Genomic DNA, 111,652 nt, shown 5'->3' with positions numbered 1-111,652 from the left:
GCAATGCGGAAGGCGTCCAGTTCGATGTGCAGGGACTGAAGCAACGCCTCGCCGAACAACGCGAAGCCGAGCAGGATCAGCGAGGCGATCAGGGTGGCGCGCATCGCCATCGATCGCCGTTCCGCAGGCGATGCGTCCCGGGTCAGGCCATAATAGATCGGCGCGCACCCGGGCGGATCGATCACCACGAACAGGGTGATGAAGGAGGAGACGAACAGCTCGAACATCGGCTTAGGGCGCAGCCACCTCGCCGCGGAGCACGTCCTCATACCCCGATCCGGTCCAGCGCCGGACCGTGAGCGTGCGGCCGTAATCGGGCGCGATATCGACTACCCATTGCAAGGTGCGATCCTCCGACACCCCTTCGCGCCGCACCACCCCGCCAGCAGGCGGGGGCACGCTGCCCGGAGCAGGCGCTGCGGCCGGTAGGGAGGCGCATTCGGCAACGGAGGCCTGGATCATCTCCGGCGCCGCCAGCGGCTGCGCCAGCGTGTCCCCCTGGTCGAGCACCCACATGTACGATCCATCCCGCTGCCGCTGCCACACGGTCGTGAAGTACCCGGTGACGCCTTCCACTCCCTGCCAGGCGCCTCTGGTGACCGCGAGCGAGCCGTCGCAGCTCGACCAGACCTGATGCGGTTGCCAGCGAACCGCCTGGGCGGGATCGGACTGGCTGCGCAGCCAGTCCCGCGCGTTGACCGGCTGCGGCACGAACATCACCGCGTCATCGGTCGCGTATTCGCGGAACGCGGTCCACTGGCCCTTTTCCTGCGCCAGCCGTGCGAACGCCAGTTCTGCGGCCACGACCGTGCTGGGAGTGGCGGTGGGGCGCAAGTCCCGGCCCGGCTTGTCCGGCCCGGTGGCGCAGGCCGCAAGCAGCGCCAGCAGCAGGCCGGAAAGCCGGCGCGGGCTCACAGCGCGTCCTTGTCCAGCGCGATGCCTTCCTGGCGATAAGCGGCGACCAGCGTGTTGCGCAGCAGGACCGCGATCGTCATCGGGCCGACGCCGCCGGGCACCGGGGTGACGGCCGAGGCGACCTGCATTGCTTCCTGGTAATCGACGTCGCCCACCAGCTTACCCTTGCCGCCTTCGCCCTCGATGCGGTTGATGCCTACGTCGATCACGACCGCGCCCGGCTTCAGCCAGTCGCCCTTGACCATTTCCGGACGACCAACGGCGGCGACGACGATGTCGGCGCGGCGCACCACTCCGGGCAAGTCCTTCGTCCGGCTGTGGGCGATGGTGACGGTTGCGTTCGCGTCCGTCAGCAGCTGCGCCATCGGCTTGCCGACGATGTTGGAGCGGCCGATCACGACCGCTTCCTTGCCCGATAAATCGCCCAGACGGTCCTCCAGCAGCATCAGGCAGCCAAGCGGAGTGCAGGGGACGAAGCCTTCCTGCCCGACCGCCAGCCGCCCGGCGTTGATCACGTGGAACCCGTCCACGTCCTTGTCAGGGTTGATTGTGGCGATAACCTTCGCCTCGTCCATGTGCTTGGGCAGCGGCAGCTGGACCAGGATACCGTCGACGGCGTCGTCGCGGTTCAGCGAATCGATCTTGTCGAGCAGGGCCTGTTCCGGCGTGTCCGCGTCCATGCGGAACTCGAAGCTGTTCATGCCGGCTTCGACGGTCGATTTGCCCTTGCTGCGGACATAGACTTGGCTGGCCGGGTCTTCTCCCACCAGCACGACCGCAAGGCCAGCCTTGCGGTTGGCCTTGCGTTCGAACTCGGCGGCGTAACGGCCAACCGTTTCACGCAAGGACGCGGCAAAGGCTTTTCCGTCGATTTTTTCGGCAGTCATCAGGCAACCCCAGTCAGAATGATCATCAGGATCTGCAGGCCCAGGATCAGGACCAGCGGTGAAAAGTCGATCGCGCCCGTGGCCGGCATGATGCGGCGGATCGGCCGCAGCACCGGTTCGAGCAGCGAGTTGATCGCGTTGTAGATCGCCATCATGAATTCGTTGCGCGCGCTGATCACGTTGAAGGCGAACAGCAGGCCGATGATCATCTGGACGATCACCAGCATTGTCACCACGCGGGTGATCAGGCCGACGATGGCGATTAGGGTCAACATGAGTGCTCTTGGCCTTTCGCTTGGAGCCGGGTTGCCGGCCCGGACTGCCTAGCCGACCGGGTAGGCTTGCATCAACCGGTCATCCGGCCCGCACCAGGGTGCCGGCCCCGCGCGAGGTGAAGAATTCCAGCAGCATCGCGTGCGGAACCCGGCCGTCCAGCACCACGGCAGCCTCACAGCCTGCCTCCACCGCCTGGACGCAGGTTTCCAGCTTCGGGATCATCCCGCCGCTGATCGTGCCGTCGTTGCGCAAGGTGGCGATGTCGGCCGGGGTGAGGTCAGTCAGCAACTCGCCCTGCTTGTTCAGCACGCCCTTGACGTCGGTCAGAAGGAACAGGCGCGCCGCACCCAGGGCTGCTGCAATCGCGCCGGCCATCGTGTCGGCGTTGATGTTGTAGGTATGCCCGTCGGCCCCCGCGCCGATCGGGGCGACGATCGGAATCATCCCCGCGTTGCTCGCGGTTTCGAGGATCGTGATGTCGACATGCGACGGCTCCCCGACAAAGCCGAGGTCGACCGCTTGTTCGATGTTGCTTTCCGGGTCCTTGACGGTGCGGGTCACCTTGGTCGCGGTCACCAGTCCGCCGTCCTTGCCGGAAATGCCGATCGCCTTGCCGCCCGCGCGGGCGATCCAGGCGACCAGTTCCTTGTTGATCCCACCGGACAGGACCATTTCGGCCACTTCGGCGGTGGCCTTGTCGGTCACGCGCAGGCCGTCAATGAAGGTGGATTCGACTCCCAGCTTCTTCAGCATCGCCCCGATCTGTGGCCCGCCCCCGTGGACGACCACCGGGTTGATGCCGACTGCCTTCAGCAGCACGATGTCTTCGGCAAAGTCGCGCGCCGCCTCCGGATCGCCCATCGCGTGCCCGCCGTATTTCACGACGAAAGTACGCCCGGCATAACGCTGGAGATACGGCAGCGCCTCGATCAGCACTTCCGCTTTCGCGAGCATTGCCGTCTGGTCGAACGTGTCTTGGCCCATGCGTGTGCGTACCTCCTTGCGGCGCGGCGCTTAGCCGCTCCGGCGCGCGCTGCCTAGGTCAGACGAGTGCGTAGTACCGCAGGAGGTTGCCGTCGCTCCGCCGTTCACCCACGCCGATGAAGACGTGTTTGGTCAGCCAGTCGTGCTTGCCGACCGGACATTCGAAGGTCGGCTGGCCGCGCAGGTAGTACTGCTGGTTGTCGACCGGCTCTCCGTCCGAGAACGCCCAGTCCCGCAGCCGCTGCATCGTGTCGGGCTGGCGGCCCCAAAGGAATCCCTTGTTGTTGAGCAGGATCAGCGTGCCGTCCTCCTCTTCCAGCAGGTAGCGGGCGTCGAACACCGCTACGTCATCGGGACGGAAATAAGCGTAGTCGCCGCCCGAATGGGGCACGGCGCGGCCCTTGAGGCGCGGTCCCTCGAACGTTCCGCTTTCCACCAGCACCGCGCTGCGGTTGCCGCCGCTCGGCACATTGGCCATCGTGTAGACCTCCGGGAACTTCAGCCGGACTTCCATCACGAATTCGAGACGCGGGTTGTCGACGGTGGAAAACGGCGGGGTGAACGGGGTGGAATCGTGGAAGTCCATCAGCGAAGCTCCAGCAGGCCGCCATCGACGAACAGGTTCGCGGCGGTAATGAACGATGCCTCGTCGGAGGCGAGGAACAGCACCGTACGGGCAACTTCCTCGCTTTGTCCCATCCGGTGCATCGGGATGTTCTCGATCATCTTGTCCTTGAGCGCGGCGACCGCTTCGTCGCTCATGCCCGGATTGCGATAAAGCAGCGGCGTGTCGATCGGTCCCGGGCTAACCATGTTTACCCGGATGCCCTCGCTCACCAGTTCGCCGGCAATCACCTTCACGGCGGCGTAGAGCCCGCCCTTGGCGGCGGCGTAGGCCAGATTGCCGGGCAGAGAGGCATGGGCACCAATCGACCCGGTAACGATGATCGCGCCGCCCTTGCCCATCAGGCGCACGGCCTTCTGGATCGCAAATATGCAGCCTTTGAGATTGACCGAATGGACGTGGTCCCACGCGTCCTCGGTTACGTCACGCAAGGGAGCGAACCCGCCGACCCCGGCGTTAACGTAGAGCACGTCGATCCGTCCGTCTTCCGCCTCGATGGCGGAAATCACCTGCTCCGTCGAAGCGATGTCGGCGATGTCCGACTGGAAGCCCTTGGCCCCCGGAATGGCGCTCACCGCTTCGTCCAGCGTCTGCTGGTTGCGGCCGGTAATCCGCACTTTCGCGCCTTCCTTGGCAAAGGCCTGGGCCGACGCGAGGCCGATCCCGCTGTTGCCGCCGAGCACGAGGACGACCTTGTCCTGAAAACGTGTCACCTGGCTCTCCCTCAAAATGGTGAAATCGGGTTCGGGCCGCCCTCGACCACGTCCTGCATCACGTCCCAGTGTTCGACGATCAGTCCGTTCTCAACCCGGAAGATGTCGATCACCGCCCAGCCGAGATCGTCGGGCCAGCGGCGCACGTGATAGTGAACGGTCACGTGGTCGCCGTCCACGAACGCGCGCTTCACGTCGTGCACCGCGTCGGGTGTCTGCTCCCGAATCATGTCGAGAAAGCGCTTGAGCGGCTCCCGCCCCGGCTCGACCGACTGGTTGTGCTGGACGTAGTCGGGCGCGATGAACCGGTCCACCGCGCCCGAATCCATCGGGTTCAGCACGTCACGAAACAACCCGAGCACGAGGGCGAGATTTGCTTCCTCCTGCGCGGTCCGGCTCATGCCGCGTGCTCGAGATTCGGGACTTCGGCGGCCGGCAGGACTTCGCCCTTGATCAGGTCGGCGCACTTTTCACCGACCATGATCGCGGACAAGTTGGTGTTGCCGCCCGGAACCGTCGGCATGACCGAGCAATCCGCCACCCGCAGGCCTTCAACCCCAAGGACGCGCAGTTCCGAATCGACCACCGAACGGTCGCCCATCGCCATCGCGCAGGTGCTGGTCGGGTGCTGCGCGACATAGCAGCTGGCCGCGATGTAGGCGTCCAGTTCCTCGTCGGTCTCGACCTGTGCCCCCGGGGTGCGTTCGCTGCCGACATATTCGCTCATCGGCGGGGTGTTGTAGATCTTGCGCGCCATCCGGACGGAGCGGCGCATCTGCGCGCGGTCTTCCTCAGTCGCCAGGATGTTGAGCGTGACCGCCGCGGTTTCACGCGGGTCGGCGCTGCGCAAGTTCACCCAGCCGCGGCTTTCGGGGTGAAGCTGGACAAGACCGGCCCACCAGACATGCTCCTGCACCGCGCGCACGCCAGGGAACCAGGTCTGGGCATCGAAGCGGATGGGGTTAACCATGATCTGCAGGTCCGGGCGGTCGAGGTGATCCGCCGTGCGGACGACCACGTTGCAGCTGTTGACCTGGGTCGCCATCGGCCCGGTGCCGAACAGCGCCCAGCGGACCGAGTTGAGAGCGATCTTGTCCCACCGCAACTGGTTGAGGAAAGTGACCGGCTGGCTGGCGTTGAATTCCAGCGAGGCGGTGGGGTGTTCCTGCAGGTTGCGGCCGACGCCGGGGCTGTCGTGCAGCACGTCGATCCCATGCTCGCGCAGGTGCTCGGCGGGGCCAATGCCGGACAGCATCAGCAAGTGCGGGGAATTGTAGGCTCCGCCGGAGAGGACAACTTCGCGCCGGGCGCGGATCACCTGCGCGCCTTCGGGCGTGTCGATTTCCACGCCCACGCAGCGCTTGCCGTCGAACACCACGCGGCGGACGAGCACGCCGGACCGTACATCGAGATTGCGCCGTCCCAGCGCCGGCTTGATGTAGGCAGTGGCTGCACTGACCCGGCGGCCCTTCTCGTCGACCGTCTGCTCCCCCCGGGCGAATCCTTCCGGCACGTCCCCGGCCAGATCCTCGCTGGTCGGAAGTCCGGCGGCATGCGCGGTCTGCATCATGCGTTCATGATGCAGCTCCGGCAGGTCGATCGGGCGAACCTTCACCGGGCCTTGCGTGCCGTGATAGGTGCTGTCGCCGCGCCAGCTGTTCTCCAGCTTGCGGAAATACGGCAGGACATCGGCATAGGACCAGCCGCGCGCGCCCATCTGCGCCCACTGGTCGTAATCGCGCGGGTGGCCGCGCATCGCGAACATCCCGTTGATGGAGCCCGATCCGCCCATCACCTTGCCGCGCGGCAGCGGCAACTGGCGTCCATTGAGGTGCGGTTCCGGCTCCGTCATGTAGGGCCAGTTGAACCGCGGGTCCGGCATGGCCTTCAGGAAAGCCAGCGGCATCTTGAGATAGGGGTGTTCGTCCCGCTGACCGGCCTCAAGCAGCAGGACGTTCACGTGGGGGTCTTCGCTCAGCCGTGCGGCGACGACGCAGCCCGCGCTGCCTGCACCCACCACAATGTAATCGAAATGTTCGCTGCTTCCGGCCATCGTCTCTCTCCTTGCGGCCTTGCTAACGATCGTTACAAAGCAAGGCAAGGAGAGGAGCGCAAGATGAACCGCCAGGACTATGACCGCTACGTCGAAGCCTTCAACGCTCGCGACTATGACGCGGTGTTCGATTTTTACGGCCCGAACCCGCGGATGGCCTTCTTCGGGGTCGAGATCACCACGCGGGAGCAGCTGCGGGAGTTCTACACCTTCCTGCACACCTACGTGCGTGAAACGGTCCGTGTCGAACGGTTTGCCCATAGCGACAATCTGACGGCGGTCGAAGGGATCGTCCGGGTCGAAGGAATCGCGGATCTTACCCCCGAGGAGCTCAAGGCTCGCAACCTCGACGAGTTTTTCCCGATCCGGAAAGGCGAGGTCCAGGAAATGCGCCAGTATATCCATTATCACCTGAAGGATGGGAAGATCGAAAGCGTCGGCTGCGCCATCGTGCCCTAGCTTCGCGCTTGCGTTAATTTCGCATACGTGAAATACGGTGCCCTCTGAAAAGGGGTGCTATTCGTGATCCAGACCACTCATGTCGGAAGCCTGCCGCGCGGGCCCGAACTCGTTCCGCTGCTCCTCGCCCGCGACAAGGGCGAGGCTTATGACGAAGCCGAGTTCGACCGGCTGGTGCAGGATGCCGTGGACCAGGCGGTCCGCCAGCAAGTCGAAGCCGGAGTTTCGGTCGTCAGCGACGGAGAACTCGGCAAGGTCGGCTATTCCACTTATATCATTGAGCGTCTGTCCGGCTTCGGCGGGCACAGCCCGCGCAAGCCCGCGCTGGACTTGGCAGCCGTGCCGGACCTGGCGCAGAAGCTGTCGCATATCATGGGTGCGCAGGAATTCACTCGCGCCAGCGCCATCGGCAAGGTGGAACTGGTCAACCTGCAGCCGCTGCACGACGACATCCGCCGGTTCCGGACCGCGATGGACCGGCACGGCAACGGGGTGAAAGGCTTCCTGAACTCGGCGTCTCCCGGGCTGATCACGGCGTTCCAGCCGAACCAGTTCTACCCGAGCCACGAGGCCTATCTGGCCGATCTGGCCGACGCGATGCGGCCCGAGTACGAGGCGATCGTCGCGGCGGGCTTCCAGCTTCAGCTCGATTGCCCCGATCTCGCAATGAGCCGGCACACGGGCTACCAGGACCAGAGCGAGGACGAATTCCTCCGCACGATTTCCGCCAACGTCGAGGCGTTGAACGCCGCCACCGCGAACATCGCGCCGGAAATGCTGCGGATGCACGTCTGCTGGGGCAATTACGAGGGCCCGCACGATTTCGACATTCCGCTTGAGAAGATCATCGACATCGTGCTCTCCGCACGGCCGGCGACGATCCTGTTCGAAGGCGCAAACCCCCGGCATGAGCACGAATGGGTGGTCTGGCGCGACGCGAAGCTGCCGCAGGACAAGATCCTTGCCCCCGGGCTGATCGATTCCTGTTCGAACTACCTCGAAACCCCCGAATTGATTGCCCAGCGGATCGAACGCTACGCCGCATTCGTCGGCAAGGACCGCGTGATCGCCAGCTCCGATTGCGGGTTCGGTACGTTTGCCGGGTACGGAAAGATCGATCCCGCGGTCGCGTGGAAGAAGCTGGCAGCGCTGCGGGAAGGCGCGGATATCGCGGACAAGCGGATCGGGTAGGCATGACGGAGGGCCCCTCTCCGGCGACCCAGTCAAGCCAGGTCAAGTCGGCGATCCGCACGCTCGACATTATCGAATATGTCGTGGCGCACGATCGGCCGATGGTGGCGCAGGAAATCGCCACCGCGCTCGGCATTCCGGTTTCCAGCTTGTCGTACCTGCTCTCCACCTTGGTGGAGCGCGGGTACCTGACGCGCGATTCGCGGCGTTACCGGGCCGGGCCGGGCCTGGCTCGGCTACAGGCGCGTCCGGGCGGGTTCAGCCTGGCGGAACGCACCGCGCCGCTGGTGCGCACCTTGCGGGTCCAGTTGAACGAAACCGCCAGCTTCTTCGTGCGCACCGGCTGGGAGCTTGAGGCGCTGGTGACCGAATCGAGCGAGCAGGCGCTGCGCTACTCCGTGCCCACCGGGCAGCGGCTGCCGATGCATCCACTTGCCTCGGGCAAGGCGCTGCTGGCCGCCCTGCCGGATGCGGAACTCGACCGCTACTTTGCCGAGACGCAGCGCCAGCGGTTCACGCCGTCGACCGAAGTCGGCGAAAAGGGTCTTCGTCGCGAAATCGCGCAAATCCGCAAGACCGGCTTTGCGCGGACAACCGAGGAGTTCAGCCTGGGCATTCGCGGCATTGGCCGGGTGGTGTGGATCGGGGGCGATGTCATCGGCGCGCTATCGATCGCTGTTCCGGTGGCGCGCTACAGCGAGGAAGTGGAAGCGCGAGCGGAAGAGCTGCTCGTCCGCACCGCAGACTTGCTCCAGAGCGGCTGAAGCGCACAACAGCCGGCGGCAAGCATCGGCTGGGCAGCGGATGATGGCGAAACGGCTCTAGCGCGTTGCGGGGACGGTGCGGGGACGCGCGTCGATCAGGCGATCCTTCAGATCGGATCCCTGGTGCCCGATTACCTCGAACAGGACTTCGAAGCCTGGCGGGCCGGAATCGGCGGCCAACTTCGCGACCGGTTCCGGCAGCGCGGGACCGGCGATGACCGGGGCAATGCCGCGCAAGGCCGTGTCTCGCGCTCCCGCAACAACCGCGACCAGCGCGCCGCCGGGTTCGCGAAACTGGGATACATAGGCGTAGTCGCGGTAATACTGGCCGGATGAAAGCTGGCGCGCTTCCTCGCTGACGTAGTCGCGGTTTGTCTTCAGGTCGATCAGCTCGTCGTAGCTGGGGCCGACGGCGAAGGTCGATTGCATGAAGTTGATGTCCTCGAGCAAGCCCATCCCGCTGATCAGGCCGACATAGACCACATTGAAGTTGCGCAGGGTGTCGCTGTCCACCGCAGAGGCAGGCATCACCTCCACCGGCTGTTCGTGCTGCGCCAGGATCGGCATCAGGGCGCGCAGGGCATAGGCACTGGAGAATGGCAGGTAATTCAGCCCGACATCTTCCGCGTTCCCGTAGCGCCCGACGTCCCGTTCCTGCGCCCGGGCGAGGTCGGTGGGGGAGTTGATCGCAAAGTCGCGGATCAGCCGGCCCGTCTCGGGCCGAACGGGATCGATCTCGCCGAAGATGTAGTAGTCGCCGAGCACGACCACGATTGGCCGGTCTGATGCGAGGAACGGCTGCCACATCGCGTTGGGTTCCGGCAGCTGCGCCCCCACCCGATTACTGCGCCCGAGCAGAAAGGCGCCGGCAACCAGCAGGACCCCAAGGGCGACCATCAGTGCTGTGGGCAGCGCCGCTCGCCACCGGCGCGGCCCGAGCCCTGAAGGAGCGGGATCGGGGTGCGCGGCGTCCTGCAGCAGGCGAAGGGCATAAATTCCAGGAGGAATCGTCAGGCGGGGGGCGTCTTCGCCCGCCTCGACGTAGAAATCGTCCAGCCGCTTGCGCAGTCGGTGAATGTACACCCGCACCGTCGCATCGTCGGCGATGCTTTCGGTCTGGCCGAATACGGCCCCGGATATCTCGGCCTGGCTGACCGGCTCGGCCGCATTGCCCCGGGCGGCAAGAAAATCGAACAAGTCGCGCAGGCGCCCGGTCGCGCCCAAGGTGCCGCTGTCGCGCACGCGGTCGACCTCGGCAGCGAAGGCGCTTGCCCGGCGGTCCGCCGCTTGAAACTGGCTTCGGGACAAGGGAACTCCTGCGGGAAAGGCGGATGTAACGTTCGTGTAACGCGCGGATTACCGTAATTAACTTGGTTTGACCATCGGGCGCCACCACTCAGGGTGGAACAGGCAATCCTTCGGACACCATCTTGATCCTTCCTTCCGACACCCTTCTGAGTACCCGCCGTGCGCAACGGCGACGCCCGGTTCTGCTCGCCGGCTTGGCAACGGCTGCGCTGATCGCTTCGGCCGCCCCGGCTTTGGCCCAGGACGCCGATCCCCGGGACACCGTTGAGGAAGCGTTTGACGCATCCTGCGAGCTGCCGGTCGGTGCCCCGCCGGGCGCAACCCCGCCCGAATGTTTTGAGATCCCCACCGACATGCCGGTGATCACCGTCTACGGACGCGGCGAGAGGCGGATCGGCGAGGCAGTGGCCGCCAGCGAAGGCGGCGTGGCCGGGGCGGATCTGGTGGTGCGGCCGCTGCTGCGACCCGCCGAACTGCTGGAAGCGGTGCCGGGGATGATCGCAACCCAGCATTCCGGGGGCGGGAAGGCCAACCAGTACTTCCTGCGGGGCTTCAATCTCGATCACGGCACCGACTTTGCGGTCTATATCGATGACACGCCCATGAACTTCCGCACCCATGGGCACGGGCAGGGCTATCTCGACGTCAATGGCCTGATCCCCGAGACCGTCCAGCGGGTAGACTACCGCAAGGGTCCGTACCGGGCGGACACCGGCGATTTCAGCTTCGTCGGGTCCGCCTTCCTCACCACGCGTGACAGGATGGAGCCGTTCGCCCTGGTCGAGGCGGGGCAGTACGGGTACAGCCGCTTCGTCGCCGGGGGCTCCGTCCCGGTCGGCGGTGGGGACCTGCTGGCGGTAGGGCAAGCGAAGTACAACGACGGCCCGTGGGAACTGCCGGAGGATTTCAGCGGCTATTCCGGCTTGCTGAAATACTCCGCCCCGCTTGGGGCGGGCACGTTCCAGGCCACGCTGAACCTCTACGATGCCAGCTGGGCCCCGACCGAGCAGATCCCGGTGCGGGCGGTCGGCACACTGCTTGAAGACCGCTACGGCACCCTGGACCCGACGTTGCGCGGGACGACCGAGCGCCAGATCCTGACGGTCAACTATCGGTCCGATGCCTGGCGGATTACCGGCTGGGCGCAGCATTATGACTGGAGCCTGCTGTCGAACTTCACCTTCTTCCTGGATGATCCGGTCAACGGCGACCAATTGCGCCAGTACGAGGAGCTGTGGGCATACGGCGGGCGCGTCGAGCGCGCGTTCGACTTGAACGAGTCCCTGTCTCTGCGGATCGGGACCGAATTGCGGCGCGACGAAATCGATCCCGTGGGCCTCGACAAGACCGCTGCCGGGGTGAAGCGGTTCACCGTCGGGTCCTTCAAGGTGGAGGAAAGCAGCGCGGGCCTATACGGGGAGGCGATCTGGCGGCCGACCGACCGCCTGATGGTGACCGGCGGCCTGCGCGGCGACTGGTACCGGTTCGAAACAGAGGCGCTGGAAGGCGAGAACAGCTGGAGCGGGACGGCGGAGGACCAGATCCTCTCCCCCAAGATCGGCGCGAACTACGAAGTGGTGCCGGGAATCGCGCTTTACGCCAACTGGGGCGAAGGCTTCCATTCCAATGACGCGCGCGGCGTCACCAATCCGGAGGATCCGGCGCCGGGTCTGGTCGAAGGCACCTTCAAGGAACTGGGCACGCGTTTTGAGCGCGGCGGGCTGATCCTGACCGGCGTGTACTGGTGGAGCACGATCGAGAGCGAGCTGATCTATGTCGGCGATTCCGGCGCGGTTGAGCCGAGCGATCCCGGTCGGCGGCACGGCTACGAACTGACGGGCTTCTGGAAACCGAACCAGTGGTTGGCGCTCGACGCGGTGTGGACCGGGTCCCACGCCCGCTACGCAGGGCTTCCGGAAGGCGAGAACTTCGTCCCCGGCGCGCTTGAGAGCGCGGGTGAACTGGGCGTTTCGGCAATTTTCCCCGAGTGGAACGCCTCAGCGCGGGTGCGTTATCTCGGCCCCCATGCGCTGATCGAGGACAACTCTGTTCGCGGCGATTCGACCATGCTGGTCAACTTGCGCAGCGCCTGGACGCCGCGCCGGTTCCCGGGGTGGCAAGTTCATGCAGAGCTGCTCAACGCGCTGGATTCGGACGATAACGACATCGATTACTTCTACGCGACCCGCTTCCCGGGGGAGCCCGCCGAAGGCGTGCTCGGCGTCAACAGCCGGATCGTTGAGCCGCGGCAGGTGCGGATCGGGGTGAAGAAGACTTTCTGACGGGGTGTCTCATACGCAGCCCTGTCCCAACTGAAAGGGCGGCCACCGCGAGGTGACCGCCCTTCTTTTTTCGCCGTGAAGCGAAGCGTCAGATTACTGACCGACGCCTGCCTTGCGCCAGCTGTCGGCGTAGGCATCGCGCGCGGTTTCGGAGTACGGAACCGGGCTGATGTAGGCCTTGATCTCGGTCTGCTCGTGCGGCTCGACCGTCGGCTTGCTGGTGCCGCCGTTCGGTTCGCCCCAGACGAGGGTCACGGCCTTGCCCATTTCGACCTGATCGGGATCGATCATGGCGATGGAGAGCATCTTGCCTTCGTTCGAGCTGTAGCCGATCCACGTCGAAACGCCGATCACCTTGCCGTCGGAACGCACTTCGTCGAACGGATGCATCGCGTACACCGCGCTCGGGAACTCGAAGTACTTCGCGCGGCTGCTGCCCTTGGTGAACATTGAGCTCATGACGCGGGCCACGTCCTCGTTGTCGAGGGCGAGCGTGACCTTGGTCTTGTGCTTCTGGTCCTTCATCTTCTCAAGCGCTTCGCGACCGACGAAGTCGTGATCGAACTTGACGATGATGCCGTAACCGATGTCCCACGGCGTCAGGTAGTAGCCGTCAACGGTTTCCGGAACGTAGGAGCCGCCGACCGAGCACTTGCCTTCGTAGGAGTTGGCCGAGAGCCACTCACGGTACTGCTTCAGCATCGGATCGTTGCCGGTGTAGATCGCCGGCAGTGGGGAGGGCAGCCAGCCCGATTCCAGCGTGTTCGACGAATAGGCGCGGCCGCCGACCAGCTTGAGGCCGAAGTCCTTGCCGGCTTCGACCAGCGCGGAGTGGACGGCCTGGTAGTCTTCCCAGGGGCCGAACAGTTCGTAGCCCGGCTGACCGGCCATGCCGTGACGCAGCGCGCGGACATCCTTGCCGGCGAACTTCACGGTGGCCATGTTGAAGAACTTGAGGTCCGGCGGGGTCTGGCCCATCGCGCGTTCCAGCACCTTCATCGCGTTCGGGCCCTGGAGCTGGAAGCGATAGTTCTTGCGCTTGCCGTCGGTCCGCATCGCGGTCCGCTCGTCACGCTCAACCGTCACGTTCCAGTCGCCGGTGTCGGCGTGGAATTCGACCCACTCGATCGCGGGTGCGCGGCCGACCAGGCTGTAGACGTCTTCTTCGAGGTGGAACAGGATCACGTCGCCGATGACGTAGCCGTCCGGGGTCACGGGAACCCACTGCTTCGCCTTGTCGACGGCGAAGTTCTTGAAGCTGTTGATGCCGAGGTACTCGAGCATCTTGGCCGCGTCCGGACCGGACACGTACAGTTCGACCATGTGGTAGCTCTGGTTGAAGAGCACCGCGGATTCGGCCCAGCCGCGCTGTTCTTCGCGCCAGTTGGAATATTCTGCCGGAACGCCTGGATAGACGTTCGGACCGACTTGCTGGTTGCGCAGGAATTCAACGATGTTGCCTTCCTGGTCCAGCTTCTGCTGGAGGTTCTGTTCGCTCATTGGATGCCTCTCCTCGAGGGTTGGGGTTGAAGGTAGGTCAGTCGTTCGCCGGCGCGGCGCGCCAGCGGGAAATGGCCGCGTTCATTGCGTCGGGTGCTTCGACCGGGAGCATGTGTCCAGCCCCCGGTACGACGACGAGTTGCGAATTCGGGATCATCGCCGCAATCTGTTCGTGCTGGGCGGGCGGGCTCCAGCTGTCGAGCTCACCCGTCATCACCAGCGCCGGGCAGGAAATCGTCGGCAGGACGAGCCGCTGGTCGCCGCGGCCGAGCAAGGCCTTGATCTGGGCGTCGAACACGTCCTGGCCCCGGCTGCGGCACATCTCGCGCAAGGGGCCGGCGATTTCGGGCTTGTCGCGGTTCGGCTCTCCGATCATCGGCGGCAGCCAGAGGTCGAGCAGGGCGTCGAACCCGCGTTCGTGGCCTACGCGCTGCAATCCGCCGCGCTTGGCGGGTTCCTGTTCGCCGACGGGGTGCGCCCCTGTGCTGACGAGCGCGATCCGGCGGACCCGTTCCGGTGCGAGGCGATAGACCTCCAGTGCAACGCGGGCGCCCATCGAATGACCAAGCAGGTCGAATCGCGCGCCCGGCTGTTCCTTGTCCGCCTGATCCAGCGCGATCCGGGCCATGGCCTCAAAGCTGCCCGCCGTTCCGTAGCCGTCCACCGCCTTTGCGTCCGCGAACGCATCCAGCTGGCGCGCGAAGATGCGCGCATCGCAGATCAGGCCGGGAAGGAGCAGCAGCATTGCGTGGAAAACCCTTTCGGAGCGTCGTTCGCCTCTGTGAAATTTTCGCCTATACGAAATAAACTCGTTCGGCTAGGGCTTTTCGCGAAGACAGCCGGGAGCTATGCGCTATCCCGTGCGAGACGGGGAGCTATGCGCTACCCTGTGCGAGAGGAGAGAAGCGAAAGTGTCATACGCCGCCATCCACCCCGATTGGGACAAGCCGCGCAGCAACATGGTTGACGGCTACTCGCTGGAAATGACCGCCAAGGAGATGGACGGCCTGCGCGAAGCCGCGCCGCTGATCCGTCCCGGCACCCAGATTGCCGTGACGTTCCTTCCGGGCGAGGAAATGGACCAGCGCGTCGAAGCAGCCAAGCTGGTGCGCGATCTCGGGTTCGAACCGATCGTCCACTTGTCCGCCCGCCGTCTCGGCTCCGAGGCAATTCTCGACGACTACTTGCGCCGGATCACGACCGAAGCCGGCGTGAAGCGCGTGTTCATCATCGCCGGCGATCCGCCGCAGGCGGAAGGCCCGTACGAAAACTCGCTGCAGATCATCCAGACGGGTCTCCTGGAAAAGCACGGGATCGAGATCGTCGGCCTGGGCGGTCATCCCGAAGGTCACCCGAACGTCTCCAAGCCCGATCTGTGGGTCTGGATGGAACAGAAGATCGCCGCCGTGCGCGAACGCGGGCTGACGCCGCTGATCGTTACCCAGTTCGCCTTCGACGACGACGCGATCCTGAACTGGCTGAAGGAAATGCGGGAACGCGGGATCGATGCGCCCGTGCGCATCGGTGTTCCGGGACCCGCCGGCATCAAGCGCCTGCTCGGTTTCGCCAAGCGCTGCGGCGTCGGTGCGTCCGCTTCCGTCATGAAGAAGTACGGCATTTCGCTGACCAACCTCATCGGCAGCGCGGGACCCGACAAGCTGGTGAACTCGCTCGCGGCCGGGATGAACGACGCGGAACATGGCCGCGTACGGCTGCACTTCTACCCGTTCGGGAACCTCAAGGCGACGGCCGAATGGATCAACAAGTACGCTGACAAGCACTGATCGGCCCAAGGTTCGCTCAGCGGTCCGACAGCAGACATTCAAGGAGAGACAGTCGTGAACAACACTTTCACGCTCGCAGCATCGTGCCGGAACCAGCCGGGCCTCGTCGCCCGGGTATCGGGCTTCCTGGCCGATAACGGCGCCGATATCGTCGACCTGCAGCAGTACGCCGATCCCATCAGCGGCAACTTCTTCATCCGCGCTGAATTCACCGACGAAGGCGCGAACGCCGAGGACCTGCGCGGCAAGTTCGAAGGCATCGCGTCCCAGTTCGGCATGGACTGGAAGCTGCGCGCGCCCGACTACTGCCCCAAGGTCGTGCTGATGGTCTCCAAGTTCGACCATGCTTTCGGCGATCTGCTCTACCGGATGCGCATCGGCGAAATTAACATGAACGTGGTCGCGGTGATCAATAATCACCCGCAGGAAGTGCTGACCACCTCGCTGATCCAGGACATTCCCTACCACTACCTGCCGATCACCAAGGACACGAAGCCGCAGCAGGAAGCGCAGATCAAGCAGATCATCACCGATTCCGGGGCTGAGCTGGTCGTGCTTGCCCGCTACATGCAGATCCTGTCGGACGATCTCGCCGGGTTCCTCTCGGGCCGCTGCATCAACATCCACCACTCATTCCTGCCGGGCTTCAAGGGCGCCAAGCCGTACCACCAGGCATACGATCGCGGCGTGAAGATGATCGGCGCGACCAGCCACTACGTCACCGCCGATCTCGACGAAGGTCCGATCATCGCGCAGGACGTGCAGACGGTCAGCCACCGCGAAACGCCGGACGAGCTGGTTGCCAAAGGCCGCGACGTGGAGCGCCGGGTGCTGGCCCGTGCGGTCAAGTCGCACCTTGAGGACCGCGTGTTCCTCAACGGGCACCGCACGGTCGTCTTCGACTGATGGAAACGTTAGGTTGAGGGAAACAGGGACGATGGCTGAACGGATCGACGGCCGGGCGATCGCCGCCGGGCTGGAAGATGAAGTGGCAGAGCAGGTCCGCGCGCTTGCCGCGCGCACCGGCGTCACGCCCGGACTGGCTGTCGTCCTTGTCGGCCGCGACCCGGCAAGCGAAGTTTACGTCGCGCACAAGATCAAGAGCTGCCGCAAGGTAGGCATCCGCTCGTTCGAGCACCGCCTGCCCGAAAACACGACTCAGGACGCGCTGCTGACCCTGATCGCCCGGCTCAACGCCGATCCGGAAGTTCACGGGGTGCTGGTGCAAGTGCCGCTGCCTGCTCACATCGATGAAGGCGCGGTGCTCGACGCGATCGATCCGGGCAAGGACGTGGACGGGTTCCATCCGGTCAACGTCGGGCGCTTGTCCACCGGGACCGGGGGGCTGATCCCCTGCACCCCGCTCGGCGTGATGAAACTGATCGACACGGTGATCGACGACATTACCGGGCTGGACGCGGTGGTGATCGGCAAGTCCAACATTGTCGGCAAGCCGATCGCGATGCTGCTGCTGGAGCGGGAAGCGACCGTCACCGTCACGCATATCGAAACCAAGAACCTGCCCGATCTCTGCAGGAAGGCGGACATCATCGTTGCCGCCGCCGGCGCGCCGCGGCTGGTCAAGGGCTGGTGGGTGAAGCCCGGCGCGGTGATCATCGATGTCGGCATTACCCGCATCCCGGGCGAGAACGGCAAGGACCGGCTTGTCGGCGACGTCGCCTTCGACGAAGTGCAGCATGCCCGCGCGGTGACCCCGGTGCCCGGCGGTGTCGGTCCGATGACCATCGCCTGCCTGCTCGCCAACACGGTACAGGCAGCGGAAACCGCACTGGGTTAGTCCAGAGCAGCTAGCTCAGGTCCTTACCGCGAAAGCCCGGAAGTACGATTTCCGCCCGAACCACAGCGGGTGCATCGCTGTCGGCGGCCCGGTGCTTCGTTGGCGCCATGAAGCAGCAGAAGCTGCTCGCTCGCATCGACCGCGCTGTGCACGCCTTTTCTTCGCTATCGCCCAAGAGCCGGTGATCCCTCCGGCGACCGACTTGGCGGCAGCGATCCCGACGTTCACGGTCAGCGCTCGCAGGATGACGGCCTTCGAACCTCCAGCCATTCGCCCTCGCCTCGCTGATTTGCGAGCGCTCGCCCGGTCCCGTATCGAAGGACGCCAACCAGAGGCAAAGGGGATCCCTTGGACGCAACTTCACCCGAGCCGGCTGTTGTCGACGTGGCTATCGTTGGCGCGGGGATTTCCGGCATCTCCATGGCCGCGCACATGCGCGCGGCATGTCCGGATCGCAGCTTCACGATCCTGGAGCGGCGGTCCCACCTAGGCGGCACATGGGATTTGTTCCGCTATCCCGGCATCCGGTCGGACAGCAGCATGCACACCCTCGGCTTCGGTTTCGCACCGTGGACCGATGAGACCGCGATTGCCGAAGGCGCGGCGATCCGGGATTATCTGGAAGACGTTGCCCGCAGACACGACGTATCCCGGCAGATCCGTTTCGACACCCGGGTGCTGTCGGCGGACTGGGATTCCGCGTCGGCGCTGTGGACCGTGACGGTAGAGGACGAGTCCGGGCGGCACGAAGTACACGCCCGGTTCGTCTATCTTGCGTCCGGGTACTACGACTATGATGAACCGCACGACCCGCGGCTTCCCGGTCTGGAGCGGTTCAGCGGCACCGTGGCTCACCCGCAGTTCTGGCCGCAGGACCTCGACTGGACAGGCAAGCGCGTGGTGGTGATCGGATCGGGCGCGACGGCGGTGACGATCGTTCCGTCCATGGCCGAACGGGCCGCCCATGTAACCATGCTGCAGCGGACCCCCACCTGGATGGCAGCGGGAGCCTCGGTTGACCGGTTCGCGCTGCGGCTGCGCCGGTTCCTGCCCCGGCGGCTGGCGGAATGGCTGATCCGCGAAAAGGACGTCCGGCTCCACGACTGGTTCTTCAAACTGGCACGCCGCAAGCCGAAGGGTGTGGCGAAGTACTTGTCCCGCGCGCTGAAGAAGGAACTGGGGGAGCACTACGATCCACGTCATTTCCAGCCGCCCTACGGCCCCTGGGACCAGCGCTTGTGCCTTGTGCCGGACGGCGATCTGTTCGCCGCAATTGGGGAGGGCGCGGCCTCGATCGTGACCGACCGAATCGCGACGTTCGAACCCGAGGGTATCCGGCTCGAATCCGGCGAGACGCTGCCGGCCGACATCGTCGTTACCGCGACGGGGCTGAAGATGGCCATTGGCGGGGGCGTAACGGTGAGCCTCGACGGGGAGCCAATCGATTTCACGCAGCGGTGGTTCTACCGCAGCTGCCTGTTCTCCAACGTGCCGAACCTGGCGGTGGTGTTCGGATATCTCAACGCCAGCTGGACGCTGCGGGCTGACCAGACAGCCGATTACGTGTGCCGCGTGCTCATCCGGATGCAGGAAACGGGCGCCGCCATCGCGGTGCCGCACCTGCCAAAGGGCCACGGCCTGACGGAGGACGACATCGTGATCTTCTCCTCCGGGTATCTCCAGCGCGCCCGGTCGCGCATGCCGAAAAGCGCGGGCACCCTCCCGTGGCGACTGAACCAGGATTACCTGGAGGACCGGCGCAACTTCCGCGAAGTTCCGGTGGACGACGGCGTATTGCGCTTCCTGCCAGTGGCGGCGGCGGAAGAAATCGCCTAATCCTGTTGCATGGCAGACCCGCAACGCATCTGGACCGCCGCTTTGATCGTGATCGGCGATGAAATCCTGTCCGGCCGAACGCACGACAAGAACATCGCCCAGGTGGCAGGGTGGCTGCAGGTGCAAGGCATCCGCCTGATGGAAGTGCGCGTGGTCTCCGATTCGATGGATCGGATCGCCGAGGCCGTGAACGCGCTCCGCACCGAGCATGATTACCTGTTCACCACCGGCGGGATCGGCCCGACGCACGACGACATCACCGTCGATGCCGTAGCCGCCGCGCTTGGTCTGCCGGTCACGATCCACCCCGAAGCACAAGCGATGCTGGAGGCGTACTACGCCGATCGCGGCGGGGTGAACGAGGCGCGGCTGAGGATGGCCCGCGTGCCGCAGGGGGCGGACCTGATCCCCAACCGCATGTCAGGCGCGCCGGGAATCCGCATCCACAACATCTTCCTGATGGCAGGCGTACCGCACATTACGGCGCAGATGCTCGATGCCTTGACCGGAACGCTGGAAGGCGGCGCGCCGCTTCTGGCCGAGACGGTCGGCTGCTGGGTTGCGGAAAGCGAGGTGGCTGACTTGCTGCGGGAAGTGGAACAAGCCCACCTCGATTGCCAGATCGGCTCCTACCCCTTCTTCCGCGAAGGGAAGGTCGGCGCAAACTTCGTGGTTCGCTCCACCGATCGGGACGACTTGCAAAGCGCGGTCCACAGCTTGTGCGATGGACTCGGCACCGCCGGGTACGACTTCACTCCGGGAGGGATTTGACATGACGCGAGGTGCGTTCGCGGGGTTGCTGGAAACGCTGACAGGGACTTCGGGCGATCGCCTCGCTCCGAATGCGCGCTATACCGAGAACGGGCAGGAACTGCCGGTTGGGGATGGCTTGTGGGCGACAGCCGACCGGGTCGGCCCCTACGTTCACCGCTTCGTTGATGCGGAGGCAGGGACCTTTGCCTGCTTTACCACATTGCTCGAAGGGCGCACCCGGTCGCACCTCGCAGTGCGGGCACAGGTGGCAGGCGGAACGATCCGGGAGATCGAAGCGGTCGCCGCGCGGCCTGAGCTGTTCGGCACGGGCGGAGCGTTCGGGGATGGACCAGCAGAGCTCGACAAGTCCGGCGCGCCGGCTCCCGAATGGTCAGCCGCCGTACCGCAGGCCCAACAGATGAGCCGTGACGACTTGCGCCGCGTTGCCAACCAGTACTTCAGCGGACTTGAGCGAAATGACGGGCAGGGGGACTATCCCTTCTCCGATGACTGTCTCCGGATCGAGAACGGATTTCGTACTACCCAGGTCCCGCCGAAGCCGACGGAAGGCCGCGAAACGCCATATGCTGAGGATTTCCGCGCTCTCACGGCGCGGCAGCAATTCGAAACCGGGTACTTCCGCTTCGTCGATCGCATCCGCGACCGGCGCTTCCCGGTGATCGATCCGGAGCGCGGGCTCGTTTTTGCGCTGGCCTTCTTCGACCATAGCGGCACGGTGCGGGAGTACGATCTGGCGGACGGCACCCGGATTACAGGAGCGGTGGATCGGCCGTTCAGCTGGATGATCGCGGAAGGCTTTCGGATCGAGCAGGGGCTGATCCGGAGGATCGAGGCGATCATGACGGCCGTGCCTTATGGGATGCGACCGGGCTGGCCGCTCCAGGATGGCGATATCGGCTAAAGGCCCAGGCGGATCAGTCTTCCCGCTGTTCCGGGTGGTATTCCGGATCGTGTGCAATGTCTTCGCGGAATTCCTTCGCGCCGCGTTCGGCGCGGATCACCTGGCGCCGGTTTGCGTCGCGGTTGCGGAAAAAGCCAAAGTAGATCGCTGCGATCAGCAGCAACGGTCCGATGGCTACCAGCAGCAGCCAGAAGGTGGGCATGGTCGGTCTCCTGTCTTCGCGGCCGATGCCGCGTTCAGGTAACCAACGAGCGAGAGCCCCAAGCTTTCCGAGCGGATACAAGAAGACCGGGAGAATCGCTTCTCCCGGCCCCCTGGTGATGGTCTGTCCATGAACCGGTCCCTGCGGGACCGCAAGGCCGACGAGCCGGATGGCCCGTCAGCGCTTGTCATCGAGCGTTACGCGCCTTCGACTTCGGAAACCTCAAGCTTGAGGCCCGGACCCATGGTCGATGTCAGCGTGAGCTTGCGAACATACTTGCCCTTGGCGCCCGAAGGCTTGGCCCGAACGATCGCGCTGGTGAACGCCTGGAAGTTGGCGCGCAGCTGTTCTTCGGAAAAGGACAGCTTGCCGATGCCGGAATGGATGATGCCGGTCTTCTCGACGCGAAATTCCACCTGGCCTGCCTTGGCGTCCTTGACCGCCTGGGCGACGTTGGGCGTCACGGTACCCAGCTTCGGGTTCGGCATCAGGCCCTTCGGGCCCAGCACCTTACCGAGGCGGCCGACAACGGCCATCATGTCCGGCGTGGCGATCACGCGGTCATAGTTGAGGTTGCCGTTCTGCATGTCTTCCAGCAGGTCTTCGGCCCCGACGCGATCGGCACCGGCGGCTTCCGCATCGGCAGCCTTGTCACCGCGCGCGAAGACCGCAACGCGCATTTCCTTGCCGGTGCCCGACGGCAGCGACACCATGCCGCGAACCATCTGGTCGGCGTGGCGCGGATCAACGCCGAGGTTCATCGCGATTTCGACAGTTTCGTCGAACTTGGCGGTCGAAAGGTCCCGCAGCATCTGCAGCGCTTCGGCGAAGCTGTGGAGATCCTGGTTCTCGCCGAGCTTTTCGGTCAGCGCCTTCTGCTTCTTGGTCTGCTTGGCCATCGGATCAGCCCTCCACCACTTCAAGGCCCATCGAACGGGCAGAGCCTTCGATGATGCGCGTCGCCATTTCGATGTCGTTGGCGTTCAGATCCTTCATCTTCTGTTCGGCGATCTCGGCCAGCTTGGACCGCTTGATCGAACCGGCAGAAACCTTGCCCGGCTCCTTGGAACCAGCCTTCAGGTTCGCCGCCTTCTTGATGAGGAAGCTCGCCGGCGGCGTCTTGGTGGTGAAGGTGAACGACCGGTCCGCATAGACGGTGATGATCGTGGGGATCGGCATCCCCTTTTCCAGTTCCTGCGTGGCGGCATTGAACGCCTTGCAGAATTCCATGATGTTCACGCCGCGCTGACCCAGGGCAGGGCCGATCGGCGGGGAGGGATTGGCGGCGCCGGCCGGCACCTGCAGCTTGATATAGCCGGTAATCTTCTTGGCCATGAGGCCACTCCTTTCACACTGTTCGCCCCGGGATTCCGGGGGTCATGTCTAGCGGTAATGGCGGCGAGCCCGAATGATGGCGCGCCTCCCGCACGGGTTCCTGACGATTTGCCGGGAAGCGCGGCCCTTACACCCGAAGGTGCGGGAATTCAACAGGCCCTTCCGTCCCGCAAGAGCGGGGACGGAAGCCTTTCGGACACAGGGTCTGCCGTGGAAGATCCCTGCCTGCGGCAGGGGCCGTCTTACTTCGCCAGTTCGACTTGTTCGAAGTCCAGTTCGACCGGGGTTCCGCGGCCGAAGATCGAGACCGAGACCTTGACCTTGTTCTTGTCGAAGTCGAGCTCTTCCACCACGCCGTTGAAGCTGGCGAACGGTCCGTCGAGCACCTTGACCTGATCGCCAATCTCGTAATCGACATTGACCTGGCGCTTGGGCTGAGCGGCGGCTTCCTCGGCGGCGCCGAAGTAGCGGGCGGCCTCACGCTCGGAAATCGGCTGCGGCTTGCCGCCGGAGCCGAGGAATCCGGTGACCTTCGGCGTGTTCTTGATCAGGTGGTAGACGTCGTCGGTCATCTTCAGCTTGGCAAGGACGTAGCCGGGCATGAACTTGCGTTCGACCTGGACCTTCTTGCCGCGCTTGACCTCCGTCACGGTCTCCGTCGGCACTTCGACTTCTTCGACCGCGTCGGACAAGCCCATGCGTTCGGCCTCCGACAGGATCGAGTCGCGCACCTTGTTTTCGAAACCGGAGTAGGCGTGGATGATGTACCAGCGGGCCATGCAATTCTTTCCGTTGTTTGTTGCCGCGCTTACAGCAGCGAAAGCAGCCAGCGCACGACCGCACCGAACAGCGTATCGATACCGAGGAAGAAGACTGCGAGGATCGTCATCATGATCGCGACGAAAATCGCCGTGGTGACCGTTTCCTGCCGCGTCGGCCAGACAACCTTGGAGGCTTCCGCCTTCACCTGGTTGAGAAATTCGCCGGGACTGGTCTTCGGCATTGCTGTTCGACCTTCGTGATTGCGTCCACTGCCTTTCCCCATGGGCTCAGCGCCGCCCGGTTCAGGGAACCGGGAAGGGCGAGGCTGCTCCGATGTCGGAAAGGCGAGGCCTATCTAGCGGCGAGGGGGCGCAAACGCAAGAGCGGGCGGCGCCGGCGCGTTTCAGGCGATCCGCGTTGGCAAGCGCAGGCGTTCAGTCGGCCTGGCTGACGCAGGTATTTGTCTTGGGGAGAGATGTGCCCGGTAGTCGGGGAGCGCGCGAGCACGCTCCCCGATCCGGCACTAGCGTCGGTTGAACAGGCGGGCCAGGAAGCCCGGGCTGTGCGGTTCTTCCATGGGCTGGATCGGGCCGTGCTTCATGAAGCGCACACTGGCGTCATTATGAGGGCGCGGCACGTTCCAGCCGTCGGGCCGACTGCTTCGGTAGGATAGGCCAGGCATTTGACTGCTCCTTATCGGCTTCGGTCTGTCGCGGGTAATACCCGGCCTGCCGAGTCGGTTCCCACCAAATGCGACGAAACGATGAATCTTTCGTCGAATTGTGAACGGTGCGGCTGGAGCGCATCGGGCAATAAAAAACGGGCCGGAACGTGAAAACGTCCCGGCCCGCCCTAGTAAAAACGCAGTGCGTCAGGCGGCGAGGCGCCGCAACACGTAAGGCAGGATGCCGCCATTGCGGTAGTATTCCAGCTCGTTCGCGGTATCGATCCGGCACTTCACGGTGAAGGTGAAGGTTTCACCGGAAGCGCGGGTAACTTCGACCACCACGTCCTGCCCGGTCTGGAGATCCGTCAGGCCGCGAATCGAGAACGTATCGTCAGCCGCCAGCTTCAGGGTTTCCCGGGTTTCGCCGCCGGTGAATTCCAGCGGCAGGACGCCCATGCCAACCAGGTTGGAGCGGTGAATGCGTTCGTAGCTTTCGGCGATCACCGCCCGAACGCCCAGCAGCAGCGTGCCCTTGGCCGCCCAGTCGCGGCTGGAGCCAGTGCCGTATTCCTTGCCCGCGACGACCACCAGCGGAGTGCTGTCCGCCTTGTGCTTCATCGCCGCGTCGTAGATCGGCATGACCTCGCCGCCGTACATCGTCATCCCGCCTTCGATGCCCGGGACCATCTCGTTGCGAATGCGGATGTTGGCGAAGGTGCCGCGCATCATCACTTCGTGATTGCCGCGCCGCGCACCGTAGGAATTGAACTCCACCTTCGGCACGTCGTGCGCGATCAGGTACTGCCCTGCGGGGCTGTCTTCCTTGATCGAACCGGCGGGCGAGATGTGGTCGGTCGTGACCGAATCGCCGAGGATCGCCAGCGGCTTTGCCCCCACGACATCCCCGATCGGGGCCGAGGTCATTCCCATGTCCTCGAAGAACGGCGGGTTGGCGATGTAGGTCGAACCGAGGTGCCACTGGTACGTGTCCGAACCTTCGGTAATCAGCGCCTGCCAGTGCTCATCGCCCTTGTAGACGTCGGCATAGCGGCCGACGAACATCGCGCGATCGATGCTGCTGGCGCGGATTTCGGCGATTTCGTCGCTGGTGGGCCACAAGTCCTTCAGGAAGACGGGCGCGCCGTCCTTGCCGGTGCCGATCGGGGTTTCGACCATGTCCTCGGTCACGGTGCCCTTCAGCGCGTAGGCGACCACCAGCGGCGGCGAGGCGAGGAAGTTCGCCCGCACATCCGGGCTGACACGGCCTTCGAAGTTGCGGTTGCCGGAAAGCACGCTCGCCGCGACGAGGTTGTTTTCGTTGATCGCCTTGCTGATCGGTTCCACCAGCGGGCCCGAGTTGCCGATGCAGGTCGTGCAGCCATAGCCGACCAGATCGAAGCCGAGCGCGTCGAGATGGTCCTGCAAGCCGGACTTCTTGAGGTAATCGGTCACCACCTGCGACCCGGGGGCGAGGCTGGTCTTGACCCACGGCTTGGGCGCCAGGCCCTTTTCGTGCGCCTTCTTGGCGACCAGTCCGGCGGCGATCATCACGTCCGGGTTGGACGTGTTGGTGCAGCTGGTGATCGCCGCGATCACCACGTCGCCGTCGCCGATGTCGTGATCGCGCCCTTCGACGTCGGTGCGCATCGGCGCTGCGCGAGAGTAGACGCTCGACAGTTCCTCGTTGAACAGGTTGTCCACCAGCGGCAGGGCGACCTTGTCCTGCGGGCGCTTGGGCCCGGCGAGGGACGGGACCACGGTGCCGAGGTCAAGCTCCATCATGTCGGTGAAGATCGGGTCCGGATTGGCCGGGTCGGCCCAGAAGCCCTGTTCCTTGGCGTAGGCTTCGACCAGTGCGATCTGATCCTCGTCCCGCCCCGTCAGGCGCAGGTATTCGAGAGTCTTGTCATCGATTCCGAAGAAGCCGACTGTCGCGCCGTATTCGGGCGCCATGTTGCCCAGCGTCGCACGGTCGGCAAGGCTGAGGCTGGCGAGCCCCGGGCCGAAGTATTCCACGAAGCGGCCGACCACGCCCTTTGCGCGCAGCATCTGCGTGCAGGTAAGCACCAGATCGGTCGCGGTGACGCCCTCGGCGAGCTTGCCGGTGAACTTGAAGCCGACCACTTCCGGGATCAGCATCGAGATCGGCTGGCCAAGCATCGCGGCCTCGGCCTCGATCCCGCCGACGCCCCAGGCGAGCACGCCCAGGCCGTTGACCATCGGGGTGTGGCTGTCCGTGCCGACGCAGGTGTCGGGGTAGGCGACCATTTCGCCGTTCTGGTCTTCGCTGGCCCAGACGCACTGGGAGATATGCTCAAGGTTCACCTGATGGCAGATGCCCGTGTCGGGCGGTACGACCTTGAAGTTGTTGAAGCTGCGCGAGCCCCACTTCAGGAAGTCGTAACGCTCCGCGTTCCGCTCGTACTCCAGTTCCTTGTTGCGCTCGAACGCCTTGGGGTGGCCGAATTCGTCAACCATCACCGAGTGATCGATCACCAGATGGACCGGGACCTGCGGGTTGATCTTGGAGGTGTTGCCGCCAAGCTTGCTGATGGCGTCGCGCATCGCGGCCAGATCGACCACGCAGGGAACGCCGGTGAAGTCCTGCATCAGCACGCGCGCCGGGCGGTACTGGATTTCCGTGCCGGTCTTCGGGTTCCTCTGCCAGTCGGCGATCGCGCGGATATCCTCGATCGAGACGGTAAAGGCGTTGTCTTCAAAGCGAAGGAGGTTCTCAAGCAGAACCTTCATCGAGAACGGCAGGCGGGAGACGTCGCCAATCGTTTCCGCGGCCTTGGCGAGGGAGTAGTAGGCAAAGGTCTTGCCGCCCACTTCCATCGTGGTCCGGGTGCCGAGCGAGTTGTTTCCGACCTGGGTCATCGATGCGCAGTCCTTCCTGTCCGGTCCGGCCGCCATCGGCATCAGGCGCGTTGATGCGGCCGGAAAATTTGGGCCGCAACTGCGCGTTCATGTGCGTCAGGTCAAGGGCTCGCGGCGGAACCGGGTCGCCGCGCGGCGAATTATCGGCTAGCGCGCACGAACACGGAACAAGGGGACAAGGCATGCCGGCCGGAGGATCGCCAGGTCAGGACAGATCGCTCAACATCTTCGGAATGGCGCTGGCGTTGATCGCGGCCGCCTTCACCGGGGCCGCGGCGGGCAAACTTTGGCATTCGACCATCGGGGCCGAGCCGGAGACCCGGATCTCCAAGGAAGCGGAGCTTATCGCGGATCAGGAAGCCAGCATAGAGGAAGCTGGGGCAGAGGAAGCGGACGCGGACGCAGCAGACTAGGTAGCGGTCTGTTCCGTGCGCTTGCGCGGGGCGGCGAGGGCGCATCCCGCCACGATCAGCACCGCCCCCGCCAGGGTTGTCGGCACCACCGTCTCGCCGAACAACAACCAGCCGAAAAGGGCTGCCCAGAGAAATCCCGAGTATTCGAGAGGGACAAGCGCCTGCGCCTCCGCCCGGGCATAGGCCCAGGACAGGATCATCGCCGCCGCCACGGCCAGCACGGCCGCCCCGCCGATCGTGCCCAGTGTCCCTGCGGCAGGCCAGATCAGGAACCACGGCGCGAACGGCAGCAGCGCCAGGCTGTAAATGCTGTTCTGGAACGCGGCGACTTCCAGCGGAGCGGCCACCAGCGCCTGCTGCCGCTGCAGGATCAGGTTCCAGGCGTACAGCAGGGACGACAGGAGCACGGCGGCGATGCCCCACCCGGATTGCGCCTGCGGGGCCTCCATCCGCACACCCGCGATCAGCGCCACGCCCGCGATGCCGAGCAATCCGGCCGCCCATGCGTTACGCCCGATTCGTTCCCTCAGCAGCGCCGCAGCAAGCCCGAGCGCGAGCAAGGGCGCGGTAAAGGACAAGGCGATTGCCTCCGCCAGCGGCAGGCGAGCGATGCCCCAGAAGAAGGTGAACGCCATCGCCGCCCCGGAAAATCCCCGCAGCAAGTGAAGCTTCAGCGCTGGACGCGCGGGCCAACGCCGGCGCAGCGCCCAGGCCGGCACGGTCAGGACCATCCCGAGCAAGCTGCGAACCAGCAGCGCGCTGTAGGCGCCGACCGCGATCGAACCACCCTTCATCAGCGCATCCATCAGAGAGAAAAGCGCGACTCCGACCAGAGTGGCCGCAAACGGCAGGATGGCAGGATTGCGCGGCATCGAACGTGCCTTAAGCCACTCTCGGGTCAGGGGAAATCCTGCATTCCCGAGCCATGCGGTTTGCGCTAGAAGCGGGAAATCGAATCCGCAATTCACCGGGCAGTCAGGCACATGCTCCGAATATTGCGGTCGAGACAGTCCCTGCCGGAATCGGACGAATCGGCAGGGCAAGCAAACGGGGCATTGGCAATGAAGACTTGGACGCGGATGGCGCTGCTCGCGCTTCCTGTACTGGGAGTTTCCTCGATGGCATCGGCCCAGCCGATCCCGTTGACGGATTTCGACAAGGCGTTTCGGGATCCCGCCGCCAACCCGCCCGTAAGATCAGCGGATGTGCAGGCGGTCCGGCCGGCCAATGTCGCACCGGTTTCGACCCCTGTCGTGCAGCCGCTGCCCCCCTTGTTTCCCGAAGTGCAGACATGGTCGGTAGCGGATGCGCAGGCGCTGCTCGAGGTGGTCGAAGCGATCGGGACCGAAGGGCTCGATTCCCGCGACTACCAGCCAGACGTGCTGCGGGCGGCGCTGAACGCCGGGCCGGGCGCCGGCCTGGACGAAGCCGCCAGCACCAGCTTCACCTGGTTGGTCGAGGACTTGCGTGACGGGCGCACCCCGATGGATGCCCGCAAGCAGTGGTTCGTGATCGATCCCGATGCCGACCGTATGCTGACCGGCACCCTGATGAACGAGGCGCTGACCACCCACGACGTGGCGGGCGTGCTGGCGTCGCTCAATCCGACTCATCCCGATTATGCGGCGTTGAAGCAGGCGCTGGCGACCGCAAGCGATACCAAGCAGCGCGCGATGATCCGCGCCAACATGGATCGCTGGCGCTGGCTCGCCCGCGATCTCGGCAGCCAGTACCTGCTCACCAACGTACCCGAGTACCAGCTGCGGCTGACGGTGAACGACAAGATCATCCGCACCTACAAGACGATCGTCGGCAAGCCGGGCCGCACCGCGACCCCGCAGCTGGCCGAAACGGTGGAGGGCGTGGTCTTCAACCCGACCTGGACCGTGCCGCAGTCGATCGTGAAGGGGGAAGGTCTCGGCGCCAAGGTGCTGAAGAACCCGAGCTGGGCGCGAAACGCGGGCTACAAGGCCACCGTGGCGGACAACGGCTTCGTCACCGTAGTCCAGCAGCCCGGACCGACCAATTCGCTGGGCGTGATGAAGCTCGACATGCCGAACCCGCACGCGATCTTCCTGCACGACACTCCGTCGCGGGGGCTTTTCGGCCAGGAGGCACGGGCGCTGAGCCATGGATGCATCCGGACGGAACGGGCGCTGGAACTGGCGATGACCGTCGCCATCCTCGGGCAAGGGGCCAGCAAGGACGAAACGGTCGCGATCTCCAAATCCGGCAAGTACACCCGCGTGCCGGTGAAGAAGACCATGCCCGTCTACATCACCTATTTCACGATGGCCCGCGACATCAACGGAGAGCTGAAGAGCTTCGAGGACATCTACGGCCGCGACGCGCCGGTGCTCGCCGCGCTGGATGCGCCGCGCGTGGCGAATCGCGCACGGTCGACCGGGGAGAAGGCGGTTGAAATCATCGACGACCTGCAGACCTGACGGGTTTTCCGGCCGCTTTGGCCGACTGGAAGCCTGCAATCGCTTTAACCCCATGACCACAGCGGCTATATCGTCTCCATGTCCTCGATCAGACCCTGGCGCGATATAGAGCGCCGCAAGAGCCGCCAGATCATGGTCGGCACCGTACCCGTCGGCGGCGATGCGCCGATCACGGTGCAGACCATGACCAACACGCCGACGACCGACGCACGCGCGACGATCGACCAGATCCGCCGCTGCGAAGATGCGGGCGCGGACATCATCCGCGTGTCGTGCCCGGACAAGGAGTCGACTGCCGCGTTCCGGCAGATCGCCAAAGCCGCGCGCGTCCCGCTGGTGGCGGACATCCACTTTCACTACAAACGCGCGCTCGAAGCTGCCGACGCAGGCGCGGCCTGCCTGCGCATCAATCCTGGCAACATCGGCAGCAGCGAGCGAGTGGCCGAAGTCGTTCGCGCGGCGAAAGCCAACGGCTGCGCGATCCGCATTGGAGTGAACGGCGGCAGCCTGGAAAAGGACTTGCTGGAAAAATACGGCGAGCCATGCCCGGAAGCGCTGGTTGAAAGCGCGCTGGATCACATCAAGCTGCTGCAGGACCACGACTTCCACGATTTCAAGGTCGCGGTGAAGGCGAGCGACGTGTTCCTCGCCGTGGCGGCCTACATGCAGCTGGCCGAAGCGGTGGATTGCCCGCTGCACCTCGGCATTACCGAAGCGGGCGGGCTGATCGGCGGCACCGTCAAGTCCGCGATCGGCATCGGCAATCTGCTGTGGGCCGGTATCGGCGATACGATCCGTGTCTCGCTTTCGGCTGAGCCGGAGCAGGAAGTGCGGGTGGGCTTCGAAATTCTCAAGAGCCTGGGGCTCAGGACTCGCGGCGTACGCGTCGTCTCCTGCCCTTCGTGCGCACGGCAGGGCTTCGACGTGATCAAGACCGTCACGGCTCTGGAAGAGCGGCTGCAGCATATCAAGACGCCGCTCTCGCTCTCCGTCCTCGGGTGCGTAGTCAACGGGCCCGGCGAAGCGCGGGAAACCGACATCGGCATCACCGGCGGCGGCGCGGGTAAGCACATGGTCTACTTGTCCGGCGTGACCGACCATCACGTCGGAAGCGACCAGATGCTCGACCACATCGTTTCGCTGGTCGAAGCCAAGGCGGCGGAAATCGAATCGGCGATGAGCGATGCCGGTACGCCCGATGAAGTCCCGGCAGAGGCGGCGGAATAGCGTGACAGCCGGGTTTCAGCGCAGGACTCTGCTCGGCGGCGTACTGGCTGCTGCTGGAACCGCCGCGCTGGCCCCGGCTCGCGTATTTGCCCAGCCGTTCACGGTGGACTTGCGGGAACGCCGCATCCTTGAAATCGCCCAGCGCGAAGTTGCGCGGGCGGGTGACGTGCTGTGGCGGCGGGATTTGGCGGGAATTGCGGATTTTGGAGTGCATTCCGCGCAGCCGCGGTTTCATTTCGCCAACTTGGAGAACGGCACCGTCCGCTCCTTCCTGGTCGCCCATGGCCTAGGCTCGGACCCGGAGCATGACGGGTGGCTCAACCATTTCTCGAACGTGCCCGGGTCGGAAGCGACCAGCCGGGGCTCCTACGTCACCTGGGAATGGTATACCGGCAAGTACGGCACATCGATCCGTCTGGGCGGGCTCGATCCAGACAATTCGAATTGCTTCGACCGCGCCATCGTGATGCACTCTGCCCAGTACGCCACCCCCGCGCATGTCGCGCGCTGGGGTGTGCTGGGCCGGTCGAGCGGCTGCTTCGCCATGGCGCCGGATGATTTCCGCGAGGCGCTGTGGAGCTTGTCAGGCGGGCGGCTGCTGTTTGCCGACCGCCTCGGCATTGGACCCGACGGGGAATACCTCACGCCGCTGCAGGAAGTTCCTGCGCCGCCGCCGGTGGCCTGAACCGGTTCAGGGTGCCCGAAGGCACACGACAACAGGGGTTCAGGTGCGCTTGAGCGCTGGAGTCAAACCTTCGGCGTACCCTCGTCGATTTCCACTTCGGTCCGCTGGACCTCGACTTCGAGTTCCTTGGCCTCCGTCGTGCGGGCGCGCCGCAAATGGATTTCCTCCACCAGCACCATCTCCGTCACAACGCGGGCGCGTTCTTCCACCACCGAGATGATCGTCACGTCGCCTTCTTCGCGGGGATCGGGGGCTTCGGTCACCACGCGGCCCACGGGCACGCGTTCAACCGTGACTTCCTCCCGGGTAACCGGCTCGGAAACCGTGACTGTTTCTGTGACCGGCCGTGTGCGCACCCGGACCGTGCGTCCTTCGACGACTTTCTTGTCGAAGACCACGCGTTCCTCGACCAGCGGGATCCGGGCCTCCTCGATTACCTCTGACGCACTCGCGCCAGGTTTCTTGTCCTTCATTTTCGTGTCTCGCTGAAAGAGGGGCGGAGCAGGCCGGTGGCAATTGCCACCGGCCTGCCTCGCAAAGTGCGACGTACCGGCTTAGGGAACGCGCTTGTCTGCCGTGCGGCCCTTGGCGTCGAGCTCGGTCTTGCGAACCGTTTCCTCGACGTGCTGCATGCGCTCGTTCGCCGTCTTCTGGACCACCACTTCGTCGGTGACCACGGCTTCCTTGCCCACGACCACTTCTTCGGCCGATTCGTTCATGACCACTTCCTGGTCGCGCAGAAGGCCGTTCGCTTCGGTCGCCGCTACCGGCCGGTCGAGATGGCGGGTTTCAACCGTCACGTGCTCCTCACGCAGGGGCACATCGCGCTCGACCTTCTTGCTCACCACGTGGGTGCCGACGCGGATGTTGCCACCGCCGGTCATGCGCTTGCCGACCGCAATGCGTTCCTCGACGAGCGGGATGCGCTCTTCTTCGACGACGCCTTCCTTGGCGACGGGAGCGGTCGGAGTCTTGTCGACATGCCCCGCAGTCACGCCGGTGTTGGCGTATTCGACGGCCGCCGGCCCGTACACCACCGCATTTTCGTGGATTTCGAGCGGCTCAACGGCGCAGACGCGACCATCTTGCAGCCGCACCGCTGCCACGCGATCGCGGGATCCATCGACCAGCAGGTCCTTGATCACGCCGTACCGTTCACCTTCCGGGCTCACCAGCGGCATGCCGCGGATATCCTGGGATTCATCCTCCAGCTCATAGTGATCGAGCGTGTCGAGGTTTTCAAATCGTCTGTCGTGTCGCATAGAAATTTCCTTCTTTTGGTTAGGGTTGATCCCTCCCGGCCTCCGTCAGCTCATCGGCTCGACATCGGTCGCCAAGATGTACGTCTGTGATCCGTTGAGCGCGGAGGCATCCGTGCCCGGAGGCAGGCCATTTGCCGTCTGGCGAAGTTCGCCTGTCAGGTTTACGGTCGCGCCTTCGTCCAGCGATCCGCTGGGCGCCGGTGTCGATAACAACACCGGGACACGGGCCCCGAAGTGGTCGATGAAGAATGTCCGGTCCCCCGCAACGGACGCCACCTGGACGCCGCTGAGGTTCACCGGCTCTCCGGTAGTAAGGGTTCCGGCGTCCGCCGGCTGCACACTGGCAACTATGGCGCCGTCATGGTCCACGGCCTCATCCTTGGCCCTGCCTTCAAGCAGCCACCAAGTGAGGAGGGCGATCGCCACGGCTGCAAGCAGCAGCCAGAGCCATGCCTTGGAGCCAGACTCCTTTTCTACCGGTATCTCGGCCATGCTTCCTCTCGAACTGCGGGCGTACGGCCCCGTCTGTTGTTCGAACGGCAAGCCCTGCGGCCCGTTCCGCAGAAATCGAGAGGAAGAACAAGATTCGGCCCGTCAGCCGCTCAGGTGCGGTGAACCGGATCGGGCGCGGGACAGCTAGATGCGAAGCTCGTAGAGGAACTCGTCATCGCGGTGGTTGCCGACCCAGTAATCGATGTCGGCCACGTGCTGGAAGCCATACCGGCGATAGAAGCGCTGGGCGCCGAAATTCTCGCTGTAGACGGACAACTGCACCGCATCAGCGCCCCAGGCCCGCGCCTGGTCGATTGCCCATTCCAGCAGGGCTGCGCCGATGCCGGCCCCGGTCGATCCGGGAAGGCAGTAAAGCTGGCCAAGGAGAACGGGGCGCTGCGGCTTCGGTGCCGGCCGCTCATCGAACTGCTGGCCGAGCCGGATCAGGCAGTAACCGGCAAGAGCGCCTGTTTGCGGATGTTCGGCCAGGCAGATCCGCACGTCCGGATCAGCGATATCGTCCCGCGCCCGGGCGAGGGAGCGGTGCGCGGAAAGGAAGGCGTCGAGATCGTCGGGGGCATAAAGGTGGCCGAAGGCGCCGATGAAACTGTCTTGCCCAATCCGGGTGAGCGCTTCGGCGTCTTCGGCCCGCGCTTCGCGCATGCGCACAGAGTGCGCTATCAGAGGGTGTTTCCGTGCCCGATTGCCCCGGTGCTCGCTTCGCCCGGGACCGGCTGGGGCATGCCCATCGCGTCCACGGCGGGCGCGGGGGTGAACTCACCGCCTTCGACCCCGGCACCCGGACCCGCGCCCGGTGCGTCTTCGGGGCCGCCTTCCGGCGTGGCGGCTTCGGCTGGCGCTTCCGGCGTCGGCAGCGGCAGGCCGGAGCCCTTGGAGTTGAGATAGACGATCAGGTTCGCGCGGTCTTCCGGATTGCTGAGACCGGCAAAGCTCATCTTGGTGCCCGAAGCGAACGCGCGCGGGCTCTTCAGCCAGGCGTCCATGTTTTCGAACGTCCACTCCCCGCCATGGCCGGCGAGCGCGCTTGAATAGGCGAAGCCGGCGGCGTGCTTCCCGATCGGCATGCCGAGGATGCTCCACAGGTTCGGACCGATGCCGTTCGCACCGCCCTGGTCGACCGTGTGGCAGGACACGCACTTGGCGAACACCGCTTCGCCCTTGGCCGGGTCTGCGGTCGCAAGCAGGACGGCAAGCGAGGGGCCTTCGGCTCCATCGCCTTCCTCAACCGCACCGGCGATCGGGTACCCCAGCGTCTCGGGCCGCTCGGGCCGGTCCGCCTCGAAGATATGTCCGCTCAGGCTCGACAAGCCGAGTGCGACGATTCCGGCAAACAAGGTCCAGCCGGCGATGGTGTTGAAGCGATCGGTCATCGGGAGATTTTCTGCCGTGGGAACTAGAAGTGGGCGTCGCTCTAGTGTCGCGTTGCAGCCGGTGCAAGTCCGATATCTCAAAGCAGGAAACGCTTGTTTGCCCGAAGGCACGGCGTTACGCGCCCGCCATGCACAGCTTTGCCGCTCCCGCGCTCGCGCTGATCGAGCGGATGAACCTTGCCGCACAGGGAAATCCAGCCCGCGCGGTCGCCTTCCAGGGCGCGCCCGGAGCCAATTCGCACCGCGCCGCGATGGAGTGGGCGCCGGAATGCCTGCCGCTGCCTTGCTTCAGCTTCGAGGACGCGCTCGATGCGGTGAAGCAGGGGCGGGCGGGCAGCGCGATCATCCCGATCGAAAATTCGCAGCATGGCCGAGTGGCCGACATTCACTTTCTGCTGCCGGAAAGCGGGCTGTCGATCGTGGCGGAACATTTCATGCCGATTCACCACGCGCTGATGGGTGTCGCGCGGGAGGATGGCACGACCGGCCCGTTCGAAGCGGCCTACAGCCATCCTCAGGCGCTGGGCCAGTCGCGGCATTTTCTGCGCGAACGGGGGATCGTGCCGCTGAGCCACGCCGATACCGCCGGCGCCGCGGCGTTCGTGGCGGAAAGAGGGGATCCGGCGATTGGCGCGATTGCCCCAGCGCTCGCAGCTGATCTGTACGACCTGCGAATCGCGGAGGACCGAGTGGAAGACGCTGCGGACAACACCACCCGGTTCGTGGTGCTGGCCCCCGAGCCGCTCGATCCGGCGAGCCTTGCCGGCGAGCGCGCGATGACGACGTTCGTGTTCGAGGTGAAGAACATTCCCGCCGCGCTTTACAAGGCGCTGGGCGGGTTTGCGACCAACGGCGTGAACATGACAAAGCTGGAAAGCTATCAGCGCGAGGCGAGCTTCTCGGCCTCGATGTTCTATGCCGACATCATCGGCGCCCCGGGCGCCCCTGCCGTCGACCGCGCGATGGAAGAGCTGGCGTTCCACTGCAAGGAACTGCGGCTGCTCGGTTCCTACCGTCTGGCGCGCGAGCGGGGCTGATCAGGCCCCGGATCGCGGACCGAAAATCGCGATCTCCCGCAGGCCCGCGCCATCCGCCCTGGCGCGGTGCATTCCCGGGGTAGTGAAGGCGAACGCAGTTGCGCCATCGGGCGCGGCGACGATCACGCCGCCCTTGCCGCCCAGCGCGGCCACTTCCGCGAGCACTGCGTCGGCGGCGTCCTGCAGACCGGCTCCCGTCAGCCGCATGCGAGCGCAGATTTCATGCGCTACCCCGACCCGGATGAAGAGTTCGCCCGCCCCGGTGGCTGAAACCGCGCCAGATCGATTGTCGGCGTACGTTCCGGCGCCGATCACCGGCGAATCGCCGATCCGGTTCCAGCGCTTGCCCGTCAGTCCCCCGGTGGACGTTGCCGCGGCGAGATTCCCGTGGCTGTCGCGCGCCACCGCGCCGACCGTGCCGTACTTGATGTCCGAATCGAACCATGCGCCCTTGCGTGCCTTGAACTCTTCCAGCTGACGCCGCCGCTCCGGCGTGGCGAACCAGGCGGGATCGACCGCCGCGATGTCCTGCTCGGCGGCGAACTCTTCTGCGCCTTGCCCGGCAAGGAAGACGTGGGGAGAATGCTCCATCACCGCGCGGGCAAGGCGAACCGGGTGGCGCACCTGCCCGACCCCGGCAATCGCCCCGGCATCCCGCGTGGACCCGTCCATGATCGCCGCATCGTGCTCGATCGCCCCGGCATAGGTGAATACCGCACCGCGCCCGGCGTTGAACAGCGGATCGTCTTCCAGCGCGGTAACTGCCGCTTCTACCGCGTCGAGCGCTAGGCCGCCTTCGGCCAGCACCCGCGTTCCGGCATCAAGCGCGAGGCCCAGCGCCGCTTCGTAGCGGGCCTGCTCCTCCGGGGTCAGGGTCTCCGGCGTCATTGCCCCCGCCCCGCCGTGAATCGCGAGGCTCCATTGCGGCGCGGCCATGCTCTATTCCTCTTCTGTCGCTTCCTGTCCGCGCCCCTTGAACCCTTGCGCGATCACGTACCACTCGGAACTGTCCTTGCGGCTGGCAGGCGGCTTGGCGTGCTTTACGGCGGTGAAGTGGCGCTTCAGCAGCGCCAGCAATTCGGTGTCGGTCCCGCCGGCGAGTACTTTGGCCACGAACGCGCCGCCCGGAGCAAGGGTGGCGATGGCGAAATCCGCCGCCGCTTCCACCAGCCCCATGGTGCGCAAGTGGTCGGTCTGCTTGTGGCCGACCGTATTGGCCGCCATGTCCGAAAGGACGAGATCGGGCGGCCCCTCCAGCGCGGCTTCCAGCTTTGCCGGGGCCTGATCGTCCATGAAGTCCATTTCGAAGATCGTGACACCGTCGATCGGCTCCGTCGGCAGCAGGTCGATCCCCACCACGGCCGCCTTGGGGGCGACTTTGCGGACGACCTGGCTCCAGCCGCCGGGCGCGATGCCGAGATCGATCACGCGCTGCGCAGGGCGAATCAGGCCGAAACGTTCATCCAGTTCGATCAGCTTGAACGCAGCGCGGCTGCGCCAGCCTTCAGCCTTGGCCTGACGGACGTAGGGATCGTTCAACTGGCGCTGCAGCCAGCGGGTGGATGACGCAGTGCGGCCGCGGGCCTTGCGGACGCGCTTGTCCGGATCCTTGCCTGAGCGCGACATCAGGGTTTCACCCGCCGCAGCGTTTCCTGGGCCTGGAATCCGTCCGCGTCAGCAGCAATCAGGCTGCGCAGGATGCCTTCGCGAATGCCGCGATCCGCCACGCCCAGCCGGTCGGCCGGCCATATGTCGAGGATCGATTCCAGGATCGCGCAGCCAGCCACCACCAGGTCTGCGCGTTCCTGCCCGATGCACGGCAGGGTTTGCCGTTCTGCCGGCGACATGGAGGACAAGCGGGAGGCGATGTCGCGCATGGAGGCTGCGGGCACGATCAGCCCGTCGACCGCCTGGCGATCATACTGCGGCAGTTCCAGGTGCACGCTGGCCAGCGTGGTCACCGTGCCGCTGGTGCCGAGCAGGCGCAAGTCCGGTGCCTGGCGGCTTTTCACCCGGGCGGCGAACTCGGCGAAACTGTCCGACACGATCCGCCGCATCGTCCCGTACCGCTCGGCGCGCTGCTCGGCGTCGCCTTCCGTCTGACCGACGGTTTCGGTCAGCGACACGACGCCCCACGGCACCGATTCCCAGTCGATGATCCGGGGGACGGGGCCGCCTGGCTCGATCAGGACCAATTCGGTTGAGCCGCCGCCAATATCGAAGATCATCGCCGGGCCGATGCCGTCTTCCAGCAGGATGTGACAGCCGAGCACCGCCAGCCGCGCTTCTTCCTGCGCCGAGATGATGTCCAGCATGATGCCCGTTTCGCGGCGGACCCGTTCGATGAATTCCTCCCCGTTCGATGCCCGTCGGCATGCCTCGGTCGCGACCGAGCGGGCGAGGTGCACGTTCCGGCGGCGCAGCTTGTCGGCACAGATCCGCAACGCGCCGACCGCACGGTCCATTGCATGGTCGCTCAGCCGGCCAGTCTGGGCGAGCCCTTCGCCCAGACGGACGATTCGGCTGAAGGCGTCAATCACCACGAAATTTTCGGCTGAAGGGCGGGCGATCAGCAATCGGCAGTTGTTCGTTCCAAGATCGATCGCCGCGTAGGCCTGGCGATAGTGCCGGTGCGGCGGGCGCCGCCATGCCGAAGGATTGCTATCCGCAGCCTGGGGGGCACCGGAAGGAAGGACCGCTGGCGCTTGGGACCCGGCACCGACCCTTGTGCCGCACCGTTCGTCCCCGGCCGCATTGGCCTGCCGCTCCGGCGGAGACATATCCGCCATCAAAACATACTCTTTCTTATCGTTTTCTCCCGCGAACCGCGGGCTTACCTGAAGACAGGCTAGCGTGAGGACGGGAATGGAGCAAGTTCCGCCATCCAGGGCGCGGCACCGCTTGACCTTTCGCCCAGCCCTGCCTAGATGCGCCCCCGCGTTGCCCCGTCGTCTAATGGTAAGACTACGGACTCTGACTCCGTCAATTGAGGTTCGAATCCTCACGGGGCATCCATCTCCTGCGGACCGTGCGACAACGGCCCCTGCAGTACCAAGCGCCCGATGAGCGGCTTGTTGATCCTTTCCAGTGTTAGCGAACGGCTGCACCGGAGGGCTGAGTGGCCGCACAGGCCATGGGATCGGTTTTCCCGGCGTTTCCCTCGTCGCCGAGGCGGCATTCCTGATCCGGGGGCGGATCGTGACGTTGCAGGCTTACTGTCGTTCGATGGCGCGGGATCTTCAAACCCCCGCAGCGTGTGCGCGGCCGATCACGGAACTTTTTGACAGTACGACGGCACATTTGTGGCAATCCGCTCACGAGCGGAGCGGGTTTCCCCAGAATTGTGTCATCGAGTAGTCATATATCCGCCTTAGGTGCGCCTTCGAAACGTCACATTCACTGAACGGAACCTGCCTGAAATGACTGCTCGTGTGCGCTTGGCGCCCGCCGCTCTCGCTATGGTCATAGCCCTTGGCTGGGCCTTGCCTGCCCAGGCGCAGCAAGCCGACGAAGCCGCCGAACTGCGGGCAGAACTGGCGCGGATGCGGGCACAGATGGAAGCCATTGCCGAGCGGATCGATACGCTTGAACGCGAACGGGAGAGCGTCGACCCGGCAAGGCCGACGGGCGCGGGGGCGGACGCGATAGCGAGCGCTGCAGCACCGGTCGCAGAGGTCGCAGGTCCCGATCCTGTCCCGGCAGGGGCGCCGGTTCCGGTCGAGAATCTGGCCTCCGCTGAGGGTTGGACGTTTGAGCCATTCGGCCGGGTGCAGGTGGATGCCGGGGTTATCGATGCGCCGGATGCGATCTCGGCACCTGGACTCGGATTCGTCAGCGGGCTGCGCCGCGCGCGGATCGGGGTAGCCGGCGACCTGCCCGGCGATTTCGGCTACAAGATCGAAGTCGATTTCTCGAGCGGCGACCTCGTGCTGAACGATGCGCTTCTGGCTTATGACGCTGGCGACCTGCGATTCCAGATCGGGCACTACAACACGTTCCAGGGACTGGAGGAGCTGACCAGCAGCCTGTTCATCTCCTTCCTCGAGCGGGCAGCCTTCACCGATGCGTTCGTGTTTCAGCGCCGGACCGGTGTGTCAGGCCAGTATGAGACGGACGACGTGCTGCTCCAGGCCGGAGTCTTCACCAACAATGTCCATGATGCCTCCGAAGATGGAAATGCCCGGTGGAGCGTCGACGGCCGTGCGGTCTACGCGCCGCAGCTTGGCCAGACCCGCCTGCACTTCGGCGGATCGCTGCATCACCGGGAACTGAACGACGTGGACACGGTCCGCTACCGCCAGCGCCCGCACCTGAACATCACCGACGTCCGCTTCGTCAACACCGGCGCGATCTCCGCAGAATCGGAAACCGGCTACGGCCTGGAAGCCGCCGCGATCTCCGGCCCGTTCCACTTCGCGAGCGAAGCCTTCTGGCAGAAGGTCCAGCGGCCCGGTCTTGCCGATCCGACGTTCTTCGGCGGGTCGATCGAGGCGGGAATGTTCCTGACTCCCGGTGACCGGCGCGGGTACAAGGGCTTCAAGTTCGACCGGGTAAGACCGGTCAGCCCGCTTGGCGAGGGCGGCTTCGGCGCGCTTCAGGTCAACGTCCGCTACGACCTGCTCGATCTGGTGGATGCAGGAATTGTCGGCGGGACCCAGAACAACTACTCGGCGTCGCTGATCTGGATACCCGCCGCCTACACTCGCTTCCTGATCGACTATTCGCACCTTGTGTATGACGACGCGGTGATCGCTGCGGGTGCCGACCGGGATTATTCCGTCGACGTTATCGGAATGAGGGCGCAAGTGGATTTCTGAAGCGGCCTCGAGGCAGGCGCGACTGCCGACTGCCGGCTGCCTGCGATAAAGATCGGGAGCGGTTGCGATCGGCCGTACTGGTCGGCTCCTGGCTTCGCCCGCCGCGGCTCGATTGGGGACAGGGCTCAGTCCGCTCGCCGGACTTGCGAAGTCGCGCTCTCAGAACGCCCGCAGGAGCTTTGCCAGCTGGTCCGGGAGAGCGTCGGATGATGGCCGGTCCATCTGATCCTCAAATCGGCAGATCGCCAGGTCGACATGCGCCCGCACGTCGTCCGGAGCCCCGATTTCATCGAGGAACTGCAGGACGGCCCGAAGCCGATTGAGTCCTTCCCGCCATGAATCGTGCGAATGGTCCAGCATGGTTCCCACCTGACAAGACGTCAGACTATGGGAGTTCGGACACGATGAACACCTAGACTTTTGGCTAGGTTAATAAGTGCTAGTAAAATAGCCTTGGGAAAAGAACGAGTCTATTTGTCGCTTATCCCCGCTTCCACTCCGATGCGGATGGCGTCTGCGGATGTACGCGCCTGCAAACGCTTGAGCAGCAACGCCCGATGGAATTTCACCGTTTTTTCATCGATAGTCAATTTTGCGGCTATTTGCTTGTTGCGCAATCCTTGAGTCATCAATTTGAGCACCTGACGCTGCCGCGGACTCAAGCTGTCGACGCGATTCTTGCGCTCCGCCAAATCGACTGAATGGAGTGATTGTGCCGATCCCACGTTCATCTGGGATCCGACGAACAGGATGACGTTGCCGGATGGGTCGCGCACCGGGGCAACCATCACCGCATTGCGGAAGGGGGTGCCGTCCTTGCGGTAGTTGGTGAGTTCCGTAAGCACCGGCTCGCCTTTCGCAATCGCCTCGCGCAGCATCGCGCGGGGATGTGGTTCCGTGGCGGGGCCGCTGAGAAATCGACAATTCTTCCCTAGGATTTCGTCTGCATCGTAGCCGGTCAGGGCGCAAAAAGCCTCGTTCGCCGCAAGTATCGGATTATCGGGTGCCCGGTTGTCGGTGACGATCGTCGCAATCGGGGTATGGTGGATCGATTGGATGACCGCCTCAACTTCGTCATCATCGTAACTGGTGTAATCGGTTTTCGTCAGCATTTCGAAAACTTCTCCCAATGAACTTGCCGCGCCCGAACGCCTGTCTAGCAAATAATCGCGTCCGGACTAACCCTGAAGGTCCGCTCACAGATCGCTCGGCCCCGAGTTGTTTTCCCGTGGATTGTTTCCATTGCCGCAGCGAAAGCCTAGGGCAACAGCAAGGCTTGAAAGGAGCAAATGTGAGTCAGCAGAACGAGTCAGGTGAACGGGATTTGGCCGACCGGAAATTCTATCGGGCGGAACAGGAGGCTGGATTTGCCGAGGCCGAGGTGGCCGACACGCCGCAAACCCGGCACCCCGCGTACCAGTTGGCCTTCCGCGACACCGATTTCCTGCTGCGCGAGGAACTGCGCCCGGTCCGGTTCCAGCTTGAGCTGCTGAAGCCCGAGATGCTGCTGGATGAGGCGCGGGTCGGATCGACTTTCGTGATATACGGGTCAGCCCGCATCCCGCCGCCCGAGGCGGCCGACACCGCGCACGAAGGGGCGGAGAACCTGCCCGAGGATGAGCGCGAAGTCGTGGAGCGGCTGGTCGAGAAATCGAAGTACTACGCCGAAGCCTACAAGCTTGCTCGGCTCGTCAGCGAAAAATCGATCATCGAAGAAGGCAAGCGGCAGTTCGTCATCTGTTCGGGCGGAGGGCCTTCGATCATGGAGGCGGCGAACCGCGGGGCGTCCGATGCCGGGGCGGAATCGATCGGGCTCAACATAGTCCTGCCGCATGAGCAGGCGCCGAACTCGTACGTCACCCCGTATCTTTCGTTCCGCTTCCACTACTTCGCGCTGCGCAAGATGCATTTCCTGATGCGCGCAAAAGCCGTGGCGGTGTTTCCCGGCGGCTTCGGGACGTTCGACGAATTGTTCGAAACGCTGACCCTGATCCAGACCGGCAAGATGAAGCCGATCCCGATCCTGCTGTTCGGGAAGGACTTCTGGACCCGGGTGATCGACTTTTCCGCGCTGGCGCGGGAAGGGGTGATCTCGGCCCGGGATCTCGACCTGATCACCTGGTGCGAGACCGCCGAAGAAGCGTGGGAACGGATCGCCGAATTCTACGGCATCACGCGCTAGGCCCTCACACGCTCGGCGAGGTCGGAAACCGGTGAACTGTCGGCTCCGACCTCCGTTCTAGCTTACCGCGTGGTGCCCCAGCGGGCCATTGCCCAGGCCCAGCCCGGGCGCGGCCTCGATCGCCTTGAACACGAATTGCCGGCCAAGGCGGACGGCGTGATCGATCCCCTGCCCATGCCCGAGCAAGGTGGCGATGGCCGAGGACAAGGTGCAGCCGGTGCCGTGGGTATGGCGCGTCTCGATCCGGTGGTGATCGAAGGCGACGGCCGATCCGCCGGGCTTGACCAGCAGATCGGTAACAGTGGCCCCGGCGCCGTGCCCGCCTTTTGCCAGTACGTGGCAGCCGTACTGCTCGGCAAGCTGGGCCGAGGCTTCGTAGATCGCATCCCGGTCCGGCAGCGTACGGCCGGCCAGCAGCTCCAGCTCGGGCTGGTTCGGGGTCAGTACGGTCGCGAGCGGGAACAGGCGCTGGCGCATCGCGGAAATGGTCGCGTCATCCGCCAGCTGCGCACCCGAAGTCGCCACCATTACCGGGTCGAGGACAATGGGAAACCGCTCAAGCCCCGGCGGCTTCGGCTTGCGGGCGTATCCTTCCGCCGAGCGGGCGCCGATTTCAGGCGCGGCCACCAAGGCAGCCGCAACGGCGCGGACGATGTCCTCGCTCCCCAGCATCCCGATCTTGATCGCATCGACGCCGATGTCCTCCACGCAGGAGGCGATCTGCTGAAGGACCATCTCGCCGGACAGCTTTTCCACCGCTTGCACGCCGATGGTGTTTTGCGCGGTGATCGCCGTGATCGCCGTCATCGCGTAGCCGCCGAGGCGGGTGATCGTCTTGATGTCGGCCTGAATCCCGGCCCCGCCCGACGAATCGGACCCGGCAATGGCCAGAATGCGGGGCGGGGGGATGCTCAAGCCGCGGCGGCCCTTACGGCGTCGCAGATGTCGTCGACGACGCGTTCGACCGCTCCGGCATCATCGCCTTCGGCCATGACGCGGATCTTCGGCTCCGTGCCCGACTTGCGGATCACCACGCGTCCCTTGCCGTCGAGCGCCGCCTCGCCTTGCGCGATGGCGTCCTTTACCCTCTGGTCGTCCAGCGGGTTACCGCCGGAATAGGTCACGTTCTTCAGCAGCTGCGGCACGGTGTCGAAGATGTGCAGCAGCTCGCTGGCGCGCTTGCCGGATCGGACGAGCGCCCCCAGCACCTGCAACGCGGCAATGCTGCCGTCCCCGGTGGTTGCATGGTCGAACAGGATCATGTGCCCCGATTGCTCTCCGCCGAGGTTGAACCCGTCCGCGCGCATCCGTTCCAGGACGTGGCGATCCCCGACCTGGGTTCGCACCAGCGACAGGCCCTGACCTTGCAGGTACCGTTCCAGCCCGAGATTGGACATGATCGTCGCAACCAGCCCGCCGCCCTTCAACTGGCCGCTGGCGGCCATGTCGGTGGCAATCAGCGCCATGATCTGGTCGCCGTCGACCTCGCAGCCTTTTTCATCGACCACGATCAGCCGGTCGGCATCGCCGTCCAGCGCGATGCCGATGTCCGCTCCGTCCTCCACCACCTTGGCTTTCAACGCGTCGAGCGAGGTGGAGCCGACTTCGTCGTTGATGTTGGTGCCGTCGGGCGACACGCCGATGCTGGTCACTTGCGCGCCCAGTTCCCAGATCGCAGTCGGCGCGACTTGGTACGCGGCGCCGTGGGCGCAATCGACGACCACCTTGAGACCATCCAGCCGGCAATTTTCCGGCAGCGATTGCTTGATCGCGTGAATGTAGCGGCCGCGCGCATCCTCGATCCGGCGGGCTCGTCCGATTTCGCCGTGCTGCGCCAGCGGGATGTCCCCGTCCATCGCAGCCTCGATCGCTTCCTCGTCGCGATCCGACAGCTTGAACCCGTCAGGGCCGAACAGCTTGATCCCGTTGTCCTGGTACGGGTTGTGGCTGGCGGAGATCATCACGCCGAGATCGGCTCGCATCTCGCGGGTCAGCATCGCGATGGCGGGCGTCGGCAATGGCCCGGTCATGATCACGTCCATCCCGACGCTGGTGAATCCGGCGACCAGCGCGGTTTCCATCATGTAGCCCGACAGGCGCGTATCCTTGCCGATCACCACCCGGTGGCGGTGATCGCCGCGCATGAAGTGGCGCCCGGCGGCCTGCCCGACCTTCATGGCCGTGGCGGCGGTCAGCAATCCGGCGTTGGCGGTGCCGCGAATGCCGTCTGTTCCGAAGTACTTGCGTCCCATTTTTTCCCCGGGAATGAATCGTTTGTTGCGAATTGCCATGGCGTGCCCGGCCGCTAATGTCACCCTTGAAGGGGAGGGCATGGCTGCTTCGGACGTTCGATTGAGGCTTCCGGCGGGCTGGACCTTCGCCGGATTGGTCGCCGGGCTTGTGCTGGGGGCGCTGCTGGGAAATTCCCGGGCGGCGGGGCCAGTCCTGTCGGTGGCGGAACCCGTCGGCACCGTCTGGATACGCGCGTTGCAGATGACGATCCTCCCGCTGATTGCGGCGCTGCTCGTCACCGGAATTGCCAGCATGGTGGAGACTGCGCGCGCAGGCGCGATGGCGCGGCGCACGCTTCTGACCTTCTACGCGCTGCTGGCAGCCGGAACGGTTTTCGCAGCCCTGACCGTCCCGCCGCTGCTGGCGGCGTTTCCCGCGCCGGCCGCAGCGGGGGCCGCTCTAGCGGGCGGAGCAGCCGAAGTGCAGCAAATCCCCAGTATCGGCGCCTTCTTCGAAACACTGGTTGCGCGCAATGTGTTCGCCGCAGCGGCGGAAGACGCGATCCTGCCGGTAATCGGGTTCTTTGCCGCGCTGGCCGTGGCGATTACGCGCTTGCCGGAGCAGGAACGAAGCTTGCTGCTCGGCTTCTTCACCGCGCTTGGCACCGCGATGCTCATACTGGTCGGATGGATCCTCGCGCTGGCGCCGCTGGGCGTGTTCGCGCTGGCGCTTTCCGTGGCCGCGCAAGCCGGCGGCGCGGGGATCGCGGCGCTGGGGCACTACATCCTGCTGGTTTCTGCAGTCGGGCTGGCGGTGCTGATCGCCGCTTATGCCGTGGCTGTTCTGGCGGCCCGCGTGCCGCTGACCCGCTTTGCACGAGCGGCGCTGCCGGCGCAGGCGGTCGCAATCTCGACCCAAAGCTCCCTTGCCAGCCTGCCCGCCATGCTGGCTTCCTGCCGCCGTCTGAAGGTGCGGGAGAGCACGGCCGATTTCGTGCTGCCGCTGGCCGTAGCAATCTTCCGCGCCACCAGTCCGGCAATGAACCTGGCCGTGGCGATCTATGTCGCCCACATCTCGGGGGTTCCCTTGTCCTTCGGCAATCTGACCGCAGGGGTGCTGGTGGCGCTGGTCACCACCACCGGCTCCGTTGGATTGCCGGGCGCGATCAGCTTCGTTGCCTCGATCGGCCCGATCGCGCTCGCGATGGGCGTACCGGTCGCGCCGCTGGGGTTGCTGGTCGCAGTGGAGATGTTGCCCGACCTGATGCGGACCGTCGGGAACGTCACGATGAACGTGGCAGTGACCGCCGCTCTGGACAGGAAGGCAGGGCAAGAGGGTTGATTTCTGCAACCCGCTGCGCTTCGACGCGTTGAAGGACGGGATTTCCCCTAACAGAAGGACGGAGAGACATGGCTTTTGAATTGATGCCGCTGCCCTATGACCGCGAGGCCCTGGCACCGGCCGTTTCGCCCGAAACGCTCGATTACCACCACGGCAAGCACCACAAGGCCTACATCGACAACACCAACAAGCTGATCCAGGGCACCGATAACGAAGGCGCCGACCTGGTGACGATCATCCGCAAGGCACGCGGCAGCCAGCAGGGTCTGTTCAACAACGCGGGCCAGTCATGGAACCACGGCTTCTACTGGATGTCGATGAGCCCGGAAAAGAAGCAGCCGTCCGGCGACCTTGCCCAGAAGATTGAGCAGGCCTTCGGTTCGCTGGAGGATTTCAAGACCAAGTTCGCTGAGCGCGGCGTCGGCCACTTCGCCAGCGGCTGGGTATGGCTGGCGGAAAAGAACGGCCAACTTTCGATCGAGGAAACGCACGACGGCGACACGCTGGCCGACCAGGACAGCAATCCGCTGCTGACGCTCGATGTCTGGGAACACGCCTATTACCTCGGACACCAGAACCTGCGGGCCCAGTACCTGAAGCAGACGATCGAAAACCACCTGAACTGGGATTTCGCTGCCGAGAACCTGCAGCGTGGTTCTGCCTGGCAATACCCGGGCTGACGCCAGCCTGAAAGCCTGTGCCGCCCCGATCTCTTGCAGGAATGCGAGGGAGCGGGGCGCTCAGCCTGCGGGAGGAGCTTGCCCCGCCTCCAGCGAACTGGTCGAGAATAAGGGCTCTCCGAACAGGAAACCGATCAGGTTGGGACGCCCGAGGTGCTCCACCAGAGCCGTCAGCGTCAGCAGGATCGGCACGGAGAGCAACGCCCCGGCAACGCCCCAGATCCAGCTGAAGTAGCTCAGCGCCAGCAGGATCAGCACCGGGCTCATCGTAAATCGCGCGCCAAGAACCGACGGCGTGACGATGTTCGATTCCACTGTGTGCAAACCGAGATAGGCCGCCGCCGGGAGCAGCCCGAGCAAGGCGACATCGCTGGTGCCAAGCCCGTACAGGGCCAGCAGGCAAACCATGATCAACGGCCCCACATAAGGGACGAAGTTGAGCAGCGCGGCCAGTCCGCCCCACATGACCGGCGCCTTCAGGCCGATCAACCAGGCGCCCAGCGTCACCACGATCCCGACACCGACGTTGATCACCGCCACCGTCAGGATATAGGCAGCCACGCGGTCCTGCACCTCGCGGATAACGCGTGCCGCTTTCAGGCTGGTGCCGAAATGTGCCCGCTCCAGCAACAGGCGGCGGCGCATTCGGACGCGCGCCTCGATCATGAAGAAGGCGAGCAGGAAGGTCAGCAGGACTTCGAGCAGGACGCTCGGGGTCGCAAAGGCGAGCTGTTCGAGGAACGAAGGGCTCGCCAGCACGACCTCGCGCGCGGCGGGGTGGCCGGCGATCTCCGCTATTTGCTGGTTGAGCCGGGATACCCAGGCAAAGCTGCTGCGCAATTCTTCGAAGTGTGCGCCGACCCGGGCGATGATCGCCGGCATCGTGTCGAACATCGAAACGGCTGGCTGAAGCACCACCAGCAGGGCAAGCACGATGATGCCCAGCAGCACCAGCAGCGACAGGAAGGAGGCAAGGACGTTGGGCAGACCCATTTGCGCCAGCCTGTCCGCCAGCGGGGAAAGCACGATCGTCAGCACGATCGCCGCCACCACCGGCAGGAAGACGACTGCGCCGATCGACAGCACGAAGGGCAGGGCCAGGAACAAACCGACTGCCAGCAGCAGCACAAGCGCCGAAATCAGCCGCAATTCCTGTGCGGCAAAACCCCTCGGGCGAAATCGCGGTAGGTCGTCCGCGGCAGCGGGACCGGCGTTCTCACCCTGCATTTCGGCTTGTCTGTCCATCGCCTGCCCAACTTCGCCGTGCGCCCGCCCCGATGGCGCGGGCCGCCAGCCGGATCAAGCGCCGTTCACTTGGTAGCGGCGGCAAGTCCCCTGCCGGCAGCGACCTCGTCCAGTTCCTCGAGAATGGCGCGGTGAGCCGTCGGATCTCCGATCGCCCGGTCCGGTATGTCGCCGTCCTCGATCATGCTCGACAGCGTGGCGCGGGCGCGACCGACGCGGCTCTTGATCGTGCCGACGGCGCAGCCGCAGATGTTGGCCGCTTCCTCGTAGGAGAAACCGCCCGCTCCGACCAGCAGCAGGGCCTCGCGCCGCTCCGGCGGCAGGGTCAGCAGTGCGCGGTGCATGTCGGACAAGTGGATCGGCTCCTCCTGTCCGGCAGGCGCAGTGAGGATCCGTTCTGCGGTGACTTCATCGTATTCCCCCCGGAAACGATTGCGCCGCATGTCGGTGAGGTATGCGTTGCGCAGGATCACGAAAGTCCAGGCGCGCATGCTGGTTCCGGGCTCGAAACGTTCCTGCGCGGCCCAGGCCTTCAGCAGCGTTTCCTGCACCAGGTCGTCCGCCATGTCTGGACGTCCGCAAAGGCCCCGCGCAAACGCGCGAAGGTGTGGGACGACTTCGGTCAGTTCGCGCTTGAAGGCGCGTTTGTCCGCTGCGCTGCGTTCGGGCAGCTCCTTGACGGGTTTGTTCATTTTTCGCTCTCGTCCAGGCGCGAGAGAAGATCCTTGAAGGAATCGGGCAACGGTTCGTCCACCACGGAGTCGTAAAGCTGCTTTAGCCCGGATGCCCATTCCGGATCGCGCGCTTTCTTGGGGCCCGCTTTGCGTGGCGGAGCCACGGTCTCTTTTTTCGTAGAATTGTCCATTGCCGTTGTGTTTGCCCACCCCATTGAAGCCGTCCGTCCGTTGTGGCGCGATCCCGTGTTGCCTTCGCGCACCGGTAGCGCACTGTATCGGCGCCGGGTGTGGAACGAAAGTAACCGCTTGCGGTTCCCCGAAGGATCGCGTTGAGGTTCAATGCGGGCCCCTTCCGGGCCGATGAAGGTCGTTGGGGGCGGCGGTTGCAAAAACGGATGGTATCACGACGGAGCAAGGCGCAGCGCTGGCTCGTGCGGTTCCCGCGCGCGGTTCCGGTGGCGATCTTCCTGTTGATTGCCGCCATCACTGCGTTGAGCGTCTATTCCATCGAGCGCGGAAACGACCAGCGCGCCGTCGCGCAAGTGCGCAACCAGGTGACGGCGATCGCTTCCAGGCTCGAACAGCGGGCCAACGCCAGCAGCGCTTACTTGCGCGCCGGCGCGGCCCTGTTGGCAACGCTGGACGAAATCGAAGCTTCGACCTTCCGCCGTTTCGTCAGCGAACTGCGGCTCAATTCCGATGCCCAGGCAGGGGACGGCATCGGCTGGGCCATGGTTGTCGGTCCCGACGGCGTTCAGCAGTTCGAGGCCCGCGCCAGTGAGCAGATGCCGGGCGGTATCCGGCTTCATCCGGGCTTGCAGGGCCGGCCGGTGGCAGTTCCCATCACTTTCCTTGAACCGGACACGGAGCGGAGCCGCCGCGCGCTCGGTTTCGACATGTATTCCGAACCGGTTCGCCGCGCCGCCATGCGGGAAGCGGCCCGGACCGCGGAACCGACCGCGAGCGGGAAAGTGGTGCTGGCCCAGGAAACGGGCAGGGCCCCGGGATTCCTCATCTATATGCCCGTGTTCCAGCCATCCCCCGGAGGGCGGCGTCTCAAAGGCTTTATCTACAGCCCGTTTGATGCGCAGGATTTCCTCGAAGCTGCGCTGGAGCTGGAAGACGCCGAAGACTACTCGGTCCGGCTTTACGATAGCACCGACAGGCTTGAAAACCTGCTCGCGGCGACCAGCAGCGGTGAGGGGAGCGGGACGGTCTACCGGGAGCCGATCTCGATCGCCAACCACCGGTGGGTGCTCGAAGTGGAATCGGCCGGAGCCGCAACGCTCAGTGGTCTGTCGATGCTGACCCTGATCTTTGGCACGCTGGTAGCCAGCCTGCTGATGCTGGTCGTGCGGATGCTGACCAAGCAGGCGCTCGAGGACGAGACGGCGTTGCAGTGGTTCCAGGAACAGGCCTCGATCCGCAATTCATTGACTCGCGAGCTCAACCACCGGGTCAAGAACACGCTGGCCAACGTGCTGTCGATCATCGCGCTTACCCGGCGCCGGGCGACCGACCTGACCGAATTCGCGGATGGCCTGGATGGCCGCATCCGTGCGCTTTCCGCCACGCATGACCTGCTGACCCAGTCGGACTGGGGGACCACGCCGATCCGTTCCGTAGTGGATGCCGAACTGGTGCCCTATGCCGAGGCAAGCCAGCACCAGGTCGATCTCCAGGGACCGGCGGTCGAGCTGGCGCCCAACGATGCGCTGTCGCTGGGGCTGGCGATCCATGAACTGGCAACCAACGCAGCCAAGTACGGCGCGCTCAGCACCCCGGGCGGGCAAGTGAAGGTCCACTGGACGCTCGGCAGCCCGCGGCTGGTACGGGTGCATTGGCAGGAAAGCGGGGGGCCGCCGGTCGTACCGCCGAAGGTTCGCGGCTTCGGGACCGACCTGATCGAAAAGATCGTCGCCAGCGAACTCAAGAGCCCGGTCAGCCTGAACTTCAATCCGGACGGGGTCAGTTGCACCCTGACCGTTCCTGTCCGGGAACCGAGTGAGTTTGCGATGCGTGCCCCTCGGACGATGGACCCGACGCGGTAACGAAGCCGGTGCCGCAGCAATGCCGCCGACGCCGGCGCCGGGACCAGCCAGCCGGTGAAGCGGGTGCATGAGGTGAAAGTGCCCACCGACATGAGGCGCAAAAAAGGCGGAAGGGGCGATGCCCGCTTCCGCCTTTTCAGAAACGTTGTTTCAGACGTCGTCAGTTCAAGGGGTGGCTGGACCCGAAGAACAGCGCCTGGCTGATCGCGGCACGAACGGTGTCTTCCTGGAACGGCTTGGTCACCAGGTAGGTCGGCTCGGGCCGGTCGCCGGTCAGCAGGCGTTCCGGATAGGCGGTGATGAAGATCACCGGCACCGAATCGATCGCCAGGATATCGTCCACCGCGTCGAGCCCGGACGAACCGTCGGCCAGCTGGATATCCGCCAGAACCAGCCCCGGCGTACGCTCGGCGACGATCTTTTGCGCCTGGGTCCGCGTAGCGGCGGTCCCGCAGATTTCATGCCCGAGCGACTGGACGAGGTCTTCAAGCTGCATGGAGATCAGCGGCTCGTCCTCGATGATCAGAACACTGGTCGTCGTTTCACGGTCGATCTCCTCGACCGCTTCCTGCACGAGTGTGCGCACGTCGGCTTCCGCGATCCCCATGATCGCGCTGGCTTCGGCCGGAGTGAAATCCTCCACCGTGGTCAGCAGCAATGCCTGACGATTAAGCGGTGTGATCTTGTTGAGCTGGTCCTGCGCGGCCGCTTCATGCTGGCCAAGCTCCCCCTGATCGACGCCGGGTTCCAGATAGGCGCTCGACCACACCTTGTTGAAGGCGCGGTAGAGCGGCACCCGGCCACCCCTAAGTGAATTCGCCAGATCCTCATCGGCGAGTGCCGCCTCGAGAGTAGCCTGGACAAAAGCATCGCCGGTCGCCTGCGAGCCGGTGAGGGCCCGGGCGTAACGGCGAAGAAACGGAAGATGTGCGGCGACTTCGGCCCCTAAAGACATATAACCCCTTCCCGCTGAACGGTCCGCGATAAACGGGTTACCCGTACTTCGGTTCCCGACGAGATGCTGAGAGAAAAAGAGAAAATTTTCCACAGGCATGGGAACTGCCTTTGAGGCCGAACATTTCCCCTCTGTCACCGCCGAGACCCCCCCTCCCGTCCAAGCGGCTGGTGATACGATCCCGAAAGGCCTCCGATCAAACGATCGGAGGCCTTTTTTCTTGTGCTGGCGCTTTCTCGCAGGTTCCACGATGCAGAAAAGTGCCGCCAAGTGATCTGCAGGTGCGGGAACTCCCTGCTGCCGAGGGCAACAGCTGCAAGACGATCGACTGCAGTGGTTGGGATCCGCGCAGCGATGGCGGCAGGATCAGCTCATCGCGTCGCGCAGGCGGGCCAGAAAGCCGGGCCGCGACGGACCGACAAGCGCCTCGGCCAGTTCGGCCAGATCGTAGGGCTTTGCGAATACCGGGCCCATTTCCGCGATCTCGGGTGGGATATCCTCAGGAGAGCCGGTTGAAAACGCGATCCGCGGCCGCTTTGGCCCGAGCTGATCGACCAGTTCGGCCAGCGCCCAGCCATCGTTGCGATCGGTGAGGTGAACGTCGAGGACGATTGCGTCGGCCGGACCGCGTTCCAGCTCTCCCATCGTGCATTCGATGCTGGGGCAGATAACGACTTCGCGTGCGCCGCGGTCCATCAGGGCCGCTTCGATGGCTAACGACAGGATCGGATCGTCCTCCACTACAAGGATACGACCGAGCGTGCCGTGTTCCGTCGTCTTCGAAGTCTTCTTGCCAACCATTCCCCGTGTCCTGCGCAACCGGGCAGAGAAATGCCTGTTGCAACGAGGAAACGGAGCGGCGCGCCGTGCAGTTCCCGCCCCTTGGCTGCTATCGCCTGTTTATTGCAGCTTTGCAGCAGCAGTCGTCAGAGCAGGCGGGAATAGATCCGGTATTCCTTGTTCACGGTGCTGTCGATCGCGTCCGCAATCGCGTTCATTCCCTGATTGTCATCCAGAATCCAGCCGAATTCGGCACAGGTGGAGCCGTATTCGCGGACCGCCTCGCGGCGGATGTACTCGATCAGCATGAAGGCGAGCTGGCTGGCCATGCGCGAACTCTGCAGCCGCTTGACTACCCCCATCAGGGGCACGCGCATGATGTGGACCCGGGGCCTGCGCAGCCACCACAGCAGCTTGACCCAGTTGAACGGCAACAGCCTGCCGCCCATCGTGATCAGCTGCTCATTTAGGTTGGGCAGCGTCAACATGAAGGCCACCGGTTCTCCATCGAGTTCGGCGATCATGATCAGGTCTTCGCGCACCAGCGCTTTCAGCCTCTTGCCGGCATAGGCTTTCTCGGCCGCTGTGAACGGGACAAAGCCCCAGTTGCCGGACCATGCATCGTTGAGGATGTCGATGATGATCTTCGCCTCGCGGTCGAAGTGTGCCTTCTCGACCCGGCGAATGCGAATGCGCGGATTCTTCTCGCCTGAGGAAACGATCCGCTGGACCAGCGGTGAAAAGTCTTTGGTGATGTCCAGCTGGTAGGTCAGCAGCGACTTCGCCGGCGCATACCCGGCCGATTCGATCCACGCCTGATGGGCGGGATCATCATAGCCCATCATCACCGTGGACGGATGATCGTGGCCTTTTACCAGCAGGCCCGGTTCTTCCCAGACAGACAGGCTGATCGGGGCGAGTACGCGGGTCATTCCCTGCTCCCGCAGCCATTCCTCTGCCCGGGCGATCAGCGCATGGGCGGTTTCGGCATCCTCTGCTTCCAGCAGGCCCCAGTTCCCGGTGCCCGGACCCATGCCCTGCTCGGGCGGCTGGGCCAGCGCCAGCTCGTCGATGTGGGCGGAAATCCTTCCGGTGACGCGCCCGTCGCGCCGCGCGAGAAGCAATTGCATCCGGGCGTGTTCGTGAAAGGGATTTTTGCCCGGAGTCAGCAGTTCGACCACTTCGGTCCGCAAGGGAGGCACCCAGTTCGGGTTCTCCCGGTTCAGGCGGTAGGCAAGGTCGACAAATTCGTTGAAGTCGCGCTTGCCTGTAACAGGCTGAACCGTAACCGCAGGCATGATCCCTCCATTCGCCGCAAACCCCGAAGGGCAGGCGCTGCTAGCGCGGCGGCCGGCGTACGACAATACGGGCACGCGGGTTGCCCGCCCATCATCTGCCGGGCTCAGTTTCCTGGGGCTTGCTCCTTGCCCAGAGCGCGCCGGCGAGGGTGACCGCTGGCGATTCCGCCCGACAAGTCCTTCACCCACGGATAGGCCTTGGCCACTTCCTCGTCGTACCCGAGGTTGAACACCGTGGGCGAACGCTTCGGGCGATCCTTCTTCTCGTAGTACGTGCCGAGAAGCCGATCCCACAGGTAGTTGGTGATCCCGAAGTTGCCGTTCTCGTCGAAGAAGTGGTGTTCCATGTGCCGCTGCTTCATCGTCTGCACCCACTGCCACTTCGGCTTGAAGGCGAGGTGCTGAATGCAGTGCATGAATTCGTAATAGCAGGTGGTCAGCAGGCCCGTGGCGAACGCTGCCGCCGCGCCGCCGGTCCCGCCGATCAGCCAGCCAATCGGCAAAGTCGCCACCGCGATCGTAGGCACGGTGGTGTGCAGCGCGCCGAACAGGACGGAAAGATCATTCGGGTCCTGGTGGTGATCGTAGTGGATGCGCTTCCACGTGGGGGAAAGCCGCTTCGACTTCCACATCCACCGGCTGTGCAGCACGTGTTGGTGCAGCAGATGCCACACGAGCGGATAGACCACGACCGCCGCCGCGACAGCGGCCAGTGCCCGCCACAAGGGAGCGGGGAAGAACGCGAACACCACCACGCACAGCGCGGCCAGCGCCAGATAGCTGATGATCGTGTAATGCTGGAAGTAAGCGGCCACCAGCTGCCGGAAATTCATCCGGTCAAGATAGTGCTTGCGCTTCCAGAACGGCAAATCGCTCTGCTCGCCCGAGTGCGAACCCGGATTCATGGTGGTCTGCGTCACGTGTAAGTCCCTGTTCGGCTTGCGCCCTTAGCAGTTTCGGGGGGCTGCCGCCACAAGCGATCAAGCGCGCCGTCTGCTTCGCGGTCCATCGGCATGCCTACCGCCCCCAAGCTGAACTCGGGATGAGTGGCCGGAAAAGAGAAGGCGCGTGAAACCGCCTGGTCCCACGCGCCTTGCTACTTCCAACCGGCCATAGGCCGGATGCCGATTACTCGACCGGAGCGACAGTTTCGTCGGCCATCGCGCCATCGGTGGTCATCGCACCATCGGTGGTCATCGTGCCATCGGTGGTCATCGCACCGGTATCCGCACCCATGGTGTCAACCGGAGCCACCGGCTCGGTCACAACGGGCTCAGCCGGAACTACCACAGCCGTTTCCTCTTCGACGGGCTCTTCGCCGCAAGCGGCCAGGCCCAGCAGGGCAACGCAGGAAAGGGCGGGAAGAAAAACTCGCTTCATTGCACGATCTCCTAGTGGCCGGTCTGTTGGCCGGCATTCAAAAGCTGGCGGTTTCCCCCGAAATCATTCCTCTGTCCGGATGAGGACGGTTTCGCCCACAAGCAGGAACAGAACGAATGGCGCCCAGGCCGCCAGCAACGGTGGATAGCCGCCAAAACTCCCCATGGCGAGAGCCGCGTTATCCACAACGAAATAAGCGAACCCCAAGGCCATCCCGATCACCGCCCGGACGAACAGCTGGCCGGACCGGGCAAGGCCAAATCCAGCCACCGCGCCGAGCAGCGGCATCAGCACCGCGGAAAGCGGTCCCGATATCTTGTGCCACCACTGTCCCTCCAGTTCCGCAGTCCGCCGGCCGGCAGCATCGAGCGCCGCGATCGATTCGCTGAGCTCCTCCAGCGGCTGAGCGGCGGCATCGACCCCCCGCAAGGCGACCTGCTCGGGCGTAATGCCGGGGGCGATGATCAGCGGGCCTGCGGATCGTTCCGACTGGGCGCTCTGCACATCGAACACCACCGGGTCCTCGATCCGCCAGCCGGGAGCGGCGAAGGTCGCACGCTCTCCACGGGTCTGACGGCTGATCATGCCTCGGGAATCGCGCTGGTAATACACGACCCCGCTCATCGCCGTGGCGTCGCCCCGTCCGCTGACGCGGGACGCGTAGAGGATGTCTTCCCCGTCGTTCAGATAGATGTTGCTGCGGGCTTCCACCTCGGGCGGGACAGGGGCGTAGTCATTGTCCTGCCAGACCTTCAGCGTCGAGGTTGCCCGGGTGACGACCCGCTCATTGAAGACGAAGGATGCGCCCGCGACCAACAGGGCGGACAACAGCAGCGGCGCGAGGATCTGGTGCGCGGAAAGCCCTGCGGCCTTCATCGCGATGACCTCGCTGTTCTGGTTCAGCGTGGCGAGCGTGATGATCGTTGCCAGCAGGACCGAATAGGGCAGGAACCGCGCGGCAAGCTGCGGGATGCGCAGACTGGCGTAATGCAGCAGCTCCCCTTCACCATTGCCTGGATAGGCCAGGATCTTGCCGCTTTCGGACAGGAGATCCAGCATCTGAAGGATCAGCACCAGCATCACCAGGACGGCAGCAATCCGCACGATGAAGGTCTTGGCGAGGTAGACCGTCAGCGTGCGCGACGGGAAGAAATCAAGCTGCATCCGCGGCTCCTGCATCGAAGCCGCGCATCTGGCGCGACGTATCGCGCCGCCGGACCAGCGCCTTCACTTTCTTGGCGAACCGCGCATAGCCTGTTTCCAGCGCGCCGATCGCCTGTCCACCGGGCACGTAGGCGACGCGGTAGTACATCCATCCGATCAGCGCGGCAAAAACGACGAATGGCCCCCAAAGCGCGAGCCATGGATCGACGCGGCCCAGTTCGCCCACCGATTGGCCGTACTGGTTCACCTTGTGATAGGCGACCACCAGCACGATTGAAACGAAGACGCCGAGAGAGGAGGTGGATCGCTTGGGCGGAATGGCGAGCGCGACCGCCAGCAGCGGCAGCATCAGCATCATCACCACCTCGACCATGCGGTAGTTGAAGTTGGCCTGGCTGGCCGCGCGTTCCGCCGCAGTGGCTTCCTCGCTCCAGCCGATGCGCAGCAACTCGGGCAGAAGATACTCGCGATCTTCATCCCCGCGGTCTCGGAAGCGCTCGATTGCCGGAAGGTCGATCGGCAGGTCGTTTTCCGAAAAACTCAGCACGCGGGGCTCAACGCCAGGTTTTTCCTGGATGATCGTGCCGTCCGTCAGCCGCAGGATGATCGTGTTGCGGTCCTCCCGATTGGCAAGGAAACGGCCTTCACGCGCGGAGACCGACAGCACCTGACCATTCGCATCGGCAAACCGGCCGAAAATGCCGAGCAGCTGCCGCCCTTCGTCGCGGCTTTCCTCGATCCGGAGCGCCACCCGGTCCTGCAACTGGGTGAACTCACCGACCTTGATCGAGGCACCCAGCGCGCCGGAGCGCAATTCATAGTCCAGCCGTTCATAAGCGTAGCGCGAATAGGGCTGGAGATAGCCAACGATCATGAAGTTGACGGCGACCAGCACCAGAGTGATCAGGTAGGGCACGCGCAGCAGCCGCGAATAGCCCCAGCCGACCGCGCGCATCACGTCGAGTTCGCTGGAGGTGGCCAGCTTGCGAAAGGCGAACAGGATGCCGAGCATCAGCCCGAGTGGAATCGCGAGGCTGGCGTATTCCGGTACCAGGTTAGCCAGCATGCGGAACACCACACCCACCGGCCCGCCTTCGGTCGAAACGAATTCGAACAACCGCAGCATCTTGTCGAGCATCAGCAGCGAGGCGGCGATCGCGAAGACAGCCAGCATCGGCACCATTACAAGGCGGAAGATGTAGCGGTCGATGGCGGTGATGAAGGGCAAGGGTGCTGCTGATCGCCGGTAGGTTTGCGGGAAGTCGACACGTCTATAGCGCCGCACCCCGATGTGTCATGCGCGGATTTTCGCGCCGGGCGTCAGGCTTTCTCCAGCGTGCACTGGAGCGGGTGCTGGTTCTCGCGCGCGAAATCCATCACCTGGTTCACCTTGGTTTCCGCGACTTCGTAGGGAAAGATGCCGCACACCCCGACACCGCGCTGGTGAACGTGGAGCATGACCCGCGTGGCTTGTTCCAGGTCCATCCGGAAAAAGCGTTTGAGGACGATCACCACGAATTCCATCGGAGTATAATCGTCGTTCAGCATCAGTACCTTGTACTGGCTGGGCTTCTTCGGCTTTGCCCGGGCGCGGGTCGCGAGCCCAAGCTGACCTTCTCCGTCGCGGCGGACAGGGTCGTCTTCGCCGGGGCCCGCCGCTTGACGGTGCGCCGGGGCTGCCCCTTGAATCGAGGCCCCCGGGATCGAGGTGAGGCCCGCATTTCGGGTGGGACAGAGAGGCTGGAGAAACTTCATGGAAGCCGAATATCGTATCGCGAAGCTGACCTGCAAGATGCGCACGCCAATTCGGCATGCGTCGAACAAAAGCAAAACGGGCTAACCGGCAATGCCGGCCAGCCCGTCTGGTTCCGTCCCGAGGGACGCGAGACCGTGCGAATCGCCTATCAGGCGATCTTCGCCATCCGGTCGGCCGCAAGGTTGATGCGGCCGGAAATCGGCGCGAAAGCTTCGTTGGCGAGCTTGAGCATCGCTTCGGAATTCTTCGAGTTGTAAGCCACGACGGCGTCGAAGTTGCGACGCACCAGGCGGCTCTGAAGCTGGAAAAGCTCGGTCGGGCTCTTGACCGCAGCCATTTCCTTGAGATCGGCAGTCATCATCTCGTAAGCGGTCTTGGCTTCCTCGACATAGGTCTTGCCGAGTTCCTGCACGCCGCCGGCGAGGACCTTGCCCGATTCCGCGACCGCTTCGGCGTTGCCCTTGGCGAGCTCGGTGATTTCGCCCGCAACTTCGGTCGACTTTTCGTAAGCCGTCTTGGCGCGCGACTGCATCTCGTTCATCGCTTCGCTGACGAGCTTGCTGTAATCGGGTCCTTGCCGGGTATCCATGATCTTTTCCTTCAATTCGGTAATCGTCGGTTGGGAGAGGGAATCCTGGAGCTCGGCCTTGGCCGGGGCTGCGCTCGTACGCTTGACAGTCTCCGCCTTTGCCTTGGCCTGCTTTCCGGCAGGTTTGGCTTTCGCAGGCTTCTGAGAAGCCTTTTGAGCCGCACGCCGCGGGCGGGCCTTGGACGCGGGTTGGGCTTCCGAAACAGTCTCGGTCGCGGAGGGTGCTGCCGGTTCAGGCTGGTCCGCTTCGGCTTCAGCGGATGCGCTGTCAGCCAAAGCCGATTTTTCCGCTTCAGCCTGCGCCGATGAATTGTTCATGTCGGCTGCGGCGACCGTATCGGCCTTTTCCGCGGCCTGATCTTCCCTATCGGACATTGTCCCGAGGCTCCTCGCTCATGCACCAATGATTGTTGCAGCGCACAAAGTAGCTGCAAACCTAACTAAGTCAAGGATATTGTGCGGTGCACAAGAGGTGCTGGACAAGGGGGCAGCTTGCGGGGGCCGGACCGGGCCGGGCCGGGCCGTTCGGCGCCCGATGATCGCGCCAAGGCAAACAGGTCGCTGCTACCGCATCGTCACATAGCTGCCGGGGGCGTCGCTGATCACCTTATCGCCCCGGCCGCCGGGCTTGCGCTTGCCCTTGGCAGGGACCTTGGCCCCGGACTGCACCACCAGCCAGACCAGCCAGTCCTCCCACCAGCTTCCTGGGTGTTCCTTCGCGGAAGCGACGAAATCTTCATAGGACCCGGGTTCGCGGTCGAGCGTCCAGTGCTGGTACTTGCGCGCTTCCGGCGGGTTAACCACTCCGGCGATGTGGCCGCTGCCCGCCAGCACGAAACGGGTCGGGCCGGAAAAATGCTCCAGTATCCGGAACACGCTTTCTGCAGGGGCGATATGGTCCTCCCGCCCCGCCTGAACGTAGGCGGGTGTCTCGATCCGGGTCAGGTCGATCGGCGTGCCGTCGGCCGACAAGGCGTCGGGGGTTACCAGCCGGTTGTCGCGGTAGAGATCCTGCAGATAGCTCATGTGCCATTTCGCGGGCAGGTTGGTCACGTCGCCGTTCCAGTGGAGCAGGTCGAACGCCGGATAATCCTCCCCCAGCAGGTAGTGATTGACGACGTAGTTCCAGATCAGGTCGCTGCCGCGCAGCAGGTTAAAGGTCGCGGCCATATAGCGCCCGTCGAGAAAGCCGCCTTGGCTTGCCTGCCGGATCAGTTCGAGCTGAGCATCGTCGACGAACAGCTTCAGTTCGCCGGCTCGCTCAAAGTCGACCTGCGCGGTGAGGAAGGTCGCGCTGCGGACCTTTTCGGCCTCGCCCCGCCGGGCCAGGATTGCCAGAGTCGCCGCGAGGGTGGTCCCCGCGACGCAATAGCCGATCGCGTGGACGGCCGGGACCGAAAGCCGTTTGCGGACAAAGTCGATCGTCTCGATCTGGGCACGGACGTAATCGTCCCACTCGATGTGGGACAGGCTTTCGTCGGCCGACCGCCAGCTGACGATGAACACCGTGATGCCCTGCTCGACGGCCCAGCGCACGAAGCTCTTCTTCCGGTTCAGGTCGAGGATGTAGAACCGGTTGATCCACGGCGCGAAGATCACCAGCGGGATTTCCAGCACGTCCTCGGTGGTCGGGGAATACTGGATCAGCTGGTAGAGCTCGGTCTCATGCACCACCTTGCCCGGGGTGCAGGCGATGTTCTCCCCCAGAACGAAGGCGCTGCTGTCGGTATGGGTCAGCTGCCCGCGTTCCAGATCGGCCGCGAGCCGCTCCATGCCCTTGACCAGGTTGCCGCCCCGCGTTTCCAGCGCACGCTCCAGCACGACCGGGTTCATCATCGGGAAGTTCGCCGGACTCATCGCGTCGAGCACGCTGCGGGTTGCAAAGCGGAGCTGCTCGCGCTGGTCGTCGTTCAGACCTTCCAGCGTGTCGACCGATTCGCGGATGCGTTCGGCCAGCAGAAGGTAGGTCTGGTGGATCAGCGCGAAAACCGGCTGTTCCCGCCAGGCTGCGTCGGCAAAGCGGCGATCGGAGCGGGGCAGCGCGGGGATCGCGTCCTTCTCTCCCTTGGGGCCCATTCCATACAGGGCAAGGATATCCTCCCACAGCGTGACGCCTTCCTGCCACAGCTGCTGCTGCCGGCTGGTGTCGGTCATCTGCTGCTGCCAGGCCTGCATCAGCCCGAACCACTGGGAAGGATCGGCCAGGAATGCCGCGGGCATTTCCGGCGGTGTTTGCTGCGCGTGAAAATCGACCCAAAGGCGCTGCAGGTTTTCCGCCGCATCTCTCCACTGGGAGAGCGCGTCCTCATTCGGCCCGGACTTGTCCGCCTGCGGCAGAAAGCTTTCCATCATCTGCCGCGCGGTTTCACCCTGTATTCGCAGCATTTCGGTGAACACGTCTGCGGCGTCTAAAGTCTCGGCGGAGCTTTTGCGGTCAGTCATCGTTTTTACCTCGAGCCGGCTGGGTCCTTGTGTGAGGACAGATCGCCCCGGCTGCAACACTTCGTTGCGCCAGGATAAGGATTCGGCCACTATCGCGCACCTTGCGGGCACGGGGCCCGCAATCAAGTTTCGAAGCCGAGGTCATGGATAACGATTTTTACCGCATCAAGCGACTGCCGCCCTATGTCATCGCCGAAGTCAACGCGATGCGTGCGGCAGCCCGTGCGGGCGGTCGTGACATCATTGACCTGGGCATGGGCAATCCGGATCTGCCACCGCCCGACCACGTAATCGACAAGCTGTGTGAAGTCGCCCGCAAGCCCGACGCCCACGGGTATTCGCAATCCAAGGGCATCCCGGGGCTGCGCAAGGCGCAGGCGGCCTATTACGCCCGCCGGTTCGAGGTCGATCTCGATCCGGAAACCGAGGTGGTCGTCACGCTGGGCTCCAAGGAAGGGCTGGCCAGCCTCGCCACTGCGATAATCGCGCCGGGCGACACGGTGCTCGCCCCGAATCCAAGCTATCCGATCCACACTTACGGCTTCATCATTGCCGGGGCATCGATCCGGTCCGTCCCGACGACGCCGGACGAACGGTATTTTGAGGCGCTGGAGAAGGCGATGGTCTTCACCGCCCCGCGCCCAAGCGTGCTGGTGGTGAATTATCCCTCCAACCCGACCGCCGAAGTGGTCGACCTCGCGTTCTATGAACGGCTGGTCGACTGGGCGAAGTTCCACAAGGTCTGGATCCTTTCGGATCTCGCCTATTCGGAGCTTTACTACGACGGCAAGCCGACTCCCTCGATCCTTCAGGCCAAGGGGGCGAAGGATGTCGCGATCGAGTTTACGTCCTTGTCCAAGACGTTCTCCATGGCCGGATGGCGCATTGGTTTCGCGGTCGGCAACAAGGACCTGATCGCCGCGCTAACCCGCGTGAAGTCCTATCTCGACTATGGCGCGTTCACTCCGATCCAGTCCGCCGCCGTGGCGGCGCTGAACGGCCCGCAGGACATCGTCGAGCGGAACCGGGAATTGTATCACAAGCGCCGCGACGTGATGGTCGAAGCGTTCGCTCGCGCCGGATGGGACATTCCCCCGCCGCCCGCATCGATGTTCGCCTGGGCTCCCCTTCCGCCGGCCTTGAAGCACATGGGCAGCCTGGAATTTTCCAAGCAACTGCTGACCCAGGCCGAAGTCGCGGTGGCACCCGGAGTCGGCTACGGCGAAGACGGCGAAGGCTATGTGCGCATTGCGATGGTCGAGAACGAGCAGCGGCTGCGGCAGGCGGCTCGCAACATCAAGCGCTACCTTCAGGGCATGGGCATCAACAGTTCGGCACCCTGATCGGATCCGTCCGCATTTCTGGATCGTCTGTCCTTCCCGTCCGCGTGCTCTCTCTTTGTCCGCGCGCGGTTTGCTGATACGAACTCGCGTACAGCGCGCCAGCAATCGGCCTTGAGCAAGAGGCCCGGCGTGGGAGAGGACAGACATGGCGGAAACGAACGCGATGGCGGGCAAGCCAGCGGACGGCGAAACGCTGGACGTGGCCAATTTTCTGCAAGGGCTGAAGTTTACGGCCTTTCACAGGCGCATCCTGATCCTGGCCTCTCTGGTCACGTTCTTCGACGGGCTCGATTTCTCGCTGATCGCCTACACGCTGCCCTATATCCGCGACGAAATGGGTCTGGACCAGACCACGATGGGCTACGTCAGCGCCGCTGCTTTCCTCGGCCAGATGATCGGTTCCCTGGTCGGTTCCTACATCGCCGATCTCATGGGGCGCCGGCCCGTCATCATCATCTGCACGGTGTTAAGCGCAGTGCTTACGTTCGTCACCGGCTATGCCCAGACGCCCGAAATGCTGGTCGGCTTGCGCCTTCTGGGCGGACTTGCGATCGGCGGGCTTCTGGCGCCCGTATGGTCGCTCAGCATCGAATCGATGCCCAAGACGATGCGCGCGACTTCGGTTACGATCATCATGCTCGGGTTCAGCGTAGGGGGTGCCGCGGCCGGTCAGGTCACGAACTGGCTGGCGCCAGGCTACGGGTGGGACAGCGTCTTCTTCTTCTGCGGAGCAATCACGTTTCTGCTGGCGATACTGCTGTACTTCGTGCTGCCCGAATCGGCTCGCTGGCTCGTCGCAAAAGGCAGGCCGGCCTTCATGATCACGCCGCTGCTGAGCCGTTACGATCCCGGCTTCGAAGCCCAGCGCTACGGAAATTTCATCCTTTCGGATGAGCGCAAGACGACTGGCCGCGAATCGCCTGTGGGGAAGTTCCGCGAACTGTTCCACGGGGTGCTCGCCTACATCACGCCGCTGATCTGGATTGCGTACTTCTGCTCTTCGTTCGCCATCTACCTGAAATCCGCCTTCGGGGTCCTTTTCCTTGAAGAGCTTGGGCTGACGGTCGAATCGGCGACGAATATCGGTTCGATCGGGGCGCTGCTGGGCGCGATTGGCGGAGTGCTGCTGCTGCTGTTCACCGAGAAACGCGGACCGGCCTGGATCACGCTGGCCCCGCTTGTCGGCATTCCATTCCTGCTGCTGATCGGCTTCGGATGGGTGCTGGAGGGAGCGCTGTTCATCCCCGTTATCCTGATCGGCGCCATTTTTGTAGGCGCAGGGCATGCGGCGGTGATTTCCATCACCAGCATCTACTATCCCAGCTCGGTGCGCGCGACGGGTGGCGGCTGGGCGAGTTTCATGGCCAAGTTCGCGGCAGTGGCCGCCCCGCTCATTGGTGCCCAGTTGTTCCTCGGCAGCGAGGAAGCAGTGCTGGACGGTTATCTGTTTTCCGCCGCTTGCCTCGCCGGGATCGTGGTCTGCGTGCTGGCCCTGTCGAGCTTTGCCCGGCGCCTGAGTGCGGGAGAGAAGGCGATCTCGGAAAGCGCAGAAGGCGCGGAGAACGCCGATGGCGGGGCCAAGGGAGCCGCCGCCACGGCGTAACGCTTCATTCTGCCGGGACGGCTTCCGTTCGCGCTGCGGCGACCTTCGCATCCTCTGTGAGGTGCGCGCCCTGCTGACGCAGGATTGCGCGAACCTCGTCCACGTCGATAGCACGCGGCTGAACTCCGCGATTGGCGGCCACCGCCGCGCCGACGCCCGCCGCATGACCGGTCAGCCAGCACTGCGGGATCTCGCGCATGAAGCCGTGGCTGTTTGCGTCGCAACTGACATGCCGTCCGGCAGCCATCAATCCGTCCAGCGCGCGCGGAACCAGGCTTCCGTACGGCACGGAGACGACCGGGAATTTCGGGCTGACGGACGGGCTGATCCCGACTTCGTCCGGCGCGGCCTTGCCTTCGCCCCAGTCCTTGCGCTCGATCCGCCCGATCCCCGCCAGCCGCCGGGTGTGCCGCACGCCCAGCTGCGAGGCGCTCTGCAGCGAATACGCGTTCTCGAATCCGGGCGCATTCTCGCGGAAGAAGCGGCAGTGCCCCTCCATCAGGCGGTGGGACCGGATTTCGACCTCGGTCATGTCGTCGACGTCGAGCGCGGACAGGCCCGACTGGCGCGGCCCGAGGAACAGCGCGATATCGGGCCGCCAGCTGACGTAGGGCGTCTGGAAAAAGCCCAGCGCTTCGCGCCCGCGGGTCATCAACTCGCGCAGTTGCTCGGGATAGAGCACTTTCCAGTTGATCCAGCGGTTCATGTCCACCCCGCCGAGCACCCAGCCGGTGTTCATCGAGTGGTGGACGTCGCCTTCCTCAATATCGGTATCGAACGCGGCCCCGGCACGGGCGAACATGTCGCCGTCCCCGGTGGTGTCGACGACCACCTTCGCCATCAACGCGTGGCGGCCCATCTTCGATTCGAACACCACGCCCTTGGCCGTGCCGTCCTCCACCACCGGGCGCGCGGCCCAGGCGTGGAACACGATCCGCACGCCCGCTTCCAGCAGCATCTCCTGCGCGTTCAGCTTCATCCGCTCCGGATCGAGAGTCGGCGCCCACTGGACGATCCCGTGGAACGCGCTGGTCCGCTGGCCCCAATAGCCGGCCTTGATCGGGTCCTGCGATCCCCAGTCGCTGCGGGGTGGGCCGGCAACCGCTTCCGGGGGCATCCGCTCGATGAATTCGCGTGCGAAACCCTGGATGACATGGTTGCCCTGCCAGTCGGTCATCCGGTCAATCCACGTGACCAGCCCGCCGGTCGAAAGCCCGCCAAGGCAGTTGTACCGTTCCACCAGCGTGACGTCGGCTCCGGCCTTTGCCGCTGCCCAGGCCGCCGCGCATCCGGCGGGCCCACCGCCAATCACCGCGACGTCGCACGTGTGATAGATATCGACCTCGCGCGCGTCTTCGCGAATCGAGCCGGTGCCGTTCGGCGGAGGCAGTGTGTGGCGGGCGCTTTCAAACACGTCGGAGGCGAGGAATCGGTCCTCGCTCTGCTGCACGGTGCGCATCCGGGGTGTTTCTTCGGCCATGGCGTCCTCCTGCGGATGGCTTGCCTTCCACGGGGCCGGGGCGCAAGCCTGCCGTGCCGGAACATCGTTTTCCTCGCTGTACGCGGCGGAGATTCGGGCAATCGCCGCCCTTTCCCCCCCAGCGGAACTCGGCGGCCGCATGGGCCAAGCGAAAAATTGTGCGCCCAGGCAGTTGACTTAGAAGCGGAAGCCGCACAAATCCGCGCCTCCGGCCCGATGGCGGAGTGGTTACGCAGAGGACTGCAAATCCTTGCACGCCGGTTCGATTCCGGCTCGGGCCTCCATTTTCAATTGGCTGACGACGCGCGGCTTTGCTGCGGTCGGTATTTCCAGCCATTGCGGCCCGGCGCCAACGCGGCTAAGGGCCCGCAGGAGTGCCGCTTTAGCTCAGTTGGTAGAGCACATCATTCGTAATGATGGGGTCACAGGTTCGAGTCCTGTAAGCGGCACCACTTCCTCACAACGCGCCGAAACTACCGGGATGGTCGCAAGACTGGCTTCCCGGTGTGTGCGTGCTGCGTCTCACCGCTAAGATATGGCTGACTGGGACCACAGTGACAGGTGTAGGAGTTCCCGAGCCTCCCGCTGTCCAAGCTTTATCCGATCGTGATGAGCGTGCCGGTCAGCCGGTCGATCTCATCCCTGCTGTGGCTGACGAGGATCATGGGGATCGCCAGTTCATCGCGGATCCGTTCGATCACGCGCAGGATTTCTTCCCGGCGCGCAGCGTCGAGCGAGGTCAGCGGCTCATCGAGCAGGAGGAACCGGGGCGCTGCCAGCAAGGCGCGCCCTATCGCCACCCGCCGCGCTTCCCCGCCGGACAAGGTTGCCGGCCAGCGCTGGACGAGATGGCCGATGCCAAGGAAATCGAGCACTTCGTCATGCCCGATCCACCGCTCGGCGGGATCGGTCAGTCGCTCCCCGTAAGACAGGTTCGCGCCGACGCGCAGGTGCGGAAACAGCCGGTTGTCCTGAAAGACGTAGCCTGCGCGGCGGTGTTCAGGCGGCAGGTCGATCCGGTTCGCGCGGTCGAATAGTGTCACGCCGTCCACGACGATGCGTCCTTCGGCTGGTCGGGCCAGGCCGGCAACGCAGTTGAGCACGCTCGTCTTGCCCGCCCCCGACGGCCCGACAATGCCCGTGATCCGCGCATCGGAGCGGGTGTCGAGCGTTAGCGACCGCTCCCCCACCCGGTGGCGGATCGAAAGCTCAAAGGACATGAGCGCCCCGTCCGGCGCGGCGAATCAGCGCCTCCGACGCGACCAGCGCCGCCAGCGACAGGACGACGGAAATGATCGCCAACCGCGTCACTTCGGCTTCCGCGCCGGGGACTTGCAGCCCGGTGTAGATCGCCAGCGGCAGGGTGCGAGTCTGGCCGGGAATGTTCGAGACAAACGTGATCGTCGCCCCGAATTCCCCGAGGGAACGAGCGAAACCGAGCACCGCACCTGCCCAGATGCCGGGGAGGCTCAACGGAAGGGTGATGGTCCGAAAGGCTCGGAACGGTCCGGCGCCCAGCGTTCTTGCCGCGGCGACCAGCCGGCGATCCACGCTTTCGATCGAAAGCCGCATCGCACGCACCATCAGGGGCAGGGCCATGATGGCGGCGGCCAGTGCTGCACCGGTCCAGCGGAACACGAGCGAGAAGCCGAACGTCTCCTGCAGCCAGCCGCCGACCGGCCCCGCGCGTCCGAACACGAGCAGCAGCAGCCAACCCGTCACCACCGGCGGCAGCACCAGCGGCAAATGGACAAGCCCATCGAGCAGCAGTTTCCCCGGAAAGCTCCGCCGCGCCAGCACCCAGGCCAGGCCATAGGCAACCGGCAGGGTAGCCAAGATCGCGACCAGACTGACTTTCAGCGAAAGGACGACGACGGCCCATTCGCTCTCGCTGAGCCCCAGGCTCATGGTGTGGGTTCGTTCTGGACCGCACCGAACCCGTGGCGGATGAAGATTGCCTGCCCCTTGCCGGAAGCGAGGAACCGGGCGAACGCTTCGGCTTCCGGGCTGTCGGAAGTAGCCAGCACCGCGACGGGATAGCGGATAGGCGGATGGCTTCCGGTCGGGAAGCTCGCCACGATGCGGACCTTGTCCGAAGCCTGGGCATCGGTGGCATAGATCAGCCCCAGCGGCGCTTCTCCGGCTTCGACGAGTGCAAGGGCGGCGCGGACGTTCTCGGTCCGCACGATCCTGTTCTCGACGGCGTTCCAAAGGCCAAGCTGGCGAAGCGCGGCCTTGCCGTACTTCCCAGCCGGAACCGCATCGGGGTCCGCCATCGCCAGCGGGCCCTGACCCAGTGCTTGCGTCAGGTCGTTCCCGGTGAGCGGCAACGGCTCAGTCTCGTTCTTCGGCGCGACCAGCACCATCGCGTTCGCCAGCAGGTCCGCCCGCGTGCCGGGGCGCAGCAGGCCTGCTTGATCGACCGGGTCCATCCAGTGCTCATCGGCGGAAACGAACACATCCGCCGGGGCTCCGCCCAGCACCTGCCGGGCCAGTGCCGAGGATGCCGCGAAGGAGAGCACCGGCTGCGCGTGCCCCTCTTTCGCCCAGGCTTCCGCGACGTCTTGCAGCGATTCCTGCAGGCTCGATGCGGCCAGCACTACCGGGCCCGCCGCTTGCGGCTGCTCGGAACAAGCGGCCAGACCGGCAGAGAGGGCCAGCAACAGCAGGGGGCGCCAGAAAGATCGGGACATGGACCGGCTATATACAGCCGTATATAGCCGGTCCAGACGATGCAGCACGTGCGTGAAGGGGGAGGGCGCGATTACCCGGCTGAAACTGAAGCTGCAGCTTTACTGCGGGGAAGAGATCGCGCTCGGCCCGGGCAAGGCGGACTTGCTGGAGCAGATCGGCGCCACCGGCTCCATTTCCGGCGCCGCGCGCTCGCTGGGGATGAGCTACCGCCGCGCGTGGTTGCTCGTCGCCACGATGAATCGCTGCTTTCATGAACCGCTGGTCCAAACGCATCCCGGCGGCGGGAACAAGGCCGGGGCGGAACTTACCGCAGCGGGCCGAACGGTGCTCGCCGCTTACCGGGACTTATGCGAGAGCGCGCAGGCCGCCGCGGCCGGAGAGGCACTGGAGCGGCTCGAATCCGCCCTGCGGGATCCCGGCGCGCCGTAAAGCTGGCACCGAGACCCTATTACGCCGCGGCCTTCTGAGCGGCCCGGCGAGATCGGTCTGCACTGCCGAAGATCCACATGGCGAGGCTCGCTCCGGCAACCGCCCCGGCGACGTTGCTGGCCAGTTCGGCCCCGAACATCGCCTCTGCGCCCCAGGCGCCTCGCAGGAGCAAGGCGAACGGCACCATTACCAGCAGCACTCGGCCAAGGGAGAGCCCCAGCGCGAGCGGTGCACGGTCGATTGCGTTGAGGGCACCGTTGACCGCGATCAGCACGCCGTACCCCGCATAGCCCCAGACCGAGATTTCAAGATAGCGCACTGCCGCCGCGACAACTCCCGGATCATCGCTGAACCGGCTGGCAAACCACTCGCGCCCCAGGAACAGGACCAGCGCCGCCGCCATCCCGTAGCACAAGCAGAATCCGCCCGCCTGCAGCATGGCCAGCCGGGTGCGGTCGTATTCCTTGGCGCCCCAGTTCTGGCCGATGATCGCCCCGATGGAGCCCGACAATCCGAGCAGGGGGACGACGGCGATCGTCTGCAGCCGCCCACCGACGCCGAAGCCCGCGACCGCTGCTTGTCCTTCGGCCGCCAGCAGGGAGGTCAGCACCGCCAGCCCGACCGGGTTGATCGAGTTGGAAAAGCTGGCCGGTCCCGCCACCCGGGCCAGCCGCCACGCGGGGCTTTTCCAGTCCGCGCCCCCAAGGGAGGACGGGGAAAAGGGCAGCTTGCTGGTCTGCAGCAGCACCAGGCCCACGATCGTACCCAGCACCCAGCCGATTACCGTGGAATAAGCCGCCCCGGCGATCCCGAAGCCGGGAATGCCGAAGCCGCCGCGAATCAGCAGGGGATCGAGTATCCAGTTCGTCACCGAGAAGGTCAGCAGGATCGCGGCACTTCGCGCAGCCGCTCCCTGCCCGCGGAGCGCCCCGTTGATGCCCATCGAAGCCATCAGCAGCGGAAAGCCGAGCGCGTATGGCCTCATGTAGCTGTCGATCAGCGGCAGCAGCTCCGCGTCGGCTTGCAGCAGGCGGAACAGCGGCATGCGCAGGGCGAACAACACCGTGCCGATGACCAGTCCGATGATGCAGGACAGCAGGATCCCGAGATTGGCCACCTGCCGGGCGTCGTCCGCCTCACCACTGCCGAGCGCGCGCGAGACGACCGAACTGACTCCCGCGATTACCCCGACGCCAAGGCTGGCAAGCGCGGTGCCGACAGGAAAGATGAAGCTGATCGCGGCCAGCTGGTCCGGGCCGATCTGGCCGATGAAATAGGCATCGATCACGCCAATCGACATGATCGCCGCGACACCCAGCGCGGTAGGCGCAGTCTGCCTGACGAGATGGCCGGCGACAGAGCCTGTGGTCAGTTTGGCGGAATCGGCCATCCCCGCCCCAACGCGCGAAAGGGGCGGAGCGTTTCGCGTGTCGGGATCAGGGCGCGATCAGCACCTTGCACTGGCTGGTGCGCTGCTTCAGCCCTTCGAAGATATCCGGGGTCTCGGACAGCGAAATCGTGTCGGTCACCAGCTGGCGCGGCTCCATTGCGCCGCGGTCGAGCGCGGCCAGCGCCTGTTCGTATTCCTGCCGGGTAAAGAACGCGCTGGTGACGAGCCGGACTTCCTTGCTGAGCATGGCGAAGCTGTTGAACGTATCCGGTTTGGTGCACAGGCCCAGCAGCAGGATCGTGCCGCGCGGCCTTACCTGCTCCACACCCTGGGCGATCAATCCCGGCGCGCCGACGCATTCGAACACGATGTCCGCCTTGCCGCCCAGCGCTCGCTCCGCACTGCCGGTCGGGTCCTGCGGATCGATCACGAACGCGTCCGCGCCCATGTCGAGTGCGCGCTGTTGCTGGAACGGCGCGATGTCCTGCACCGCAATTTTACCGGCGCCCATCCGCTTCGCCCAGAACGCCACCGCAAGACCGATGGGGCCGGCGCCGAGCACCAGCACCTTGTCCCCCGCCTTCATCCCCGACAAATTGACCCCGTGCAGCGCGACCGCCAGTGGTTCGATGATCGCGCCGTCAGCCAGCGACACGTCGGAAGGAAGCTTTATGCACTGGTTCGGCCGGGTCAGCGCAAATTCGGCATAGCCGCCGCCCTGCAAGCCGAACCCTTCGCACCACTGGACCTCGCCCTTGCGGCAGCTGTCGCACTGGCCGCAGCTCCTCAGCGGGATCACCGAGACGAGATTGCCGGTTTTCAGCCCTTCCACCTCGCGGCCAAGCTCGACCACTTCGCCAGCGAATTCATGGCCAAGGATGTCCCCGTGCTTGCAGCCGTAGGCGGGATCTTCGGTCATGTGCAGGTCGGAGCCGCAGATCCCGCAGCGGCCGACCTTGACCACCACCTGCCCATTATCCGGAGCCGGATCGGGCACGGTTTCGAACGCGAGCGGCTGGTGCAATCCCTGGAAAGTTACGGCTTTCATTCAATCGCTCGCTATTCGTTCAGAGGCTTGACCGGGCCAAGCTGCATGCCCCCGTCAATCATCACATGACTGCCGGTCATGTAGCTTCCGGCATCGGACGCGAGCAGCAGGGCGAGCGGCTTGATCTGGTAGGTTTCGGCCATCCGGCCGACCGGCACCAGTTCATCCCACGCCTTCTTCGCCGCCGGGTTCTTCTTGACCCAGCCGCCGCCGATATTCGTGACGAACGGCCCCGGTGCGATCGCGTTGACGCGGATGCCGTGCGCCGCCAGCTCATAAGCGGCATGGCGCATGAAGTGCTTCACGCCCGCCTTGGCGGCCATATACGGGACGCCGACGATCGCCTCGTTCACTTCGGCGGCGTTGGAGCTGGTGATGACGATCGACCCGCCGCGGCGCCCGGTGCGCTCCTCGTTCTGCTTCATCACCCGCGCGGCTTCGCGCACGGTGTGGAACGCGCCGTTCAGGTTGATCCCGATCGACTTGTACCAGCTCTCGGCTGGATAGACGTCGATCTGCCCTTCCGGGTTGCGGGTCCCTTCCGGCGTCCAGAACCCGTTCCCGACATCCAGCCCGGCGTTGGCGAAAGCGATGTCGCACCCGCCGAACGCCTCGACATGGGAATCGAACGCGGCGACCACCTGGTCGAGCTGGCTGACATCGCAGCGGACGGCGCGGGCATCGGCGCCGCTATCGCGAAGCCGCGCGGCTTCCCGCTCCGCCCCCTCCATGTCGAGGTCCGCCAGCGTCACCTTCGCCCCGGCTTCGGCCATCACCTCCGCATAGGCAAGGCCGATGCCCGAAGCCGCCCCGGTGACGAGCGCGGAACGCCCGGCAATGTCGAATTGGTCGAGCGTCTTCACCGGCACCTCTAGAGGTAGAGCTTCTTGTTGATCTCGATGCCGTTTTCCTGACAATATTCCTCGTAGTGGTTCATCATCCACCACACGTCGGCCGTCTCGATCAGGTTGGCGTTCTCATCGTAGAACTCGATCGGTCCTTCCATCCAGCCGAACAGCTTGACGCCGTCTTCATGCTCGGTGACCAGCGTGTGCGCTTCCCCGGGTACTTCCAGGATCAGGCCGCCCGGGGTCGCCACCCAGTCGTATTCCAGATAGCGAACGCTGCCTTCGAGGCAGACCATCACGATCGTCCCGCGGTGGAAGTGAGTGCCGATCACGCCCGGCCCCTTCACCCACAGGATGTTGGAGAACAGGTTGCGGCGGACGTCGAAGGCAAGGTGCTTGATTGCCGCGTTCTCGCCGAACGGAACCCATGGGCTGTCGACGTCGGTCTCGGCGTCGATGTAGCGCCCGCCGGGCGAATGGCGGCGGACCAGATCCGCATAATTGAAGGGAACGTCCACGATCTCCTTCTTGGAGGAAGGCGGAGCTTTCATCTTGGTGGCCATCGTAAATTCCTTCAGCGGATAAGAGTGTCGACGTAGTCGGCGCCGATGCCGACCTGCTCGTAATGCTCGCGCGCCAGCTTCATGTAGTCGTAGACATCGAAGTGGCCGACGCTGTTGCCGTCCTCGTCCAGCCACATCAGCGGACCGGAGACGACGAAGAAGACCTTCATCGGATCGGGGTGCTCATAGGCGACCAGCGTGTGGCTTTCCCCCGGCGTCTCGTAGATGAAATCGCCCGCGGTGGCGGTCCATTCGTGTTCGAGATAGGCCCACTTGCCGCTGATCGTGTAAGCCCAGATCGGGTGCGGGTGGTAATGGCGGCTGACGATGCAGGGCTGGGTTGCCATCAGCACGTCGGCCCACATGTTGCGCGCCGGGCTGATCCAGACCGGCTTGGAATAGACGTTCTCGACGATCGGAACCCAGTAGCGTTCGTCGCCTTCCGCAATCTTGGGCATGTACACTTCGGGCAGGCTGCCGGGCCGGAACACGTCGCCGACCGGCTTGGTGCCCTTCCAGAACTCGGTGGTTGCCGCTTCGGGCATCATCGCTCTCCTCTTGTGCCGCGCGGGACTCAGCCGACGGTCCTTGTAGGTCCATCAAACTAGGCGTTTTTCCCTGTGTGTCACGCAATCCTTCGCACCTGCCGCCGACCCGGGGCACAGCCCCCGGATCGGCGACGAACCGTCAGAACTCGAAGCCGACCCGGGCATACCATTCCGCAGGGCGGCTGTACGTGCCGTAGATGAGGCCGCCGGCAATCTGCGCCTGCCCGGTTATGAGGTAGCGCTCGTCGAACAGGTTGGTCACGCCCAGCGTGATGTTCCAGTTCTCCCGTTCCGGACGGTAGGTGACGTTGGCGTTCACGATGTCCGTGGTCGGGCGCAGCAGCAGGATCGTGCCTTCCGTATCGTTGCGCAGCCCGGTCGTGTGCGTCCAGTCGGCCAGGAAGATCATCTCTCCGGCACCGACGGGGACCACCACGCGCGGGGAGATGTTGAACTTCCAGTCCGGCGCCTTCGGCAGGGGTGCGCCTTCGAACACGCCCAGCTGGAACGGGCTGGGCGCCACCTGCGCCTGCGGCTGCACATCGGTGTAGTAGGCATCGAGATAGCCGACCGCCGCCGAGACCGAGAAGAAGTTGGTCGGAGCAAAGATTGCCTCGACTTCGGCCCCCTTGATCCGGGCATCGCCCGCGTTCTGGATCGTCGGCGAGATGCCTTCCTGGAAGTTGAGCTGGATTCCCTGGTACTTGGTCGAGAACGCTGCCGCGTTGAGCTGCAGGTTGTTGTCGAACAGCGTGGACTTCACGCCCACTTCCCAGGTGTCGGCCTGTTCTTCGCCGAACGTCGGAGCGACCGGAAGCGGGTTGGAAAGACGCGTGGTCCAGCCGCCGGTCTTGTACCCCTGGGCAAAGGAGCCATAGACCATCACGTCCGCAGTCGGGTGGATCTGGACGCCGGCCTTGATCGACAGATCGTCAAAGCTCTGGGAGTTCGGCTGCGCCGGGTAATAGCGGAAGGGTTCGTCCGGGATCGGGAAGCCGAGCGCGGTAGCGCAGGCCGGGCCCGGCGGCAGGCAGTTGAAGAGCTTGTAGTTGAAGCCGTTCACGTCGCCCTGTGCGCCGTCGTACTGCTTGTCCTCCTCCGTATATCGCGCGCCGAGCGTGATCCCGATCAGGTCGCTGATGCGCCAGTCGACTTGGCCGAAGGCGGCGTAGGCCTGCGTGTCGATGCTGCCGGGGCCGTCCACCTGCAACAGGCCCCCCGCGAATGTGACATAGTCGTTGAGGTCGCCCTTCTCTCCGAAGCCATAGGCGCCGAGCACGAAGTTCAGTGAATTGTCGAGATAGGAGCCGAGCAGCTGGACTTCCTGGCTCCACTGTTCCTGATCGACGTTGAAGCTCGTCTGCAGGATCGCCAGCGGGGAATTGTCGAGGTCGACACCGGCCGAGAAGTCGACCTTGCGGAAGGAGGAAATCGATTTCAGCGTCAGGTTGTCCGAGACATCCGCCTCGACGTTGAGCGCGACCCCGCCCTGCTGCAGTTCGGAGAAGTTGTTGCCGGTTGCGTAGCTTTCATCGATGTCGGTGTTCACGAACCGATCGTCATACGGCACGCGGTCGTTGTTCGGATCGGCATCGACATTGACCGAGCCAAGCCCCGGGAGCGTTCCGAAACCCTGGGTGCTGCTGCGCGGGCCGCACAGGTTCTGCGCGTTGCGCGCGGCGATCTGCGCCGGAGTAGCGCCGATGCAGAAGTTGTACAGGCCGGCGAACAGGAAGCCGGACGATCCCGTGACCACGTCCAGCGCGGTGCCGGGGGCGTTGTTCTCCGCCAGTCCGCCGAACGGTCCGGGAACGTCGGACGTCACGTCGAGCACCGTGTTTGCGGTCGATTCCGCATCGATGTTGGTGAAGTCCGCGGACAGCGTGGCCCGGAGGATGCCGCCGCCATCCCAGTGCAGCTTGCCGCGCAGGTTCCAGCTGTTGTCGCCCCCCTGCCGGTCGGCCGTCTGGTAATCGGCGGCCACAAAGCGGGTGTAGTCGTCGAAGTTGCCGAGGTTGCCGGGGTAGGGCACCCGTTTCTGGAAACCCGCGCGGTCCATCATCCCGAAGGCGAGCGATGAGCTGAGATCCTCCGTCAGCGGCATTTCGACCACGCCGCGCACCTGAAACCGGCGGAAGCTGCCGATGGTCACGTCGCCGCGGACGCGGAACACGTCGCCGGGCGTCTGGGTAACGATCGAGATTGCGCCGCCGATGGTGTTGCGGCCGAACAGCGTGCCCTGCGGCCCTTTCAGGACTTCGATCCGCTCGACGTCGAGCAAGTCCTGGTTCGCGCCGATCGAGCGGCCGAGATAGACGCCGTCGAGATAGACACCGACGGCAGGATCGATGTTGAAGGCGAAGTCGCTGGCGCCGATCCCGCGGATCGTCGCGCCCAGCACTGCGCTGGAGCCGGAGAACGGCGTCGATGCGTCCAGCGTGACGTTGGGCGTGATGGCAGAGAGCTGGGACACATCGCCGACGGCGCGTTCCTGCAGCGCTTCGGCGGTAAAGGCGCTGATCGCGATCGGAACATCCTGGACGTTCTCCGCCCGCTTTTGTGCGGTAACGACGATCTCGTTGATGCCGCCCGTGCGCGATGGCGGAGTGGCGAGCGGGCCGGGTATCGGTTCCTCGATCCGTTCGGCCCTGGGTTCTTCGGGGACGTAATCCTGCGCGAAAGCCGGGCTGGCAATTGCAGCGGCGAGAACGGCAAGCGAAACTGGCGCAAACCTCATTGATACTCTCCCCCGTACGGCCGTTCGTTGACGGCCTTGCTTATGGATTCAGATCAGCCGCCCACCTTTTGATTGCGAGCGAGCACGGCAGGCGCGGTTTCCTTCAGAAGCAGCGCGAAGAAGCCGCTCAGCACCGCGAGCAGGATGAGCACGTACAGAAACGCCGAAATACCGAACATGTCATTGAGCAGCCCGGCAATGGGCGGACCGGCGACACCGCCCAGAATCTCGCATGACCCCATCGCGAGGCCCAGCACCGTGGCGTGGTGACGCGCATCGAAGCTTTCGGACGGAATCGTGGCCATGAAGATCGGGAAGACGCCGTTCACTGCCCAGCCGACGAAGAAGATCGCCGCCAGCACAACGGCCGAACCGTCGAAGTACAGCGCGCCCAGCGGGCCCAGCACGGACAGGAACGGCAGGGCGACCATCACCGGTTTGCGGCCGATTACGTCGGACAAGCCCGCGACAAGGAAGCTGTAGAGCGCAGCGGCAATGCCCAGCGAACCCATTACCCAGCTCATGGTGCTGGGATCGTACCCTTTCCCTTGCACGAGAAAGATCGGCATGAAGGCCCAGGTGATGACGAAGTGGGCCACCATGAACACGCCCACGACCACGCAGATCCACATGTTGCGGACCTTCATCGCCTCAACCACCGATCGTACCCACCCGAAGGCCGATTCCGACCGGGACCGGCTCGGCTGCTGCTCCCGCGGCGGTGCGGCCGGTTCTTCCAGCGTGAACCAGATCAGCAATGCGCTGAGCAGGCCGGGCAGGGCGGCAAGATAAAACGCCTCCCGCCAGGAGAAGGCCGTGGCAAAGGCCACGAGAACCACGGGTGCCAGGAAGCTCCCGAGAAGGTTGGAGCCGAGATTCTGCGCCACCCCTTGGGCAAGGCCGCGCCGCTTCGGGTCGACTTCGCTGGCCACCATCGCATGGCTGATCGGCATGACTCCGCCTTCGGCAATGCCCATCAGCAGCCGGGCGGCGAAAAGGAACAGGAAACTGGTCGCGAGGCCGGAAAGGAACGAGCAGAGCGAGAACGCTATGGTGGACACGACCAGCAGCACCTTGCGCTTGCCGAGCGAATCCGACAGTCCGCCGACGATGAAGGCGGCAATGGCCCAGCTGAAGCTGAGCCCGGCGGCAAGCAGGCCGATCTGGGTCTGCGAAAGCTGCAGGTCCGGTTCCACAAAGGGCATCAGCGCGTTGAGCGCCTGCCGATCGAAGAAGACGATTCCGAAGTTGAGGCTCAGCAGGAAGACCAGCAGCGTCTGGTACTTGGGCGAGTTTTTCGTCCAGTTACCGCCTGGCGGCGTTCCGACGGGCGTGGTTGCGGGTGCGGTGGCCATTTTTTGGGCCTTCAGATGAACGAGCGGACGGGATCGCTGCCGTCCCAGTCTTGCGAGGCTTGCCAGAATCCGGTGAACGCCTCGTCCATTCCGGTCGTGATCGGCAGCAACTCAAGGAAACCCCACTGCGCGCCGGTTCCGTTGTCGAGGTAGACCACTTCGCCGCCGGTCGGCACCGCCGCGCGGAACGCTTCATGGTACCCGCGTGACCGGTAATCCCGGCTCGCCGCGTCAACATCGGCGCAGGCGATCCCGAAATGGTGGAAGCCGTATCCGCGCGTTTCGATCGTCTCGCGGTAGACGGAAGGCTGATCGTCCAGCGGCTGGATCAGTTCGATCAGCATGTGTCCGGCAAAACCCATCGCCAGGGTGATGTCGGCCTGCGATTCCCTGCCGCGGTATGTCTGTCCCGGGACCAGAAAGCGATCGAGCACGAAGAACGGCCCTGCCTTCATGTCGGTCACGAAGCGGTCGATCGCAGTGCGCAGGTCTTCCACCACGAACGCGGTCTGGGCGATTCCGCCCACAGGTTGGCCGTACCCGAGCTTGCCTATCATATGTCCTCCCGCACCGGGCGATCTTTTGCCGCCAATTCGGTGTGTTCTCGCTTGGCTCGCCAATTGGCGCGGCATTGTCAATCGACTTGTGTTACGCCTGTCACAAAGCACAGCGGAGACGGACGATGGCAACCCACCTCAGGCGCAATCTGGAATGCAGCGAGGCCGAATGGACTGCGCGGCAGGAACTGGCCGCCTGCTACCGGATCTTCGATCACCTCGGCTGGTCGGAATCGATCTACAACCACATCACCCTGCGCGTACCGGAAGAGAAAGACGCGTTCCTGATCAACCCGTTCGGGCTGCTGTGGTCGGAAGTCACCGCATCGAACCTCATCAAGATCGACAGTGAGGGCAACAAGCTGGACGGCAGCGCGTACCCGGTGAACAAGGCGGGCTTCACTCAGCATTCCTGTTTCCACCGGAATCTCGACTGGGCCCATGCCATCGTCCACACGCACACGCCCGACACGATGGCGGTTTGCTGCAGCAAGCGCGGACTGGAGCCGACCAACTTCTACGCCTGCTTCTTTGCGGGGCAGATCGCATATCACGATTTCGAAGGGATCACGGTCCGCGCCGAGGAGGGTGAGCGCTTGCTGGAGAACCTTGGCGACAAGCGCATCCTGATGCTGCGCAATCATGGGCCCGTCGTGCTCGGGGCGACGCTGTACGAGATGTTCTTCACCTACTACATGCTCCAGCGGGCGTGTGAGATCGCGGTGAAGACGGCCGCCCTGGGCGATCCGGTCCGGGTTCCCGACGACGTGGTCGCGGTCCACCAGCGCGATCGGGACCAGGTCGCACTCAAGGAGTTCGGCAAGGCCGATTTCGAAGCCTGGGTGCGAAAGCTCGATTCAATCGATCCGAGCTGGCGAGAGTAGGGGAAAGCGAATGAAGGCGACCATCTGGCACAATCCAAGTTGCAGCAAGTCGCGCGCCGCGCTGGAACGGCTGCGCGACACCGCGGGGATCGAACTGGAAACGATCGAATACCTGAAGCAGCCGCCGACGCGCGAAACGCTTGCCGGGCTTTACCGGGATGCCGGAATCCCCCCTCGCGAAGGGCTGCGCACCAGTGGAACCGACGCAAAGGCCCGCGGCCTGACCGAAGCCGGCGATGATGCCGTACTCGACGCCATGGCGGCCGATCCGAAGCTGATCGAGCGGCCCCTGGTTCGGACCGAAAAAGGCGTCCGCTTGTGCCGCCCGACCGAACGGATCGAGGAAATCCTCTGATCATTCCGACCGTTGCCGGGCTTCGTGCGACGCCACCGGCTTGCATTGAGCGGTCATATTTGCCAACGCCCTGCGGTCGCCCAATGGGCATCGAAGCGGGGTTAGACTATTTCCATGCACGGCACTGAGCTGACGAAGGAACCGCGCGGCGCCAAGCTGAGACAGCGCGTGGCGCGGGCCTTCGGCCCGGCTGGCGTGTTCTTCGAAGGGTTTCTGGAGCATCCGGTGATGGTCGGCTCGATCATCCCGTCCTCCCGCTTCACCATCAAGCGAGTGCTGGACCGGGTGAAGTGGAACGAATGCAAGTTGTTCGTTGAATACGGGCCCGGCGTCGGCACGTTCTGCCAGCCGGTGCTGGACCGGTTGCCGCCGGACGGCGAGTTGATCGTGATCGACACGAACCCGCTTTACATCGATTACCTCAAGCGCACGATCACCGACAGCCGGTTCCATGCGGTGCTCGGCTCGGCCGAAAACGTCGAGCAGATCGTTCGCGCATTCGGCCATGACCACGCCGACTACGTGTTGTCGGGCCTGCCGTTCTCCACCTTGCCGGATGGTGTCGGTCCGGAGATCGCGGCCGCGACTTACCGGGTGGTCCGTTCCGGCGGCGCCTTCCTGACCTATCAGTTCAGCACGGTTGCGCGTGACCTGACCGCGCGCCACTTCGAGCGGATCGAAACCGGGTTCGAGTGGATCAACATTCCCCCGTGCCTGCTCTGCTGGGGCTGGAAAAACTAGGAGTCCGCAACGGATTCTGTCGGAGTTCTATCCTTTCGAAAAACCGCCAGGCGCATTTCAGGGATAGAATACCGGCTCCGCGCATTGCGTGGTGGGGGCCGATAGGGCCACGAAGTGGGCGGGAATGGAAGAACAGGCATTCGTCATCGCTCTGGTCGGGCTGCTGGGGATAGGCGCGCAGTGGCTCGCCTGGCGTACGGGCTGGCCAGCCATCGTGCTGATGCTGGTGGCTGGATTCCTGGCCGGACCTGTGTTCCATCTGATCAATCCGGAAGCCGCTTTTGGCGAAATGATCGAACCCATGGTGTCGATCGGCGTGGCCCTGATCCTGTTCGAAGGCGGCCTTAGTCTCGATTTCCGGGAATTCCGTAAATATCGGGAAGGCGTGTGGCGGCTGGTGGTGATCGGCGCCCCGGTCGCGTGGGTGCTGGGGGCTCTGGCCTGTTACTACATCGCCGGGCTCGTCTGGCCGGTCGCGATCCTGTTTTCCGGCATTCTCGTGGTGACGGGGCCGACAGTGGTCATCCCGCTGCTGCGCCAGGCAACGGTCCAGCAGCGTCCAGCCGCGATCCTGAAATGGGAAGCGATCGTCAACGACCCGGTAGGCGCGCTGTTCGCGGTGATAAGCTACGAATACTTCCGGCTTTCCGTCGGGGGCGCGACCTTGTTCGACGTCGTGCCGCCGATGCTGATGGCGGCCGGCCTCGCCGGGGTGGTCGGATACGCTGCCGCGCGCATGATCGTCTGGGCGTTCCCACGCGGTCTGGTTCCCGAATACCTGAAGGTCCCGGTGCTGCTCGTGGCCGTGGTCTGCGTGTTCGTGCTGAGCAACGGGATCGAGCACGAGGCGGGTCTGGTGGCCGTGACCGTCATGGGGGTCGCGCTGGCCAACATGCACGTGGCCAGCCTCAGGAGCATTCACCCCTTCAAGCAGAACGTGGCGGTCCTGCTTGTGTCCGGGATATTCGTGCTGCTGTCTGCCTCGCTCGACCTCGAAGCTGTACGCCAGTTCGAATGGCGCTTCGGGGTCTTCATCCTTGTCCTGCTGTTCCTGGTGCGTCCGCTGACGATCCTGATCAGCCTGTTGTTCACCACCATCCCCTGGAACGAGCGCTTGTTCCTGGCCTGGATCGCGCCGCGCGGCATCGTGATGGTCGCCATCACCGGCTTGTTCGCGTTGCGGCTGGAGGAACTCGGGTACGGTGACGGCGGAATTCTGATCGGGTTGTCCTTCGCAGTCGTGGTGGCAACTATCGTTGCCCACGGTTTCACCATCGACCTTGCGGCCCGCCTGCTGAAGGTTCGCGGCGAAACCCGGCCGGGCCTGCTGATTGCCGGGGCAACTCCCTGGTCGATCGCGCTGGCCAAGGAAATGCACGATCTGAAGACCCCGGTGATGATCGTCGATTCGAGCTGGCAGCGCCTGAAATCGGCCCGCGCCGCAGCGCTGCCGACCTATCACGGCGAAATCCTCAACGAGGCGACCGAGCACAACCTTGACCTTGCGCCTTATCAGGTGCTGATCGCGGCGACGGAAAACGAAGCTTACAACGCGCTGGTCTGCAGCGAGTTCGCACCGGAAATCGGCACCGATTCCGTCTACCAGCTGGGCGAGCCGGGTGAGGCGGATCATCGCGCATTGCCAGCGTCCCTGCGCGGGCGGGCGCTGTTCGCATCCGGCTATGGCGTCAACGAAGTGAGCGAGCGGCAGATGGCCGGCTGGATCTTCCGGAAGACCAAGCTGTCCGAACAGTTCGACCTGGAGAACGCACGCGAAAGCCTGCCCGATGCCGCTCACATGCTGCTGCTGCTGAAGCCGGACGGGCAGATGCGCTTCTTCACCCATGCCACGGCGCCGGAGCCTGCACCGGGTGACACCGTCATTTCCTATTCGCCGCCACGGCAGAAAACCGTGGACGAAGGGGCAAACAAGAAGCCCAAGCCGCAGATCGCCTGATGAAAGGGGAGGACACATGATCCGGATTGCCAGCGCTGGAATGGGGCTCGCAGCGCTTTTGGCGTTCACCGGGTGTGACCGGGATGAACCGCAAGGCCCTGAGGCAGAGCCTTCGGTTGTGCCATCCCCGTTGCCGACGCAGACCGCTGCGGCATCGATCATCCGGCCCGATATCATTCCGGAACCGATCGTGGAGGACCTTCCGCCCAGGCCGATCGAGCGGACGATCCCGTTCCCCGATGGAGGCACGGAGTTGTCCGAAACAGCCGTGGCGCGCCTGCAGGAGGTTCGGCGTTCCCCGCAGGTGGCGGAAGGCTGGCCCATAGTGCTGCGGGGCCATACCGATTCGGCCGGGGCCGATCGGGCCAATCTCGCCGCGTCGAAAGAGCGCGCCGAGGCGGTAGCGGATTGGCTGACGGAGCAAGGACTCGCGGAAGAGCGGATCACCACGATTGCAATGGGCGAACAGAACCCCATCGCGCCGAACGCCAACCCGGACGGTACGCCCAACGAGGAAGGGCGCGCCCGGAACCGGCGCGTGACGATCAACGTGGCGCCCCCGGAATCCGAGTCATCGCGGGAAGAACAAGCCGATCCCGGCCAAATCGACTGAGAAGGTTGACTTGAGGGGGCGAGAAGTGGCAATTCCGCCGAACCCGAGCGGGTATAGCTTAGTGGTAAAGCTCCAGCCTTCCAAGCTGGCTATGCGGGTTCGATTCCCGCTACCCGCTCCAACTCTCCTTGCGGCGATGGCTTTTGCACTGACCGGGTGCGGAAATCCGGGCGAGGGCGGCACTGCGCCGTCCATGGCCCGGATAGCCGCGGCCACGCCGCAGGAAAGGCCCACGCCGTCTTCCCGGCGCGCGCCCGTTCCCGAGGCCGCCGCGCCGCTCGCGGGGGAAGTTGATCCTGACAGTCCCGAGGCGGCGCTCCAGGCCTATTATCGGGCCATCGACGCGGGCGACTGGGATGCGGCGTACCAGTTGTGGAACCGGGGTGGGGCCGCCAGCGGACAGACCCTGTCCGAGTTCCGCGAGGGTTTTGCCGCGACTCGCAGTACGACGGTCGCGATCACTGGCCCGGTTCGGACGGAAGGAGCGGCGGGGAGCCTCTACGCGACCGTTCCGGTTGAAGTGGAGGCCGTACAGAACGACGGAACACGGCAGCGCTTCACCGGGAGTTACGTGCTGAGGCGAGTCAACGATGTGCCGGGAGCCAGCGTCGAGCAGCTGCGCTGGCACATCTATTCGGCCGCCTTAAAGCCGGCCTGAGCGGTTCAGCCACCCGCCGGCAGGTTGTCGATCAAACGAGTGCCGCCGATCCGCGCTGCAACCAGCAGGCGCGCAGGGTTGCGTTCCAGCCGTGCGAGCGGCTCGAGGCTCGCAGCATCGGCGAGCTCGGCATAATCGACCGCGTCGAACCCGTCTGCGACCAGCCCGGCTTTGAGATTCTCCAGCGTGCGGCGAACATCCGCCCCGGCCTCGATCCGTGCGACGGTTTCCCGCATCCGCGCGGGAAGCGCGGCGGCTTGCCGGCGCTGGTCCGGCGAAAGATAGCGGTTGCGGCTGCTCAGCGCGAGGCCATCGGCTTCCCGCACGGTCGGCACCCCGACGATCGCATCGGGATGGGGCCGGGTGAAATCGAGATCCCGCGCCATGCGGCGGATCACCGCCAGTTGCTGCCAGTCCTTTTCGCCGAACAGGGCAAAGTCGGGCTGCACCTGGTTGAACAGCTTGGCCACCACGGTCGCGACGCCATCGAAGTGGCCCGGCCGCGCCGCACCGCACAAGCCTTCGCTTACCCCCGCAACATGGATCGAGCTGGCGAACCCAGCGGGATAGACCTGCTGCGCCGAAGGGGCCCAGAGCAGGGAAACGCCTTCGTCTTCCAGCATTCGGGCATCGTCTGCCAACTGGCGGGGATAGGCGTCGAAGTCCTCATTCGGTCCGAACTGGGCCGGATTGACGAAGATCGAGACGACCACGTGCGGCGCGCGTTTGGCCGCTTCACGCACCAGTGTCATGTGACCTTCATGCAAGGCGCCCATCGTCGGGACGAGAGCAATCGATCCATTATTGCGCAAAGCCTCCACAGCTTCGCGCAAGGAATGGAGGTGGTTGATGGTTTGCATGGGGGCAAGCGTCCGATAAGGCGGTGACAAGGCTGCCTATCGGGCAAGCCCAAGCTGTGCAACAATCGGGATCTGACTGCCGCGTGTCCAACCTTGGCCCTTCTGCTACTGTCCCGCACCGTATCGTCTTCGCAAACGAGAAAGGCGGCACCGGGAAGTCGACTACCGCGGTCCACATCGCGATCGCGCTCGCCTACATGGGGGCTCGGGTCTCCGTGCTCGATCTCGATCCTCGCCAGCGAACGCTCTTCCGCTATCTTGAGAACCGGACCGAAACGATCGCGCGGCGCGGGATCGACCTGCCCAATGCAGCCTTCGACGTGTTTACCGGGGACAGCGCCGAAGCGCTGGAGCAGCACGTGGAGAAACTGGCGGAAAACGCGGACTTCATCCTGTTCGATACGCCGGGCCGCGACGATCCGTTCGCTCGGCATGCGGCGACCCAGGCCGATACTCTGGTGACCCCGATGAACGACAGCTTCGTCGATTTCGACCTGATCGGGCAAGTGGACGCGGAAACCTTCAAGGTTCGCCGGCTGTCCTTCTATGCGGAACTGATCTGGGAAGCGCGCAAGAGCCGGGCGATGAAGCAGTTGCGGGAAAACCGGCGGGAAATGGACTGGGTGGTCGTGCGCAACCGCACCGGCCACACGGAGGCGCGCAACCAGAAGCGCATTGACGGAGCATTGACCGACTTGTCCAAGCGAGTTGGCTTTCGGGTCGCGCAGGGGCTTTCGGAGCGCGTGGTTTACCGTGAGCTGTTTCCTTCCGGCCTGACTCTGCTCGACAAGGGGCACCTGGGCGAGCTTGGCACCAGCCATCTGGTAGCCCGGCAGGAACTGCGCGGCCTGGTCGCATCCCTGAAGCTGCCGATGCCCAGCCGCCAGCCCGAGCCTGCCTGACTCGTGACCAAGCTGATCCTCTTCCTGGTCCTGCTGGTTATCGCCTGGCGGATGCTGTCGGGTCGGTGGGTCTGGGAAAAACCCGGTCAGCGGAAGCGGGTCGAAGCCGAACGGCGCGCCCGTTCGCTGCTGGAAGTCCGGCGCGGGGCATCGCGAGAGGAAATCGTCGATGCCCACCGCCGCCTTGTGGCGAGAGTGCACCCCGACAAGGGGGGCACTGGCAGCCAATTTCATGAAGCCAATGAAGCGCGCGACTTGCTGTTACGCCAGTTGCCGAAAAAGGAGCATGTATGAGCTATCAGTTCGATCCGACAGTGCTGCGCGAATACGACATTCGCGGAATCATCGGCAAGACCCTGGGTCCGGATGATGCCCGCGCAATCGGGCGCGGTTTCGCAACGTTGCTGCGCGAGGCGGGGGGATCGAAGGTAGCGGTCGGGTACGACGGACGCGTCAGCTCTCCGATACTGGAGCGCGCGCTGATCGAAGGCCTTACCTCGAGCGGGTGCGACGTAGTGCGGGTCGGACTGGGCCCGACGCCGATGCTCTACTACGCGGAAGCCTCAATGGAAGATGTTGACGGCGGCATTCAGATAACTGGCAGCCACAATCCCGCCAATTACAATGGCTTCAAGATGGTATTTAAAGGGCGCCCGTTCTTCGGGGAAGATATCCTCCGGATCGGAACCCTCGCCGTCGAAGGGGCGTGGGCCGATGGCACGGGCAGCGTCGAGACGCGCGAAATCCTGGACGAGTATGTCGAGCGTCTCCTGGTCGGGCTCGAAGGCATCGCGGACGATCGGCTGTCCGCTCTTCGGATCGGTTGGGACGCGGGCAACGGCGCCACGGGGCAGGCCCTGGAGCTGCTCGTCACCCGGCTGCCGGGAGAGCACTTCACGCTGTTTACCGAGATTGATGGAGAGTTTCCTAATCATCACCCTGATCCTACTGTTCCGGAGAACTTGGAGGACCTGCGGCGGCTCGTCACGGAGAAGAACCTCGATTTCGGAGTAGCTTTTGATGGCGATGGCGACCGAATCGGAGCGATCGACGGGCAGGGACGCATCATCTGGGGCGACCAGCTGCTATCGATCTACGCCGAGGACCTGCTGAACCGGCGTCCGGAAGCTACGATTATCGCCGATGTGAAAGCATCGCGCGCTTTGTTCGATCGTGTGTCCGAACTAGGCGGAAAGCCGCTGATGTGGAAGACCGGCCACAGCCTGATTAAGTCCAAAATGAAGGAAACTGGCTCCCCGCTCGCAGGGGAAATGAGCGGCCATATCTTCTTCGCGGACGACTACTACGGCTACGATGATGCGCTCTACGCGGCGATTCGGCTGATTTCGGCAAGTGTCCGGCTCGACAAGTCGGTCACCCAGCTGCGCGGAGAAATGCCCGAAATGGTGAATACGCCGGAGATGCGCTTCCAAGTTGATGAGAGCCGCAAGTTCGCCGTGATCGACGAAGTAAAGCAGCGGCTGTCGACCACCGACGCCCAGGTCAACGCCACCGATGGCGTCCGCGTGACCAATGACGATGGCTGGTGGCTGCTGCGCGCTTCCAACACGCAGGACGTGCTCGTCGCCCGGGCGGAAAGCGACAGCGAGGAGGGGCTGGAGCGGTTGATGGCCCAGATCGACGATCAGCTGGCCAAGTCCGGGCTGGAACGTGGGCCGCAAGCCGGCCACTGAGGCCCGGCCGACACCGGACGGCATGGACCGGTCACTGCACGACTGGCTGGCGCGCATCGGGCTCGATCGCGCGCCACCAGCGGATGCCGCGGGTTTGGCGCTGCTGCAGGATGCGCAGCGGCGCTCAATCCCGTTCGAGAACCTCGACATCCTGCTCGGCCGCGGGATCGCGATCGATCCGGAAACGGTGTTCGAAAAACTGGTGACCCGCCGGCGAGGTGGTTACTGCTTTGAGCAGAACCGGCTGTTTGCCGACATGCTCCGCCGTGTCGGCTTCGACGTTCGGCCGCTGCTTGCCCGGGTGCGGCTCAACCAGCCGGAAGACGCGGTCCCGCCGCGGACCCATACTCTCCTGCTGGTCCGTGTCGGCGGCGCGCCCTGGATCGCGGATGCCGGCTTCGGCGGAAGCGGGGTGCTGCCGCTGGCCTTGCGGGACGGGGCCAGCGCGCAGGCGGCCGATGGTGCGGTTCACCGTCTGCGGCGAACGGGGCAGCCGGGCAGCCTCGGCGGCGAATGGCTGCTGGAACGCAGCAGCACGCAAGCGGGGGACTGGCAAGCGCAGTACACCTTCGATCTCGCCGAAGTCGGCCCGGAGGATCTGGAGATGGGTAATCACTGGACGTCCACGCGCGCCGGTACCCGATTCACGGTGGTGCCGGTTGTCAGTATCGTCCTGCCTGACGGTTTTGCCGCACTTTCCGGCTGCACGCTTACCGTAACCCGCAGCAAAGACATTCGGCGGAGCGACATTCCGGATGCCGAGGATTACCGGCGCAGCCTGCGCGACATCTTCAGGCTGCAACTGAGTATGGAAGAAGTGGCCGCGCTGCCGCCGTTCCTCCCTGTACGGGGCTGAGCCCGCCCGCCGATACTCGGAACCCTGCCTTGCCTCGGGCGTTTTTAGGGCAGGAGAGATACCCCACCCATGCTCGTCGATGATAAAACGGAACAACTCGCCCGGGCCGAGTTGTTCGACAAGATTGCCGATCATGACTTCCCCTGTGTCGGGGCGAAGTCGGCGGTGGCGCGCGGGACGCTCAAAGTTCTGGTGTGTCATTCGCTGACCAGCGGGTGGGACGATGTGCGCATTCACGGCGAATTGCTGGAATGGGCCAAAGCTTACCGCCAGGATCCCGGCGGCTTGCGCAGCCTTGCGGCAGTGTTCGAAGGTCCTGGTGACTTGGACGAAACCGAATTCGAACGCGCCATGTGGGAGCGAATCCAGTCCTGTGCCGACAAGGACAGCTGGCGCGGCCAGCCGTATGACGAGCGTGTCAGTTCCAATCCCGAAGACCCGCATTTCTCGCTCAGCTTCGGCGGGGAAGCCTTTTTCGTGGTCGGGCTCCACCCGCAGGCTTCGCGTCCGGCACGCCGATTTCCGCGGCCCACCCTTGTGTTCAATCTGCATGACCAGTTTGAGCGGCTGCGCGAGGAAGGCCGCTATGAACGGATGCGCGAGAAGATACTTGAGCGCGACCAGCAGCTGGCCGGGCACGTCAATCCCATGCTGACCCGCTTTGGCGAAGTGAGCGAAGCGCGGCAGTACAGCGGGCGCCTGGTCGACGACGAGTGGAAGTGCCCCTTTCACGATCCGCGCATCGACACTGACCGATGACGCCGGGAAGCATTTGCGAGATTCCGCCCCGTAGCGGTGCGGCGCTGCGTCTGGAGCAAGGCCAGGTGCTGCGGGTGATCGATCCTGAAGGCGTTCAGGTCAGCGATCTTGTCGCCTACAGCGCCGCGGATGTGCGCGAGACGATCTCAAACGGCCGCACGTTCGACTACGAAGAGACCATCCGCCTTTCCACGGGCCATCGTCTTTGGTCGAACCGCTCCAACACGATGCTGACGATCATCGAGGACACGGTCGGCTGTCACGATTTCCTGCTGACCCCATGCAGTGAGGCAACCTTCCGCCATTTCTATCCCGATCAGCCGGTCCACCGCGGCTGCTTCGGCAATTTGGCCGAGGCGCTGGCTCCTTTCGGGATCGAGTCCGATGCCATCCCGACCGCGTTCAACCTGTTCATGAACGTTCCTGTCGATCCCGCCGACGGGACAGTGCAGGTCCTTCCTCCCGTCAGCAAGCCCGGGGATTTCATCCGCCTGCGGGCGGAAATGGATTTGGTGATCGGGCTGACGGCGTGCTCTGCCTATGCATCGAACGGCGGCAGCTTCAAACCGATCCACTACGCCATCGAAGGCTGAAGCATCGCGCCGCGCGCCAGCATCAGCAGCCCCAGTGCGAGGAACAGGGTGGCCGCCGCGACGCGCACCGCCTGGAGCGGGATCCTCCGCATGATCTTTTCTCCCAGAAAAACGACCGGCACGTTGGCGAGCAGCATGCCGATCGTCGTTCCTGCGGTCACTGCGCCGACGGCTTCGAACCGGGCGCCAAGCGCCACCGTGGCGAGCTGGGTCTTGTCACCCATTTCTGCGAGGAAAAAGGATGTCGACGTCACCAGAAAAGCGCTGCCGTGCGGCCTTGCGGCTGTGTTCTGGTCCAGCTTGTCCGGCACGAGAGCCCACAGGCCCATCGCGATGAAGGAAAAAGCTACTACGGCCGAGAACCAGGGGCCATCGAGCCACTGAGCCACCTCGGCCCCGGCCCACGAGGCGAGGGCATGGTTTTCGAGCGTGGCGACAAGGATACCGCAGACGATGGGGAGCGGCTTGCGAAACCGCGCGGTGAGCACCAGAGCCAGCAACTGCGTCTTGTCGCCGATCTCGGCGAGAGCCACCAGCGCGGTCGAGGTAAGAAATGCGTCCATCGGATCTACCGGCCGGGCCCTGTTGCGCAACCAAGGACATCGCATCCCCCGCCCGGCGAAGCGGGGACGCAATGCCATTGGTCTCGCCGGGACGGCTTTCCCGTCCCTTGCGCGCCACGACCTCTCGGCCGAGCATGTTGACGCGCAAACCCGCCGAAGCGGTCGGCTACTCCCCAGATGACGCGCCGGGACTAGGGGACCCGACGGTGAAAGACAAGGCGGCGTCCGGGGAAAGAAGGCGACACTAAAGAACAGGTGCGCCAGAAATGGAGGTGGGGTGGCAAGGGCGTCCAACGAAAAAGGGGCCCGCTGAACGGACCCCTTTCGTTTATTCTACGCTGTACCGGATCAGGTAAGGACGCCGGTGGTCTTCTCCGTCGTCACGACCCGCTCGTCGGAGGTGCCGAGGTCATCGTACTCCTGCACCCGCAGATTGTTCTGCACGTGACGAACGCCCGAGAGGCTCTCGACGCACCGTTCGGCACGGTGCTTCTGCTCACGGCTGCGAACGGTCCCGTTGAGGGTGATCTCACCGTCATTGACGGTTACCTCGACGTTGCGGGCGTCGACCCGCCAATCGTCCGTCAGACGGTCGGAAGCGTCTTCGAGGACGCGGTCGTCCGACCGGCTGTAATTCGCCGGACCGTGCCCGGCATAGCCGGACTGGCGCCGCCGGCTGTAATCGTCATCGTCATCGAACCAGCTCTCGACCTTGTCTCCGGCTCGCTCGACGAAGCCGCGATCTTCGTTGCGGTCGGTATAGCCCCGGTGCGGAGCAGGGCCGTAGCCGCCCCCGGCCGAATAGCTGCCAATTCCGCGACCGTAGCCGCCATAAGGCCGCGCTCCGCCTGCGACGAAGTCTGCGCCGCCTACATCGTCGCCGGTGAAGCTGCGGAAGCCTCGGCCGCTCGCCGCGTAGTCTGCGCCGTAGCCGCCATAGTCACCGCCGCCATAGCCTCCGCCGTAGGACGCGCCGCTGTAGGAGCCGCCCGAATAGCGTTCGTTATCGCCCCAGCCGGAGCGCCGATCGGAATAGCCTGCGCTGGGCGTGTAGCGACCGCCTTCATACCGCTCATCCCGGCCTGCGGGACGATAGTCGCGGTCCTCGTAATCTACGCCGTAGCGGTGCGCATCACGGGGGCCGCGGCCCACGCCGTTCCAGGGTTCGTCGTAGCGGTCCCTGTCACCCCGATTGTACCGGTCCCGGCTTTCGTAATCGTAGTTCCGATCGTTTCCGTAAGTTCCTTCGTCGCGATAGTCACGATCACGCATGGTGGTTTCCCCGTACGGCCTGCGATTGCGATAACGGTCTGCCATATGCCTGTCTCCTTTGGTAAAGTACTGCTCAAATACACGCGCCAGCCCGACACCGGTCTCACGGCGCGTGGCCCGCTTCGTAGCGGGTCACACTTCAACAACGGTCGGGTTCGACTTGTGGTTGCGCCGCTCAGCGCATCTCTGTCGCGCTTTGGCGCATGCTTTCGCAGCCGGGCGGAATCTGCTCCAATCGCAGCATGATATCGCCTGTTCTTCCAACCGAGATCGAGCAGTGGTTCTCCCAGCGAGGCTGGCGTGTGCGACGGCATCAGCGCGCGATGCTGGAAGCAGCCCGCGCCGGACGCCACGCCCTGCTCACGGCGGATACCGGTGCGGGCAAGACGCTCGCGGGGTTCCTGCCGACCTTGGCCGATTTTTGCCCGTCGCAAGCGAACGGCTCCGTCGCTGAGGGCCTCCACACGCTCTATGTCTCGCCTTTGAAAGCACTGGCGCACGACGTGCACCGCAACCTGCTCACTCCGGTCGAGGAAATGGGGTTGCCGATCCGCATCGAGGCGCGCAGCGGCGATACGCCGGCGGATCGCAAGAAGCGTCAGCGCACCCGTCCGCCCCACATTCTGCTGACGACGCCGGAATCGCTTTCCCTGCTGCTGTCGTACCCGGATAGTTTCGAGTTATTCTCGACCTTGCAGCGCGTGATCGTCGATGAAGTCCACGCCTTCGCCACCGGGAAGCGCGGCGATCTGCTCGCGCTGGGCTTGGCGCGCCTGCTGGCGCTTGCCCCCGGGCACCAGCGTGTCGCCCTTTCTGCCACCGTGGCGGACCCGGAGGCGTTTCGCGGATGGCTGGCCCCGTGGGGTGACATCGACAGCGTGGAACTGGTGGAAGGCGAACAGGGTGCACCTCCATCGGTCGAAATACTGCTGCCTCAGGATGAGCGGGTTCCGTGGAGTGGCCACGCCGCGACTTGGGCAATCCCGCAGGTCTATCAGGAGATTCGGCGCAACCGCACAACGCTGGTCTTCACCAACACGCGGTTCCTGGCAGAGCATACGTTCCAGAAGTTGTGGGAGGCGAACGAGGACCACCTGCCGATCGGGATTCATCACGGGTCACTGTCGAAAGAGGCCCGGCGCAAGGTTGAAGGCGCGATGGCTCGCGGCGAGCTGCGGGCGCTTGTCGCGACCGCCAGTCTCGACCTCGGCGTCGATTGGGGCGACATCGACTGCGTGGTGCAGATGGGCGCGCCGAAGGGATCGAGCCGCCTGCTCCAGCGGATCGGAAGAGCGAATCACAGGCTGGACAGCCCCAGTCGGGCTATCCTGGTGCCTGGTAATCGGTTCGAGTTCCTGGAGGCCACCGCTGCAAAGGAAGCAGTGGATCTGGGGGAGAGGGACGGGGAGCCGTTCCAGCCGGGCGGCCTCGACGTGTTAGCCCAGCACGTGATGGCCTGTGCGTGCGCCGCACCGTTTCAGGAAGCCGACTTGCTGGCGGAAGTCCGCTCAAGCTCAACCTATGTCTGGGTGGACCAGGCGACGTGGAAGCGGGTGCTGCAGTTCGTCGCGACCGGCGGCTACTCGCTGGAAGCCTATGACAAGTTCCGCCGGATTGTGCGGGAGCCTGACGGCACCTGGCGCCTCACTCATCCGGAGCATGCCGCCCGGCATCGGCTCAACGCCGGGATCATCGTCGATTCCGAAATGGTTGAAATTCGCATTCGATCGGGGCGGGGCAGAGGTGGCCGATCGCTTGGCAGGGTTGAAGAACAATTTGCAGCCTCGCTGGGGCCGGGGGATACGTTTCGCTTCGCCGGGCTGGACCTGGAAGTGGAAACTCTGCGGGATCTGGAACTGATCGTGCGGGCAGCCAAGCGGTCTGCAGTAATCCCCAGCTACATGGGCGCGCGGATGCCGCTGACCACGCACCTTGCCGATCGTGTGCGCAGCTTGTTGGCCGACCGCGCGGGGTGGGGCCGGTTTCCGGACAATGTGCGCGATTGGCTGGAGATGCAGGACTGGCGGTCCGAGATGCCGACGCCCGACACTCTGCTGGTCGAAAGTTTTCCGTACGCCAGCCGGTGGTACACCGTGCTGCACACGTTCAGCGGGTGGAACGCGAACCAGTCGCTGGGGATGCTGATCGCCAAGCGGATGGAGCAGCGCGGGCTGCTGCCGGGAGGGTTCATCGCCAACGACTACTCACTTGCCGTGTGGAGCCTGAAGCCGGTGGAGGATCCGGCGCCGCTACTGTCCTCCGATATCCTGGCGGAGGAATTCATCGCCTGGATTGAGAGTTCACACTTGCTGCGCCGCGCGTTTCGCGAAGTTGCCGTAATCGCCGGCCTAGTCGAGCGGCACCATCCGGGGCAGCGGAAATCGGGGCGGCAGGTCACCTTCTCGACCGATCTGATCTACGACGTGCTGAGGAAGTATGAACCCGAGCATATCCTGATCGAGGCAGCCTGGGCCGACGCGCGCGCGCGGATGACGGATGTGGACCGGCTGGGCCAGTTGCTGGACTCGGCGCAGGAAAGGCTGGTGCACGTGCGGCTCGACCGGGTGAGCCCGCTTGCCGTTCCGGTGCTGGTGATGATCGGGCGGGAGAACCTGCCGCTCGGAAGCGCGGAAGACCAGTTGCTGCTGGAGGCGGAAGCTTTGGCGGCAGCGGCCATGGGGGAGGAGCCGCAGGTGGGGGAAGCCGCCAATCACGATGGACTGGCCGGAGCGGACGACTGACAAAGAAAAAGGGGCGGAAAACTCCGCCCCTTCTCCTGAATTGTCCGGGAGGATCAGCCGGTGGGGTTGGCTGGGCCACCCGTGCTGAACGCCCGGTACTTCTCGTTACCGACGAAGCCGAACTTGGTCACGCCCGAGGCCTTGATGATGTTGAGCACCTTGGCCGAAAGGTCGTAGCTTGCCAGCGGCTCAGGCTCGAACTGCAGTTCAGGCTCGACCGCGAAGGTCAGGGTCTGCTGCAGGTTTGCCACCAGCTGGTTCTGGTTAATCACTTCGCCGTTCCAGAAGATCTGGTCGTTCGGCGATAGCACGATCTTGTTCTTGACTGGATCGATGTTGCTGGAAGGCGTGTTCGAAGGCGTCGGCAAGTCGATGTTGACCGAGTGCGTCGCCACCGGGATGGTGATGATGAACATGATGAGGAGCACGAGCATGACGTCGATCAGCGGCGTCGTGTTCATCTCCATCATCGGCGAACCATCGTCCTTGCCGCCTGACATTGCCATGAGAGGTTACTCCTGAATTCGTTCAGCCGGTCAGCCGTTCGGGTCGACCGGGTTGGAGATGAAGCCGATAGTGGGATAGCCCGCCGCCTGCACGTTGTAGATCGTGCCTGCGATGCAGCGCCACGGCGCATTCACGTCCCCGCGAATGAAGACCTGCGGGATCTTTTCCGGGTTCGCCATGATCGCGTCGACGCCGCCTTCGGCCTGCACGATGTTGTCGAGCCGTTCGAATGCCCTGTCGTACAGTTCCTGGGAATCGACCGGAGTGACGTTGTTGAAGTAGACCCGGCATTCCCCGCCGCGCGTGGCACCAGCGAAGCCCGGCTCCCCTGCGCTGCGGCCTGCATCGTCGGTCGTGCTGACCGTCAGCAGCAGGTTTTCGACCTTGTCCTTCGATTCGTTCGATTCGAACACTGGAATTTCCAGTTTTTCGATCGTCTGGATGGCAACCGGAACCGCGATGAGGAAGATGATCAGGAGCACCAGCATGACGTCCACCAGGGGAGTCGTGTTGATGTCCGACATCGGCCTTTCGGCGCCGCCACCGCCTGTCGACATAGCCATGGTTCAGTCCTAACTCAAAAGTTCGTCTTGCCTGGGCGGACCTTTGCTTTCGCTCCGATCCGCCCGTGTAGCTGAAGCCACCTGAAGCTTGCCTGTCCGTGCCTTACGGCTTGGTGACCGGCTTCGGGGTGGCGACCGGACCGGGCTTTACCGGAGCGGCGGCCGGCTTGGCCGGAGCAGCCTTGGTCGTCGTTGCTGCCACTTCCGGACGGATCGTGCCGCGCGAGGTGATGTTGGCGAGCAGGTCGGTCGAGAAGCCGCTGAGCAGCTCTGCGATCCGCTTGTTGCGGGACTGCAGCCAGTTGTAGGCAAGCACGGCCGGAACGGCGACGAGCAGACCGATGGCGGTCATGATCAGTGCTTCACCGACCGGACCTGCGACCTTGTCGATCGAGGCCGAACCGGCAAGACCAATGTTGATCAGCGCGCGGTAGATACCGATAACGGTACCGAGCAGACCGACAAACGGGGCGGTCGCGCCGACGGTGGCGAGGAACGAGAGGCCGCCGGCCAGCTTCGAGTTGATCGCAGCTTCGGAGCGCGCGAGCGAGCCGTGCAGCCAGTCATGAGCTTCGAGCTGGTCGGTCAGCTTGCCGTGCTGGGCTTCGGCGGCGAGGCCATCGTCGACCAGCTGGCGCCATGCGCTGTCGCGATCGAGCTTGTTGGCACCTTCCCGGAGAGAAGGCGCGCGCCAGAACGTGCTGCGCACTTCGCGGTACTGGCGGAAGATCTTGTTCTGCTCGAGCAGCTTGGTGATCAGAATGTAGAACGATCCGACAGACATGATCACGAGCACGCCAAAAATAGTCCAGGCGATGACACCGCCCTGCTCCATTGCTTCAATGAAGCCGAATTGGTTCTGGGGCGCCGCGTCGCCGGCTGCGGCCAGGATGTCGATAAGCATGCGGGTGGTCCTCTCAGGATGAACAGGATTGAGATTGAACAGTTAGGCAGAAGGGGAACGCCCGTCGCCGTTAGCTGAGTCTATAAACGATACGGGTTGCGTACCGGCCCGTGGTCGGATTGCCGGCGTCGTCCAACGCAGGTTCGAACCGGGCGTAACGCTCCATGCCGGTGCACGCGGCGCGGTCGAGCTCGGAAGAGCCACTGGGACCCGTCACGGAGCAGGAGGTTACCCTGCCATCGGGACCGATGACCACGGACACGCCCACTGTACCTTCAGTGCCTTCGCGAAGCGCGCGGGGAGGATAGTTCTCCTGGATGCGCCCAGCCCAGCTGCGCTGATTTCTCGGTTCCGCGCCACGTGCCTGGGAAGGCGGCGGAGGCGGCGGAGGAGGGGGCGGCGGCGGCGGCGCAGGACGCGGCGGCGCAGGCGGTGCCGGCGGCGGCACGGTCCGGATAACGGGCGCGGGCGGAGGCGGCGTCTGCACGATCTGCACCGGCGGCGGGTTTGGATTGACCTGAACCGGCGGAGGCGGCGCCACGATCGGCGGCGGCGGCGGAGCGATGTCCGGTTCCGGCGGCGGAGGCGGCGGTTCCTCTGGCGGAGGTGGCGGGGGTTCGTTGATGTCCACCGTTGTCACGCGTTCGATGACCTTCACGGCCGCCGAATAGGCCAGCCCGGTGATAAGGGCATAGCCGATTGCGAGGTGGATGAGGACAACAATGGCAATTGCGATAATCTTGTTACCGCTCATCTGTTGATCAGCGTAGGCCATCCAGTCGCATCACTCCGTTTTCATGTCAGCCTGTTACGGCCACGCGGCTGTACAGGTATGGCATCCTGCCAGCCGTTGACGAGATTTGTCTACCCTGAAAACCAATCGTCGCTCCCGCATGCGGGAAAAGCGCGAAAGGATTTAAAGGCCCCTTTTTTAGCGTTTTGGGCCCGTTTCCGGCGGTATTAGCTCCGAAGATCGACGGGGGCAAACCCTTTTGCGCCGTTTTGCGGTTCACGGGCAATTCACGACACCCCCGCTTGTTGGTCATGCTTGATGGCGGCTACGAGTGGAGCCTATCAAGGAAAGCCGCGTTGAGGTGGCGAAAGGCAAGCGAACTGTATGATGAGCAAGCACATTTCCGGTTTCCGCGCGGCCCTGGCTGCTCTTCCGTTGCTGTTCGCGGGGGCCGGTCCGGCCGCAGCCCAGCCGCTGCGGGCCGACGCTGCCGTGCAGGCGCCCACCTATGCCGATCTGGTCGATCTTGCGGAAGCGGCGGGTCTGGTTGCCCGGGCACGGGTGGTGGATCAGGCGACGGTCAAGCCCGAACGCGCGCCCGGCCTCGCCCCCGGCCGCGCCCGACTGTTCGTCGAGGCACAGACCGAGGCGTTGCTGACCGGCCAGGCGGCGCTGGGCGAATCCCTGCGCTATCTGGTCGACATGCCGGTGAACGCGAAAGGCAAGCCGCCCAAGCTCAAGAAAAGTTCAGTCCTGCTGTTCGCCCGCGCCGTGCCCGGCCGTCCGGGCGAGCTGCAACTTGTTCGGCCCGATGCGCAGCTGCCGGCCGATCCGCAGATCGAATCCCGGCTGCGCGCAATTCTGACCGATCTCGCTGCACCCGATGCTCCCCCGCGGATCACCGGAGTGCGTGACGTGATCTCCGTGCCCGGAAACCTCGCCGGGGAATCCGAGACACAGATGTTCCTGGAGACGCGGCAAGGCGACCCGGTGTCCCTGACCATCCTGCGGCGGCCTGGGATGGAGCCGCAGTGGGGTATCTCCTGGTCCGAGATCGTCGACCAGTCTGCCCGGCCACCCGAGCCGGAAACGATCGAGTGGTATCGGCTCGCCTGCTTCCTCCCACGCGGACTGCCGGCCGATGCGTACCTGCAGGACAATGCGGCGTCGCGGGCGCAGGCAGAGGCCGACTACGAGCTGGTGATCGAGCGTCTGGGGGCCTGTGAGCGGTCGGGCGGATGATCGCCTGCGGATGATCGCCTGAGCATTGGCCGACAAACACGCTGGCCAAGCTGCGCCGGGTTGCCTAAGCGCCCCTTCTGAAAAGGGGGAAGTCGTGACCGAACCGCTTCGTATCGCTCTTGCCGGCTTGGGTACCGTTGGGGCCGGCGTCATTCGTCTGATCGACGCCAACGCGGCGCTGATTGAGCGCCGGGCTGGCCGTCCGCTGGAAATCGTCGCTGTCAGCGCGCGAGACCGGACCAAGGATCGGGGGGTCGATTTATCCCGCTTTGCGTGGGAAGACGACATGACCGCGATGGCATCGCGTGAGGACATCGATGTCGTTGTCGAGCTGGTCGGAGGCTCGGACGGTCCGGCGGTAACGCTGGCGCGCAACGCGATCAAGGCCGGCAAGGCGCTCGTCACTGCAAACAAGGCGATGATTGCCCATCACGGCTTGTCCTTGGTGGAACAAGCGGAAGAGCGCGGGACCGCCGTCAAGTTCGAAGCGGCCGTCGCGGGCGGCATTCCGGTGATCAAGGGCTTGCGCGAAGGTGCCGCAGCCAATGCCATTGAGCGGATTTACGGCATCCTCAACGGCACCTGCAACTATATCCTTTCCACGATGGAGGATACGGGGCGCGACTTCGGCGAGGTCCTGAAGGAAGCGCAGGCCCATGGCTATGCCGAGGCCGATCCCACTTTCGACATCGAAGGCGTGGACGCGGCGCACAAGCTGGCGATTCTCGCCGCGATCGCCTTTGGCGCGCGGATCGACTTCCGATCGGTGGAAGTGCAGGGAATCAGCCGGGTTCGTGCGGCCGATATCGCGCAGGCTGCGGCGCTTGGCTACGTTATCCGGCTGATCGGAATGGCCGATACGGATCTGGCAAAGGACGGGACCTGCCGCTTGTTCCAGCGCGTGCAGCCTTATCTCGTGCCGCTCGACCATCCGCTGGCGGCGGTGGACGGCCCGACCAACGCGGTCGTCACCGAAGGCAATTTTTCCGGGCGCCTGCTGTTCCAGGGCGCCGGTGCGGGCGACGGCCCGACAGCGAGCGCGGTGGTGGCCGACCTGATCGACATCGCCCGGGGGGATGATGGGCGTCCGTTCTCGGTTCCCGTGGGGCAGTTGGAAAACCTCGGCCCGGCGGATGTCGGCCATCGGACCAGCCGCGCCTATGTGCGGTTCGCAGTGGCCGATCGTCCCGGCGTGCTGGCCGAGATCACCGCCGCCATGCGCGATGCGGGAGTCTCCATCGAAAGCCTGATCCAGAAAGGCCAGCCTGAAGAAGGTGGCGAGGTTCTGGTGGCGCTGGTCACGCATGAAGGACCGGAGCGCTGCGTCAGCCACGCCCTGCAATTGCTCGAATCGTCCCCGAGCCTTACTGAAACGCCGCTGGTCATGCATCTGCTTGGTTGATGGACCCGCGCTTTGCCGCCACCGTGCGGCCCTACCTGCCACCCTATCAAGGAGGAGATCGGTTCTATGATCAGCAAGCCTAACCCTGAATCCAGCCACGTGCTTGACCGGGTACTCGTCCTTGAGATGGTCCGGGTCACGGAAGCGGCCGCGATTGCCGCTTCCAAGCTGATCGGCCGGGGAGATGAAGACGCCGCCGATGCCGCCGCCGTGGAGGCGATGCGCCGGGCGTTCGACGACCTCGCCATCGATGGAACCGTGGTGATCGGTGAAGGCGAGCGGGACGAGGCGCCGATGCTCTACATCGGAGAGCCGGTCGGCGGATCGCCCGGCAAGGGACCGAAGATCGACATCGCGCTCGATCCGCTGGAAGGGACTTCGATCACGGCCAAGGCTGGAGCCAATGCGCTGGCCGTGCTGGCTGCGGCCGAGGAAGGCTGCTTGCTTCACGCGCCCGACGTTTACATGGACAAGATCGCCGTCGGCCCGGGATACCCGCCCGACGTGATCAGTCTTGACCGAAGCGTGCGCGAGAACGTCGAAGCCGTCGCCGAGGCGAAAGGCTGCAAGCCCGACGAAATCATCGTCTGCGTACTCGACCGGCCGCGCCACGCCGATCTGATCGCGCAACTGCGCGAAACCGGTTGCGGCATTCAGCTGATCCCCGACGGCGACGTCGCGGGGGTGATCGCGACCACCAACGAGGAAACGACGATCGATCTCTACATGGGTGTCGGCGGCGCGCCCGAAGGTGTGCTGGCTGCGGCGGCCCTGCGCTGCACGGGCGGACAGTTCAACGGACGCCTGCTGTTTCGCAACGACGACGAACGCGCGCGCGCGACCAAATGCGGCATCGAGGACCTCGATCGGATCTACAAGCTCGACGATCTCGCGAAGGGCGACTGTATCTTTGCCGCGACCGGTGTGACAGACGGTTCCCTGCTCGGAGGCGTGAAGCGTTTTCGCGGCGTGATGACGACCGAGAGCGTGGTGATGCGCGCCAGCTCAGGCACGGTGCGCTGGGTCACGGGCGAGCATCGGACCGACTGACCGGCTGCAGGTTGCAATCGTATGACACTGGGCTAGAGCGCGGGCCTTCCCTGGCTTTAGAGGCGGCAGTTTTTTCATGAAGATAATGGCCGGCAATTCGAACTTGCCTTTGGCACGCGCAATCGCGGGTTATCTCGAGATTCCGCTGACCGATGCCAGCGTCCGCCGCTTCGCGGACGAGGAGATCTTCATCGAGATTCACGAAAACGTCCGCGGCGAGGACGTTTTCGTGCTGCAGTCGACCTCTTTCCCGGCGAACGACAACCTGATGGAATTGCTGATCGGGATCGATGCCCTGCGGCGCGCCTCCGCGAAGCGGATCACGGCAGTGGTGCCCTATTTCGGCTATGGCCGACAGGACCGCAAGCCCGGCCCGCGCACGCCGATCTCGGCCAAGCTGGTGGCGAACCTGATCACCGAAGCGGGGGCTGACCGAGTGCTGTCGGTCGATCTTCACGCGGGCCAGATCCAGGGCTTCTTCGATATCCCGACCGACAACCTGTACGCCGCGCCGACGATGGCGGCCGATATTCAGGCGCGTTACGGCGACCAGAACCTTGTGGTGGTTTCCCCCGACGTCGGCGGTGTGGTCCGGGCCCGGGCTCTGGCCAAGCGGCTGGACAATGCGCCGCTGGCGATCGTCGATAAACGACGGGAGAGGCCCGGCGAATCCGAGGTGATGAACATCATTGGTGAGGTGAGAGGCCGCGACTGCGTGCTGATCGACGATATCATCGATTCGGGTGGGACGCTGTGCAACGCGGCCCAGGCCCTGCTCGACGCTGGCGCTCAGAGCGTGGCGGCCTACATCACCCACGGAGTGCTGTCGGGCGGAGCCGTGGCGCGGGTGGAGCATTCTGCTTTGACCGAACTGGTAATCACCGACACGATCCTGCCGACCGAGGCGGCGAAGGCATCGAGCCGCATTCGCGTGCTGACGGTTGCCCCTCTGATCGGCGAGGCCGTTCGCCGGATCGCCGATGAGAGCAGCGTCAGCTCGCTGTTCGATTGATGCTGCGCGATTCGGACATAGCGCTAGCCCACCGGCTCGCCCACGCGGCGCGCGAGGTGATCCGGCCCCATTTCCGCACCGTTGTGGAGAGTGAGCGGAAGGGCGATTCGACACCGGTGACGATTGCCGACCGCGCGGCCGAAGAAGCGATGCGCCGAATTCTGACGGCCGAGTTGCCGCAGGATGGAATCGCAGGCGAGGAATTCGGCACCAGCGAAGGGCGTTCCGGCCGCCAGTGGGTACTCGATCCCATTGATGGGACCACCGGCTTTCTTGCCGGGCGGCCGATCTTCGGGACCTTGATCGCGCTGTTGGTTGAAGGATTTCCAGTGCTGGGGATCATCGACCAGCCGATTCTGGGGGAACGCTGGCTTGGCGTGACCGGGCAGGGGACGACGCTCAACGGAAAAGCCGTTCGCACGCGGCCATGCCGGGAATTGTCCGACGCGACGCTTGCCACCACCGGTCCGCATTACTTCGACGATCACCAGGGCGAGCACTTCATGGCGCTTGCCGCGAAGACCGATCACAAGCGCATGGTGATGGGCGGGGACTGCTACAACTACGCCATGCTGGCCAGCGGTCACATCGACATCGTCTGCGAGGCGGGGCTGAAGCTGCACGATTTCGCCGCGCTCGTCCCGGTAGTCGAAGGTGCGGGCGGGACGATGGCCGACTGGACCGGAGAGCCGCTGCACGCAGGCTCCGACGGACACGTGATTGCGCTGGGCGATCCGGCGCGGCTTGAAGACGTGGTAGAGGCGCTCGCCTGTCGGCACTGACTTCGGCACGCACTCCGGCACGCACTCCGGCACTCACCAGCTCGCCGCTCGTTCACCGGGCATGAGCAAGGACAAGACCATCTGCATCACCGGCGCGGGAGCCGGCATCGGGCGCGGCACCCTGCTGCACTTCCACGGCCTCGGCTGGCGCGTCGCAGCGCTCGACAAGGATGAGGACGCGCTGGCGGAACTGGCGCGGCTGCTGCCCGGCGAGCGATGCCTCACGGCCGTCTGCGACGTGGGCCAGGAAGCGCCGGTGAAGCAGGCGTTCGGCGCATTGACCGATTGGCTCGACGGTGATCCGCTGACCTGCCTCGTCAACAACGCTGGAATCGCTGATCCGTTTTGCGGACCGCTGGATGAGCTCTCCCTGGCAGCGTGGCAGAGCTGGATCGACGCCAGCCTGACCGCCGCCTTTCTGTGCAGCCGCGAGGCCTTGCCGCTGCTTCGCCGGGCCGAGCAGGCGAGCATCGTCAACATCTCGTCAACCCGGTCGCGGATGAGCGAGAAGGATACGTTTGCCTATGCCGCGGCCAAGGGCGGGCTCGATGCTCTGACGCATTCGATGGCGGTGAGCCTTGGTCCCCGGATCAGGGTCAACGCGATTCTGCCGGGATGGATCGTCACCCAGCCGTGGCAGAAGGAACGCGAGCGCGGGGAGCCGGACCTGCGCCCGGTCGATCATGCGCAGCACCCCGCCGGAAGGGCCGGCACGGTCGAGGATATCGCGCGGACCGTCGAGTGGCTTGCGGAGGCCGGCTTCGTCACGGGCGAGCAAGTGGTGGTCGACGGCGGAATGACTCGCAAGATGATCTACGCTGACTAGTACCGAGCGCTGCTTGGCCTTGGCGATGCTTGCCTTTTTACCCGCGGGGGCTTAAGGGCTCGCGCTTCACCGACACGATTCACGGACCGGCCTGGCCGAAAGGGCTGCCAGGGCTGGTCTTTCGTGTCCCCGAAAGGAGACGAAAATGCCCAAGCTGAAGACCAAGAGCGGTGTGAAGAAGCGCTTCAAGATCACCGCCACGGGTAAGGTCAAGCATGGTGTCGCCGGCAAGCGCCACCGCCTGATCAGCCATAACGCCAAGTACATCCGCCAGAACCGCGGCACCACTGTCCTTGCCGATGCCGACAGCAGGACGGTGAAGAAGTGGGCCCCCTACGGCCTCGACTAAGCCCGGAAAGACAGGAGTACTAAGCTATGCCCCGTATCAAACGCGGCGTGACCACGCGCCAGAAGCACAAGCGGATTCTCGACCAGGCCAAGGGCTATCGCGGTCGCCGCAAGAACACGATTCGCGTCGCCCGCCAGGCGGTGGAAAAGGCGGGTCAGTACGCCTACCGCGACCGCAAGGTGAAGAAGCGCAGCTTCCGCGCCCTGTGGATCCAGCGCATCAACGCAGCTGTCCGCGCCGAAGGCCTGACCTATTCGCAGTTCATCCACGGCGCCAAGCTCGCCGGGATCGAACTGGACCGCAAGGTCATGGCCGATCTGGCGATGAATGAAGGCGCGGCCTTCGGTGCGATCATCCAGCAGGCGAAAAGCGCACTGCCGGCCTGATCCGCCCATCGATGAGATTGTGACAAGGGGCGCGGGCGGCATGGCCATCCGCGCCCTTGTTGCATTTGGCATTTCCATTAAGACTTGGGCTTGCGCCCAACCGCCGTTAACAGGCGCCGCGACATGGCTGAACTCAACACACTCGAAACCGAAGCCCGCACGCGGATCGCCGCGGCGGACGATCTTGCCTCGCTCGATGCCTTGCGGGTCGAATATCTGGGCAAGCAAGGCAGCGTTTCGCTGCTGCTGAAGACTCTGGGCAAGATGAGCCCGGAGGAGCGGCAGGAGAAGGGGCCGACGATCCAGGCCCTGCGCCAGGCGGTCAGCGATACGCTGGCCGATCGCAAAGCGGCGCTGGAACAAGCGGCGCTGGAAGCGCGGCTGGCCTCGGAGCGGATCGACTTGTCGCTGCCCGCGCCGGAAGCGCCGAAGGGATCGGTCCATCCGGTTGCCCAGGTGATGGATGAACTGGCCGAGATCTTTGCCGATATGGGTTTTTCGGTCGCGACCGGTCCCGAGATCGAAGACGACTGGCACAACTTCACCGCGCTCAACATGCCGGAAAGCCATCCGGCCCGAGCGATGCACGATACGTTCTATTTTCCCGATGCGGGCCCGGACGGCGGACGGATGCTGCTGCGGACCCATACCAGCCCGGTGCAGGTGCGCAGCATGAAGGCCCACGGCGCGCCCTTGCGAATCATCGCCCCGGGCCGGGTTTATCGGTCGGACTCCGACGCGACGCACACGCCGATGTTCCATCAGGTGGAAGGCCTGGTGATCGATCGGAACATCCACCTTGGCCACTTGAAGTGGACGCTGGAGACATTCCTCAAGGCGTTCTTCGAGCGGGAGGACATCGTGCTGCGGCTGCGCCCGTCCTATTTTCCGTTCACCGAACCTTCGGTCGAGGTCGATGTCGGCTTCGCCATTCAGAACGGCCCGAAGGGGCAAACGCGCGTACTCGGCGGCAGCGGCGATGCGCCGGAGCATGGCTGGATGGAACTGCTGGGATCCGGGATGGTCAATCGGCGGGTCATCGAGATGAGCGGGCTCGATCCGGATGAATGGCAGGGATTCGCCTTCGGGGTTGGAGTCGACCGGCTGGCGATGCTGAAATACGGGATGGACGATCTTCGCGCCTTCTTTGACGGCGATGTGCGCTGGCTGAAGCACTATGGCTTTTCCGCGTTCGACCAGCCGACCCTTTCCGCCGGCGTGGGAGCACGGGCATGAAGTTCTCGCTCGAATGGTTGACGCACGCACTGGACACGGACGCGAGCGCCGAAGAGATCGCAGCCAAGCTCAACGCGATCGGGATCGAGGTCGAAGGGCTGGAGAACCCGGCGGACAAGCTCGCCGGGTTCCGGGTCGCCAAGGTTCTGACCGCCGCGCCGCATCCCGATGCTGACAAGCTCCAGGTGCTGACCGTCGATGCCGGGGACAGCGAACCGCTGCAGGTCGTCTGCGGCGCGCCCAACGCTCGTGCGGGGATGACGGGCGTGCTCGGCCTTCCCGGAGCGGTTGTCCCCGCAAACGGGATGGAGCTGCGCAAGAGCGCGATTCGCGGGGTCGGATCGAACGGGATGATGTGTTCCGTGCGCGAGCTGCAGCTCGGCGAGGAGCACGACGGGATCATCGAACTGCCCGAGGATGCGCCGGTCGGCACGTCTTTTGCGGAGTATCGCGGCGCTTCGCCGGTGTTCGACGTGGCGATTACACCCAACCGCCCGGATTGCATGGGGCTCCACGGCATTGGACGCGATCTCGCGGCAGCGGGCATGGGGACGCTGAAGCCGCTGAAGGTCGAGCCGGTAGCGGGACAATTCCCTTGTCCGGTCGAAGTTCGCATCGACGATCCCGAAGGATGCCCTGCGTTCTATGGCCGGGTGATTCGCGGTGTACGGAATGGTCCTTCGCCCGAGTGGGTGCAGGCGACGCTGATCGCGGCGGGGCAGCGGCCGATTTCGGCGCTGGTCGACCTTACCAACTACGTGATGCTCGGCTTCGGCCGTCCGGCGCACGTCTATGACCTTGCGAAGCTTGAAGGTGCGGTGGTCGCGCGGCGGGCAAAGCCGGGCGAGCAGGTCCTTGCGCTGAACGAGAAGACCTACACGCTCTCACCGGAAATGACGGTGATCGCGGACGACAAGCAAGTGCACGACATCGCCGGGATCATGGGCGGGGAACATTCGGGCGTTTCGGAGGACACAAGCGACGTCCTGCTGGAAATTGCCTTCTTCGATCCTGAGCGGATCGGGGCGACCGGGCGCACGCTTGGCTTGTCGTCCGATGCCCGCACCCGGTTTGAACGCGGCGTGGACCCCGCGTTCATGGACGACGGGCTGGAATTGCTGACCCGGATGATCCTCGACGTCTGTGGGGGCGAAGCGTCGGAGGTGGTTCGCGTGGGAGAGCCGCCGCTCCAGACGAAGACCGTGGCGTTCGATCCGGGGCTGACTGCCCGGCTTGGCGGGGTTGAAGTGGCGGAGGCGGAGCAGCGCGCGATTCTTGAATCGCTCGGGTTCTCGGTTTCGCCCGAATGGCAGGTGACGGCACCGACCTGGCGGCCGGACATCGACGGGGCCGCCGACATCGTCGAGGAAGTGGTGCGGATTCACGGGCTCGACCGGATAGAAAGCGTACCGCTGCCCCGCGCCGAGGGCGTTGCGCGCCCGACCGCCACGCCGGAACAGAAGGTCGAACGCCGGTTGCGCCGCGCGGCGGCCACACGGGGGCTGAACGAGGCGGTGACCTGGTCGTTCATTCCCGAAGCGGACGCGCAGCCTTTCGCGGATGGCGAGTTGTGGCTGCTACAGAACCCGATCAGCGAGGACATGAAGGCAATGCGTCCTTCGCTGATCCCTGGCTTGCTTGCTGCCGCGAAGCGCAACCTCGACCGGGGACTGAGCGGGGTGCGCCTGTTCGAGATCGGACGGCGCTACCTGCGTGCCGGCAACGGGACGAGCGACGAGCGGCCAACCCTGGCAGTCCTGCTTGCCGGGGAAGAGGAGCCGCGCGGCTGGGCTTCTGGCAAGGCGCGGATCTTCGATGCGTTCGATGCCAAAGCTGAGGCGCTGGCGCTGCTTGCGGAAGCAGGCGCTCCGGTCGACAAGCTGCAGGTGATGGCGGACGCTGGGCCCCAATTCCATCCCGGTCAGTCGGCAACCCTGCGTCTCGGGCCTAAGACAGTGCTCGCCCGCTTTGGCGCGTTGCATCCGGGAACGATTGAAGCGTTCGACGTCGACGCGCCGGTCATGGCGGTGGAGATCTTCCTCGACGCAATTCCCGCACGGAAAGGGGGAGGGCAGTTTGCCCGCGCGCCTTACGCGCCGCCCGCCCTGCAGGCGGTGATGCGCGACTTTGCCTTCCTCGTGCCGGAGGACTTGCCGGCCGGGGACTTGCTGCGAGCCGTCAAGGGCGCCGACAAGGCGAATATCGTCGATGCCCGCGTGTTCGATGAGTTTCGCGGTCAGGGTGTGCCCGAAGGCAAGAAGTCGCTGGCAATCGAGGTCACGCTCCAGCCGGGCGAGAAGAGCTATGGCGAGACCGATCTCAAGACCATTTCCGACCGGGTAGTCGCAGCGGGCGGGAAACTGGGGGCGGAGTTGAGGGGCTGATATCGCGCCCCTGCAAAAGCAGGCCCTTCCATCCCATCTATCCGCTTCCCGCGCGTGCGGGGGGTTATGACTCTTTGCTGGAAAACCAATGTCCAATCGCCGCACCTTCGCGATCATTTCCCATCCCGACGCGGGGAAGACCACGCTGACCGAAAAGCTCCTGCTGCAAGGCGGTGCGATTCATCTGGCGGGTGAGGTGAAGGCGCGGGGTCAGGCCAGGCGTGCCCGGTCGGACTGGATGAAGATCGAGCAGCAGCGCGGGATTTCCGTGACGAGCTCGGTCATGACGTTCGAGAGGGACGGGATCACCTTCAACCTGCTGGATACGCCGGGGCACGAGGATTTCTCCGAAGACACCTATCGCACGCTGACAGCGGTCGATTCGGCCATCATGGTGATCGACGCCGCCAAGGGGATCGAGCCGCAGACGCGCAAGCTGTTCGAGGTGTGCCGCCTGCGCTCCGTGCCGATCATCACCTTTATCAACAAGGTCGACCGGGAAGGCCGAAGCGGGTTCGAACTGCTCGACGAAGTGGCCGACACGCTGGCGCTGGACGTCTCGCCGCAGAGCTGGCCAGTGGGTATGGGGGGCCTGTTCCAGGGTGTGCTCGATTTTTCCGATGGGGCGGTCAGCCGGCCTGAAGGCGGAAGCAAGGAGTTCCTCGGTCAGCGTGATGCAAACCCCAAGCTTCCGGAGGACATTGCCGAGGAAGCCGAGTTGGCGCAGGCGGGCTATCCGGAGTTCGACCTCGAATCTTACCGAAACGGTGACCTGACGCCGGTCTATTTCGGTTCCGCACTCAAGAACTTCGGCGTGACCGAACTGATCGGCGCAATTTCCCAGTTCGCCCCACCCCCCCGCCCGCAGCCGTCCGCGCAGGGAGAGATCACGCCCGAGCGCGACGAGGTCACCGGGTTCGTGTTCAAGGTGCAGGCGAACATGGATCCGCAGCACCGCGACCGGATTGCTTTTATGCGAATGGTCTCAGGCACGTTCAAGCGAGGGATGAAGCTGGTGCCTTCCGGCCTCGGCAAACCGATAGCGGTGCATTCGCCGATTCTCTTCTTCGCTCAGGATCGCGAGATTGCGGACACTGCGGAAGCGGGTGACATCATCGGCATCCCGAATCATGGAACGCTGCGTGTCGGCGATACCTTGTCTGAAAAGAACGACGTACGCTTCACCGGACTGCCGAATTTCGCGCCGGAAATCCTGCGGCGCATCGTGCTGAGGGACCCGACAAAGACCAAGCAGCTGCGAAAGGCGCTGGACGACTTGTCCGAAGAAGGGGTGATCCAGGTGTTCTATCCCGACATTGGAGCGCAGTGGATTGTCGGGGTCGTCGGGCAGCTTCAGCTCGACGTGCTGGTTTCGCGGCTGGAAGCCGAATACAAGGTCGAGGCGGTGCTGGAGCCGTCACCGTTCGCAACGGCCCGGTGGCTGAAGGGGCCGTCCGAAGCCATGAAATCTTTCGAGCAGTTTAACCGGGCAAATCTTGCCCGCGACCGCGATGGCGACCTGGTGTTTATGGCGAAATCCCCTTGGGACGTCGGATACCAGCAGGAAAAGAACCCGGAGATCGCCTTCGGCGCGACGAAAGAACGCTAGGGGAGCACTTTCGGCGCACTAGCGTTAGGGAGACGCCGTGCAGATCACTTTTGCCAGCTACAACATCCACAAGGCGGTCGGGCTGGATCGCAAGCGGGATCCGGAACGCATCCTGACCGTGCTGCGCGAAGTCGGGGCGGACGTGGTCGCGCTGCAGGAAGCAGACCGCAGGCTGGGGCAGCGCACCGCCGTGCTGCCGCGGCAGCTGCTGGATGAGCATCACTGGCAGCTCGTTCCGCTCGCCATGCGACCTGCCAGCATGGGGTGGCATGGGAATGCGATCCTGGTGCGGCGGGGAATCGATATCCTCGACGCCGAGCCTGTCCACCTGCCGACCCTGGAGCCGCGCGGAGCAGTTTGCGCGCGCCTGCGTCACGAAGGGCAGGAGTTCTGTGCAGTCGGGATGCACCTCGACTTGTCCGGTATCCGGCGCAGACAACAGATCGGAGCCGTCTGCCGACACATAGAAGGCAAAGGGCCGGCAGTGCTGATGGGCGATCTGAATGAGTGGTCGCGTCACGGCGGAGCCTTGCGCGCGTTCGGCACCGAATGGCGCGTGCTGACGCCCGGGCGCAGTTTCCCGGGCAGGCGGCCCTTGGCCACCCTGGATCGGATAATTCTTTCGCCCGAGTGGGAGTGCGAGGAGACGGCAGCCCACCACAGCGCGCTGGCCGTCCGGGCATCTGACCACCTGCCGGTGCGGGCTCGGTGCACCTTCGTGCCTAAAAAAGGGGCAGATGCCCAAGATTGATGCGAGCCTAGGGAGACAAGTGCCGTTCCTTCCGGCGCTTCTCGCATCACCCTGAACGAAATCAGCCTTGGCACGCTGTTTGCATGTGGCTTTTCGATCGGGCAACTGCCCGCGAAGAAAGGGGTCACGGATGAAGCTCGTCATCGCCGTCATTAAGCCGTTCAAGCTCGACGAAGTCCGCGAGGCGCTTAGCGCAATCGGGGTCGCGGGTATGACCGTGTCCGAGGTCAAGGGCTTCGGCCGGCAAAAGGGCCAGACGGAAATATACCGCGGGGCCGAATACTCGGCCAACATGCTGCCCAAGGTGAAGATCGAGGTTGCCGCCGTCGATGCCCTTGCGCCGCAAGTGGTGGAGACGATCCAGCAGACCGCCAGCACCGGAAGTATCGGTGACGGCAAGATCTTCGTGCTGGACCTGGCGTCGACCACCAGGATCCGGACGGGTGAAACCGGGGATACCGCGCTTTGAACCGCATATTCGCAAGGAAGGGCGACATTATGATCCGCAAAGCGCTTTACGGCGCCGGCGCTCTGGGGGGCACGATGTTTTTCGCGGCAACGGCTTGGGCCCAAGCTATACCTGCTGAGATCGCCTCCAATCCCGGCCTGCAGAACTCCGCTGCCGCCGTGCCCGTCGCGGCTTTGCCGAACCCGGGCAACAATGCGTGGATGATGACGTCCACGCTCCTCATTTTGCTGATGATCTTGCCGGGTCTGGCGCTGTTCTACGGTGGACTTGCCCGTTCGAAGAACATGCTGTCCACCCTGACCCAGGTCGGTGCCAGTGCCGCACTGGCGATGCTGATCTGGGTAATGTGGGGCTACGGCCTCGCTTTCGGTCCTGAAGGCAACGCCTTCATCAGCTGGGGCAAGTTCTTCCTTGCCGGTGTCACTCCAGAAAGCACCGCGCCGACATTCACCGACGAGGTGATTAGTGAATACGTGTTCATCTCCTTCCAGATGACGTTCGCGGGCATCACTTCCGCCTTGGTGCTGGGCGCCACCGTTGAGCGGATGAAATTTTCTGCGGTGATGCTGTTTATCGCGGTATGGCTCACCATCGTCTATTTCCCGATCGCGCACATGGTCTGGGCAGCGGGTGGCTTCCTGTTTGAAGGGGGCATGTTCGGCACGGATTTGCCTGCCGCGCTTGATTTTGCGGGCGGTACGGTGGTGCACATCAGCGCGGGGGTCTCTGCTCTGGTCGCGGCGCTGATACTCGGAAAGCGCCGAGGGTATCCTGTTGAGCCGATGCCGCCGCATTCCCTGACGTTGACCATGGTCGGAGCCGGTTTGCTTTGGGTTGGCTGGTTCGGCTTCAACGCGGGCTCTGCGCTCGAAGCGAATGGCTCAGCCGGTCTGGCGATGATCAATACTTTCGTTGCCACGGCCGCGGCGGCCTTGGCCTGGATGTTGACCGAGCGCCTGATGGGCCACAAGGGGTCGGCCCTCGGGTTCGCCTCGGGGCTGGTGGCCGGCCTTGTCGCCGTCACACCTGCTGCAGGCAACGCCGGCCCGTTCGGCGCGATCATGCTCGGCGCTGCTGCTTCGGTTGTCTGCTACTTCGCGGTTGCGAAGCTGAAGCCGGCCATGGGCTATGACGACGCACTGGATGCCTTCGGAATTCACGGAGTCGGCGGGATTGTCGGCGCGATCGGCACCGGCATTGTGTTTCAGCCATACTTTGGAGGGCCTGGAGACGGGTCGGCCGGCATCGGCGCACAAGTTGCGACGCAGATCATTGCCGTTCTGGTTGCAACAGTCTGGGCCACGCTGGGAACCGTGATTGCAATTTTCATTGCAAGGGCTGTGACAGGTCTTCGGGTAAGGCCGGAGGTCGAGCAGGAAGGTCTCGACATCGGCGAACATGGAGAGCGCGCCTACAATTGGTGACAGGGGTCGGTGAGCCGGGCCTTTCTCCCCCCGGTTTCGCTGCTCATCGTTCCTCTGCGAACACGAACCTGACGGGCCGGAGCGCTGCTCCGGCCCAGTTTTTTGCAAGGAATGTATTCGGATGAAAAATGAAGGGGTTGCAGGTAGCTGGACGTGCTCCCGACTACCACTGGAGCGGGGCTAATGTGGCACATGCGCCACATTACTTCCTCAATTTTCCCTTGCGCCCTGTTTCTTTTATTTTCAGGGTCGGGCATCGGAACATTTCGGGCTGCGCAGCTTTCCGGAGCACGGGACGCAACTCGAATACAGCTTTCCGGTGAACGCCTCGGATGATCGCGTTGATTTCTGATGAGGCGTTCGGCAGGAGTAACAGTGAGGCTAGACAGCCTCAGAAGGGGAAACCAGCATGCGTAAAATTGCGCTCTGCACAGCAGTAGCGGTGTCGGCGATAGCCGCGCCTGCCATGGCTCGTGATGGTCAGGCATATATCGGGCTCAATCTTGGTGTCGTCGCTCCGGAGAATACCGATCTCGACATC

At 64.5% G+C, this 111,652-nt stretch carries 113 protein-coding genes, 4 tRNA genes and 1 riboswitch (1 of these 118 cut by a window edge); of the genes, 54 read left to right on the top strand and 63 right to left on the bottom strand.

The window, feature by feature from the left end:
* The 9 genes from ELY13_RS10810 to ELY13_RS10770 all read right to left on the bottom strand — a co-directional run.
* Positions 1-227 carry the 5' portion of a MarC family protein gene (locus ELY13_RS10810; protein WP_126173925.1) on the bottom strand. 397 nt of this gene lie to the left of the window's left edge, so 227 of the gene's 624 nt are visible here — the first part of the coding sequence; its start codon is at positions 225-227; the stop codon falls past the left edge of the window.
* A gap of 4 nt (positions 228-231) precedes the next feature.
* Complete coding sequence (locus ELY13_RS10805) at positions 232-915, bottom strand: Cif family virulence factor (RefSeq protein ID WP_126173924.1); 684 nt, start codon at positions 913-915, stop codon at positions 232-234.
* The gene (folD, locus tag ELY13_RS10800) at positions 912-1,802 is read right to left on the bottom strand and encodes a bifunctional methylenetetrahydrofolate dehydrogenase/methenyltetrahydrofolate cyclohydrolase FolD (RefSeq protein WP_126173923.1); all 891 of its coding nucleotides are present in this window, start codon (positions 1,800-1,802) and stop codon (positions 912-914) included. The genes ELY13_RS10805 and folD (ELY13_RS10800) overlap by 4 nt, the downstream gene beginning before the upstream one ends.
* Complete coding sequence (locus tag ELY13_RS10795) at positions 1,802-2,077, bottom strand: YggT family protein (protein WP_126173922.1); 276 nt, start codon at positions 2,075-2,077, stop codon at positions 1,802-1,804. Before ELY13_RS10795 ends, folD (ELY13_RS10800) begins: the two co-directional genes overlap by 1 nt.
* A 79-nt stretch (positions 2,078-2,156) precedes the next feature.
* Positions 2,157-3,062 carry an acetylglutamate kinase gene (argB, locus tag ELY13_RS10790; protein WP_126173921.1) on the bottom strand — a complete coding sequence of 302 codons (906 nt, stop codon included), beginning with the start codon at positions 3,060-3,062 and terminating at the stop codon, positions 2,157-2,159.
* A 58-nt stretch (positions 3,063-3,120) separates the two neighbouring features.
* Positions 3,121-3,648, bottom strand: a complete 528-nt coding sequence (locus ELY13_RS10785) for a DUF3237 domain-containing protein (RefSeq protein ID WP_126173920.1) — start codon at positions 3,646-3,648, stop codon at positions 3,121-3,123.
* Positions 3,648-4,400 (bottom strand): SDR family oxidoreductase, encoded by a 753-nt coding sequence (locus tag ELY13_RS10780; protein WP_126173919.1) that lies wholly within the window; start codon positions 4,398-4,400, stop codon positions 3,648-3,650. The genes ELY13_RS10785 and ELY13_RS10780 overlap by 1 nt, the downstream gene beginning before the upstream one ends.
* Positions 4,401-4,411: 11 nt before the next feature.
* A complete protein-coding gene (locus ELY13_RS10775) occupies positions 4,412-4,801 on the bottom strand; it encodes a nuclear transport factor 2 family protein (protein WP_126173918.1) in 390 nt (129 codons plus the stop codon).
* Positions 4,798-6,453 (bottom strand): GMC family oxidoreductase, encoded by a 1,656-nt coding sequence (locus tag ELY13_RS10770; protein WP_126173917.1) that lies wholly within the window; start codon positions 6,451-6,453, stop codon positions 4,798-4,800. Before ELY13_RS10770 ends, ELY13_RS10775 begins: the two co-directional genes overlap by 4 nt.
* Before the next feature lie 63 nt (positions 6,454-6,516).
* Between ELY13_RS10770 and ELY13_RS10765 the strand changes: the two genes are divergently transcribed.
* The 3 genes from ELY13_RS10765 to ELY13_RS10755 all read left to right on the top strand — a co-directional run bounded on the left by ELY13_RS10765 (position 6,517) and on the right by ELY13_RS10755 (position 8,867).
* Complete coding sequence (locus tag ELY13_RS10765; protein ID WP_126173916.1) at positions 6,517-6,912, top strand: nuclear transport factor 2 family protein; 396 nt, start codon at positions 6,517-6,519, stop codon at positions 6,910-6,912.
* A 63-nt stretch (positions 6,913-6,975) separates the two neighbouring features.
* Positions 6,976-8,103: a cobalamin-independent methionine synthase II family protein gene (locus tag ELY13_RS10760; RefSeq protein WP_241233651.1), complete on the top strand. Its 1,128-nt coding sequence runs from the start codon at positions 6,976-6,978 to the stop codon at positions 8,101-8,103.
* 2 nt (positions 8,104-8,105) lie between these two features.
* Positions 8,106-8,867, top strand: a complete 762-nt coding sequence (locus tag ELY13_RS10755) for an IclR family transcriptional regulator (RefSeq protein ID WP_126173914.1) — start codon at positions 8,106-8,108, stop codon at positions 8,865-8,867.
* 57 nt (positions 8,868-8,924) lie between these two features.
* Here ELY13_RS10755 and ELY13_RS10750 read toward each other — a convergent pair whose 3' ends face one another.
* Positions 8,925-10,175 carry a helix-turn-helix domain-containing protein gene (locus ELY13_RS10750; RefSeq protein ID WP_126173913.1) on the bottom strand — a complete coding sequence of 417 codons (1,251 nt, stop codon included), beginning with the start codon at positions 10,173-10,175 and terminating at the stop codon, positions 8,925-8,927.
* Positions 10,176-10,369: 194 nt separating this feature from the next.
* Here ELY13_RS10750 and ELY13_RS10745 point away from each other — a divergent pair, with 194 nt between their 5' ends.
* Positions 10,370-12,457, top strand: a complete 2,088-nt coding sequence (locus ELY13_RS10745; protein WP_126173912.1) for a TonB-dependent receptor — start codon at positions 10,370-10,372, stop codon at positions 12,455-12,457.
* A 93-nt stretch (positions 12,458-12,550) separates the two neighbouring features.
* Here ELY13_RS10745 and desA read toward each other — a convergent pair whose 3' ends face one another.
* Positions 12,551-13,957, bottom strand: a complete 1,407-nt coding sequence (gene desA / locus ELY13_RS10740; protein ID WP_126173911.1) for a syringate O-demethylase — start codon at positions 13,955-13,957, stop codon at positions 12,551-12,553.
* Between the two features lie 37 nt (positions 13,958-13,994).
* On the bottom strand, positions 13,995-14,702 hold the full coding sequence (locus ELY13_RS10735) for an alpha/beta fold hydrolase (RefSeq protein ID WP_126173910.1): 708 nt from the start codon (positions 14,700-14,702) through the stop codon (positions 13,995-13,997).
* A gap of 166 nt (positions 14,703-14,868) precedes the next feature.
* Here ELY13_RS10735 and ELY13_RS10730 point away from each other — a divergent pair, with 166 nt between their 5' ends.
* The 6 genes from ELY13_RS10730 to ELY13_RS10705 all read left to right on the top strand — a co-directional run bounded on the left by ELY13_RS10730 (position 14,869) and on the right by ELY13_RS10705 (position 21,050).
* A complete protein-coding gene (locus ELY13_RS10730; RefSeq protein ID WP_126173909.1) occupies positions 14,869-15,741 on the top strand; it encodes a methylenetetrahydrofolate reductase in 873 nt (290 codons plus the stop codon).
* Between the two features lie 54 nt (positions 15,742-15,795).
* Positions 15,796-16,647, top strand: coding sequence for a formyltetrahydrofolate deformylase (gene purU, locus ELY13_RS10725; RefSeq protein WP_126173908.1), 852 nt, complete (start codon positions 15,796-15,798; stop codon positions 16,645-16,647).
* Between the two features lie 31 nt (positions 16,648-16,678).
* A complete protein-coding gene (folD, locus tag ELY13_RS10720; RefSeq protein WP_126173907.1) occupies positions 16,679-17,539 on the top strand; it encodes a bifunctional methylenetetrahydrofolate dehydrogenase/methenyltetrahydrofolate cyclohydrolase FolD in 861 nt (286 codons plus the stop codon).
* A 384-nt stretch (positions 17,540-17,923) separates the two neighbouring features.
* Complete coding sequence (locus tag ELY13_RS10715; RefSeq protein ID WP_277600651.1) at positions 17,924-19,375, top strand: flavin-containing monooxygenase; 1,452 nt, start codon at positions 17,924-17,926, stop codon at positions 19,373-19,375.
* Positions 19,376-19,384: 9 nt separating this feature from the next.
* The gene (locus ELY13_RS10710) at positions 19,385-20,146 is read left to right on the top strand and encodes a competence/damage-inducible protein A (RefSeq protein WP_126173906.1); all 762 of its coding nucleotides are present in this window, start codon (positions 19,385-19,387) and stop codon (positions 20,144-20,146) included.
* 1 nt (position 20,147) lies between these two features.
* Positions 20,148-21,050, top strand: coding sequence for a DUF8021 domain-containing protein (locus ELY13_RS10705; RefSeq protein ID WP_126173905.1), 903 nt, complete (start codon positions 20,148-20,150; stop codon positions 21,048-21,050).
* 13 nt (positions 21,051-21,063) lie between these two features.
* On the opposite strand, the gene ELY13_RS10700 is transcribed toward ELY13_RS10705, so the two are convergent.
* From ELY13_RS10700 to acnA, 6 genes are all read right to left on the bottom strand, one after another.
* Positions 21,064-21,252, bottom strand: a complete 189-nt coding sequence (locus ELY13_RS10700; RefSeq protein WP_126173904.1) for a hypothetical protein — start codon at positions 21,250-21,252, stop codon at positions 21,064-21,066.
* 197 nt (positions 21,253-21,449) lie between these two features.
* Positions 21,450-22,151: a 50S ribosomal protein L1 gene (gene rplA / locus ELY13_RS10695; RefSeq protein WP_126173903.1), complete on the bottom strand. Its 702-nt coding sequence runs from the start codon at positions 22,149-22,151 to the stop codon at positions 21,450-21,452.
* Positions 22,152-22,155: 4 nt separating this feature from the next.
* A complete protein-coding gene (gene rplK, locus ELY13_RS10690; protein WP_126173902.1) occupies positions 22,156-22,587 on the bottom strand; it encodes a 50S ribosomal protein L11 in 432 nt (143 codons plus the stop codon).
* Between the two features lie 242 nt (positions 22,588-22,829).
* Entirely contained in the window at positions 22,830-23,366 is a 537-nt protein-coding gene (gene nusG / locus ELY13_RS10685) for a transcription termination/antitermination protein NusG (RefSeq protein WP_126173901.1), read from the bottom strand.
* Positions 23,367-23,395: 29 nt separating this feature from the next.
* A complete protein-coding gene (gene secE / locus ELY13_RS10680) occupies positions 23,396-23,590 on the bottom strand; it encodes a preprotein translocase subunit SecE (protein ID WP_126173900.1) in 195 nt (64 codons plus the stop codon).
* A 630-nt stretch (positions 23,591-24,220) separates the two neighbouring features.
* Positions 24,221-26,896 (bottom strand): aconitate hydratase AcnA, encoded by a 2,676-nt coding sequence (acnA, locus tag ELY13_RS10675; protein ID WP_126173899.1) that lies wholly within the window; start codon positions 26,894-26,896, stop codon positions 24,221-24,223.
* A gap of 182 nt (positions 26,897-27,078) precedes the next feature.
* On the opposite strand from acnA, the gene ELY13_RS10670 reads away from it, so the two are divergent.
* Positions 27,079-27,309 carry a hypothetical protein gene (locus ELY13_RS10670; protein WP_126173898.1) on the top strand — a complete coding sequence of 77 codons (231 nt, stop codon included), beginning with the start codon at positions 27,079-27,081 and terminating at the stop codon, positions 27,307-27,309.
* On the opposite strand, the gene ELY13_RS10665 is transcribed toward ELY13_RS10670, so the two are convergent.
* On the bottom strand, positions 27,306-28,181 hold the full coding sequence (locus ELY13_RS10665; protein ID WP_126173897.1) for a DMT family transporter: 876 nt from the start codon (positions 28,179-28,181) through the stop codon (positions 27,306-27,308). The two genes, ELY13_RS10670 and ELY13_RS10665, sit on opposite strands and share 4 nt — an antisense overlap.
* 189 nt (positions 28,182-28,370) lie before the next feature.
* Between ELY13_RS10665 and ELY13_RS10660 the strand changes: the two genes are divergently transcribed.
* The 3 genes from ELY13_RS10660 (at position 28,371) to ELY13_RS10650 (ending at position 31,668) form a co-directional block, all read left to right on the top strand.
* Complete coding sequence (locus tag ELY13_RS10660) at positions 28,371-29,756, top strand: L,D-transpeptidase family protein (protein ID WP_126173896.1); 1,386 nt, start codon at positions 28,371-28,373, stop codon at positions 29,754-29,756.
* A 78-nt stretch (positions 29,757-29,834) separates the two neighbouring features.
* Positions 29,835-30,983: a flavodoxin-dependent (E)-4-hydroxy-3-methylbut-2-enyl-diphosphate synthase gene (gene ispG, locus ELY13_RS10655; protein WP_126173895.1), complete on the top strand. Its 1,149-nt coding sequence runs from the start codon at positions 29,835-29,837 to the stop codon at positions 30,981-30,983.
* A 1-nt stretch (position 30,984) separates the two neighbouring features.
* Entirely contained in the window at positions 30,985-31,668 is a 684-nt protein-coding gene (locus tag ELY13_RS10650; RefSeq protein ID WP_241233650.1) for a murein L,D-transpeptidase catalytic domain-containing protein, read from the top strand.
* 62 nt (positions 31,669-31,730) lie between these two features.
* On the opposite strand, the gene ELY13_RS10645 is transcribed toward ELY13_RS10650, so the two are convergent.
* The 5 genes from ELY13_RS10645 to ELY13_RS10625 all read right to left on the bottom strand — a co-directional run bounded on the left by ELY13_RS10645 (position 31,731) and on the right by ELY13_RS10625 (position 34,813).
* The gene (locus tag ELY13_RS10645; RefSeq protein ID WP_126173893.1) at positions 31,731-32,141 is read right to left on the bottom strand and encodes a YsnF/AvaK domain-containing protein; all 411 of its coding nucleotides are present in this window, start codon (positions 32,139-32,141) and stop codon (positions 31,731-31,733) included.
* Between the two features lie 81 nt (positions 32,142-32,222).
* Entirely contained in the window at positions 32,223-32,930 is a 708-nt protein-coding gene (locus tag ELY13_RS10640; RefSeq protein WP_126173892.1) for a YsnF/AvaK domain-containing protein, read from the bottom strand.
* A 45-nt stretch (positions 32,931-32,975) separates the two neighbouring features.
* Positions 32,976-33,422: a hypothetical protein gene (locus ELY13_RS10635; protein ID WP_126173891.1), complete on the bottom strand. Its 447-nt coding sequence runs from the start codon at positions 33,420-33,422 to the stop codon at positions 32,976-32,978.
* A gap of 144 nt (positions 33,423-33,566) precedes the next feature.
* Positions 33,567-34,085 carry a GNAT family N-acetyltransferase gene (locus tag ELY13_RS10630; RefSeq protein WP_126173890.1) on the bottom strand — a complete coding sequence of 173 codons (519 nt, stop codon included), beginning with the start codon at positions 34,083-34,085 and terminating at the stop codon, positions 33,567-33,569.
* 17 nt (positions 34,086-34,102) lie between these two features.
* The gene (locus tag ELY13_RS10625; RefSeq protein WP_126173889.1) at positions 34,103-34,813 is read right to left on the bottom strand and encodes a c-type cytochrome; all 711 of its coding nucleotides are present in this window, start codon (positions 34,811-34,813) and stop codon (positions 34,103-34,105) included.
* Positions 34,814-34,941: 128 nt separating this feature from the next.
* Here ELY13_RS10625 and ELY13_RS10620 point away from each other — a divergent pair, with 128 nt between their 5' ends.
* Positions 34,942-35,850, top strand: a complete 909-nt coding sequence (locus ELY13_RS10620) for a prephenate dehydratase (protein WP_126173888.1) — start codon at positions 34,942-34,944, stop codon at positions 35,848-35,850.
* On the opposite strand, the gene ELY13_RS10615 is transcribed toward ELY13_RS10620, so the two are convergent.
* From ELY13_RS10615 to ELY13_RS10605, 3 genes are read right to left on the bottom strand one after another with little or no spacing between them, the layout of a single operon-like run.
* Positions 35,851-36,786 carry an isoaspartyl peptidase/L-asparaginase family protein gene (locus ELY13_RS10615; RefSeq protein ID WP_126173887.1) on the bottom strand — a complete coding sequence of 312 codons (936 nt, stop codon included), beginning with the start codon at positions 36,784-36,786 and terminating at the stop codon, positions 35,851-35,853. It lies immediately after the preceding gene.
* A gap of 3 nt (positions 36,787-36,789) precedes the next feature.
* Positions 36,790-37,476: an RlmE family RNA methyltransferase gene (locus tag ELY13_RS10610; RefSeq protein WP_126173886.1), complete on the bottom strand. Its 687-nt coding sequence runs from the start codon at positions 37,474-37,476 to the stop codon at positions 36,790-36,792.
* Positions 37,476-38,639, bottom strand: a complete 1,164-nt coding sequence (locus ELY13_RS10605) for a Ppx/GppA phosphatase family protein (protein WP_126173885.1) — start codon at positions 38,637-38,639, stop codon at positions 37,476-37,478. Before ELY13_RS10605 ends, ELY13_RS10610 begins: the two co-directional genes overlap by 1 nt.
* Before the next feature lie 152 nt (positions 38,640-38,791).
* On the opposite strand from ELY13_RS10605, the gene ELY13_RS10600 reads away from it, so the two are divergent.
* Positions 38,792-38,865: transfer RNA gene (locus tag ELY13_RS10600), tRNA-Gln, on the top strand.
* A 443-nt stretch (positions 38,866-39,308) separates the two neighbouring features.
* Positions 39,309-40,667: an OprO/OprP family phosphate-selective porin gene (locus tag ELY13_RS10595; RefSeq protein ID WP_241233649.1), complete on the top strand. Its 1,359-nt coding sequence runs from the start codon at positions 39,309-39,311 to the stop codon at positions 40,665-40,667.
* Positions 40,668-40,826: 159 nt separating this feature from the next.
* On the opposite strand, the gene ELY13_RS10590 is transcribed toward ELY13_RS10595, so the two are convergent.
* Together ELY13_RS10590 and ELY13_RS10585 are read right to left on the bottom strand one after the other, a co-directional pair.
* A complete protein-coding gene (locus ELY13_RS10590; protein ID WP_126173883.1) occupies positions 40,827-41,027 on the bottom strand; it encodes a hypothetical protein in 201 nt (66 codons plus the stop codon).
* A 110-nt stretch (positions 41,028-41,137) separates the two neighbouring features.
* A complete protein-coding gene (locus tag ELY13_RS10585; protein WP_126173882.1) occupies positions 41,138-41,779 on the bottom strand; it encodes a PAS domain-containing protein in 642 nt (213 codons plus the stop codon).
* Positions 41,780-41,991: 212 nt separating this feature from the next.
* On the opposite strand from ELY13_RS10585, the gene ELY13_RS10580 reads away from it, so the two are divergent.
* A complete protein-coding gene (locus ELY13_RS10580) occupies positions 41,992-42,849 on the top strand; it encodes an LOG family protein (RefSeq protein ID WP_241233648.1) in 858 nt (285 codons plus the stop codon).
* Between the two features lie 57 nt (positions 42,850-42,906).
* On the opposite strand, the gene thiD is transcribed toward ELY13_RS10580, so the two are convergent.
* Both thiD and glmM read right to left on the bottom strand, forming a co-directional pair.
* Positions 42,907-43,764, bottom strand: a complete 858-nt coding sequence (gene thiD / locus ELY13_RS10575) for a bifunctional hydroxymethylpyrimidine kinase/phosphomethylpyrimidine kinase (RefSeq protein WP_420897422.1) — start codon at positions 43,762-43,764, stop codon at positions 42,907-42,909.
* Positions 43,761-45,101, bottom strand: coding sequence for a phosphoglucosamine mutase (gene glmM, locus ELY13_RS10570; RefSeq protein WP_126173966.1), 1,341 nt, complete (start codon positions 45,099-45,101; stop codon positions 43,761-43,763). The genes thiD and glmM overlap by 4 nt, the downstream gene beginning before the upstream one ends.
* Positions 45,102-45,180: 79 nt before the next feature.
* Here glmM and ELY13_RS10565 point away from each other — a divergent pair, with 79 nt between their 5' ends.
* A complete protein-coding gene (locus tag ELY13_RS10565) occupies positions 45,181-46,422 on the top strand; it encodes a dicarboxylate/amino acid:cation symporter (RefSeq protein ID WP_241233647.1) in 1,242 nt (413 codons plus the stop codon).
* A 68-nt stretch (positions 46,423-46,490) separates the two neighbouring features.
* Positions 46,491-47,102 carry a superoxide dismutase gene (locus ELY13_RS10560; RefSeq protein WP_126173879.1) on the top strand — a complete coding sequence of 204 codons (612 nt, stop codon included), beginning with the start codon at positions 46,491-46,493 and terminating at the stop codon, positions 47,100-47,102.
* A 60-nt stretch (positions 47,103-47,162) separates the two neighbouring features.
* Here ELY13_RS10560 and ELY13_RS10555 read toward each other — a convergent pair whose 3' ends face one another.
* The 3 genes from ELY13_RS10555 to ELY13_RS15010 all read right to left on the bottom strand — a co-directional run bounded on the left by ELY13_RS10555 (position 47,163) and on the right by ELY13_RS15010 (position 49,284).
* Positions 47,163-48,347, bottom strand: coding sequence for an AI-2E family transporter (locus ELY13_RS10555; RefSeq protein WP_241233646.1), 1,185 nt, complete (start codon positions 48,345-48,347; stop codon positions 47,163-47,165).
* A gap of 65 nt (positions 48,348-48,412) precedes the next feature.
* Positions 48,413-49,039 (bottom strand): sigma-70 family RNA polymerase sigma factor, encoded by a 627-nt coding sequence (locus ELY13_RS10550; protein WP_126173878.1) that lies wholly within the window; start codon positions 49,037-49,039, stop codon positions 48,413-48,415.
* Positions 49,036-49,284, bottom strand: coding sequence for a NepR family anti-sigma factor (locus ELY13_RS15010; protein ID WP_241233645.1), 249 nt, complete (start codon positions 49,282-49,284; stop codon positions 49,036-49,038). Before ELY13_RS15010 ends, ELY13_RS10550 begins: the two co-directional genes overlap by 4 nt.
* Before the next feature lie 135 nt (positions 49,285-49,419).
* Here ELY13_RS15010 and ELY13_RS10545 point away from each other — a divergent pair, with 135 nt between their 5' ends.
* Entirely contained in the window at positions 49,420-51,075 is a 1,656-nt protein-coding gene (locus tag ELY13_RS10545; protein WP_126173877.1) for a CHASE domain-containing protein, read from the top strand.
* A 160-nt stretch (positions 51,076-51,235) separates the two neighbouring features.
* Here the strand turns inward: ELY13_RS10545 and ELY13_RS10540 are convergent, their stop codons facing one another.
* The 10 genes from ELY13_RS10540 to ELY13_RS10495 all read right to left on the bottom strand — a co-directional run bounded on the left by ELY13_RS10540 (position 51,236) and on the right by ELY13_RS10495 (position 61,439).
* Positions 51,236-52,030, bottom strand: coding sequence for a response regulator (locus tag ELY13_RS10540; RefSeq protein ID WP_126173876.1), 795 nt, complete (start codon positions 52,028-52,030; stop codon positions 51,236-51,238).
* 366 nt (positions 52,031-52,396) lie between these two features.
* On the bottom strand, positions 52,397-52,831 hold the full coding sequence (locus ELY13_RS10535; RefSeq protein ID WP_126173875.1) for a response regulator: 435 nt from the start codon (positions 52,829-52,831) through the stop codon (positions 52,397-52,399).
* A gap of 125 nt (positions 52,832-52,956) precedes the next feature.
* Positions 52,957-54,108, bottom strand: a complete 1,152-nt coding sequence (locus tag ELY13_RS10530) for an N-acetyltransferase (protein ID WP_126173874.1) — start codon at positions 54,106-54,108, stop codon at positions 52,957-52,959.
* A gap of 104 nt (positions 54,109-54,212) precedes the next feature.
* Positions 54,213-55,013 carry a sterol desaturase family protein gene (locus tag ELY13_RS10525; RefSeq protein ID WP_126173964.1) on the bottom strand — a complete coding sequence of 267 codons (801 nt, stop codon included), beginning with the start codon at positions 55,011-55,013 and terminating at the stop codon, positions 54,213-54,215.
* A gap of 223 nt (positions 55,014-55,236) precedes the next feature.
* On the bottom strand, positions 55,237-55,488 hold the full coding sequence (locus ELY13_RS10520) for a hypothetical protein (RefSeq protein ID WP_126173873.1): 252 nt from the start codon (positions 55,486-55,488) through the stop codon (positions 55,237-55,239).
* A gap of 63 nt (positions 55,489-55,551) precedes the next feature.
* Positions 55,552-56,652: an LPS export ABC transporter permease LptG gene (gene lptG / locus ELY13_RS10515; RefSeq protein WP_126173872.1), complete on the bottom strand. Its 1,101-nt coding sequence runs from the start codon at positions 56,650-56,652 to the stop codon at positions 55,552-55,554.
* A complete protein-coding gene (lptF, locus tag ELY13_RS10510; protein ID WP_126173871.1) occupies positions 56,642-57,880 on the bottom strand; it encodes an LPS export ABC transporter permease LptF in 1,239 nt (412 codons plus the stop codon). The genes lptG and lptF overlap by 11 nt, the downstream gene beginning before the upstream one ends.
* A gap of 92 nt (positions 57,881-57,972) precedes the next feature.
* Complete coding sequence (gene clpS, locus ELY13_RS10505; protein ID WP_241233643.1) at positions 57,973-58,407, bottom strand: ATP-dependent Clp protease adapter ClpS; 435 nt, start codon at positions 58,405-58,407, stop codon at positions 57,973-57,975.
* A gap of 149 nt (positions 58,408-58,556) precedes the next feature.
* On the bottom strand, positions 58,557-59,372 hold the full coding sequence (locus ELY13_RS10500) for a phasin family protein (RefSeq protein WP_126173870.1): 816 nt from the start codon (positions 59,370-59,372) through the stop codon (positions 58,557-58,559).
* 189 nt (positions 59,373-59,561) lie between these two features.
* Positions 59,562-61,439 (bottom strand): PHA/PHB synthase family protein, encoded by a 1,878-nt coding sequence (locus ELY13_RS10495; RefSeq protein WP_126173869.1) that lies wholly within the window; start codon positions 61,437-61,439, stop codon positions 59,562-59,564.
* Positions 61,440-61,582: 143 nt separating this feature from the next.
* Here ELY13_RS10495 and ELY13_RS10490 point away from each other — a divergent pair, with 143 nt between their 5' ends.
* Positions 61,583-62,782, top strand: coding sequence for an LL-diaminopimelate aminotransferase (locus tag ELY13_RS10490; protein ID WP_126173868.1), 1,200 nt, complete (start codon positions 61,583-61,585; stop codon positions 62,780-62,782).
* Positions 62,783-62,927: 145 nt separating this feature from the next.
* Positions 62,928-64,385: an MFS transporter gene (locus ELY13_RS10485; RefSeq protein WP_126173867.1), complete on the top strand. Its 1,458-nt coding sequence runs from the start codon at positions 62,928-62,930 to the stop codon at positions 64,383-64,385.
* Positions 64,386-64,389: 4 nt separating this feature from the next.
* Here ELY13_RS10485 and ELY13_RS10480 read toward each other — a convergent pair whose 3' ends face one another.
* On the bottom strand, positions 64,390-65,865 hold the full coding sequence (locus ELY13_RS10480; RefSeq protein WP_206436036.1) for an FAD-dependent oxidoreductase: 1,476 nt from the start codon (positions 65,863-65,865) through the stop codon (positions 64,390-64,392).
* Between the two features lie 210 nt (positions 65,866-66,075).
* On the opposite strand from ELY13_RS10480, the gene ELY13_RS10475 reads away from it, so the two are divergent.
* Together ELY13_RS10475 and ELY13_RS10470 are read left to right on the top strand one after the other, a co-directional pair.
* A tRNA-Cys gene (locus ELY13_RS10475) sits at positions 66,076-66,149 on the top strand.
* A gap of 92 nt (positions 66,150-66,241) precedes the next feature.
* Positions 66,242-66,317 (top strand) — tRNA-Thr (locus ELY13_RS10470).
* Between the two features lie 144 nt (positions 66,318-66,461).
* On the opposite strand, the gene ELY13_RS10465 is transcribed toward ELY13_RS10470, so the two are convergent.
* The 3 genes from ELY13_RS10465 to modA are packed head-to-tail and all read right to left on the bottom strand — an operon-like array spanning position 66,462 to position 68,558.
* Positions 66,462-67,085: an ATP-binding cassette domain-containing protein gene (locus tag ELY13_RS10465; RefSeq protein ID WP_126173866.1), complete on the bottom strand. Its 624-nt coding sequence runs from the start codon at positions 67,083-67,085 to the stop codon at positions 66,462-66,464.
* The gene (gene modB, locus ELY13_RS10460) at positions 67,075-67,773 is read right to left on the bottom strand and encodes a molybdate ABC transporter permease subunit (RefSeq protein ID WP_126173865.1); all 699 of its coding nucleotides are present in this window, start codon (positions 67,771-67,773) and stop codon (positions 67,075-67,077) included. The genes ELY13_RS10465 and modB overlap by 11 nt, the downstream gene beginning before the upstream one ends.
* Positions 67,770-68,558 carry a molybdate ABC transporter substrate-binding protein gene (modA, locus tag ELY13_RS10455; protein WP_126173864.1) on the bottom strand — a complete coding sequence of 263 codons (789 nt, stop codon included), beginning with the start codon at positions 68,556-68,558 and terminating at the stop codon, positions 67,770-67,772. The genes modB and modA overlap by 4 nt, the downstream gene beginning before the upstream one ends.
* Before the next feature lie 52 nt (positions 68,559-68,610).
* On the opposite strand from modA, the gene ELY13_RS10450 reads away from it, so the two are divergent.
* Entirely contained in the window at positions 68,611-68,988 is a 378-nt protein-coding gene (locus ELY13_RS10450) for a winged helix-turn-helix domain-containing protein (protein WP_241233642.1), read from the top strand.
* 19 nt (positions 68,989-69,007) lie between these two features.
* Here ELY13_RS10450 and ELY13_RS10445 read toward each other — a convergent pair whose 3' ends face one another.
* From ELY13_RS10445 to ELY13_RS10410, 8 genes are all read right to left on the bottom strand, one after another.
* Positions 69,008-70,378: an MATE family efflux transporter gene (locus tag ELY13_RS10445; RefSeq protein ID WP_126173862.1), complete on the bottom strand. Its 1,371-nt coding sequence runs from the start codon at positions 70,376-70,378 to the stop codon at positions 69,008-69,010.
* 46 nt (positions 70,379-70,424) lie between these two features.
* Positions 70,425-71,426 carry an alcohol dehydrogenase catalytic domain-containing protein gene (locus ELY13_RS10440; protein WP_126173861.1) on the bottom strand — a complete coding sequence of 334 codons (1,002 nt, stop codon included), beginning with the start codon at positions 71,424-71,426 and terminating at the stop codon, positions 70,425-70,427.
* 11 nt (positions 71,427-71,437) lie between these two features.
* Positions 71,438-72,289 (bottom strand): SDR family NAD(P)-dependent oxidoreductase, encoded by an 852-nt coding sequence (locus ELY13_RS10435; RefSeq protein ID WP_126173860.1) that lies wholly within the window; start codon positions 72,287-72,289, stop codon positions 71,438-71,440.
* An 8-nt stretch (positions 72,290-72,297) separates the two neighbouring features.
* Complete coding sequence (locus ELY13_RS10430) at positions 72,298-72,837, bottom strand: 2,4'-dihydroxyacetophenone dioxygenase family protein (RefSeq protein ID WP_126173859.1); 540 nt, start codon at positions 72,835-72,837, stop codon at positions 72,298-72,300.
* Positions 72,838-72,848: 11 nt separating this feature from the next.
* Positions 72,849-73,382, bottom strand: coding sequence for a 2,4'-dihydroxyacetophenone dioxygenase family protein (locus ELY13_RS10425; protein ID WP_126173858.1), 534 nt, complete (start codon positions 73,380-73,382; stop codon positions 72,849-72,851).
* A 142-nt stretch (positions 73,383-73,524) separates the two neighbouring features.
* Positions 73,525-76,122 carry a TonB-dependent receptor gene (locus ELY13_RS10420; protein WP_126173857.1) on the bottom strand — a complete coding sequence of 866 codons (2,598 nt, stop codon included), beginning with the start codon at positions 76,120-76,122 and terminating at the stop codon, positions 73,525-73,527.
* Positions 76,123-76,175: 53 nt separating this feature from the next.
* Complete coding sequence (locus ELY13_RS10415) at positions 76,176-77,477, bottom strand: MFS transporter (RefSeq protein ID WP_126173856.1); 1,302 nt, start codon at positions 77,475-77,477, stop codon at positions 76,176-76,178.
* An 11-nt stretch (positions 77,478-77,488) separates the two neighbouring features.
* A complete protein-coding gene (locus ELY13_RS10410; RefSeq protein WP_126173855.1) occupies positions 77,489-78,034 on the bottom strand; it encodes a VOC family protein in 546 nt (181 codons plus the stop codon).
* A gap of 125 nt (positions 78,035-78,159) precedes the next feature.
* Here ELY13_RS10410 and ELY13_RS10405 point away from each other — a divergent pair, with 125 nt between their 5' ends.
* The 7 genes from ELY13_RS10405 to ELY13_RS10375 all read left to right on the top strand — a co-directional run bounded on the left by ELY13_RS10405 (position 78,160) and on the right by ELY13_RS10375 (position 83,242).
* Positions 78,160-78,918: a class II aldolase/adducin family protein gene (locus ELY13_RS10405; RefSeq protein ID WP_126173854.1), complete on the top strand. Its 759-nt coding sequence runs from the start codon at positions 78,160-78,162 to the stop codon at positions 78,916-78,918.
* A gap of 10 nt (positions 78,919-78,928) precedes the next feature.
* Positions 78,929-79,273: an arsenate reductase family protein gene (locus ELY13_RS10400; RefSeq protein WP_126173853.1), complete on the top strand. Its 345-nt coding sequence runs from the start codon at positions 78,929-78,931 to the stop codon at positions 79,271-79,273.
* 114 nt (positions 79,274-79,387) lie between these two features.
* Positions 79,388-80,014, top strand: coding sequence for a class I SAM-dependent methyltransferase (locus ELY13_RS10395; protein WP_126173852.1), 627 nt, complete (start codon positions 79,388-79,390; stop codon positions 80,012-80,014).
* Between the two features lie 124 nt (positions 80,015-80,138).
* Positions 80,139-81,971 carry a cation:proton antiporter gene (locus tag ELY13_RS10390; RefSeq protein WP_126173961.1) on the top strand — a complete coding sequence of 611 codons (1,833 nt, stop codon included), beginning with the start codon at positions 80,139-80,141 and terminating at the stop codon, positions 81,969-81,971.
* Between the two features lie 16 nt (positions 81,972-81,987).
* Positions 81,988-82,584, top strand: a complete 597-nt coding sequence (locus ELY13_RS10385; protein WP_164549773.1) for an OmpA family protein — start codon at positions 81,988-81,990, stop codon at positions 82,582-82,584.
* 47 nt (positions 82,585-82,631) lie between these two features.
* Positions 82,632-82,705: transfer RNA gene (locus tag ELY13_RS10380), tRNA-Gly, on the top strand.
* A 15-nt stretch (positions 82,706-82,720) separates the two neighbouring features.
* On the top strand, positions 82,721-83,242 hold the full coding sequence (locus tag ELY13_RS10375; protein WP_126173850.1) for a nuclear transport factor 2 family protein: 522 nt from the start codon (positions 82,721-82,723) through the stop codon (positions 83,240-83,242).
* Between the two features lie 5 nt (positions 83,243-83,247).
* Here the strand turns inward: ELY13_RS10375 and panC are convergent, their stop codons facing one another.
* Positions 83,248-84,102, bottom strand: a complete 855-nt coding sequence (gene panC, locus ELY13_RS10370) for a pantoate--beta-alanine ligase (protein WP_126173849.1) — start codon at positions 84,100-84,102, stop codon at positions 83,248-83,250.
* A gap of 83 nt (positions 84,103-84,185) precedes the next feature.
* Between panC and ELY13_RS10365 the strand changes: the two genes are divergently transcribed.
* The 6 genes from ELY13_RS10365 (at position 84,186) to ELY13_RS10340 (ending at position 88,906) form a co-directional block, all read left to right on the top strand.
* The gene (locus ELY13_RS10365) at positions 84,186-85,004 is read left to right on the top strand and encodes a division plane positioning ATPase MipZ (RefSeq protein ID WP_126173848.1); all 819 of its coding nucleotides are present in this window, start codon (positions 84,186-84,188) and stop codon (positions 85,002-85,004) included.
* Positions 85,005-85,007: 3 nt separating this feature from the next.
* Complete coding sequence (locus ELY13_RS10360; RefSeq protein ID WP_241233641.1) at positions 85,008-85,298, top strand: J domain-containing protein; 291 nt, start codon at positions 85,008-85,010, stop codon at positions 85,296-85,298.
* The gene (gene pgmG, locus ELY13_RS10355; protein WP_126173847.1) at positions 85,295-86,698 is read left to right on the top strand and encodes a phosphoglucomutase/phosphomannomutase PgmG; all 1,404 of its coding nucleotides are present in this window, start codon (positions 85,295-85,297) and stop codon (positions 86,696-86,698) included. Before ELY13_RS10360 ends, pgmG begins: the two co-directional genes overlap by 4 nt.
* 22 nt (positions 86,699-86,720) lie before the next feature.
* The gene (locus tag ELY13_RS10350; RefSeq protein WP_126173959.1) at positions 86,721-87,554 is read left to right on the top strand and encodes an arylamine N-acetyltransferase family protein; all 834 of its coding nucleotides are present in this window, start codon (positions 86,721-86,723) and stop codon (positions 87,552-87,554) included.
* Positions 87,555-87,623: 69 nt separating this feature from the next.
* Positions 87,624-88,313, top strand: coding sequence for a guanitoxin biosynthesis heme-dependent pre-guanitoxin N-hydroxylase GntA (gntA, locus tag ELY13_RS10345; RefSeq protein WP_126173846.1), 690 nt, complete (start codon positions 87,624-87,626; stop codon positions 88,311-88,313).
* A complete protein-coding gene (locus tag ELY13_RS10340) occupies positions 88,310-88,906 on the top strand; it encodes a DUF1989 domain-containing protein (protein ID WP_126173845.1) in 597 nt (198 codons plus the stop codon). Before gntA ends, ELY13_RS10340 begins: the two co-directional genes overlap by 4 nt.
* On the opposite strand, the gene ELY13_RS10335 is transcribed toward ELY13_RS10340, so the two are convergent.
* Complete coding sequence (locus ELY13_RS10335) at positions 88,888-89,469, bottom strand: TMEM165/GDT1 family protein (RefSeq protein WP_126173844.1); 582 nt, start codon at positions 89,467-89,469, stop codon at positions 88,888-88,890. The two genes, ELY13_RS10340 and ELY13_RS10335, sit on opposite strands and share 19 nt — an antisense overlap.
* Before the next feature lie 88 nt (positions 89,470-89,557).
* Positions 89,558-89,658, bottom strand: a riboswitch (yybP-ykoY riboswitch).
* Positions 89,659-89,817: 159 nt separating this feature from the next.
* Complete coding sequence (locus ELY13_RS10330) at positions 89,818-90,786, bottom strand: BON domain-containing protein (protein WP_126173843.1); 969 nt, start codon at positions 90,784-90,786, stop codon at positions 89,818-89,820.
* A gap of 197 nt (positions 90,787-90,983) precedes the next feature.
* Between ELY13_RS10330 and ELY13_RS10325 the strand changes: the two genes are divergently transcribed.
* Positions 90,984-93,482, top strand: coding sequence for a ligase-associated DNA damage response DEXH box helicase (locus ELY13_RS10325; protein ID WP_126173842.1), 2,499 nt, complete (start codon positions 90,984-90,986; stop codon positions 93,480-93,482).
* A 53-nt stretch (positions 93,483-93,535) separates the two neighbouring features.
* Here ELY13_RS10325 and ELY13_RS10320 read toward each other — a convergent pair whose 3' ends face one another.
* The 4 genes from ELY13_RS10320 to ELY13_RS10305 form a co-directional block, all read right to left on the bottom strand.
* The gene (locus ELY13_RS10320; protein WP_126173841.1) at positions 93,536-93,988 is read right to left on the bottom strand and encodes an ExbD/TolR family protein; all 453 of its coding nucleotides are present in this window, start codon (positions 93,986-93,988) and stop codon (positions 93,536-93,538) included.
* A 30-nt stretch (positions 93,989-94,018) separates the two neighbouring features.
* A complete protein-coding gene (locus tag ELY13_RS10315; protein ID WP_206436034.1) occupies positions 94,019-94,552 on the bottom strand; it encodes an ExbD/TolR family protein in 534 nt (177 codons plus the stop codon).
* Positions 94,553-94,655: 103 nt separating this feature from the next.
* Positions 94,656-95,456 carry a MotA/TolQ/ExbB proton channel family protein gene (locus tag ELY13_RS10310; protein WP_126173840.1) on the bottom strand — a complete coding sequence of 267 codons (801 nt, stop codon included), beginning with the start codon at positions 95,454-95,456 and terminating at the stop codon, positions 94,656-94,658.
* A gap of 70 nt (positions 95,457-95,526) precedes the next feature.
* Positions 95,527-96,210 carry an energy transducer TonB gene (locus ELY13_RS10305; RefSeq protein WP_241233640.1) on the bottom strand — a complete coding sequence of 228 codons (684 nt, stop codon included), beginning with the start codon at positions 96,208-96,210 and terminating at the stop codon, positions 95,527-95,529.
* A gap of 366 nt (positions 96,211-96,576) precedes the next feature.
* Between ELY13_RS10305 and ELY13_RS10300 the strand changes: the two genes are divergently transcribed.
* The 14 genes from ELY13_RS10300 to ELY13_RS10235 all read left to right on the top strand — a co-directional run bounded on the left by ELY13_RS10300 (position 96,577) and on the right by ELY13_RS10235 (position 111,111).
* Positions 96,577-97,431, top strand: a complete 855-nt coding sequence (locus ELY13_RS10300; protein ID WP_241233639.1) for a hypothetical protein — start codon at positions 96,577-96,579, stop codon at positions 97,429-97,431.
* A gap of 94 nt (positions 97,432-97,525) precedes the next feature.
* Positions 97,526-98,833: a homoserine dehydrogenase gene (locus tag ELY13_RS10295; RefSeq protein WP_126173838.1), complete on the top strand. Its 1,308-nt coding sequence runs from the start codon at positions 97,526-97,528 to the stop codon at positions 98,831-98,833.
* Positions 98,834-98,899: 66 nt separating this feature from the next.
* Positions 98,900-99,883: a class II fructose-bisphosphatase gene (glpX, locus tag ELY13_RS10290; RefSeq protein WP_126173837.1), complete on the top strand. Its 984-nt coding sequence runs from the start codon at positions 98,900-98,902 to the stop codon at positions 99,881-99,883.
* Positions 99,884-99,959: 76 nt separating this feature from the next.
* Positions 99,960-100,895, top strand: a complete 936-nt coding sequence (locus ELY13_RS10285) for a ribose-phosphate pyrophosphokinase (protein ID WP_126173836.1) — start codon at positions 99,960-99,962, stop codon at positions 100,893-100,895.
* The gene (gene hisN / locus ELY13_RS10280; RefSeq protein ID WP_126173835.1) at positions 100,895-101,677 is read left to right on the top strand and encodes a histidinol-phosphatase; all 783 of its coding nucleotides are present in this window, start codon (positions 100,895-100,897) and stop codon (positions 101,675-101,677) included. Before ELY13_RS10285 ends, hisN begins: the two co-directional genes overlap by 1 nt.
* A 61-nt stretch (positions 101,678-101,738) precedes the next feature.
* On the top strand, positions 101,739-102,503 hold the full coding sequence (locus ELY13_RS10275; RefSeq protein WP_126173834.1) for an SDR family NAD(P)-dependent oxidoreductase: 765 nt from the start codon (positions 101,739-101,741) through the stop codon (positions 102,501-102,503).
* A gap of 145 nt (positions 102,504-102,648) precedes the next feature.
* Positions 102,649-102,852: a 50S ribosomal protein L35 gene (gene rpmI / locus ELY13_RS10270; RefSeq protein ID WP_126173833.1), complete on the top strand. Its 204-nt coding sequence runs from the start codon at positions 102,649-102,651 to the stop codon at positions 102,850-102,852.
* 26 nt (positions 102,853-102,878) lie between these two features.
* Complete coding sequence (rplT, locus tag ELY13_RS10265) at positions 102,879-103,238, top strand: 50S ribosomal protein L20 (RefSeq protein WP_126173832.1); 360 nt, start codon at positions 102,879-102,881, stop codon at positions 103,236-103,238.
* A 123-nt stretch (positions 103,239-103,361) separates the two neighbouring features.
* Positions 103,362-104,474, top strand: coding sequence for a phenylalanine--tRNA ligase subunit alpha (pheS, locus tag ELY13_RS10260; RefSeq protein ID WP_126173831.1), 1,113 nt, complete (start codon positions 103,362-103,364; stop codon positions 104,472-104,474).
* Entirely contained in the window at positions 104,471-106,858 is a 2,388-nt protein-coding gene (gene pheT / locus ELY13_RS10255) for a phenylalanine--tRNA ligase subunit beta (protein ID WP_126173830.1), read from the top strand. The genes pheS and pheT overlap by 4 nt, the downstream gene beginning before the upstream one ends.
* Before the next feature lie 88 nt (positions 106,859-106,946).
* Complete coding sequence (locus ELY13_RS10250) at positions 106,947-108,467, top strand: peptide chain release factor 3 (protein ID WP_126173829.1); 1,521 nt, start codon at positions 106,947-106,949, stop codon at positions 108,465-108,467.
* Between the two features lie 37 nt (positions 108,468-108,504).
* Entirely contained in the window at positions 108,505-109,218 is a 714-nt protein-coding gene (locus tag ELY13_RS10245; protein WP_126173828.1) for an endonuclease/exonuclease/phosphatase family protein, read from the top strand.
* Between the two features lie 130 nt (positions 109,219-109,348).
* Positions 109,349-109,687 carry a P-II family nitrogen regulator gene (locus ELY13_RS10240; RefSeq protein WP_126173827.1) on the top strand — a complete coding sequence of 113 codons (339 nt, stop codon included), beginning with the start codon at positions 109,349-109,351 and terminating at the stop codon, positions 109,685-109,687.
* 29 nt (positions 109,688-109,716) lie between these two features.
* A complete protein-coding gene (locus ELY13_RS10235; protein ID WP_126173826.1) occupies positions 109,717-111,111 on the top strand; it encodes an ammonium transporter in 1,395 nt (464 codons plus the stop codon).
* Positions 111,112-111,652 lie beyond the last annotated feature (541 nt).

Origin of the sequence: Altericroceibacterium xinjiangense (assembly GCF_003958635.1) — a bacterium.
Taxonomy (GTDB): Bacteria; Pseudomonadota; Alphaproteobacteria; order Sphingomonadales; family Sphingomonadaceae; genus Altericroceibacterium_A; species Altericroceibacterium_A xinjiangense.
This window is presented reverse-complemented; position numbering and strand designations above follow the sequence as displayed.

Coding starts and splice junctions, on each gene's coding strand:
- folD (WP_126173923.1), bottom strand. CDS start 1,802: ATGACTGCCGAAAAAATCGACGGAAAAGCCTTTGCCGCGTCCTTGCGT.
- ELY13_RS10795 (WP_126173922.1), bottom strand. CDS start 2,077: ATGTTGACCCTAATCGCCATCGTCGGCCTGATCACCCGCGTGGTGACA.
- argB (WP_126173921.1), bottom strand. CDS start 3,062: ATGGGCCAAGACACGTTCGACCAGACGGCAATGCTCGCGAAAGCGGAA.
- ELY13_RS10785 (WP_126173920.1), bottom strand. CDS start 3,648: ATGGACTTCCACGATTCCACCCCGTTCACCCCGCCGTTTTCCACCGTC.
- ELY13_RS10775 (WP_126173918.1), bottom strand. CDS start 4,801: ATGAGCCGGACCGCGCAGGAGGAAGCAAATCTCGCCCTCGTGCTCGGG.
- ELY13_RS10770 (WP_126173917.1), bottom strand. CDS start 6,453: ATGGCCGGAAGCAGCGAACATTTCGATTACATTGTGGTGGGTGCAGGC.
- ELY13_RS10765 (WP_126173916.1), top strand. CDS start 6,517: ATGAACCGCCAGGACTATGACCGCTACGTCGAAGCCTTCAACGCTCGC.
- ELY13_RS10755 (WP_126173914.1), top strand. CDS start 8,106: ATGACGGAGGGCCCCTCTCCGGCGACCCAGTCAAGCCAGGTCAAGTCG.
- desA (WP_126173911.1), bottom strand. CDS start 13,957: ATGAGCGAACAGAACCTCCAGCAGAAGCTGGACCAGGAAGGCAACATC.
- ELY13_RS10735 (WP_126173910.1), bottom strand. CDS start 14,702: ATGCTGCTGCTCCTTCCCGGCCTGATCTGCGATGCGCGCATCTTCGCG.
- folD (WP_126173907.1), top strand. CDS start 16,679: ATGGCTGAACGGATCGACGGCCGGGCGATCGCCGCCGGGCTGGAAGAT.
- ELY13_RS10710 (WP_126173906.1), top strand. CDS start 19,385: ATGGCAGACCCGCAACGCATCTGGACCGCCGCTTTGATCGTGATCGGC.
- ELY13_RS10705 (WP_126173905.1), top strand. CDS start 20,148: ATGACGCGAGGTGCGTTCGCGGGGTTGCTGGAAACGCTGACAGGGACT.
- ELY13_RS10700 (WP_126173904.1), bottom strand. CDS start 21,252: ATGCCCACCTTCTGGCTGCTGCTGGTAGCCATCGGACCGTTGCTGCTG.
- rplA (WP_126173903.1), bottom strand. CDS start 22,151: ATGGCCAAGCAGACCAAGAAGCAGAAGGCGCTGACCGAAAAGCTCGGC.
- rplK (WP_126173902.1), bottom strand. CDS start 22,587: ATGGCCAAGAAGATTACCGGCTATATCAAGCTGCAGGTGCCGGCCGGC.
- nusG (WP_126173901.1), bottom strand. CDS start 23,366: ATGGCCCGCTGGTACATCATCCACGCCTACTCCGGTTTCGAAAACAAG.
- secE (WP_126173900.1), bottom strand. CDS start 23,590: ATGCCGAAGACCAGTCCCGGCGAATTTCTCAACCAGGTGAAGGCGGAA.
- acnA (WP_126173899.1), bottom strand. CDS start 26,896: ATGACCCAGGTCGGAAACAACTCGCTCGGCACCCGGACCACGATGGAA.
- ELY13_RS10670 (WP_126173898.1), top strand. CDS start 27,079: ATGCCGGCCGGAGGATCGCCAGGTCAGGACAGATCGCTCAACATCTTC.
- ELY13_RS10665 (WP_126173897.1), bottom strand. CDS start 28,181: ATGCCGCGCAATCCTGCCATCCTGCCGTTTGCGGCCACTCTGGTCGGA.
- ELY13_RS10660 (WP_126173896.1), top strand. CDS start 28,371: ATGAAGACTTGGACGCGGATGGCGCTGCTCGCGCTTCCTGTACTGGGA.
- ispG (WP_126173895.1), top strand. CDS start 29,835: ATGTCCTCGATCAGACCCTGGCGCGATATAGAGCGCCGCAAGAGCCGC.
- ELY13_RS10645 (WP_126173893.1), bottom strand. CDS start 32,141: ATGAAGGACAAGAAACCTGGCGCGAGTGCGTCAGAGGTAATCGAGGAG.
- ELY13_RS10640 (WP_126173892.1), bottom strand. CDS start 32,930: ATGCGACACGACAGACGATTTGAAAACCTCGACACGCTCGATCACTAT.
- ELY13_RS10635 (WP_126173891.1), bottom strand. CDS start 33,422: ATGGCCGAGATACCGGTAGAAAAGGAGTCTGGCTCCAAGGCATGGCTC.
- ELY13_RS10630 (WP_126173890.1), bottom strand. CDS start 34,085: ATGCGCGAAGCGCGGGCCGAAGACGCCGAAGCGCTCACCCGGATTGGG.
- ELY13_RS10625 (WP_126173889.1), bottom strand. CDS start 34,813: ATGACCGATCGCTTCAACACCATCGCCGGCTGGACCTTGTTTGCCGGA.
- ELY13_RS10620 (WP_126173888.1), top strand. CDS start 34,942: ATGCACAGCTTTGCCGCTCCCGCGCTCGCGCTGATCGAGCGGATGAAC.
- ELY13_RS10615 (WP_126173887.1), bottom strand. CDS start 36,786: ATGGCCGCGCCGCAATGGAGCCTCGCGATTCACGGCGGGGCGGGGGCA.
- ELY13_RS10610 (WP_126173886.1), bottom strand. CDS start 37,476: ATGTCGCGCTCAGGCAAGGATCCGGACAAGCGCGTCCGCAAGGCCCGC.
- ELY13_RS10605 (WP_126173885.1), bottom strand. CDS start 38,639: ATGGCGGATATGTCTCCGCCGGAGCGGCAGGCCAATGCGGCCGGGGAC.
- ELY13_RS10595 (WP_241233649.1), top strand. CDS start 39,309: ATGGTCATAGCCCTTGGCTGGGCCTTGCCTGCCCAGGCGCAGCAAGCC.
- ELY13_RS10590 (WP_126173883.1), bottom strand. CDS start 41,027: ATGCTGGACCATTCGCACGATTCATGGCGGGAAGGACTCAATCGGCTT.
- ELY13_RS10585 (WP_126173882.1), bottom strand. CDS start 41,779: ATGCTGACGAAAACCGATTACACCAGTTACGATGATGACGAAGTTGAG.
- glmM (WP_126173966.1), bottom strand. CDS start 45,101: ATGGGACGCAAGTACTTCGGAACAGACGGCATTCGCGGCACCGCCAAC.
- ELY13_RS10565 (WP_241233647.1), top strand. CDS start 45,181: ATGGCTGCTTCGGACGTTCGATTGAGGCTTCCGGCGGGCTGGACCTTC.
- ELY13_RS10560 (WP_126173879.1), top strand. CDS start 46,491: ATGGCTTTTGAATTGATGCCGCTGCCCTATGACCGCGAGGCCCTGGCA.
- ELY13_RS10555 (WP_241233646.1), bottom strand. CDS start 48,347: ATGGACAGACAAGCCGAAATGCAGGGTGAGAACGCCGGTCCCGCTGCC.
- ELY13_RS10550 (WP_126173878.1), bottom strand. CDS start 49,039: ATGAACAAACCCGTCAAGGAGCTGCCCGAACGCAGCGCAGCGGACAAA.
- ELY13_RS10545 (WP_126173877.1), top strand. CDS start 49,420: ATGGTATCACGACGGAGCAAGGCGCAGCGCTGGCTCGTGCGGTTCCCG.
- ELY13_RS10540 (WP_126173876.1), bottom strand. CDS start 52,030: ATGTCTTTAGGGGCCGAAGTCGCCGCACATCTTCCGTTTCTTCGCCGT.
- ELY13_RS10535 (WP_126173875.1), bottom strand. CDS start 52,831: ATGGTTGGCAAGAAGACTTCGAAGACGACGGAACACGGCACGCTCGGT.
- ELY13_RS10530 (WP_126173874.1), bottom strand. CDS start 54,108: ATGCCTGCGGTTACGGTTCAGCCTGTTACAGGCAAGCGCGACTTCAAC.
- ELY13_RS10525 (WP_126173964.1), bottom strand. CDS start 55,013: ATGAATCCGGGTTCGCACTCGGGCGAGCAGAGCGATTTGCCGTTCTGG.
- ELY13_RS10520 (WP_126173873.1), bottom strand. CDS start 55,488: ATGAAGCGAGTTTTTCTTCCCGCCCTTTCCTGCGTTGCCCTGCTGGGC.
- lptG (WP_126173872.1), bottom strand. CDS start 56,652: ATGCAGCTTGATTTCTTCCCGTCGCGCACGCTGACGGTCTACCTCGCC.
- clpS (WP_241233643.1), bottom strand. CDS start 58,407: ATGAAGTTTCTCCAGCCTCTCTGTCCCACCCGAAATGCGGGCCTCACC.
- ELY13_RS10500 (WP_126173870.1), bottom strand. CDS start 59,372: ATGTCCGATAGGGAAGATCAGGCCGCGGAAAAGGCCGATACGGTCGCC.
- ELY13_RS10495 (WP_126173869.1), bottom strand. CDS start 61,439: ATGACTGACCGCAAAAGCTCCGCCGAGACTTTAGACGCCGCAGACGTG.
- ELY13_RS10490 (WP_126173868.1), top strand. CDS start 61,583: ATGGATAACGATTTTTACCGCATCAAGCGACTGCCGCCCTATGTCATC.
- ELY13_RS10485 (WP_126173867.1), top strand. CDS start 62,928: ATGGCGGAAACGAACGCGATGGCGGGCAAGCCAGCGGACGGCGAAACG.
- ELY13_RS10480 (WP_206436036.1), bottom strand. CDS start 65,865: ATGGCCGAAGAAACACCCCGGATGCGCACCGTGCAGCAGAGCGAGGAC.
- ELY13_RS10465 (WP_126173866.1), bottom strand. CDS start 67,085: ATGTCCTTTGAGCTTTCGATCCGCCACCGGGTGGGGGAGCGGTCGCTA.
- modB (WP_126173865.1), bottom strand. CDS start 67,773: ATGAGCCTGGGGCTCAGCGAGAGCGAATGGGCCGTCGTCGTCCTTTCG.
- modA (WP_126173864.1), bottom strand. CDS start 68,558: ATGTCCCGATCTTTCTGGCGCCCCCTGCTGTTGCTGGCCCTCTCTGCC.
- ELY13_RS10445 (WP_126173862.1), bottom strand. CDS start 70,378: ATGGCCGATTCCGCCAAACTGACCACAGGCTCTGTCGCCGGCCATCTC.
- ELY13_RS10440 (WP_126173861.1), bottom strand. CDS start 71,426: ATGAAAGCCGTAACTTTCCAGGGATTGCACCAGCCGCTCGCGTTCGAA.
- ELY13_RS10430 (WP_126173859.1), bottom strand. CDS start 72,837: ATGGCCACCAAGATGAAAGCTCCGCCTTCCTCCAAGAAGGAGATCGTG.
- ELY13_RS10425 (WP_126173858.1), bottom strand. CDS start 73,382: ATGCCCGAAGCGGCAACCACCGAGTTCTGGAAGGGCACCAAGCCGGTC.
- ELY13_RS10420 (WP_126173857.1), bottom strand. CDS start 76,122: ATGAGGTTTGCGCCAGTTTCGCTTGCCGTTCTCGCCGCTGCAATTGCC.
- ELY13_RS10415 (WP_126173856.1), bottom strand. CDS start 77,477: ATGGCCACCGCACCCGCAACCACGCCCGTCGGAACGCCGCCAGGCGGT.
- ELY13_RS10410 (WP_126173855.1), bottom strand. CDS start 78,034: ATGATAGGCAAGCTCGGGTACGGCCAACCTGTGGGCGGAATCGCCCAG.
- ELY13_RS10405 (WP_126173854.1), top strand. CDS start 78,160: ATGGCAACCCACCTCAGGCGCAATCTGGAATGCAGCGAGGCCGAATGG.
- ELY13_RS10400 (WP_126173853.1), top strand. CDS start 78,929: ATGAAGGCGACCATCTGGCACAATCCAAGTTGCAGCAAGTCGCGCGCC.
- ELY13_RS10395 (WP_126173852.1), top strand. CDS start 79,388: ATGCACGGCACTGAGCTGACGAAGGAACCGCGCGGCGCCAAGCTGAGA.
- ELY13_RS10390 (WP_126173961.1), top strand. CDS start 80,139: ATGGAAGAACAGGCATTCGTCATCGCTCTGGTCGGGCTGCTGGGGATA.
- ELY13_RS10385 (WP_164549773.1), top strand. CDS start 81,988: ATGATCCGGATTGCCAGCGCTGGAATGGGGCTCGCAGCGCTTTTGGCG.
- ELY13_RS10375 (WP_126173850.1), top strand. CDS start 82,721: ATGGCTTTTGCACTGACCGGGTGCGGAAATCCGGGCGAGGGCGGCACT.
- panC (WP_126173849.1), bottom strand. CDS start 84,102: ATGCAAACCATCAACCACCTCCATTCCTTGCGCGAAGCTGTGGAGGCT.
- pgmG (WP_126173847.1), top strand. CDS start 85,295: ATGAGCTATCAGTTCGATCCGACAGTGCTGCGCGAATACGACATTCGC.
- ELY13_RS10350 (WP_126173959.1), top strand. CDS start 86,721: ATGGACCGGTCACTGCACGACTGGCTGGCGCGCATCGGGCTCGATCGC.
- gntA (WP_126173846.1), top strand. CDS start 87,624: ATGCTCGTCGATGATAAAACGGAACAACTCGCCCGGGCCGAGTTGTTC.
- ELY13_RS10340 (WP_126173845.1), top strand. CDS start 88,310: ATGACGCCGGGAAGCATTTGCGAGATTCCGCCCCGTAGCGGTGCGGCG.
- ELY13_RS10335 (WP_126173844.1), bottom strand. CDS start 89,469: ATGGACGCATTTCTTACCTCGACCGCGCTGGTGGCTCTCGCCGAGATC.
- ELY13_RS10330 (WP_126173843.1), bottom strand. CDS start 90,786: ATGGCAGACCGTTATCGCAATCGCAGGCCGTACGGGGAAACCACCATG.
- ELY13_RS10325 (WP_126173842.1), top strand. CDS start 90,984: ATGATATCGCCTGTTCTTCCAACCGAGATCGAGCAGTGGTTCTCCCAG.
- ELY13_RS10320 (WP_126173841.1), bottom strand. CDS start 93,988: ATGGCAATGTCAGGCGGCAAGGACGATGGTTCGCCGATGATGGAGATG.
- ELY13_RS10315 (WP_206436034.1), bottom strand. CDS start 94,552: ATGGCTATGTCGACAGGCGGTGGCGGCGCCGAAAGGCCGATGTCGGAC.
- ELY13_RS10310 (WP_126173840.1), bottom strand. CDS start 95,456: ATGCTTATCGACATCCTGGCCGCAGCCGGCGACGCGGCGCCCCAGAAC.
- ELY13_RS10305 (WP_241233640.1), bottom strand. CDS start 96,210: ATGAGCGGTAACAAGATTATCGCAATTGCCATTGTTGTCCTCATCCAC.
- ELY13_RS10300 (WP_241233639.1), top strand. CDS start 96,577: ATGAGCAAGCACATTTCCGGTTTCCGCGCGGCCCTGGCTGCTCTTCCG.
- glpX (WP_126173837.1), top strand. CDS start 98,900: ATGATCAGCAAGCCTAACCCTGAATCCAGCCACGTGCTTGACCGGGTA.
- ELY13_RS10285 (WP_126173836.1), top strand. CDS start 99,960: ATGAAGATAATGGCCGGCAATTCGAACTTGCCTTTGGCACGCGCAATC.
- hisN (WP_126173835.1), top strand. CDS start 100,895: ATGCTGCGCGATTCGGACATAGCGCTAGCCCACCGGCTCGCCCACGCG.
- ELY13_RS10275 (WP_126173834.1), top strand. CDS start 101,739: ATGAGCAAGGACAAGACCATCTGCATCACCGGCGCGGGAGCCGGCATC.
- rpmI (WP_126173833.1), top strand. CDS start 102,649: ATGCCCAAGCTGAAGACCAAGAGCGGTGTGAAGAAGCGCTTCAAGATC.
- rplT (WP_126173832.1), top strand. CDS start 102,879: ATGCCCCGTATCAAACGCGGCGTGACCACGCGCCAGAAGCACAAGCGG.
- pheS (WP_126173831.1), top strand. CDS start 103,362: ATGGCTGAACTCAACACACTCGAAACCGAAGCCCGCACGCGGATCGCC.
- pheT (WP_126173830.1), top strand. CDS start 104,471: ATGAAGTTCTCGCTCGAATGGTTGACGCACGCACTGGACACGGACGCG.
- ELY13_RS10250 (WP_126173829.1), top strand. CDS start 106,947: ATGTCCAATCGCCGCACCTTCGCGATCATTTCCCATCCCGACGCGGGG.
- ELY13_RS10240 (WP_126173827.1), top strand. CDS start 109,349: ATGAAGCTCGTCATCGCCGTCATTAAGCCGTTCAAGCTCGACGAAGTC.
- ELY13_RS10235 (WP_126173826.1), top strand. CDS start 109,717: ATGATCCGCAAAGCGCTTTACGGCGCCGGCGCTCTGGGGGGCACGATG.